At 72.1% G+C, this 108,400-nt stretch carries 98 protein-coding genes, 1 tRNA gene, 4 pseudogenes and 1 riboswitch; of the genes and pseudogenes, 57 read left to right on the plus strand and 46 right to left on the minus strand.

Translation table 11 applies throughout. From position 1 onward, the window contains the following. The 5 genes from ACI2L3_RS34015 to ACI2L3_RS34035 all read left to right on the plus strand — a co-directional run. A partial coding sequence (locus ACI2L3_RS34015) for a helicase associated domain-containing protein (protein ID WP_404756274.1) occupies nucleotides 1-235 on the plus strand: 235 nt, incomplete at its 5' end. Continuing rightward, a complete protein-coding gene (locus tag ACI2L3_RS34020) occupies nucleotides 235-1,155 on the plus strand; it encodes a LysR family transcriptional regulator (protein ID WP_404756275.1) in 921 nt (306 codons plus the stop codon). The genes ACI2L3_RS34015 and ACI2L3_RS34020, both read left to right, overlap by 1 nt. A 1,071-nt stretch (nucleotides 1,156-2,226) precedes the next feature. After that, nucleotides 2,227-3,030: an SPFH domain-containing protein gene (locus tag ACI2L3_RS34025; protein ID WP_404756276.1), complete on the plus strand. Its 804-nt coding sequence runs from the start codon at nucleotides 2,227-2,229 to the stop codon at nucleotides 3,028-3,030. A gap of 11 nt (nucleotides 3,031-3,041) precedes the next feature. Further along, nucleotides 3,042-3,911 carry a C40 family peptidase gene (locus ACI2L3_RS34030; protein WP_404756277.1) on the plus strand — a complete coding sequence of 290 codons (870 nt, stop codon included), beginning with the start codon at nucleotides 3,042-3,044 and terminating at the stop codon, nucleotides 3,909-3,911. Nucleotides 3,912-4,118: 207 nt separating this feature from the next. Next, nucleotides 4,119-4,595, plus strand: coding sequence for an ATP-binding protein (locus tag ACI2L3_RS34035; protein ID WP_404756278.1), 477 nt, complete (start codon nucleotides 4,119-4,121; stop codon nucleotides 4,593-4,595). Between the two features lie 216 nt (nucleotides 4,596-4,811). On the opposite strand, the gene rfbB is transcribed toward ACI2L3_RS34035, so the two are convergent. The 16 genes from rfbB to ACI2L3_RS34115 form a co-directional block, all read right to left on the minus strand. Beyond that, the gene (rfbB, locus tag ACI2L3_RS34040) at nucleotides 4,812-5,813 is read right to left on the minus strand and encodes a dTDP-glucose 4,6-dehydratase (protein ID WP_404756279.1); all 1,002 of its coding nucleotides are present in this window, start codon (nucleotides 5,811-5,813) and stop codon (nucleotides 4,812-4,814) included. Nucleotides 5,814-5,876: 63 nt separating this feature from the next. Beyond that, a complete protein-coding gene (locus ACI2L3_RS34045) occupies nucleotides 5,877-6,944 on the minus strand; it encodes a glucose-1-phosphate thymidylyltransferase (RefSeq protein WP_404756280.1) in 1,068 nt (355 codons plus the stop codon). Continuing rightward, entirely contained in the window at nucleotides 6,941-8,002 is a 1,062-nt protein-coding gene (locus ACI2L3_RS34050; protein ID WP_404756281.1) for a glycosyltransferase family 2 protein, read from the minus strand. Before ACI2L3_RS34050 ends, ACI2L3_RS34045 begins: the two co-directional genes overlap by 4 nt. Before the next feature lie 6 nt (nucleotides 8,003-8,008). Then, nucleotides 8,009-8,668, minus strand: a complete 660-nt coding sequence (locus ACI2L3_RS34055) for a LuxR C-terminal-related transcriptional regulator (RefSeq protein ID WP_404756282.1) — start codon at nucleotides 8,666-8,668, stop codon at nucleotides 8,009-8,011. Nucleotides 8,669-9,029: 361 nt separating this feature from the next. Continuing rightward, entirely contained in the window at nucleotides 9,030-11,558 is a 2,529-nt protein-coding gene (gene lanKC, locus ACI2L3_RS34060; protein WP_404756283.1) for a class III lanthionine synthetase LanKC, read from the minus strand. Between the two features lie 51 nt (nucleotides 11,559-11,609). After that, the gene (gene mpaP, locus ACI2L3_RS34065; protein WP_404756284.1) at nucleotides 11,610-13,301 is read right to left on the minus strand and encodes a daptide biosynthesis intramembrane metalloprotease; all 1,692 of its coding nucleotides are present in this window, start codon (nucleotides 13,299-13,301) and stop codon (nucleotides 11,610-11,612) included. Then, complete coding sequence (locus tag ACI2L3_RS34070; protein WP_404756285.1) at nucleotides 13,298-14,041, minus strand: ABC transporter permease; 744 nt, start codon at nucleotides 14,039-14,041, stop codon at nucleotides 13,298-13,300. Before ACI2L3_RS34070 ends, mpaP begins: the two co-directional genes overlap by 4 nt. Then, nucleotides 14,034-14,771 carry an ABC transporter ATP-binding protein gene (locus ACI2L3_RS34075; RefSeq protein ID WP_404756286.1) on the minus strand — a complete coding sequence of 246 codons (738 nt, stop codon included), beginning with the start codon at nucleotides 14,769-14,771 and terminating at the stop codon, nucleotides 14,034-14,036. Before ACI2L3_RS34075 ends, ACI2L3_RS34070 begins: the two co-directional genes overlap by 8 nt. Then, nucleotides 14,768-14,971 (minus strand): hypothetical protein, encoded by a 204-nt coding sequence (locus ACI2L3_RS34080; RefSeq protein ID WP_404756287.1) that lies wholly within the window; start codon nucleotides 14,969-14,971, stop codon nucleotides 14,768-14,770. The genes ACI2L3_RS34075 and ACI2L3_RS34080 overlap by 4 nt, the downstream gene beginning before the upstream one ends. A gap of 136 nt (nucleotides 14,972-15,107) precedes the next feature. Next, nucleotides 15,108-15,266, minus strand: a complete 159-nt coding sequence (locus ACI2L3_RS34085) for a daptide-type RiPP (RefSeq protein ID WP_404756288.1) — start codon at nucleotides 15,264-15,266, stop codon at nucleotides 15,108-15,110. A 76-nt stretch (nucleotides 15,267-15,342) separates the two neighbouring features. Then, a complete protein-coding gene (locus ACI2L3_RS34090; protein WP_404756289.1) occupies nucleotides 15,343-15,513 on the minus strand; it encodes a hypothetical protein in 171 nt (56 codons plus the stop codon). Between the two features lie 92 nt (nucleotides 15,514-15,605). Further along, complete coding sequence (gene mpaC, locus ACI2L3_RS34095; protein WP_404756290.1) at nucleotides 15,606-16,802, minus strand: daptide-type RiPP biosynthesis dehydogenase; 1,197 nt, start codon at nucleotides 16,800-16,802, stop codon at nucleotides 15,606-15,608. Further along, on the minus strand, nucleotides 16,799-18,118 hold the full coding sequence (gene mpaD, locus ACI2L3_RS34100; protein WP_404756291.1) for a daptide-type RiPP biosynthesis aminotransferase: 1,320 nt from the start codon (nucleotides 18,116-18,118) through the stop codon (nucleotides 16,799-16,801). The genes mpaC and mpaD overlap by 4 nt, the downstream gene beginning before the upstream one ends. Next, the gene (gene mpaM, locus ACI2L3_RS34105; RefSeq protein WP_404756292.1) at nucleotides 18,115-18,969 is read right to left on the minus strand and encodes a daptide-type RiPP biosynthesis methyltransferase; all 855 of its coding nucleotides are present in this window, start codon (nucleotides 18,967-18,969) and stop codon (nucleotides 18,115-18,117) included. The genes mpaD and mpaM overlap by 4 nt, the downstream gene beginning before the upstream one ends. Continuing rightward, nucleotides 18,966-20,108, minus strand: coding sequence for a daptide biosynthesis RiPP recognition protein (gene mpaB / locus ACI2L3_RS34110; protein WP_404756293.1), 1,143 nt, complete (start codon nucleotides 20,106-20,108; stop codon nucleotides 18,966-18,968). The genes mpaM and mpaB overlap by 4 nt, the downstream gene beginning before the upstream one ends. Nucleotides 20,109-20,119: 11 nt before the next feature. Further along, nucleotides 20,120-21,058 (minus strand): LLM class flavin-dependent oxidoreductase, encoded by a 939-nt coding sequence (locus ACI2L3_RS34115; RefSeq protein ID WP_404756294.1) that lies wholly within the window; start codon nucleotides 21,056-21,058, stop codon nucleotides 20,120-20,122. Nucleotides 21,059-21,301: 243 nt separating this feature from the next. Between ACI2L3_RS34115 and ACI2L3_RS34120 the strand changes: the two genes are divergently transcribed. After that, nucleotides 21,302-22,195, plus strand: a complete 894-nt coding sequence (locus tag ACI2L3_RS34120; RefSeq protein WP_404756295.1) for a glycosyltransferase — start codon at nucleotides 21,302-21,304, stop codon at nucleotides 22,193-22,195. Between the two features lie 226 nt (nucleotides 22,196-22,421). On the opposite strand, the pseudogene ACI2L3_RS34125 reads toward ACI2L3_RS34120, so the two are convergent. Both ACI2L3_RS34125 and ACI2L3_RS34130 read right to left on the minus strand, forming a co-directional pair. Next, nucleotides 22,422-22,796 (minus strand): annotated as a pseudogene (locus ACI2L3_RS34125) (Tn3 family transposase); the annotation flags it as partial. A 42-nt stretch (nucleotides 22,797-22,838) separates the two neighbouring features. Beyond that, a complete protein-coding gene (locus ACI2L3_RS34130) occupies nucleotides 22,839-23,336 on the minus strand; it encodes a hypothetical protein (protein WP_404756296.1) in 498 nt (165 codons plus the stop codon). A 339-nt stretch (nucleotides 23,337-23,675) separates the two neighbouring features. On the opposite strand from ACI2L3_RS34130, the gene ACI2L3_RS34135 reads away from it, so the two are divergent. Further along, nucleotides 23,676-24,056, plus strand: coding sequence for a hypothetical protein (locus ACI2L3_RS34135; protein ID WP_404756297.1), 381 nt, complete (start codon nucleotides 23,676-23,678; stop codon nucleotides 24,054-24,056). A gap of 459 nt (nucleotides 24,057-24,515) precedes the next feature. On the opposite strand, the pseudogene ACI2L3_RS34140 reads toward ACI2L3_RS34135, so the two are convergent. Beyond that, nucleotides 24,516-24,907, minus strand: a pseudogene (locus ACI2L3_RS34140) (DUF6415 family natural product biosynthesis protein). A 6-nt stretch (nucleotides 24,908-24,913) separates the two neighbouring features. Here ACI2L3_RS34140 and ACI2L3_RS34145 point away from each other — a divergent pair. After that, complete coding sequence (locus ACI2L3_RS34145; RefSeq protein WP_404756398.1) at nucleotides 24,914-25,108, plus strand: hypothetical protein; 195 nt, start codon at nucleotides 24,914-24,916, stop codon at nucleotides 25,106-25,108. 2 nt (nucleotides 25,109-25,110) lie between these two features. Here ACI2L3_RS34145 and ACI2L3_RS34150 read toward each other — a convergent pair whose 3' ends face one another. After that, nucleotides 25,111-26,415, minus strand: a complete 1,305-nt coding sequence (locus tag ACI2L3_RS34150) for a hypothetical protein (protein WP_404756298.1) — start codon at nucleotides 26,413-26,415, stop codon at nucleotides 25,111-25,113. Nucleotides 26,416-26,900: 485 nt separating this feature from the next. Between ACI2L3_RS34150 and ACI2L3_RS34155 the strand changes: the two genes are divergently transcribed. The 3 genes from ACI2L3_RS34155 to ACI2L3_RS34165 are packed head-to-tail and all read left to right on the plus strand — an operon-like array spanning nucleotide 26,901 to nucleotide 29,808. Beyond that, nucleotides 26,901-27,089, plus strand: coding sequence for a DUF397 domain-containing protein (locus ACI2L3_RS34155; protein WP_404756299.1), 189 nt, complete (start codon nucleotides 26,901-26,903; stop codon nucleotides 27,087-27,089). 7 nt (nucleotides 27,090-27,096) lie between these two features. Further along, nucleotides 27,097-27,777 carry a DUF7019 family protein gene (locus tag ACI2L3_RS34160; RefSeq protein ID WP_404756300.1) on the plus strand — a complete coding sequence of 227 codons (681 nt, stop codon included), beginning with the start codon at nucleotides 27,097-27,099 and terminating at the stop codon, nucleotides 27,775-27,777. A 36-nt stretch (nucleotides 27,778-27,813) separates the two neighbouring features. After that, a complete protein-coding gene (locus ACI2L3_RS34165) occupies nucleotides 27,814-29,808 on the plus strand; it encodes a HEAT repeat domain-containing protein (protein WP_404756301.1) in 1,995 nt (664 codons plus the stop codon). A gap of 95 nt (nucleotides 29,809-29,903) precedes the next feature. On the opposite strand, the gene ACI2L3_RS34170 is transcribed toward ACI2L3_RS34165, so the two are convergent. Further along, nucleotides 29,904-32,315, minus strand: coding sequence for an FtsX-like permease family protein (locus tag ACI2L3_RS34170; protein WP_404756302.1), 2,412 nt, complete (start codon nucleotides 32,313-32,315; stop codon nucleotides 29,904-29,906). Further along, entirely contained in the window at nucleotides 32,312-32,992 is a 681-nt protein-coding gene (locus tag ACI2L3_RS34175) for an ABC transporter ATP-binding protein (RefSeq protein ID WP_404756303.1), read from the minus strand. Before ACI2L3_RS34175 ends, ACI2L3_RS34170 begins: the two co-directional genes overlap by 4 nt. Before the next feature lie 931 nt (nucleotides 32,993-33,923). On the opposite strand from ACI2L3_RS34175, the gene ACI2L3_RS34180 reads away from it, so the two are divergent. Both ACI2L3_RS34180 and ACI2L3_RS34185 read left to right on the plus strand, forming a co-directional pair. Next, on the plus strand, nucleotides 33,924-34,502 hold the full coding sequence (locus ACI2L3_RS34180) for a Mu transposase domain-containing protein (protein ID WP_404756304.1): 579 nt from the start codon (nucleotides 33,924-33,926) through the stop codon (nucleotides 34,500-34,502). Between the two features lie 51 nt (nucleotides 34,503-34,553). Then, nucleotides 34,554-35,085 (plus strand): annotated as a pseudogene (locus ACI2L3_RS34185) (ATP-binding protein); the annotation flags it as partial. A 38-nt stretch (nucleotides 35,086-35,123) separates the two neighbouring features. On the opposite strand, the gene ACI2L3_RS34190 reads toward ACI2L3_RS34185, so the two are convergent. Beyond that, nucleotides 35,124-35,762, minus strand: a complete 639-nt coding sequence (locus ACI2L3_RS34190; protein ID WP_404756305.1) for a LysE family translocator — start codon at nucleotides 35,760-35,762, stop codon at nucleotides 35,124-35,126. 248 nt (nucleotides 35,763-36,010) lie between these two features. Continuing rightward, nucleotides 36,011-36,892 (minus strand): LysR family transcriptional regulator, encoded by an 882-nt coding sequence (locus ACI2L3_RS34195; RefSeq protein ID WP_404756306.1) that lies wholly within the window; start codon nucleotides 36,890-36,892, stop codon nucleotides 36,011-36,013. 60 nt (nucleotides 36,893-36,952) lie between these two features. Here ACI2L3_RS34195 and ACI2L3_RS34200 point away from each other — a divergent pair, with 60 nt between their 5' ends. Then, nucleotides 36,953-37,318, plus strand: coding sequence for a DoxX family protein (locus ACI2L3_RS34200; RefSeq protein WP_404756307.1), 366 nt, complete (start codon nucleotides 36,953-36,955; stop codon nucleotides 37,316-37,318). A 176-nt stretch (nucleotides 37,319-37,494) separates the two neighbouring features. Here the strand turns inward: ACI2L3_RS34200 and ACI2L3_RS34205 are convergent, their stop codons facing one another. From ACI2L3_RS34205 to ACI2L3_RS34225, 5 genes and pseudogenes are all read right to left on the minus strand, one after another. Further along, nucleotides 37,495-37,845, minus strand: a complete 351-nt coding sequence (locus ACI2L3_RS34205) for a hypothetical protein (RefSeq protein WP_404756308.1) — start codon at nucleotides 37,843-37,845, stop codon at nucleotides 37,495-37,497. 420 nt (nucleotides 37,846-38,265) lie between these two features. Next, nucleotides 38,266-38,823, minus strand: coding sequence for a telomere-protecting terminal protein Tpg (gene tpg, locus ACI2L3_RS34210; RefSeq protein WP_404756309.1), 558 nt, complete (start codon nucleotides 38,821-38,823; stop codon nucleotides 38,266-38,268). Between the two features lie 4 nt (nucleotides 38,824-38,827). Further along, nucleotides 38,828-40,957 carry a telomere-associated protein Tap gene (gene tap, locus ACI2L3_RS34215; protein WP_404756310.1) on the minus strand — a complete coding sequence of 710 codons (2,130 nt, stop codon included), beginning with the start codon at nucleotides 40,955-40,957 and terminating at the stop codon, nucleotides 38,828-38,830. A 1,311-nt stretch (nucleotides 40,958-42,268) separates the two neighbouring features. Continuing rightward, complete coding sequence (locus ACI2L3_RS34220) at nucleotides 42,269-42,868, minus strand: HAD domain-containing protein (protein ID WP_404756311.1); 600 nt, start codon at nucleotides 42,866-42,868, stop codon at nucleotides 42,269-42,271. Between the two features lie 124 nt (nucleotides 42,869-42,992). Continuing rightward, nucleotides 42,993-43,187, minus strand: a pseudogene (locus tag ACI2L3_RS34225) (alpha/beta fold hydrolase); the annotation flags it as partial. Between ACI2L3_RS34225 and ACI2L3_RS34230 the strand changes: the two are divergent. From ACI2L3_RS34230 to ACI2L3_RS34240, 3 genes are all read left to right on the plus strand, one after another. Continuing rightward, nucleotides 43,187-43,438, plus strand: a complete 252-nt coding sequence (locus ACI2L3_RS34230; RefSeq protein ID WP_404756312.1) for a DUF6193 family natural product biosynthesis protein — start codon at nucleotides 43,187-43,189, stop codon at nucleotides 43,436-43,438. The pseudogene ACI2L3_RS34225 and the gene ACI2L3_RS34230 sit on opposite strands and share 1 nt — an antisense overlap. Nucleotides 43,439-43,673: 235 nt before the next feature. Then, nucleotides 43,674-44,057 (plus strand): nuclear transport factor 2 family protein, encoded by a 384-nt coding sequence (locus tag ACI2L3_RS34235; RefSeq protein ID WP_404756313.1) that lies wholly within the window; start codon nucleotides 43,674-43,676, stop codon nucleotides 44,055-44,057. 725 nt (nucleotides 44,058-44,782) lie between these two features. Then, entirely contained in the window at nucleotides 44,783-46,339 is a 1,557-nt protein-coding gene (locus tag ACI2L3_RS34240) for a carbohydrate-binding protein (RefSeq protein WP_404756314.1), read from the plus strand. Between the two features lie 59 nt (nucleotides 46,340-46,398). On the opposite strand, the gene ACI2L3_RS34245 is transcribed toward ACI2L3_RS34240, so the two are convergent. The 5 genes from ACI2L3_RS34245 to ACI2L3_RS34265 all read right to left on the minus strand — a co-directional run bounded on the left by ACI2L3_RS34245 (nucleotide 46,399) and on the right by ACI2L3_RS34265 (nucleotide 49,324). Then, nucleotides 46,399-46,560: a hypothetical protein gene (locus tag ACI2L3_RS34245; RefSeq protein WP_404756315.1), complete on the minus strand. Its 162-nt coding sequence runs from the start codon at nucleotides 46,558-46,560 to the stop codon at nucleotides 46,399-46,401. A 33-nt stretch (nucleotides 46,561-46,593) separates the two neighbouring features. Further along, nucleotides 46,594-47,028 (minus strand): VOC family protein, encoded by a 435-nt coding sequence (locus tag ACI2L3_RS34250; protein WP_404756316.1) that lies wholly within the window; start codon nucleotides 47,026-47,028, stop codon nucleotides 46,594-46,596. A 126-nt stretch (nucleotides 47,029-47,154) separates the two neighbouring features. Beyond that, nucleotides 47,155-48,765 carry a hypothetical protein gene (locus ACI2L3_RS34255; protein WP_404756317.1) on the minus strand — a complete coding sequence of 537 codons (1,611 nt, stop codon included), beginning with the start codon at nucleotides 48,763-48,765 and terminating at the stop codon, nucleotides 47,155-47,157. A gap of 145 nt (nucleotides 48,766-48,910) precedes the next feature. Further along, complete coding sequence (locus ACI2L3_RS34260; protein ID WP_404756318.1) at nucleotides 48,911-49,177, minus strand: hypothetical protein; 267 nt, start codon at nucleotides 49,175-49,177, stop codon at nucleotides 48,911-48,913. A 73-nt stretch (nucleotides 49,178-49,250) separates the two neighbouring features. Beyond that, nucleotides 49,251-49,324, minus strand: a tRNA-Met gene (locus tag ACI2L3_RS34265). Between the two features lie 887 nt (nucleotides 49,325-50,211). Further along, nucleotides 50,212-50,376, plus strand: a riboswitch (cyclic di-AMP (ydaO/yuaA leader). 4 nt (nucleotides 50,377-50,380) lie between these two features. Between ACI2L3_RS34265 and ACI2L3_RS34270 the strand changes: the two genes are divergently transcribed. Beyond that, on the plus strand, nucleotides 50,381-51,115 hold the full coding sequence (locus ACI2L3_RS34270; RefSeq protein ID WP_404756319.1) for a transglycosylase SLT domain-containing protein: 735 nt from the start codon (nucleotides 50,381-50,383) through the stop codon (nucleotides 51,113-51,115). A gap of 102 nt (nucleotides 51,116-51,217) precedes the next feature. Here the strand turns inward: ACI2L3_RS34270 and ACI2L3_RS34275 are convergent, their stop codons facing one another. Further along, nucleotides 51,218-51,574, minus strand: a complete 357-nt coding sequence (locus tag ACI2L3_RS34275; protein WP_404756320.1) for a hypothetical protein — start codon at nucleotides 51,572-51,574, stop codon at nucleotides 51,218-51,220. Nucleotides 51,575-51,992: 418 nt separating this feature from the next. Between ACI2L3_RS34275 and ACI2L3_RS34280 the strand changes: the two genes are divergently transcribed. The 3 genes from ACI2L3_RS34280 to ACI2L3_RS34290 all read left to right on the plus strand — a co-directional run bounded on the left by ACI2L3_RS34280 (nucleotide 51,993) and on the right by ACI2L3_RS34290 (nucleotide 56,025). Next, on the plus strand, nucleotides 51,993-52,763 hold the full coding sequence (locus tag ACI2L3_RS34280; protein WP_404756321.1) for a hypothetical protein: 771 nt from the start codon (nucleotides 51,993-51,995) through the stop codon (nucleotides 52,761-52,763). Nucleotides 52,764-53,311: 548 nt separating this feature from the next. Next, nucleotides 53,312-55,591, plus strand: coding sequence for a catalase (locus ACI2L3_RS34285; RefSeq protein WP_404756322.1), 2,280 nt, complete (start codon nucleotides 53,312-53,314; stop codon nucleotides 55,589-55,591). 206 nt (nucleotides 55,592-55,797) lie between these two features. Further along, entirely contained in the window at nucleotides 55,798-56,025 is a 228-nt protein-coding gene (locus tag ACI2L3_RS34290; protein WP_404756323.1) for a DUF5133 domain-containing protein, read from the plus strand. Between the two features lie 270 nt (nucleotides 56,026-56,295). Here the strand turns inward: ACI2L3_RS34290 and ACI2L3_RS34295 are convergent, their stop codons facing one another. Beyond that, nucleotides 56,296-57,252 (minus strand): GlxA family transcriptional regulator, encoded by a 957-nt coding sequence (locus ACI2L3_RS34295; RefSeq protein WP_404756324.1) that lies wholly within the window; start codon nucleotides 57,250-57,252, stop codon nucleotides 56,296-56,298. A gap of 94 nt (nucleotides 57,253-57,346) precedes the next feature. Between ACI2L3_RS34295 and ACI2L3_RS34300 the strand changes: the two genes are divergently transcribed. Continuing rightward, nucleotides 57,347-57,940: an MBL fold metallo-hydrolase gene (locus ACI2L3_RS34300; protein WP_404756325.1), complete on the plus strand. Its 594-nt coding sequence runs from the start codon at nucleotides 57,347-57,349 to the stop codon at nucleotides 57,938-57,940. Between the two features lie 317 nt (nucleotides 57,941-58,257). Here ACI2L3_RS34300 and ACI2L3_RS34305 read toward each other — a convergent pair whose 3' ends face one another. Further along, nucleotides 58,258-59,577 (minus strand): phosphatase PAP2 family protein, encoded by a 1,320-nt coding sequence (locus tag ACI2L3_RS34305; RefSeq protein WP_404756394.1) that lies wholly within the window; start codon nucleotides 59,575-59,577, stop codon nucleotides 58,258-58,260. 285 nt (nucleotides 59,578-59,862) lie between these two features. Here ACI2L3_RS34305 and ACI2L3_RS34310 point away from each other — a divergent pair, with 285 nt between their 5' ends. The 6 genes from ACI2L3_RS34310 to ACI2L3_RS34335 all read left to right on the plus strand — a co-directional run bounded on the left by ACI2L3_RS34310 (nucleotide 59,863) and on the right by ACI2L3_RS34335 (nucleotide 66,717). Next, nucleotides 59,863-61,392, plus strand: coding sequence for a diacylglycerol/lipid kinase family protein (locus tag ACI2L3_RS34310; protein ID WP_404756326.1), 1,530 nt, complete (start codon nucleotides 59,863-59,865; stop codon nucleotides 61,390-61,392). A gap of 279 nt (nucleotides 61,393-61,671) precedes the next feature. After that, nucleotides 61,672-62,559 (plus strand): ANTAR domain-containing protein, encoded by an 888-nt coding sequence (locus ACI2L3_RS34315; protein WP_404756327.1) that lies wholly within the window; start codon nucleotides 61,672-61,674, stop codon nucleotides 62,557-62,559. An 88-nt stretch (nucleotides 62,560-62,647) separates the two neighbouring features. Further along, complete coding sequence (locus tag ACI2L3_RS34320) at nucleotides 62,648-62,896, plus strand: DUF6332 family protein (protein WP_404756328.1); 249 nt, start codon at nucleotides 62,648-62,650, stop codon at nucleotides 62,894-62,896. 98 nt (nucleotides 62,897-62,994) lie between these two features. Continuing rightward, complete coding sequence (locus tag ACI2L3_RS34325) at nucleotides 62,995-63,573, plus strand: (2Fe-2S)-binding protein (protein ID WP_404756329.1); 579 nt, start codon at nucleotides 62,995-62,997, stop codon at nucleotides 63,571-63,573. Continuing rightward, complete coding sequence (locus ACI2L3_RS34330; protein ID WP_404756330.1) at nucleotides 63,570-64,565, plus strand: FAD binding domain-containing protein; 996 nt, start codon at nucleotides 63,570-63,572, stop codon at nucleotides 64,563-64,565. The genes ACI2L3_RS34325 and ACI2L3_RS34330 overlap by 4 nt, the downstream gene beginning before the upstream one ends. Nucleotides 64,566-64,620: 55 nt before the next feature. Next, nucleotides 64,621-66,717, plus strand: coding sequence for a xanthine dehydrogenase family protein molybdopterin-binding subunit (locus ACI2L3_RS34335; protein ID WP_404756331.1), 2,097 nt, complete (start codon nucleotides 64,621-64,623; stop codon nucleotides 66,715-66,717). Between the two features lie 17 nt (nucleotides 66,718-66,734). On the opposite strand, the gene ACI2L3_RS34340 is transcribed toward ACI2L3_RS34335, so the two are convergent. The 4 genes from ACI2L3_RS34340 to ACI2L3_RS34355 all read right to left on the minus strand — a co-directional run bounded on the left by ACI2L3_RS34340 (nucleotide 66,735) and on the right by ACI2L3_RS34355 (nucleotide 70,869). Next, entirely contained in the window at nucleotides 66,735-67,769 is a 1,035-nt protein-coding gene (locus tag ACI2L3_RS34340) for a PHP domain-containing protein (protein ID WP_404756332.1), read from the minus strand. Between the two features lie 69 nt (nucleotides 67,770-67,838). Then, the gene (locus ACI2L3_RS34345; RefSeq protein ID WP_404756333.1) at nucleotides 67,839-68,720 is read right to left on the minus strand and encodes an SDR family oxidoreductase; all 882 of its coding nucleotides are present in this window, start codon (nucleotides 68,718-68,720) and stop codon (nucleotides 67,839-67,841) included. Between the two features lie 36 nt (nucleotides 68,721-68,756). Further along, nucleotides 68,757-70,382, minus strand: a complete 1,626-nt coding sequence (locus tag ACI2L3_RS34350; RefSeq protein WP_404756334.1) for a phytoene desaturase family protein — start codon at nucleotides 70,380-70,382, stop codon at nucleotides 68,757-68,759. Beyond that, the gene (locus tag ACI2L3_RS34355; RefSeq protein ID WP_404756335.1) at nucleotides 70,375-70,869 is read right to left on the minus strand and encodes an SRPBCC family protein; all 495 of its coding nucleotides are present in this window, start codon (nucleotides 70,867-70,869) and stop codon (nucleotides 70,375-70,377) included. Before ACI2L3_RS34355 ends, ACI2L3_RS34350 begins: the two co-directional genes overlap by 8 nt. A gap of 253 nt (nucleotides 70,870-71,122) precedes the next feature. On the opposite strand from ACI2L3_RS34355, the gene ACI2L3_RS34360 reads away from it, so the two are divergent. Further along, nucleotides 71,123-72,610: an SDR family oxidoreductase gene (locus ACI2L3_RS34360; protein ID WP_404756395.1), complete on the plus strand. Its 1,488-nt coding sequence runs from the start codon at nucleotides 71,123-71,125 to the stop codon at nucleotides 72,608-72,610. Between the two features lie 314 nt (nucleotides 72,611-72,924). Here ACI2L3_RS34360 and ACI2L3_RS34365 read toward each other — a convergent pair whose 3' ends face one another. Continuing rightward, on the minus strand, nucleotides 72,925-73,863 hold the full coding sequence (locus ACI2L3_RS34365; protein ID WP_404756336.1) for a response regulator transcription factor: 939 nt from the start codon (nucleotides 73,861-73,863) through the stop codon (nucleotides 72,925-72,927). A 284-nt stretch (nucleotides 73,864-74,147) separates the two neighbouring features. Continuing rightward, nucleotides 74,148-75,608 (minus strand): KR domain-containing protein, encoded by a 1,461-nt coding sequence (locus tag ACI2L3_RS34370; RefSeq protein WP_404756337.1) that lies wholly within the window; start codon nucleotides 75,606-75,608, stop codon nucleotides 74,148-74,150. A 375-nt stretch (nucleotides 75,609-75,983) separates the two neighbouring features. Here ACI2L3_RS34370 and ACI2L3_RS34375 point away from each other — a divergent pair, with 375 nt between their 5' ends. The 13 genes from ACI2L3_RS34375 (at nucleotide 75,984) to ACI2L3_RS34435 (ending at nucleotide 89,194) form a co-directional block, all read left to right on the plus strand. After that, entirely contained in the window at nucleotides 75,984-76,172 is a 189-nt protein-coding gene (locus tag ACI2L3_RS34375; protein ID WP_404756338.1) for a hypothetical protein, read from the plus strand. A gap of 271 nt (nucleotides 76,173-76,443) precedes the next feature. Continuing rightward, complete coding sequence (locus tag ACI2L3_RS34380) at nucleotides 76,444-77,337, plus strand: hypothetical protein (protein ID WP_404756339.1); 894 nt, start codon at nucleotides 76,444-76,446, stop codon at nucleotides 77,335-77,337. A gap of 348 nt (nucleotides 77,338-77,685) precedes the next feature. Next, complete coding sequence (locus ACI2L3_RS34385; RefSeq protein WP_404756340.1) at nucleotides 77,686-78,015, plus strand: TcmI family type II polyketide cyclase; 330 nt, start codon at nucleotides 77,686-77,688, stop codon at nucleotides 78,013-78,015. A 31-nt stretch (nucleotides 78,016-78,046) separates the two neighbouring features. Then, nucleotides 78,047-79,303, plus strand: coding sequence for a beta-ketoacyl-[acyl-carrier-protein] synthase family protein (locus ACI2L3_RS34390; protein ID WP_404756341.1), 1,257 nt, complete (start codon nucleotides 78,047-78,049; stop codon nucleotides 79,301-79,303). Next, nucleotides 79,300-80,517: a ketosynthase chain-length factor gene (locus tag ACI2L3_RS34395; protein WP_404756342.1), complete on the plus strand. Its 1,218-nt coding sequence runs from the start codon at nucleotides 79,300-79,302 to the stop codon at nucleotides 80,515-80,517. The genes ACI2L3_RS34390 and ACI2L3_RS34395 overlap by 4 nt, the downstream gene beginning before the upstream one ends. Before the next feature lie 79 nt (nucleotides 80,518-80,596). Beyond that, complete coding sequence (locus ACI2L3_RS34400; RefSeq protein ID WP_404756343.1) at nucleotides 80,597-82,291, plus strand: NAD(P)/FAD-dependent oxidoreductase; 1,695 nt, start codon at nucleotides 80,597-80,599, stop codon at nucleotides 82,289-82,291. A gap of 24 nt (nucleotides 82,292-82,315) precedes the next feature. Then, on the plus strand, nucleotides 82,316-82,927 hold the full coding sequence (locus ACI2L3_RS34405) for a nitroreductase family deazaflavin-dependent oxidoreductase (RefSeq protein WP_404756344.1): 612 nt from the start codon (nucleotides 82,316-82,318) through the stop codon (nucleotides 82,925-82,927). A 28-nt stretch (nucleotides 82,928-82,955) separates the two neighbouring features. After that, nucleotides 82,956-83,321, plus strand: coding sequence for an antibiotic biosynthesis monooxygenase family protein (locus ACI2L3_RS34410; protein ID WP_404756345.1), 366 nt, complete (start codon nucleotides 82,956-82,958; stop codon nucleotides 83,319-83,321). A 122-nt stretch (nucleotides 83,322-83,443) separates the two neighbouring features. Then, on the plus strand, nucleotides 83,444-85,114 hold the full coding sequence (locus tag ACI2L3_RS34415; protein WP_404756346.1) for an MFS transporter: 1,671 nt from the start codon (nucleotides 83,444-83,446) through the stop codon (nucleotides 85,112-85,114). Nucleotides 85,115-85,191: 77 nt separating this feature from the next. Continuing rightward, on the plus strand, nucleotides 85,192-86,712 hold the full coding sequence (locus tag ACI2L3_RS34420; protein WP_404756347.1) for an FAD-binding oxidoreductase: 1,521 nt from the start codon (nucleotides 85,192-85,194) through the stop codon (nucleotides 86,710-86,712). 52 nt (nucleotides 86,713-86,764) lie between these two features. Next, nucleotides 86,765-87,319: a flavin reductase family protein gene (locus ACI2L3_RS34425; protein WP_404756348.1), complete on the plus strand. Its 555-nt coding sequence runs from the start codon at nucleotides 86,765-86,767 to the stop codon at nucleotides 87,317-87,319. Nucleotides 87,320-87,353: 34 nt separating this feature from the next. After that, on the plus strand, nucleotides 87,354-87,803 hold the full coding sequence (locus ACI2L3_RS34430; RefSeq protein WP_404756349.1) for a nitroreductase/quinone reductase family protein: 450 nt from the start codon (nucleotides 87,354-87,356) through the stop codon (nucleotides 87,801-87,803). A 38-nt stretch (nucleotides 87,804-87,841) separates the two neighbouring features. After that, nucleotides 87,842-89,194 carry a cation:proton antiporter gene (locus ACI2L3_RS34435; protein ID WP_404756350.1) on the plus strand — a complete coding sequence of 451 codons (1,353 nt, stop codon included), beginning with the start codon at nucleotides 87,842-87,844 and terminating at the stop codon, nucleotides 89,192-89,194. Between the two features lie 23 nt (nucleotides 89,195-89,217). On the opposite strand, the gene sigJ is transcribed toward ACI2L3_RS34435, so the two are convergent. Next, nucleotides 89,218-90,162, minus strand: a complete 945-nt coding sequence (gene sigJ / locus ACI2L3_RS34440; RefSeq protein WP_404756396.1) for an RNA polymerase sigma factor SigJ — start codon at nucleotides 90,160-90,162, stop codon at nucleotides 89,218-89,220. 296 nt (nucleotides 90,163-90,458) lie between these two features. On the opposite strand from sigJ, the gene ACI2L3_RS34445 reads away from it, so the two are divergent. From ACI2L3_RS34445 to ACI2L3_RS34515, 15 genes are all read left to right on the plus strand, one after another. Next, entirely contained in the window at nucleotides 90,459-91,085 is a 627-nt protein-coding gene (locus ACI2L3_RS34445) for a hemerythrin domain-containing protein (protein WP_404756351.1), read from the plus strand. A 263-nt stretch (nucleotides 91,086-91,348) separates the two neighbouring features. Then, nucleotides 91,349-91,618, plus strand: a complete 270-nt coding sequence (locus tag ACI2L3_RS34450) for an acyl carrier protein (protein ID WP_404756352.1) — start codon at nucleotides 91,349-91,351, stop codon at nucleotides 91,616-91,618. A gap of 33 nt (nucleotides 91,619-91,651) precedes the next feature. Continuing rightward, nucleotides 91,652-92,434 (plus strand): 3-oxoacyl-ACP reductase FabG, encoded by a 783-nt coding sequence (gene fabG, locus ACI2L3_RS34455; protein ID WP_404756353.1) that lies wholly within the window; start codon nucleotides 91,652-91,654, stop codon nucleotides 92,432-92,434. Between the two features lie 50 nt (nucleotides 92,435-92,484). Next, entirely contained in the window at nucleotides 92,485-93,438 is a 954-nt protein-coding gene (locus ACI2L3_RS34460; RefSeq protein ID WP_404756354.1) for an aromatase/cyclase, read from the plus strand. 2 nt (nucleotides 93,439-93,440) lie between these two features. Continuing rightward, nucleotides 93,441-94,970, plus strand: coding sequence for an FAD-dependent monooxygenase (locus ACI2L3_RS34465; protein ID WP_404756355.1), 1,530 nt, complete (start codon nucleotides 93,441-93,443; stop codon nucleotides 94,968-94,970). Between the two features lie 3 nt (nucleotides 94,971-94,973). After that, nucleotides 94,974-96,581: an NAD(P)/FAD-dependent oxidoreductase gene (locus tag ACI2L3_RS34470; RefSeq protein WP_404756356.1), complete on the plus strand. Its 1,608-nt coding sequence runs from the start codon at nucleotides 94,974-94,976 to the stop codon at nucleotides 96,579-96,581. A 42-nt stretch (nucleotides 96,582-96,623) separates the two neighbouring features. Continuing rightward, nucleotides 96,624-98,195, plus strand: coding sequence for an FAD-dependent monooxygenase (locus ACI2L3_RS34475; protein ID WP_404756357.1), 1,572 nt, complete (start codon nucleotides 96,624-96,626; stop codon nucleotides 98,193-98,195). Further along, nucleotides 98,192-99,097, plus strand: a complete 906-nt coding sequence (locus tag ACI2L3_RS34480; RefSeq protein WP_404756358.1) for an alpha/beta hydrolase — start codon at nucleotides 98,192-98,194, stop codon at nucleotides 99,095-99,097. Before ACI2L3_RS34475 ends, ACI2L3_RS34480 begins: the two co-directional genes overlap by 4 nt. A gap of 316 nt (nucleotides 99,098-99,413) precedes the next feature. Then, nucleotides 99,414-99,830, plus strand: a complete 417-nt coding sequence (locus tag ACI2L3_RS34485) for an acyl carrier protein (RefSeq protein ID WP_404756359.1) — start codon at nucleotides 99,414-99,416, stop codon at nucleotides 99,828-99,830. After that, nucleotides 99,797-101,350 (plus strand): acyl-CoA carboxylase subunit beta, encoded by a 1,554-nt coding sequence (locus ACI2L3_RS34490; RefSeq protein WP_404756360.1) that lies wholly within the window; start codon nucleotides 99,797-99,799, stop codon nucleotides 101,348-101,350. Before ACI2L3_RS34485 ends, ACI2L3_RS34490 begins: the two co-directional genes overlap by 34 nt. Nucleotides 101,351-101,358: 8 nt before the next feature. Further along, on the plus strand, nucleotides 101,359-101,598 hold the full coding sequence (locus ACI2L3_RS34495) for an acyl-CoA carboxylase epsilon subunit (RefSeq protein ID WP_404756361.1): 240 nt from the start codon (nucleotides 101,359-101,361) through the stop codon (nucleotides 101,596-101,598). 86 nt (nucleotides 101,599-101,684) lie between these two features. Beyond that, nucleotides 101,685-102,170, plus strand: a complete 486-nt coding sequence (locus tag ACI2L3_RS34500; protein WP_404756362.1) for a nuclear transport factor 2 family protein — start codon at nucleotides 101,685-101,687, stop codon at nucleotides 102,168-102,170. Nucleotides 102,171-102,272: 102 nt separating this feature from the next. Beyond that, nucleotides 102,273-102,923 (plus strand): TetR/AcrR family transcriptional regulator, encoded by a 651-nt coding sequence (locus ACI2L3_RS34505; RefSeq protein ID WP_404756363.1) that lies wholly within the window; start codon nucleotides 102,273-102,275, stop codon nucleotides 102,921-102,923. After that, entirely contained in the window at nucleotides 102,920-103,447 is a 528-nt protein-coding gene (locus ACI2L3_RS34510) for an anthrone oxygenase family protein (RefSeq protein WP_404756364.1), read from the plus strand. Before ACI2L3_RS34505 ends, ACI2L3_RS34510 begins: the two co-directional genes overlap by 4 nt. 116 nt (nucleotides 103,448-103,563) lie before the next feature. Then, nucleotides 103,564-103,875, plus strand: a complete 312-nt coding sequence (locus tag ACI2L3_RS34515) for a DUF1330 domain-containing protein (protein WP_404756365.1) — start codon at nucleotides 103,564-103,566, stop codon at nucleotides 103,873-103,875. 3 nt (nucleotides 103,876-103,878) lie between these two features. Here ACI2L3_RS34515 and ACI2L3_RS34520 read toward each other — a convergent pair whose 3' ends face one another. Together ACI2L3_RS34520 and ACI2L3_RS34525 are read right to left on the minus strand one after the other, a co-directional pair. Beyond that, on the minus strand, nucleotides 103,879-105,738 hold the full coding sequence (locus ACI2L3_RS34520; RefSeq protein WP_404756366.1) for an AMP-binding protein: 1,860 nt from the start codon (nucleotides 105,736-105,738) through the stop codon (nucleotides 103,879-103,881). Beyond that, nucleotides 105,738-108,077, minus strand: a complete 2,340-nt coding sequence (locus tag ACI2L3_RS34525) for an ATP-binding protein (protein ID WP_404756367.1) — start codon at nucleotides 108,075-108,077, stop codon at nucleotides 105,738-105,740. The genes ACI2L3_RS34520 and ACI2L3_RS34525 overlap by 1 nt, the downstream gene beginning before the upstream one ends. Nucleotides 108,078-108,400 lie beyond the last annotated feature (323 nt).

Here is a 108,400-nt window from a genome sequence, read left to right on the forward strand (position 1 = left end):
GACGCCCGTGAGCGCCTTCGACAGGGGCATTGCGGCCCTGGCGCAGTACAAGGCCCGCACGGGCTCTGTGAGGGTCCCCAGGGGGCACGTAGAGGCGTTGCCGGACGGGACAGAGGTCCGGCTTGGGGTGTGGGTCATGAACCAGAAGACCCGCCGAACCAAGCTCACCACCGACAAACTCACCACACTCGCCAACCTCGGACTCGAATGGGCAGCCGCGGAAGGAGCGGTGTGATGGCCTCGCGGAGCGATGAGCAGCGGGTGCAGGAAGACGCCAGGCTGGGGTCGCTGCGCCGTGCGGCGGAGGAACTGCATTTATCGCAGCCGGCGCTGAGCGAGACACTCCGCAACCTGGAGCGGGAACTGGGAGTGGAGCTTTTGGACCGCAAGCGTTCCGGAGCGAGGATCAGCCACGAAGGGCGTGAACTCCTGCCGCACATCGCCGTGCTGGAAGCGGTCGGCCGGCTGCGCCAGGCGGCCGACGAGCAGCACTACATCAGCCGCACGCTTCGGCTGGGTACGGTCAACGCGGTCACGGTCATGCTCCTGACTCCGGCCATCCGTGAGTTCCGCGCCGCGCATCCGTCGATTCGGGTGGGAGTGGTCGCGGACCGGCAGGACGGAATCCAACAACTCCTCGCCGAGGGCGGGTTCGGCCTCGGACTGGTCAGCTACCTCAGAGACGACGATCTTCCGCCTGGCCTGCACACTACCGAACTGCTGCGCGGGCGCCCCATCGTCTGTGTCCGCCCGGACAGCCCGCTCGCCGCGCTCAAGGCGGTCACCGTCGCCGACCTGCTGGCCCGGCCGTTGATCATCATGCGATCCGGTTATGTCATGTACCGCTACATCCACCGGCTTCTCAACGGTCATACGCCGTCGTTTTCATACTCGGCCGACGGCGCCGAAATGGGCAAGCTGATGGTCGCCGAGGGGCTCGGCGTCGCTGTGTTGCCCGACTACAGCGTGTTCGGCGACCCGTTGGAGCGCAGCGGCATGATCACCTGCCGCCCGCTGGCGGACCACACCACCGAGCTCTGGGTGATGATCCAGCGGCGTCATGCGCACTCGGTCCCCACGGCGGCCCGGGACCTACACGCCATACTCGTACGCCGGGCCGCGGAACGGCGCACGAGTCAGTCTGCTGGTGCGTAGACAGGCCCCGCCGGCGTTGGCCGGCAACGGGTCGGCGTCCTGTGGGCCATGCTCCGCGACGGAGTGTGCCACCAGGTACCACCAGCCGTTACGCCGGCGGCTCGGCCAGTTGCTAAACCGCTCTGTGCCGGGCCGAGTTGGGTCCTGTTGCCATGGGGCGAAGTAGCCGTAGCCCCTGTCCCAGGGCGAGAAGTCATGCGGCTGCGTTGAGCAGCTCACCGGACTCATGCGGCGCCTCGTGCTCGAGCAGCAGGGCCGCCACCGAGCTGATCGCCGGCGCCTACGGCATGCCTCACAGCCCGCGCTGACACAGGACAGGCAGCCTGGTATACGCGGGTGGCCACGATGACGGCGTCGGTCTGGGCTCCCAGGCTCACGGCGCGGGCGAGGAGGCGTCGTGGGGGGGGCCGTGGCGAGCAGCGCTGCCGCGGACAAGCTGTGCGGTGTGAGTACGTGGGTCCGGTGGCCGCGGGTCAGGAGACCCGAGGCGGTGTGCTCGGCCGGGAGGGCGCCTTCGCCGGGAACCCGGGCGTGACATGTGACGCCACCTCAGAGACGAAGGTCCCTGGGATCAGGGACCTTCGGCGGCAGTCGATCACGTTCGATCCGGGAAGCACCGGAGTTAGTCAGTGATCATCTGTCATGGCGTCAGGAGACACTGTGCGTGCCTTGGGCGCCCGCTGGGAGTGTGCTGTGCCGATACCTGAGCCCCAAGCCGTTGAGAAGCAGTCTGGAACCGAGCCGGGAACTCACCCGGCAGGGACGACCGCTGAGGCCGGAAGGACGGCCGGTGCGGGCGGCCAGGTCACGAGAACCGCCGAGCCCGTCGTGCGGAAGTACCACTCGGTCCCGATGGGCTCCCTCTTCCGGGGCGCCGAACCGGTGGAACAGACGCCCGCTCCGGCCCCGGCGCCGACCTGCGCCGTCAGGACGCGTCGGCCCGTACCACCTCCTCGGCCCGAAAAGGATCTCGTCGAGCGGCGCGGGCCGGCTTGTTCCGGATGGTGGGCGGTGCTCTGCGCGCTCCTCGCGGTTGCCGGGGCGGGCGTATTGGTCTGGTCCGGGGGGCTCGTGCCCCTACGGCTGGCGGAGCTGCTGCGGCTGCCCGAGCGGTCCGCGGACGGGCTCTTTCTCTGGCAGTGGGCCGCCGTCGGCGGCTGCGGAGTGGTCGCGCTGCTCGCTCTGGGCGGGCTCACCCGGGGCCGGGCCGGCTCCGCGTGGGCTCTGTCGCTGTTCGGCCGCTACCGGGGCAGCGTCCGGCGCACCGGCCTCGTATGGATCAGCCCGTTCATGCTGCGCCGTCGAGTGGACGTACGGCTGCGGCACTGGCGCAGCGAACCGATGGCCGCGGTCGACGCGCAGGGCGTGGAACTGCGGGTCGTGGTGCTTGTGGTGTGGCGGGTCGTGGACACCGCGCGGGCGCTGCTCGCCGTCGACGATCACGCGGCGTATCTGCGCGAGCAGGTCGAAGCGGTGACCGCGCGGGTCGTCTCGCAGCTGCCCGCCGACTCCTTCGACGCCTCCTCCGAGGACGCCGAGACCCTGCGGGACGCCGAGGCGGTCGGTGACACGCTCAGCCGGATCCTGGCGGCCGAGTGCCGGGCGGTCGGCATCGAGGTGTTCTCGGCGCGGCCGACGCGGATCGAGTACGCGCCCGAAGTCGCGGCCGCCATGCACCGCCGGCAGATCGCCGCGATCGACGCCAGGCACCGTGAAAGCGTGCTGACCTCTGTGCTTGATGCCGTCGACGACACCGTCAGCCGGCTCACCCGGCGGGGGCTCGTCGCACTCGACGACTACGAACGGAAGGCTCTGGTCAAGGACTTGACGGTGGCCTTCTACACGGCGCGCGGCAGCGCTGTGGACACTCGCTGAAAGGAATCTCTGTGCGGACACCCGAATTCACCGAGGAGACACCCGTCGACTGCGCCTGCCCGGCCTGCACGGCACCCTCCTCGGCCACTCGTGCTGACCGGCGCTGCACCATCCGCGGCGCCGTCGTGGCCGCCGTCGGAGCGGCCGTCCTGGCCGGCGCCACCGCCGGCACCGCCTCGGCCGAACCGGCCCCGAGCCACGCCGGCTGGGACGGCTCCAGATACTGGTACAAGGACGCCACGGGCTGGTGGCGCTGGACGTCCCATTATGACAAGTACGCCGCGCACTCCGGCGGCTCCGGGAACTCCCGCGAGGCATCCGGGGGCTCGCCGTCCGGCCGGGCCTCCTCATCGGAGCCGACGTTCCGGGGCGGCGGCGGTTACGACGCCGTCGACGGGGTGTACTGGTACCGGAAGGGCGGTCACTGGTACTGGACCAGCCACAAGTGGAAGTACGAGCGGTACCGAGGCGGTTCGAGCTCTTCGGGCGGTTCTTCCGGTTTCGGTGCTCCTGTGCGGTATGGCACCGAGGCTGCCGTCAGCTTCGCCATGGCCCACCTCGGCGACACCTATGTCTGGGGCGGCAACGGCCCGCGCGGATGGGACTGCTCCGGCCTGGTGATGGCTGCCTACCGCCGCGCCGGGATTTCGCTGCCCCGGGTGGCCGCCGACCAGTACCGCGCCACCGCCCCGGTCTCCCGCGGTGACCTGCGCCGCGGAGACCTGGTGTTCTGGAGCGGCAACGGCGGCTCGTCCGGCATCCACCACGTGGCGATCTATCTGGGCAGCGGCCAGTACCTGGAGGCCCCGCGCCCCGGCAAGCGGGTCCGGATCTCCTCCTTCGACTGGTACGACCCGAACATGTACAGCCGGGTGCGTTAAGGCCGTTCTCCTCCGCGGGGTCCTCCGGGCGTCGCTGTCGGCGCCTGGACGGAGGGCCCGTGCCTGGCGGACAAAGGTCCTCGTTCCCTCCGGCCCTCCGCCTCTACCATTGAACGGTAAACTTTATATGTTCGGGGGAAAGGTAAGGACATCTGCAAACGGAAGAGCGTTATGCCGAACTCCTCAGCTTCGACACCTTCCTGGCGCATGCCGCTACCGCACACCCCTGCCGCAGCCCCCATCGCCCGGACCCTGGTCCGTGCGGCTCTGACGGCCTTTCCCCGTACGGAGCCGGGGCTCGGTCATGACCGGCCCCGGCCCTCCCCCACGGACCGCGATCTCGCCGAGCTCCTCACTGCCGAACTGGTCGCCAACGCAGTCGAGCACACCTCTCCTCACGCCCCTCTCGAACTGGTCCTGGAAGTGCTGCCCACGAGCTTGCGAGTCGAAGTCCATGACCACGACCCGACTCCCCTGCCAGGGCTGACGGGGGCCGGCTCACCTGAACACCGCGATCCGCTGAGCGAGCGAGGCCGCGGCCTGTCGCTCGTCCGCGAGCTCAGCTCATCGGCCGGCTGCCGGACCACCGAACTGGGCAAGGTTGTGTGGTTCAGGCTCTCGCTGGCACCTGGCAGCCGCACTCGCGTGACTCGGACGAGCTCGCGTGAGAAAGAAGCCGGCTGAACCGCGCGCCGCATGCGTACGGTCATGCGAAAGCCTCGACCGATCGAGAACGCCTCGCGGCATCCGGGCGCGGCCGGTCCATGGCTGCGGTGCAGGCATCGAGGTCGGTGAGGCCCCGTTCCCCGGGGGGTCGGCGCGCCGTGGTGCGCCGACCCGCCGGGGTGCCGGACACGTCCTGTCCGGAAAGGCCGCCGGCTCCGGTGACGAGTCAGATGGTCACCGTCCGCCCGGCGTCTGCCGCGCCTCGACGAGCGGCTCCCACCATGCTCGGTGGGTGCGGTACCAGTCCACGGTGGCGGCGAGTCCCTCATCGAAGGCGTGGCGGGGCGCGTAGCCCAGCTCGTCGCGGATCTTCGACCAGTCGACGCTGTAGCGGGCGTCGTGGCCCGGCCGGTCGGCGACGTACTCGACGTCGTCCCAGTCGGCTCGGCAGGCGGCCAGGATGCGCCCGGTGAGCTGGCGGTTGGACAGTTCCTGTCCGCCGCCCACGTTGTAGACCTCCCCGGGCCGCCCGTCTTCGAGGACCAGGCGGATCGCGCGGCAGTGGTCGGCCACGTGCAGCCAGTCGCGGATGTGAGCGCCGTCGCCGTACAGCGGGACGGGCCGGCCGCGCAGCAGGTTGGTGATGAACAGTGGGACGATCTTTTCGGGGAACTGGTAGGGGCCGTAGTTGTTGGAACAGCGGGTGACACGGACGTCGAGGCCGTGCGTGCGGTGGTACGCCAGCGCCAGGAGGTCGGAGCCGGCCTTCGAGGCGGAGTACGGGGACGCGGGTGCGAGCGGGTGGCTCTCCGGGCATGATCCGGCCGGGACGGATCCGTAGACCTCGTCGGTGGATATGTGCAGGAACGTGACCGGGTGCGGGGCGCGGACGGCGGCTTCGAGGAGCGTCTGGGTGCCCAGGGCGTTCGTGGCGGTGAAGGCGCGGCCGCTGCCGATGGAGCGGTCGACGTGTGATTCGGCGGCCAGGTGCACCACGGTGTCGTGGTCGGCCATCAGCGCGGTGACGCACTCGGCGTCGAGGATGTCGCCGTGTACGAACCTCAGGCGCGCGTGGTGCGCGGCGCTGCCCAGATTGGCCCGGTTGCCGGCGTAGGTGAGGGCGTCCAGGACGGTGACGGCATCCGGTCCGGGGCCGTCGCTCGCGTTCGGGGACAGCAGCGACCGGACCAGGTGGGAGCCGATGAATCCGGCGCCTCCGGTGACGAGGACTCTCATAGGGGCGGGCGTCTTTCGTAGCGGGGGTTTCAGGGGGCGCGGGCCGGTGTGGGGGCCGGCCTCTCAGACTGCTACTTCGATTCGGCTGTGGTCTCCCAGCACCAGCCGGTGTGCGTGCGGCCTTCGTACGGTGCCGGCGATGCGGACGGAGCGGCCGATGAGGGAGCCCTCCACGCGGCCCGCGTGCTCGATGCGCGAAGCGCGCAGCACGATGGAGAACATGATCTCGCTGCCGTAGACGGTGCAGTTCGCGTCGATGGATGTGGACGGGCCGATGTAGCTGTCGCGGATGACCGTGTCTGCGCCGATCAGCGCGGGGCCGACGATGCGCGATCTCTCGACTTGGGCGCCCTTCTCGATCCGCACCCGGCCCACCAGTTCGCTCGCCGTGTCGACGCTGCCCGCGATCTCGGGGGAAAGGTCTTCCAGGACACAGCGGTTGACCTCCAGCATGTCCGCGACGTTGCCGGTGTCCTTCCAGTAGCCGGTGATGGTGGTCGCGCTGACGGTTCGGCCGTGGTCGACGAGCCACTGCACGGCGTCGGTGATTTCCAGTTCGCCGCGTGGAGAGGGGGTGCAGGCGGCGACGGCTTCGTGGATGGCGGGCGTGAAGAGGTAGATCCCCACCAGGGCGAGGTCGCTGCGGGGGCGGGCGGGCTTCTCCTCCAGGCGCGCCACCCGCCCTTCCTCGCCGAGTTCGACCACGCCGTAGAGGGAGGGGTTCGGGACCCGGGTCACCAGGATGCCCGCGTCGGGGCGCTTGGTCCCAAAGGCCCGCACCACGTCGCTGATGCCGCCGATGACGAAGTTGTCCCCGAGGTACATCACGAAGTCGTCCTCGCCCAGCCAGTGGCGGGCGAGGCGTACCGCGTGCGCGAGACCGAGCGGGCGTTCCTGCTGGAGGTAGGTGACGTGGGCGCCGAACCGGGAGCCGTCGCCGAGGGCAGCGCGGATCTCGTCTCCGGTCGATCCGATGACCACGCCGATGTCGGTGATGCCTGCCGCGACGATGGCCTGGATGCCGTGGAACAGCACGGGCTGTCCGCCGACGGGCACCAGTTGCTTGGCGGTGGTGTGGGTCAGGGGCCGGAGTCTGCTGCCGGTTCCGCCGGCCAGGAGCAGGGCCTTCACCGGGCACCAGCGGAGACGGCCGCGGCGGTGCTGTCCGCCAACTCGCGCAGCAGCAGGGCCAGGCGGGAATGTACGGTGCGGACCAGGCGTGCGATCCGCTCGGCGTGGGCGGCGTCGGCGCACCGTACGGGCTTGGCGAGGACGAAGGAGCGGCCGCGCCGGGTCAGCACCAGATCCGCTTCGTGGGGCGCGGTGTCCGCCATGGCATCGACCAGGGCCGGCAGCACGTCGCCCCGTGCCCCCAGGGGTTCGACGAAGTCGCCGGATGCGGCGAGGCGTTCCAGCCATGCCTCGCAGTCCTTGCGGTGTGCGGCGCGCAGTGCTGCCGCGTGGCGCCGGTCGGCCACCGCCCGCAGTGCGCTACGGGCGCGGGCCGGGTCGTCGAAGGCCGCGACGGGCACATGGTGAAGGGCCGGGATCCGGTGCCTGCGGGTCGAGGCATCGTCGAGGATCACCGTGGTGGGGTGGGCGACGGTGGTGAAGCGTTCGCCCGCGTCCGTCAGCCGCAGCCACAGGTCCCAGTCCTCCATGCCGGCGCCCGCACGCCAGCCGCCGACGCGTTCCGCAACTCCCCGCCGGTGGGCGACCCGGGACGGTTCGAAGATCGCACCGAGGATCTGGAACTCGGGGTGCCAGCACATCTCGTACGGCTGGGAGACGGCCGTGGTCGTACCGTCGGCGGCACGCAGTTCGAAGCCCGTGGCCACGAGCGTGGCGCCGGAGTCGATGGCGGTGAGCACCGCGGCCAGATGGCCGGGGTGCCACTGGTCGTCGTGGTCGAGGTAGGCGATGACGTTGCCGCGTGCCTGTGCCAGGGCGATGTTGCGGGGTTCGGCGGGGTGGCCGTGGTGTGCGGTACGCGTCAGGCGGATGCGCGGGTCCGCCGCGGCGGCTGCGCGTACGTGGGTGTCGGTGTCGTCGGTGCTGCCGTCCGAGATCACGATCAGTTCCCAGTCCCGTACGGACTGCGCCCGAACGGAGTTCAGGGTCTGTGTGATGGCCGCTGACCGGTTGAAGGCGGGGCAGACCACGGAGACACGTGGGGCGGGGGCTTGCATGTCCGTTCACCTTCCGCGCGCGGGGCGAGCACCGAGGCTAACGACGGCTGGCCGCACCGGCTTCCGCCGTCGGTCGGGGTCCGCCCCCGTCTGCGGGCGGGCAGGCAGGGCGGGGCCCGTGCCGCCCGCGGCGCGCAGGGCGTCCACGACGCCCCTGGAATGCATCAGGGCCGCGAGCTGTGCGCGGTCGCGGCACCGCAGCTTCTGCAGCACATTGGAGACGTGGAACTTCACGGTGGAATGTCCTATGACGAGTCGCTGAGCGATCTCCGAGTTGGACAGGCCCTGTGCCACCAGGAGAGCGATGTCCCGCTCGCGGCCGGTCAGCCGGTCCATGCAGTCGGCCGGCTGCGCCTGCCGCCGTTCCTGTACCGGCATGCCCGCCAGGACGCGCGGCACCAGTTCGGGCGAGAGCCAGCCGCGCCCGCTGAGCACCTGGGCCACCGCGTCGACGAAGCCCTGGTCGGGGTCGTCGCGGTCGATGACGCCCCTCGCCTTGCGTACGTACGGGGACTTCCAGAACGTGTCGTCAGCACCGTCCACCACGACCAGGAAGGGCCGCTCGCACCAGGGTGGTTGCGGATGCCGGGCAAAGGATCCGGATTCGACGAGAATGACATCGGCGGCAGATCTTTCGGCAGCAGGGGACAGCTCCCAGTCAATCACTTGCCACCCCTTTGAAGTGAGCACATCGGTTAATCGGCGCTGGAGCGACGGCGTGGCAGTGACAAAGGCTATACGTTCCACACTTCCCGGTCTTTCTTGTTGCCTGGAGCCCGGGCCGGATGGCACTCACAACTCTCGCATTGCCGATATGAAGCAGCAGGCAGGGGGCGATGTACTGGTTCGGGCCGAACCCTCGGTTCCGCGCGGAGGCGCCGGAATCGGCCCTGGGGTACTCGGAATTCTGCCATGCCCGGAGTCCATTCAGATCTCCGAATCGGGGGCGCAAGGAATTTCCTGTGCGGTGATAAGGATTCCCTTTCACCGCGGCCCCTGCCCCGTGCCTCGCGTCATGGCGGCGCGGTCACAGGAACGGGTGCCCCGAGCTGTCGTCGCCGAGTGCCGTGTCCAGCACGCCCAGGATGCCGGCGGTTCCGGTGGCCAGGTCGGTGGAGACCCGCAGGCACTCGGTGCCGAGGAAGGCGGGGCGGTTCTTGAGGCGTACGGCGTGCAGGCCGAGCCCGTCGAGATGCCGGCGTACCGCTTCCTGGTCGGGCCGGCCGTCGGACAGGCGCAGGAGTGTCATCAGGACCCCGGCGCGGCCGTGGAACAGTCCGCCCTGCGCGGTGAACGACAGCGCCGTGGCCCGCAGGATCGCGTCGTGCGCCTCCAGCAGTTCCGGCCGGGTGCCGTCGAGCCGGGCGAGCAGGTCGTGCAGCACGATGCCGGTGCCCCCGCTGCCGCCCGCGAACAGCGGCAGCCGCCCCGCGGCGTCCTCGGCGAATGTGCCCTTGCGCCAGCCCAGCCCCGCCAGGTCGGCGCGCACGCGTCGCTCGGCCGCTGCCAGCAGGTCGGTTTCACCGCTGTGTTCGTACATGCGCAGCAGGAACAGTGCTCCACCGGCCGGGCCGCGTACCAGCCCGTACGCCGCCGGGTCGGCCGCGGGCCGCTCCAGCATGCGGGCGGCGAGGCCGTGTGCCACGGCGAGCAGGTCTCCCTCGCCCGTACGTAGTGCCAGGTCCAGGTGGGTCAGACCGATTCCGGCGAGTCCGTCGTGGAGGCTGTCGTCGGCCCGGTCGAGGTCGGCGGGCGTGATGCGGCCCAGGAGTTCCTGTGCCTCCTCCTCGCGCCCCAGGTCGGCCAGGGTGTGGGCGATGCCCGAGAGTCCCCGGTGAAAGCCCGGCGGGGGTTCCTCGGCCGACCGTGCGGTGGTGGTCAGCCAGTCGAGGTGCTCCGGCGGTACCCGCGTCCCGGTGTGGTGCAGGGTCCACAGGACACCGGCCGCGCCGTACGCGAAGGCCGCTCCGCCCAGGGAATCCACGAACTGTTGGGCGTCGCCGGGAAACAGCCGGTCGGTGCGCTCCGGGGTGGCGGCGTCGAGGATCCCGTCACGCAACTCGCCTCGCAGGGCGGGCCATTCGTCGGGGCGGGGCGCAGGCCAGAGGGGCTCTTGCCGCGCCGTGGGCACGGTCGGGGCGAGGGCGGTCCCCAGATCGGCGTACACCTTGGCGGCGAAGTCGTCGGGCAGCGGATAGTGCGCGGCCAGCAGGTCCAGGAGCTGTGCGGCCTTGTGGTGCGGGGACCACGTCAGCGCCCCGGCCAGCGGGGCGAACACAGCCAGGCGCAGGCAGCCCAGTGCGTAGCGGTCGACGGCACGTCCGGTGTATCCGACGGGGGCCATGAAGCCGACCGCCCCCATGTGCTGGGCGGACTGGCTGTCCGTGTCGCTGGCGGTCTCGAAGTCGATGAAGGTGACCGTGCCGTCCTTGTCGACGAGGACGTTGCCCGGGTGCAGATCGCCGAAGACGACACCGCGCTCGTGCATGCCCGCGACGCCCGCCTCGATCTGGTCGAGCACCCGCAGGGCCCAATGGGCGTACTCGGCGAACCGGGCGTGATCCCTGCTGCCGCGGACCAGCGGGTTGCGCCGGGTCATCTCCTTCGAGAGCGGTGTTCCCTCCGCGTAGGCGCGGATCAGGTAGTAGTGCTCGTGCCCCTTGCGGTGGTCGATCAGTTCCGGGACGCACGGCGCGCCCCGCAGCCGCTCCAGGGCGCGGTGTTCCCGGCCAAGGCGGGTGACGGCGTCCTGGCCGTCGCCGTCGAGTCCGGCGTACGGGCGGGCCTCCCGGATCAGCACATCGCGGCCGTCGCGCGTGTCGACGCCCCGGTACACGCCGCCGCCGTTGGAGAAGTGCAGGGCGCGGGTGACGCGGAACGGGAAGTCCCGCAGGACGCCGGAGTTACGGTCGGCGACCGCCTCGCGCAGGCAGTCGGGCAGCGTGACCCACTCGGGCGGCCGGAAGCCGGGGCCCCGCCGGTCGGGCACGAGTTCGCCGTCCGGGTTCTCGATGCAGTACACGCTCTCGCCGGAGGAGGTCCGCTTCGCGCGCAGGACGAAGCCGCCGTAGCGCACATACAGCGGGCCGGAGCGCCAGCGCAGATCACTGAGGATGTACGGGCCCGGCTCGCCGTGCAGCAGGTCCCCCAACTCGGCGAGTACGCGGGCCAGGTGCGTCTCGTTGAGCGGGTAGATCGTCACGAACTTGCCGCTGCCGCCGCGATCGCCGTACTTGCCGTTGCGCCGCTTGAGCACCCCCGGGCCGCGCAGGAACTTGAACATCACCCGCTCGGTGGTGCAGTACTTCGCCACGGTATCCAGCACGTGCTCGGCGTTGTCCGGCGTCGCCGAGACGTGGATCTTCCAGCCCTGCGCCGGGAGGCGGGGCTCCGGCGGTGCGAGGACCACCCATTCCGGGCCGATGGTGCGGGTCCAGCCGTCGGGCGGCTCGGCACCGCTCAGGGGGTAGTCGGCCTCGGCGGCTCCGCGAGCGGTGGGCACGTCGAAGTAGGGGGTGCCGGGCGGGCAGAACTCCAGGTACCCAATGATGTCCATGATCTTCTCCGCTCCGGAGGAGCAACGCGGTGAATGCGGTGGAGGCCGGACTCAACGCCAGGCGGGTGCGATGTAGTTGAGGTAGAGCCAGGTGCCCAGGGGGCGGTTTCCGGCGGCCACCCGTGCCGTGCCCACCTCGTCCGGTTCACCGGTGTCCACCCGCAGGGGAACGTGGTAGGCGGGCACGGGCACGGTGTCGCCCTCACGCACGGGCACGAACGCCGACAAAGGTGCTGTGCCGTGCTGCGCGGTGGGCGTGGTGATGTGCGCGGTGGCGAGATCGGTATGGGTGACCGCGCCCCGGCGTTCGAGAGTGACCTTCGCTCCCTCGCGCAGGGCGGCCCGGTCGGCTGTCGCGGGCAGGGTGAGCGTCGTGCGTCCTGCCTTCGTGACGTAGCCGCCGGTGATCGTGTATGACACGGGCACGAAGGCGGCCGCGGCCGCCACGGCACCCGCGACGAGCAGCCAGACGACTGTGATCCGGCCGGTGCGGGCGCCCGCGTCCCGTGCCTGCCGGGTCAGCCGACGGGCCCCGGTCCAGGCGCGGTGCCCAAGAGCGCACACACCCGTGAGGATCAGCGTGGCGCCGATGAGCCCGGTGCCCTGGATGAGGCCGAGCCAGAGCGAAGCGGCGAGGGCGATCAGGTAGAGCGGGAAGACCATGGAGGCCAGGCCGAACGGCACCGACCACCGCAGTCGCGGGAGTTCGCGGGTGTATCCGGTGCCGCCGAAGAGGGCCTTGGCCAGGAAGGAACGGGCGTCCGTCATGGTCCGGTCGCGCAGGTGCGGCAGGTCGAGACGGCTCATCAGGGCGATGTAGCCGTCGAGTTTCACGAACGGCAGCAGATTGAGCAGGCCCGTCGTGTACGTCAGGACGGCGAAGACCAGGACGGTGTCCCAGGCGTCGAGCACCCCTCCCGTACCGCCGGCCGCCCACGCGGTGAGCGCAGCGGTACCGGCGATGACCATCTGGGTGGCGATGCCCGCGGCGGCCACCTGGACGCGCTGTCGGCGGTGTGGCAGCCGCCAGCCGTCGGAGACGTCGCAGAAGAAGGCGGGCATCAGGTAGAACAGCATGACGCCCATGCGGCTGGGCTTGCCGCCGTGGTGCGTCAGGACGACGCCGTGCCCCAGCTCGTGCAGCGCGGTGGTGGCGACCGAGGCGCACGTCAGGGCGATGAGGTGGCTGAGCGGCAGCGGCTCCCCGAGTGCCCGGGACACGTCGGGGGCGTGCAGTGCCAGGGCCAGTGCGCCACCCACGGAGAGCGCCAGGGCGAGGCCCGCGCCGGTCCGGCCTGCCAGCGCGCCGAGCTGCGGCGTCAGACGCCGCAGCAGGCGCTCCGGTCTGACCACGGTGAACTGGAACGTCAGTGGGGGCACGTAGGTGAACCGGGATCCGCCGCGGTGGCGCCTGGCTCCGTCTTCGAGCAGCTTCATCCGGTCGAGGCGCTCCACGGCCCGTGCGACATCGCTCTCGCGCCATGGCGGCCCCAGCGCCTTCACCAGAGCGCGGTGGTCACGGGCGCCGTCCATCGACCGCAGCAGCCGCACGATGTCGGCGCCGACCCTGATGTAGTGCTGGGACCCGCGCTGGACCAGCCAGGGTGTGCCTTCCTTGAGGGGCTCGTGCACCTGGAGGTCGGGAGCCGGACGCGGGCGCGCCAGCAGGGCGGCCCGCTCCTCGGGGGTGGGTGCGGCCGCCCTGCCGCGGAGGCGGGCCGGCAGCGTGCCGCCGGGCTTCACAGCACGTCCCGGCGGTGCAGGAGCCAGTGGGCCGCGCACCCGGCGGCGGTGAGCCAGCCGGCGATCACCAGGAACGCCCAGGGGGCACCGAGCAGTTCGGGCTTGCCGTCGCGGTACACCGAACTCATGGCGATGGTCATGGTGAACTTGCCGACGGCCGGTGCCGCCGCCAGCAGTGCCTCGTCGACGAACAGGCTCAGTCCGAGAACGACGGCCACCGCGGCGGCCTGTTTGCGCAGGATCCAGCCGATCAGGGCGCCCCACGGCGCGGCGAGCACCGTCACCACGAATATGCCGACCAGGGTGAGCGTCGTTTCCCGCGTCCACACCGGGTCGTGCCGGGTGCCCCGCAGGAAGATCCACGGTGAGAGGGCCGCGCACCCGGCGGCCAGCAAGCCGAAGGCGACTCCCATCGCGGTGCCGACGGCGAGCTTCGCCCCGAACAGCCGGGTACGGCCGCCGCTGAGCAGGACCGACCGGCCGATCGTGCCCGCCTGGTACTCGCGACTGACGTAAACGGTGCCGAGCAGCGCGGAGAGCACCAGCATGGCGAGCCAGCACCGCACCAGTTGGTCCGTGACGTCCTGGATGGTGGTGGTGCCGTTGGCGATGCCGGCGTCGGCGCCGGTGGCGTAGCCGCCGGCGGCCAGGACGCCCAGCACGAGGCCGATCAGGGCCATCGACCAGGCGGCCCGCCCCGACCAGATCTTCGCCCATTCGGCGGCCAGCAGATTACGCATGGGCGCTCTCCTCGGTCGTGGCGACGTCGACCAGCTCGAAGAAGCGGTCTTCCAGCCGGATCTCGCCGCCACAGGTGAGGTCGTGCAGGGAGCCGCTGTAGCGCAGGGAGCGCTGGATGACGACGACGTCGTCGACGGTCTGTTCCACCTCGGCCAGCAGGTGGCTGGAGATGAGGACCGTGCGTCCTTCCTCGGCCAGGGAGCGCAGGAAGGTGCGCAGCCAGCGGATCCCGTCGGGGTCGAGGCCGTTGGCGGGCTCGTCGAGGATGAGCAGTTCGGGGTCGGCGAGCAGCGCGGATGCCAGGGCGTGGCGCTGTTTCATGCCGGTGGAGTATCCGTTGGCCTTGTGGTCGGCCCGGTCGCCGAGACCGACCTGTTCCAGGACCTCGTCGGCGCGGTGTGCGGGCAGGCCCAGCATCCGTGCCCAGATCCGCAGGTCACGCCGTCCGCTGAGGCCGGGCAGGGTGCCGATGCCGTCCATGCTGACGCCGATCCGGTGGGCGGCGTGCGGCAGTTCGGCGTAGTGGTGGCCGAAGACGGTGGCCCGGCCCGCTGTGGCAGCGGTCAGTCCCAGCAGCATGCGCAGGGTGGTTGTCTTGCCCGCGCCGTTGCGGCCGAGCAGGCCGACGATCCGGCCGGGGCTGACCGTGAAGGTGACGTCCTGGACGGCCGTGACCTGGCCGAAGTTCTTGGTCAGTCCCGTGCAGGTGACGACCGGGGCGCCGCTCATGTCTTCCTCTCCGCGCGCGCGTTGAACGCCAGACGGATGACGCAGCCGAGCAGAGCGAGCGTGAGGACGCCCCGCCCGATGTCGGCCGCAGTCCCGCTGAGCGCCGTCTGGCAATAGGCTTCCCCGCAGATCAGTAGCGCAATGGCAATGGCGATCCGCTGGTTGGCCCTGGTTCGTGTTCGGCTCTGTTTCTTGGACATGCCTTCCCTCTGGGTTGCTTGGCCCGCGCCTCATGACCGCGGGCCCGGTCGCGGGTGGGTCAGCTGCCCGCGTTCGGGGTGGCCCCTCCGCCCGCGGCCACGGCTCGGGGTGTGACCGCGGGCGGAGGGGTGTTGCTCAGGTGGCAGCGATGGCGACGGCGCCGTAGACGCCGCTCACGGCGACGGACACCGTCACACCTTCCTTGAAGTTGTCCCAGACGCCAGGGGCCTCCATGGCCTCCAGCTCCTGCATGTCCAGCTCCAGCGCGGGCATGTCGGGGGTGTGCTCCTGCATGTTCTTCACCTCCTCTGCGAGGACTCGTGACGGACCGGTGGTTCCGGCGGCCGTGCTGCGACGGCTCGGACCGGGATCAGGTCAGGACGGTGGCCACGACGCTGTATGTGACAGCGCCGCCTACGGCGGCGCCGCCGACGTAGCTGGCGATGTCCCCGATGCCCGGGGCCTCCATGGCCTCCAGCTCCTGCAAGCCGAGTTCCAGCGCGGGTGTGATGCCCTGCGCGGCGTTCTCGGTCGTGTGCATTTCTCTCACCTCCTCGTGGGTGGTTCCTCCAGGGCAGCCCTCGTCGCACACCTGGGCCTGCGACGAGGGGAGCCTGTGGGCGGGCCTTGTTCTTACGACGTCCCGTTGCGGGTGGCCCGGCGCAGCAGGTCTGTGATGTCGGTGCTGGTGAGGCCGTCGAGCATCGGCAGTCCTGCGCCCCAGGCGCGCAGCGCCCGCGCCGAGACGGCCTTCAGCTGGGCGTCGTCGGCCGTGAGGCGACGGTCCACCTCCCAGGCATCGGCCAGCTGGGCCACGCCGGTGGCCGGGTCGGCGGACAGCTCCCGTGGCCCGTTGGTCCGCAGCGCCTGCCACAGGCCGGCGAGGCGGCGTGCGGAACCGAGCCGGGTGTCGCCGTCGGTGACGGCCCGCCACAGAGGCGGCAGGAGCGCGGCGACGGCCGTCATCTTGCGGACGCCGAGAACCGATGACAGCTCGTTGGCGAGGTACCAGCCCTTGCTCGCGTACGGCGGACGTCCCAGCACCACCCAGCCCGCGTGGCTGAGTCCGCTGACCTTGGCCGTCTCGGCGCGCAGCCGGGCGTGTCCGGCCCCGTCCCCGGCCGCCCGTGCCGCGCGCAGCTCCCAACCGAGCTCTACCGCACGCAGGGCCAGAGCCCGGGCCAGCGCGTCCTCGGTGGGGGCATCCGTGTGGTCACCCGCGTACAGCCCAGCCAGACGGAACACGACCTCAAGGACGCCTTCCGCGACGAGTTCGGGCGGCAGGGTCGACGTCGCCAGCGGGTCGATCACCGCCACGTCCGGGGTCAGCGACGCGCCCATGACGAGCCGTTTGGCGCCGGACATGGTCAGACAGGCCACCGAGCTGGACTCGGAGCCGGTTCCGAGTGTCGTCGGTACGGCTACGAGTGCCGCGCGGGCCGACACCGGAACGGTCGGCAGCAGCACCAGACCGCTGCGCTGGGGTGCGGTGAGCCTGGCCCGTGTCGCGGGAGCCGCGTTCAGCAGCACGGCCAGCTTGGCCTGGTCGAGCAGCGAGCCGCCGCCGACCGCGACGACGAGTCGTGTCCCGGACAGGCGGCGCGCCAGTGCCGTCACCTCCGGGAGTTCACCGGAACCGGTGAGTTCGACGGTCGCGACGGCATGGCCGGTCCGGGCGAGCTGTTCCCGGACGAGGGCGGTCACCGGAGCGTCGGCCACCGCTCCGTCGACGACGAGCGCGCTGACGCGTTCCGCACGGCCGCGCAGCCACGGAGCCAGACCGTCGCAGCCGTACATCATCAGGGTCGGGCAGTGCCAGCCGAGGGTCATCTCCCTGCCTGCGCTTTCTGTGCCGTTGTCGCGTAGGCGGTCAGGCCCGTGCGGACGCACTGCATCAGCTCGGCCAGTTCGGCCTCGGTGTAGGTCAGTGCCGGGACAAGCTGGATGCCGTGCGGCCCGGGGTGGACGACGGCGCCCGCGTCACGGATCGCGTCGACGAGTGCCGGCACCTCCGTGCGCGTGTGCAGGGCCGAGCCGTCGGCCCCGCACACGCGCACGGAGCGGAAGCAGCCGGTCCCGGTGGTCGCCGACACGTGGGGGTGCTCGGCGACCAGCCGCCCGAGTTCGGCGTCGAGCCGGTCGGCGAGGCGTCGGCCGCGTGCCACCGCGTCCAGGCGGCGCATCTCGTCCAGCGTCGCCAGGATCGCGGCACAGGTCACCGGTGTACCGGCTTGCGTCTCCCCATGCGTCACAAGGGCGCCCGCCGTCGCGAACACGTCCGCGACCCGCTGCGAGACGACCACGACGGCGGCCGCGCAGGTGCCGTTGGTCAGGCCCTTGGAGGCGACGAGCAGGTCCGGCCGGCCGGGCCAGCGCTGGGAGGCGAAGAAGCTGCCGGTGCGGCCGAACCCGGTGGCCACCTCGTCGGCCACCAGCAGGAACCCGTGGGTATCACGCAGTCGGCACAATTCGGCGACGTAGGCGTCGTCCAGCGGTACCGCTCCGGCGCCGAGCACCGGTTCGACGACGACCGCGGCGATCTGTGCGCCTTGCCGCTCCAGGAGGGTGGCCAGCTCGGCCGGTTCGTTCGGCGTGACGTGGCGCACCAGCCGCTGGTCGACTCCATACAGCCGCTGTCCCAGGTCCTCACCGGTCAGGGAGAACGAGCCGTAGGTCAGGCCGTGGTAGCCGCCGCGGAGTCCGACCACGATTTTGCGCCGGGGCGCGCCGCGCAGTGCGTGGTACTGCCGGGCCAGCTTCATCACCAGGTCGTTGGCCGCACCGCCGGACGTGGAGAACAGCACCTTGCCGTAGTGCTCGGCGCCGCACACCTCTACCAGTGCCGCCGCGGCCCGGCGGGCGTAGAGGTTCTCGTACCGGAACACGCTCAGGTACGAGGCGTCGCGCAGGGCCTGGGCAGCCGCGTCCGCGATCACGGGGTTGCCGTAGCCGAGGTTGGTGTTCCACAACCCGCTGGTCGCGCACAGCAGTTGGCGGCCGTCCGCGAACCGGATGCGTGCTCCTTCGGCGGCGACCGCGCACAGGTCGTCCCTGCCGTACCGGCCGGGTGGCAGCAGGGACGGCCACAGGGCGGTGGTTTGCCTGGCGGCTGCGGGAAGCCGGCGTTGCGTACCGGTGGTGCTCATGCTGTGGCCTCCATTTCGAGCAGGACGTCGCGATGACGCGTGCCGCCCGTGGACAGCGGGTGGCGGGCCACGAGCGACAGTCCGGCGGCGGCCATCTCATTGATGAGCAGGTCGGCGGGGAGGATCGCGATGGAACTCGCGAAAATCCGCACCGGGCCGTGCGGCACGGTGTCGGGGTCGGCCGGGAAGACACTGACCGTGCGGACCGGGGCGCCGCGGGGCCAGTACTCGTGCATGCGGTACGCACGCCCGCTGGCGCCGGAGAGCGCATAGACGCGCTCGTCGGGACCGGTGGCCGTGCCGCCGTCGCCGTCGCCGGTGAGGGCGTCGTCCACGGTGGAGATCAGGAACCGCCCGCCCGGAGCGAGGTGCTCGCGCACGGCCGTGAACAGCCCTGCCCTGCCCGGTGCGTCCAGGAGCGACACGGACGTCGTGCCCAGGACGATGGTGGCGAAGCGCTGCCCCAGTGCGAAGCGGCTCATATCGGCGCGCACCGTGCGGCAGCGTTCGCGCAGCCGCGCGGGGGCCGCGGCGAGCCGGTCGTGCAGGACGTCAAGCATGCCCGGTGCCAGTTCCAGCGCGGTCACAGCGCGTCCCACGGCGAGCAGGGGCAGTGTCAGCCTGCCGGATCCGGCGGCGAGTTCGAGGATCGGGCCGGAGGCTTTCCTGACCAGGCGGACCAGGTCCCGCACCTCGTGCGCGTCATTCGCTGTGATGTCGTGGTAGACCGCTGAGCCGTGCTCGTCGTACAGGTCGTGCAGTTCGGCCCGCTCGCCGAGTTCTGCCAGCAAGGTGCCCGCTCGTCCCGGCAGTGGGCCGGTCCCGGTGGCCAGGTCGGCGCAGGACGTCATGTCGCGGCTCCCGCCAGCGCGTCTTCGGTGCCTTCCGGCGTACCGCGGGAAGGCACCAGCCGCACTCCGGCGGCCGCGAAGCCGCGGAGCGCCTCGTCGAGCAGCGCCCGGTCCGTGAATGCCGATGCCGAGGCGGGTGAGCCGCAGACCAGCAGGGCCTCCACCGCTTCACCTGCCGCACGGTTGATCCGGAACGTCCGGCCCCGCGTCCGGACGAACGCGGCGTCGTCCGTCCACAGCAGCAACGGGGCAGCGGCGTCCTGGCAGTCGGCTCCGGGCGCGCCGCACCGGGCAAGCGCCGCGGTGAGCCGTCCGCCGAAGCCCGATACCCGGACCTCCGACTCGCCTCGTGTCCGCAGGTCACGCACGGCCTCGATCGCCGCCAGCCAGCGTCCGATCCAGGGACGGGCGAGCAGCTCCCGGACGCGCAGGGTGTCGTCGACGGTACCGCCGAGGTCAGTAGCGCCCGGCAGAGCGCTGAGCGCGCTCGTCTCGCGCCACTGTTCGGTCACGGCGCCGAACAGGCGGGGGCCCCGGTCGATGCGTCCCAGTTCCAGGCCGCTCGGTCCGGTGCTGATGGTGCCGTCGGCCCGTACGTACAGCCGGGTATGCGGGCCGTCGTCGGCGTGGCCGCCTCCCAGGGCGGTGACATCGGCGAGTTGGACGGCGGGGTCGGTCACGAACGAGGCGAACGTGCCCTCGCTGAACGCGGTGTCGGCGTCGGCCAGGAACGCCTCGAAGTCGGCGTCCTCCATGACCCGGACGAGCGTCGCCCCGATCACCGACAGGTAGGCGGATGTGCCGTAGTCCTGCGTTTGCAGGAAGAACGAGTCCGCGTCCTCCTCCAGCACGAAGTCGCCGCCGGGTTCTCCCAGCGTGCCCTCGTACCCCATGACGAATACCCCGCGTCCGTCCGCGTCGGCCGGGGCTCCCGGGGCTCCCGGGGCGAAGACGGCCGAGCCGGGACCGACGAGGTCGGAGGCGAGCACAGCGGTCAGGTGGGCGTCGCTCTCCAGGACGACCGTGGCACTGGCCTGCGTGGCGGTGTGGGCCGCACGCGGCAGCGGCTGCCCGGTCCCCCAGGACATCAGGTGCCGTCTGGCCAGAGAAAGCCGGTCCCCGCTCACCTTTTCCACCATTTCCGTCTCCATCATATGAGGGCGCCCAGGATTGTCTTGAGGTCCCTCAAGGCAGCTTTAGGCCCGTATGCGTTGCACACGCCCGTGAGGTTCAGAATGATTTCGCCGACACCGGCCTTACGGTATTCCGAAAGACCGCTCACTACCTCGTCGATATTGCCGTGCACAAATGCACCGCCATCGATGATTCGACGTGCCGCAGCCGACGGGTCAAGGCCGGTGATGTCGATTCCGGCCCTCTTCAGCATGTCGATGTAGTGCGGGGCCTGCATATGGGCCGCATTACTGGCGATCACCATGTCCGCGGGCGCCCGGTCCGGCCGGTCGAGGGCCACCGGCACGATCGCCGAGAGACGAGGCGCGGCCCGGGCACAGGCGGCCGCGCCCTCGCGCAGCGCGGGCAGCACGGCGTTCTCCAGGTATGACGCCGGGGTCAGCCAGGTGATCGCGACGTCCGCGATCTCACCGGCCAGCCGTGCCATGCCCGGACGCAGTACGCCGAGGCCGAGCTCGATCGGGGGTGCGATGGCGGGGCCCATCCGTGCGTGGCAGGTGAAGTACTCGCCCCGCACCTCCACCTGGGCTTCGTCGAGCAGCCCGCGCACGATGGCCAGGTACTCCCGCACCGCGGTCAGAGGGCTGCGGTACGGGGCGCCCATGAGACTGCTCTGGAAGGACCGGCCCCCGGGCCCGAACCCGGCCACCACCGGCTCACCGGTGGCCAGGGCGAGCGAACGCACTTGGTGGGCCGCCTCGTAGGGGTGCCGAAGCGGCATGAGGGTGACCCCGAGTCCGGTCGGCACCCGGAAGCCGGCGCCGGCCGCGGAGGCGAAGCCCTGGAACGGCTCCACCAGCATGGCCTGCCCCTGCCACAGCCGGCGCGCCCCGGTCCACTCCACGAGCGCGGCGTACGGCAGCAGTTGCTCCGGCCTGCGCGGCAGGAACGGCATGAGGACCGAGTACTCGGTCATATCCTCTCGGACCTCCTGATGTTGCGTACCGGTGACTCGGTGCTCCGGCCGCGCGGACACTTCGATGGGCGCCGTGGCCGGTATGTCCCCTGCGCCGGCCGATATGGGGAAATCTAATGTCTGAGGCATACGGAAGCCCCCTCCGTGAGACCGGTTGCCCCCATACCGCAGACGGGGCGAGCGACCTCACGGAGGGGCGTCGGATCATTTGATTCCGCAAGAATGGCCAGGAAACCGGGCGCGAGCATAGCCTCACGCCAAGAAAAGCACTGCCGCCCCCGGCCGCCGCATCCCTCACGTCCACTGAATCCGCTACTAATCCGCAATGGAAAGGTCTGCCCATGCCCCGTTTCTCGGTCGTCTGCCCTGCGTACAACAGGGGTCCTGCGGTCCGCGGACCGTCATGGCCATCCCAGCGGCCCGGGCAACCTGGCCCTGGCACGCGCCCGGGGCGAGTACGTCGCCTACCTGGATCACGACGACAGGTGGCTTCCCGAGCACCTGGCCGTGCCGCTGACCGCCTTCGACCAGGGGGCCGAGGCCGTCGCCACCGGCAACGTCACGGTCGACCGCAACGGCCTCCGCACAGCCGCCTCCACCCCCCTGGACATGTGCTGGCACCCTGAATTCCAACTCATGGTGCCGCTGTTCGAGCCCTCGCGGGTGGCTCACCGGCGTGGGCTCGACGACACGGGAACCCGTCGCCACTGCACGGCCCGCCCGCACCGGCTACCGCTTGTCGTGCTCGACGATCCACGCGCGGCACGCCGCCTGTTGCAGTCGCTCCACGATCCCGCCAGGGACGCGGAGCTACGGGCGGCCTGCGCACGGGATCTGCGGGCGTGGTTCCAACGCACCTGCGCCACTGCGCAGTTCGTTCGCCCCAACGGCTGGCAGGGCGACTTCCTGCCAGGAATTGACCGTATGGTCCACGGCCTGGAACCTCTGTGGCCCGACCTCGTGGTCGTCCCCCACCAGGGCGGTGGATACGCCCTGTCCCAGCGCCTGTGGTGCACGATCCGCGGCCACGCCATGCACATCCGCGCATTGGCATACAAGGTGTATCGGGAGCAGCTCGCGCTGCTCCCGGCGTGGGGAAGCCGCGGTGGTTCCTGATTTTGTGGGCATGATGCCGGAAGGGCCGGCAGAGGGCGTCAGTCGCGGTGGGCCCGGGACCATGAGGTATCGGCAAGGTGGTGGCGAAACAGCTGCAGGTCAGTGAGTGTTCGGTGCGACGCCGGCGCCGCGCCTGGCAGGGCGGCGGGGCTGGCTGTCTGCGTCCCAGGGGTTCGGCGGCCCGGCCCAAGCTGAGCGAGAAGCTGTTGGTGGTACTGGAGTCGGAGAGGCAGCGCAGCAGCCGCACAGTGCGGATGACACGGCCGACCTCGTGGAAGGCCGTGTACGTGGCGTTCTTGCGCGAGCTCGCCCGCAGGCGCCGCAGCAGGGTGGAGGAGATGGCTCCTTCGCGCACCGAGGCGGCCACTCGCATCAGGTGCCGGAACTGGGACTCGAACAGGTCGAAGTCGATGATTTGCGGCCCAGCTCCCCGAACAGGGCGTCGATGTGCATGTGCTGCGTCTGCTTGGCGCGCCGCCAGTGCAGCCAGAGCCCCGAGATGGTCATCGTTGGTCAGCTTGGCATCTACAGCTCCCGAGGCTGGGCCGATCCGCCACGTGCGACGGCGTTTGCCTCGGAACTCCCCGGCTGCGAGAAACACTTCACAGCCTCACAAACTCACAGATCCCCGAGCCAGGCGCGGCTACGTTTCCTGGGTGTCGCCGCCGGTGGGCAGCTCCTGCTCGATCTCCCGTGCCGTCCGCATGAGTTCGAGGGCCTCGCGGCGCAACTGGCTGGCGCGCTCACGCAACTGCTTCACGCGCCGGCGCTGCTGCTGGGGGCTGAACGCATTGACGTACTGTCCGCGCGGGCCGGTCAGCAGTCCTTCGGCGATCAGCTGGCGTACGGCGGCCGCGGCTTCCTTGCCGCCGATGTCGAAGTGCTGGCCGATGTCGTAGCGGGTCATGAACCGCTCACCGGGCTCGTAGCTGCGGTGGATCGCAGTGCGCAGCAGCCGGTAGGCGCGCTCGCTCTCGGCTTCGTCGTGCCGACGCTGTACGGCCGTCGGCAGGCGGAGGTCCGCCGCGATCTCGGCCAGCGCGGGCAGATGGGTGCCCGGCTCGGTGCATGAGAGCCGCACCCAGCGGCGCACCGCCTGAACGTTGCCGTCACCCGCCACCACGTTGTCCGTCGTCTCCATGTCCGTGCCCCCTGTTCTCCGGTGGTCCTATGCGGGACCAGCCTGGTGGGTGGCGCGGCGCCACGAACTTGCCGGGGTTTGCCAGGGGGTGTTGTTGGTGAGCGGGGCCACGAGGGTCGCGTCCGGGGCGGGCAGGACGTCCGGTTGTGAGGGCAGCTTGTACTGCCAGCGGACCGGGTGACCTTGCTGGGTTCGCATAGGGATGCTGGACGTCAACTCGCCGCAGTACGCATGAGTTTGATGGCGCCCAGGATCTGGCTTGATCTTGTCTCGACCCCGGTGAAAGAGTGTTCGCGTATCTCTTGCGCCCGCATGTTTTCGCAGACAGGGACATTTGTCATGAGCACTCTCGGTATCGCCGGAAAGTCATCCGTCGCCGTGGCACTGGCCTGCGCAGCCACGCTGTTGATGCCGGCCACTCCGGCCGCCGCCTCGGACTGGGACCGGAACTGCTACAGCATCTCGGCCCCCTACAAGGGCATCAGCGAGATCATCGGCAAGGCCGGCAAGACCCGCAGCGGCTGCACGGATGCCACCATCTCCCTGCAGCGTCACCGCTGGTACGGCTGGGAGGAAGTGGACTGGACCCCACTTGAGAGCGGCACCAAGATGGCGTGGTGGACCTGCACGGGTTCCGGCACCTACACCTACAAGACCGTCGTAAGCGTCGACTACAACCTCGGCACCTACGAAAGCGCCGAACGTCGGCTGACCTGCTAAGACGCCATTCCATTCGGCCATTCGGCGGCGGCATACAAGGGTTGCTGCGATGGCGGTGATGTGCCTGGTTCACCCTCCGCCACCGCCGCTACCTGCACCGACTAGAACAGAGCACCGCGGCCGCCGCCATCGTCACCGGCAACGGATCACCACACTCCCGGCAATACCGCCGGACCGCCCCGCCAACCCCCGCATCCCAGATCATTCAGCCTCCTCTGCCCTACGGCCAGAGTCAAAGACACCTACTGAGTGCACCGGGAACCGCCCTCGAACCGGAGTTGGGACGGCGTGACAAACAGGGCTCCCGGGCGCAGGGCGGCCCGGGTTCCTTCGCCGTCCGGGTCCAGCGGCACCGCGCCCAGGCCCTACACGCACTGAGGTGCGATGCCCGGGGGTTCTGAGCCGCAAGCATCGCGCTGGTGTGCGTGGAGGCCCCTGGGATCTGAGGCTGCTCCCCCTCTAGCTGCGACCTGGTGCGGAAGACGCTGTCGTCGCCGGATTCCGCCAGGATCCGACCGCCACACCGTTCTGACTACGCGCCATCCCTGCCGGCACGTTCTGGACGCAGCGCACGGTGCCCTCGATCGGCACGGACAGCCGGCCTTCTGCCTCGCGCAGGACGACGTCAGCGAGCGCCTTGGGCCCGCTGCCCTTGGGCAGCGGGTCGGCGCGGCGGCGGACGCCGGAGGCGACCGCGCGGGCGTGGCCGGTGAGCTGGAGGGCGATCTGCTCCAGGTCCCGGGCCGTACGAGTACCTTGTCGGTCCATGCGAGGACGGCCTTGACGAGGCACTCGTAGGGTTCGCGATCGAGCGGGAGCCCGGCTTCGATCAGGCCGTCGGGGTCGTGCAGGACTGTGTGAGTGCTGGAGCGGCCGGCGTCACGAGCACGGCGCCGGGCGTGGCGCTCGTGGACACGGGCGCGGACGCGGTGGAGCAGGTGGCCCAGCTCCTGGGCGAACACCGCGTGTGGGCCGCTTCCCGGCCGCGCTCTGACCGGCGCCCCACGCTGGACGCCCGGGCCCGCCTGGCCTGGGCGTCCAGCAGTCAGTGAGGTCAGGGCGTGTTGACGGAGAAGACGACCCGCCTGCCCGCCGTGGAGTTGATGCGTTCGTTGATGCCCCACAACCGGTCCGTTGACCAGGAGTAGCCGAGGTTCTGGGTGTATACGGGGGCGGCGGTCATGACGTGCGGCGCGGTGTTGGCCTGTGCCTTGTGGATACAGGAGTACGGATCGTCCGTCGTACCGCCACCCGCGCCCGTCGGGCAGGTCCCGGACATGTACCAGTTCGTGCCGTCGGTGGCAGCGCCCTGCATGGACCAGACCGGGGAGGAATACGCGGCGGAGGCATGGCCCTTGGGGAACTTGGTCGTGGCGTCGAGCGGCCAGCGCACGACGCGGCCGCCCGCCGCGTCCTTCTTGTACTCGGCCGAGACGAGGGCGTCCTGGCCGCCGGTGCGGTCCAGGCTCAGGGAGTTGAGGCAGGGCGTGGTGCCCGCGGTGACCGTGCAGGCGGCGCTGCCGGTCGTGGTCCGGTACATCGCGACCATGGGGACGGCGTAGTTGTGCCACAGGCCCGAAGAGGTGGTGCCGGTGATGCCCACCTCCTTGCCCTGCTTGTTCAGCTTCCATATGTGCCGCAGGTCGTAGACCTGGAGGTAGCGGCCGTTGGCGACGAAGGCGCGGTCGCCGTACCAGACGACACCGTCGACGTGATTGCCCGGGACCACACGGAAGGTGCCGGTGCCGTCCGCGTTCACGGCAGGCTGGACGAGGAGCAGATTGTGGTAGTTGGGCGTCCCGCTCTTGGTGCTCACCAGCGAGAGCCGGGCGTACTCGTCACCGCGCCGCTTGGACGGGTCGGGGTTGCCCATGTCCGTGCCGTGGTGCCAGGTGGCGGCATAGGCGGGGACGCCCTTCCCCTGGCCGTCGGCGGCGGGTCCGCTGTCGCTGTACGGCAGGGAGAGGCCTTGGGGCGTCCAGCCGCCGTCCGTCGCGTTCCAGTTGCTGGACCGGTCGTCCTCCGGCTTCCAGCAGTAACCGCTCGGCTTGAGGCTCGCGGACAGGCCGGTGTCGTGACAGAGGCCTGCGATACCCGTGTTGCCGCCCGTGTTGAGGACCGTACTGACGTCGACGTTCTTGACGGCTCCGGTCTTCTCCACGGCTGCGACCGCGGCGTCGGTGCCCTCCGCGCCGCCAGGGGCGAGGACTTGGTTGAGCTTGAATTGCGAGACGGTGGCGGGGTCCACCGACCCGAACGGCATTGCCGCGGCTGCTGGTTCCGCACTCGTGAGCGTCGCGGCCACAGCGGCCGCCACGGCGCCGGCCGCGGTCAGTCTTCTTCTCCATGTATGAGTCACGCAATGACGATAAGGCCACCGGACTCACCGACTCCGCGCGCGTGGCTGGCCAGTTGGAGCACGGGCTGCTTGTAGTCGCGCGGGATGAGGTTCGCACGCAAGGACAGCAGTGCCGAGCGTTTCGTACGGCGCGCGGTCCAGCGGGAGTTCGGCGGCGACCAGGCCGTGAGGGTCGTGAAGCACGGTGTGGGTGTCGCTGCTCATAGCTGCCTCGCCGCATCGTCCTAGTAGTGCTTCGTCAGGTTCTGGGTCTGCTGGTGGCAAGGGGTCGGCCGCAACACCCACGCAGGCCTCTCCAGCGCGTTCATCCTGATCGAGACTCCGGAGCACCAACGAGTCGCCTGCACCGGAGCGCAACGTGGCAGCCAGCTGATTGCCGCCCCTGACGATGTGTCCATTCCGGAGCGCAAGTATGTGATGCTGCAGACCCAGGCCCTCAACGCCGATGTAGCCGGGGCCCTGTTGGACCGTTTGATAGGAGAGCAATGAGCACGGCATTGCAGTGGTTCAAGTCCAGTTGCAGCACCGGACAGGGCGGTGCCTGTCCGGAGATAGCCGCAGCCCCATCGGCTCTTTGCATCAGGAAATCCAAGGACTCGCGCGGAGCGCACCTCACCGTCACTCCCGCCACCTGGGCCGCCTTCCTGGCGCTCCCCCAGAAGCCCGGCGCCTGACCGGCACATGAGGTACTACCTCTACCTCTCCACCGCCAAGGTGGACATGCTGTACGGGCAGATCCCGCCCAGGCTGCTGAAGCGCCTCGCCGTCGAGGCGAAGGTCGACCTCAAGGTCCTCAGCCTGGCCGTACAGTCGCCGCGTACCGAAGCGAGCGCGTACGACCGGCTGGACATCGTCGAGTCGTACCTGGAGCGGGAGTTCGACGTCGGCTGGATGACGGAGCCCACCGCCTGGTTCCGGGGCGATCTTGCGCTGCGCATCGCCGGATACGGCGAGGTGAACAAGCCGACGCTGATGACGGGCCGCGACGGCGACACCGTGGTCGCGCTCATCGGCTCCGCCCACCACCTGGTGGGCTACGAGGCGCCGCCGGAGATGGGCCGGATCGGCTTCTCGGGGCTGCCGTCGCTCTTCCGGCTGCTCCAGGACACCCCTCCGGAGTGGGAGAGCCAGTTCAACGTGCAATCGCGCGGCGGCCGGATGCCGAGCCGGGAAGGGGTGGCCCACGACGTGCTGCACGCGGCCGAGGGGCTGACGGTGCCGCCGGTGTACTGCGACTTCCTGGCGCGGCAGTTGATACGTTCCACCGTGACGCGACAGGACGGCGAGGAGCTGACGATCGTCGTCGGGACACCGCTGTACGTGGCGATGTCGGACCAGGTGCACGAGGGCGAGGGGGCCTGAGTGGAGCGGGCGGCGTCCATCTCCGAGGTGATGCGCATGCGCATGGAGGGCGACGTGGCGGGGCTGTGCCGGGCCACGTGGTCCGAGAACCATGACGCCGCCGTGTACGCCACCGCGATGCTGGGCAGCGCGGTACGCACACCGGAAGTCGTCAGGACACTGCACCTGTGCCTCACGCGTGGGGACGAGCCGCTCCCCGGACTTCACTGGCACGCCCTCGCATCCCTGGGCAGGCTGCGCGTGGAGCGGGCCGTGCCCCTGCTGCTGCGTACCCTGGCCGAGGCGGACCACAACCGCCGGCAACTGGACGAGGTGGCGTGCGAAGCCCTGCTGGCCATCGGTGGACCGGAGGTCGTCCGCGGTCTCGTGGACCTGTGCGAGCAGTTGCCGTCCGGCCGGGGGTACTGGACGGTACGGGTGCTCGACGCCCTTGCCGCGCTGCGGGCCTCGGAGGCCGTGACGCCCCTCCTGGCCACGCTGTGGGGGTACCTGCCCGATCTCGCGGTACGCGTCGTGCGCACGCTCGGCGCGATCGGGGATCCACGGGCCGCCTCCGCCCTGCTCGTCCTCGCGCACTCCCCCGCCTCGGACACGCACCTGCGCCGCGCCGCGGTCGAGGCGCTGCACGCGCTGCCCGCCGCCGGGTGGCCGCCCCCGCACCGTCACCCGTCTGTCGAGCGACTCCTCCACGCCCCCCAGCGCGACCCGGACCCCGACACGGCGCGCCTGGCGACGGCCCTGCTCGCCAGGACCGAGGACGGCCGGGCCCACCTGTGGGACGTGCTCCGCGGCGCGGCGGAGCAGGGCGGCCCCGACTGCCCGCCCCACGCCGTGGCGGCGGTCTGCGCGCACATCGCGGCGGAGCCCGGCCTTTTCGCCGTATCGGACCCCGGCGAACACCACGCCCTGCTCGCGCACCTTCTGCGCGCGGCGGCGCCGGCTGTGCGCCGGGCCGCCGCCGGGGCGCTCGCCGCGTCCGCGGGGGCCGGGGCGGCCGGTGCGCTGGTGGCGGTGCTGGGCGACGCGCACATCGACGACACGGTGGCGGACCTCGTGGCCGCGCTGCCGGAGCCGGTGCTGTCCGAGCTGGTGCTGTCCGAGCTGGTGGACCTGTTCACGCGCCCCGGCGGATCCGTCGCCCGACGGCAGGGTGTGGCGCGCGTGCTGGGCCTCGCCGGACGCACGGACGCGGCCCCGGTGCTCCTGTCGGCCTTGGCGGACGACACGACTCCGGTCGGGGTACGCGCGTCCGCCGCCGACGCGCTCGGCGCCCTGCGGCACGCGGCCGCCGCCCCGCTCCTCGCGGCCCTGGCCACGGACGAGGAGCAGCCCGGCACCCTGCGGGCGCACGCCGTGCGGGCCCTCGGTTCGATCGGTGTGCCGGACACGCTGCCGGTGGTGCTCGCCTGCGTGCGGTCGCCGCACGAGGCGGTGCGGGGACGGGCGGTCGTGGCCCTGGGCGCGTTCCCGGTGCCGGAAGCCGCCCGGGTGCTCGGGGAGTTCGTGACGCCCGGCGCCGGGCCGGGCCTCGCGCGTGCCGCCGTGCGGGCGCTGCGGGAGATCGGCGGCCCGGCGCTGCCGGTCCTCGTCCGGCTCGCCGCCGGCGCGGACGGCCTGCCCGAGGACGTGGGTCACCGGCTCGTCGGGGCGCTCGCCGCCCACCCCGGGGCGGAGGTGACCGGGGTGCTGCTCGGGCTCGCCACGGCGCCGCCGGACCGGAGGGACGGGGCGACGTACGCGACCTGCGGTGAGCGCCGGTTGTCCAGATCGGCCCCGGTCCGGGAGGTGGCGTCCCTCGCGCTCGTCGAACGCGGCTCGGCGCGTAACCTCACTCCCCTGACGGCCCTCCTGGGCCCCGACACCTGGTTCGGCGCCCACGAGCCCGCTGTACAGGCCCTGTTGCGGATCGGCACCGAAGAGGCGTACGAACACGTGCTGGCGTTCTGCTCCAGGACGAAGCACTTCTACACCTGGCACGTCGGCGCCCTGGACGCCGTCGCCGCAGCACGCGGGGTCCGGCTTGGCCCCTAGGACCAGGTCGTGGCCGCCGTTGGCTCGGGGCGAAACCGCGGGCGGCGCGGGCCAGCAGCGCCGGGGAGGGCCGGCTGAAGTTCGTCTCACTCGTTTTATTCGTCGCGCAGGCCGTCGGGACGCATCATGCGCCACATCGCCGGCAGGCTCAGCAGCGTGACCAGGAGGACGACTGCGCCACCGATCCCGGCCATCCCCGCGATGCCGGCCCAGGCCACCGCGAGCGGCAGGCCCGCCATCTTCAGCAGCATCGAGCCGAGACCCAGGCCGCCGACGACGGCCAGAGCCAGGCCGAGCAGCACCGGCAGCGCGGTCTGCCACAGCACCGACAGAGCGAGCGTCGAGCGCCGGGTGCCGAAGGCGACGAGCACCGCGAGCAGCTTCCTGCGCTCGCGGAGCTGGTCCAGCATGGTCACGAGCATGCTCGCGCCGATCAGCAGCAGCGTGACGGTCGCACCGATGAACAGGCCGCGCTTGATGTTCGTGAACTCCGGTGCCTGTTCGCTCTCCACGTTCTCTTCGACCTGGAGCAAGGGGTCGATCCGCGCGGCGGTGTTGCGGACCCGCTCGGCCGCGTCGCGGTCGGAGGGGTCCAGCTTCACCAGCAGTTCCGTGCCGGCGTCCGCCAGGTCGTGGGTCCTGATCGCCTCGGGCGTGGCGAAGACGCCGGTCGTGAAGGACCCCGCCGGGTCCGGCACCACCTGTGTGGCACGGGCGGTGGCAGGGACGGTCCACAGCTGGGGCGCGGCCTTCGGGGAACCCTCCTCCGAGGCGGCCAGGTCGACCTGTTCGCCCGGGTCGGGGGTGTACACGCCGCCCTTCAGGGGGTCCTCGCCCGACTCGTCGGCGACGGTGTAGACGCTGCCGGGCCGGCAGCCTTTGGCCTCGACGATCTGCCGCAGGCTCGCGCAGTCACCGACGATCACGAAGGCTCCGGGCGCGTCGCTGCCGGGCTCGGCGGCATGGCCGAGCGTGTAGGCCAGGGCGGATGTCACGCCGGGCGTGGCCCGCAGGGCGGCCATGTCCTCGCGCTGCCGGTTCTCGCCCTCGTACGCCCCGGTGATCCGCAGCTCGCCGCGGACCGGGCTGCGGCCGGTGGTGTGCGTGTACCGGCTCTCCAGGCCCGAGAACAGCATGTGCACGGCGATCGCCCCGGCCACCGCGAGGGTGATGCCGCTGACCATGCGCGCGGCCGTGCCGCTGTCCGACTGCAGGCGCCGGCCGGCGAGTTGCAGCGACAGCGGACCGCCCCGCAGCCGTGCGACGACGGCCTCCATCGCCCAGGGCAGCAGCGCCGTCACCCCCGCGAGGAGCAGGACCGCGCCCACCGCGATCTTCGGTTCGTTGACCCGGGTCTGCGGATCAAGGCCGTCGATCATCGGGAAGAGCAGCGTCACCCCGGCGGCCGGCAGCAGCAGCCGCCACCACAGCCGCCGCTTGACCGTACCGGCGTGCCGTACGACGCCGAGCGGTTCGACGGCGACGGTGCGCAGCGCGAACAACGTGACGGCGACGGCGAGGACCGGCACGCCGGCCACGATCAGCGCGGCGAGCACCGGGTCCGGGGCCACGTCGGAGGCGAAGACGCTGATCCGCCACAGCTCGACCGTGCCGACGAGCCGCCGCCCGCCCACGAAGAGCCCCAGGCCCACGGCGAGTCCCGTCAGCGCGCCCACCAGGGCCTCACCGGCCGCGATGCGCCGGATCGTCGCGGTGTCCGAGCCGACGAGGCGCAGCGCGGCCAGCCGCCGGTCGCGGCGCTCGCCCCCGAAGCGGACGGCCCCGGCGATGAGCACCGCCACCGGCATCAGCAGCACCACGATGGCGATGACGACCAGCAGCATGAGGAACGAGTCGAGGCCCTCGGAGGGGCTCGGGCCGCCGAAGTGGTCGGTCCGCGTGGGGTTGTCGCCCCTCGGGGTCAGGTCGTCCGCCCCCGCGTAGTAGGCCAGTTCGCGTGGGCCGAGCAGTCCCGCCTCGCCGATGGTGCCGGTGACGCGATGGTCCAGACGCTTCTTGAGCAGGGCGCCCTCGGCGGAGTCGAGCAGTTTCTTCAGTTCGGGGGAGACGACCATCTCGCCGGGGGCGGGCAGTTCGTCCAGGCCCGGCGGGAGGACCGGCCTGTCGCCGTCCGGCCGGACGAGCCGCCCGTAGATGTCTTGGCCCCGGTAGGCGGTATTCGCCCCGCCGGTGACGACCGTCTCGTCGCTCGGTCGCATCGGCGCGCCGTACACGAAGTCGTCGCGGGCCGCGCCGCGGTCGTCCCGGGCGCTCAGCACGGCCGGAACGGCGCAGGCGAGGAGCAGCAGGGCCACGCCCAGGCCGACGCCGACGGCGGTCAGCAGCGTGCGGGTCCAGGCCGGGCGTCCGCCGCTCACCGCGAACCAGGCGCCGAATACGAGGTCGCGCGCCCAGGCCGCCGGGCTGGTACGGGCCTCGCCCCGGGCCGCGCGCCGGGCTGCGCGCCGGTGCTTGAGGCGGTCGCGGGTGCTGTGGGCGCGCCTCACGCGGTGGGCTCCATGTCCCGGGACCTGCCGTCGCGTACGACGATCTCGCGGTCGGAGTGGGCGGCGACCCGTGCCTCGTGGGTGACCAGGACGACGGCCGCGCCCGTGTCGTGGGCGGCTTCGGTGAGCAGCCCGAGGACGAGTTCGCCGGTGAGGGAGTCCAGGGCGCCGGTCGGCTCGTCGGCGAACAGGACGCGGGGCTGTGCGACGAGGGCGCGGGCGAGGGCGACCCGCTGACCCTGACCGCCGGATATCTCCCCGGGACGCCTGCGGGAAAGGTGGTCGATCTCCAGGCGCTCCAGCCATGCGAGGGCTCGGCGCATGGCGTCCTTGCGGAGGGTTCCGTTCAGCCACAGCGGCAGCGCCACATTCTGCAGACACGTCAGTTCGGGCACCAGCTGCCCGAATTGGAAGAGGAACCCGAACTCGCTCCGGCGCAGCCTGCTGCGTCCGGCGTCCGACAGCGTCGACATGGCCCGGCCCTTGTACCTGACCCGGCCGGCGTCAGGCAGGACGATGCCGGCGAGGCAGTGCAGGAGGGTCGACTTTCCGGAGCCCGACGGGCCCATGACGGCGACGATCTCGCCCGGCCGGATGCTGAAGTCGGCGCCATCCAGGGCGTTGGTCGAGCCGTAGGCCTTGCGCAGGCGGGTGGCGGCCAGGATGGGGGCGCTCATGGACGGATCTCCGTGGCGAGGGGGCCGAGACGGGCGGCGGTGAACTGTCCCGCCCCCAGAAGTGCGGTGCGGGCGCGACTGCTTGACATGCGGCGCACTCTACATGGCATGTATACCCGGCATGTATAGCTGCCTGGGCTCTCGGTCGGGCGGGGGGGGCTTCGGCCGTCTTGGGGGCGGGGCTTGAGGCTTGGGGCGGGGCTTGAGGCTTGGGGCAGGGCTTGAGACTTGGGGCAGGGCTTGAGGCTTGGGGCGGGGCTTGAGGTGGAGGTCCAGGCCGTACGGAAACGGTAGTGCCCACCACTGACAGAACGCCAAGGGACCTTGGCCGGGTCCGCCGCGACCGCCTCGCCGCAGCGGGCGGCATCGGCACGACACAGCGACACCGAGGGCCCTGGCAGGCTTGACGACGACGCGCGTGAACGGACGAGTTGGTGCGCGCGGGATCGAAGCCACGGCGCGACGAGGCAGAAGGCAGAGACAACACCAGGGCCTGGACGCGGCACGGCGGCGGCAGGAGCTTGCAGCGGGTGATGAGACTCGGAGTACTGATCGGGAACGGTCCGTACCCCGCCCTGGAGGCGCTGCCATGCCCGCCCAGTTCGTCCCCCCCTCGGAACCGCTTCGCTCGTCCCGGGGTCTTCAAGCGGCGCACCCTTGTGCTGCCTGAAGTCCGTTGCACCGGTGACGGCCCGACCACGGACAAACAGCGGACGGGCCGCTGCAGGGGGGCACGGGCAGAGGCCGGGAGCGGTGAGAGCCGGCACAACACTGCGCGACCGGTGCCGAATTCGACGGGGACGGACGGGGAGTGTGAGCTATCTGCTGACGCGCACAGGGGCGCCCTGGCATCCTGATGGCGGCCGGTTTCTCCGGCCCTCTGCCCCGCGTAGCGCGGGGATGGCTGCCGGTAGTACTCCAGCAGATCACCGTGCGCACCAACCGGTACTCGGTGCCGGTCCGGCTGATCGGCAAGACTCTCCGAGTGCTGCTGCACGCCTCCGAACTGGTCGTCTTCGACGACGGCCGGGAAGTCGCCCGGCACGAGCGGCTCAGCACCCAGGGCGGCTCCCGCCTGGTCCTGGACCACTGCCTGGAGTCCCTGGTCCGCAAGCCGGGCGTGTTTCCCGGCTCGACAGCGCTGGAGCAGGCCCGCGCGGCGGGCCGGTTCACGCCCGTCCATGACACCTGGCTGGCGGCGGCCCGCGGCGACCGCGAAGGCACCAAGGCCCTGATCGAAGTCCTGCTGCTGGCACGGCACATGAAGCACGAGCACCTGGTCGCCGGGCTCGCGACCGCCGCTGCGGGCCGGCGCGGTGACCGCGGACGCGGTCGCGCTGGAGGCCCGGGAGATCGCCGACAGCGATGCGCGGGACCAGCCGGTGCCGACTGCCTCGCCGGATCCGGGGCCGGACGGGCCGGCTGGGGCGACGGTCACCTTCCTTACCGACTGGCGGCTGGCGCATCTGCCGCCCGATACTCGGCCGCTGCCCTCGGTGGCGGCCTATGACCAGCTGCTGCGATGTCGTGGCGGGAGTGCTCCGAGCGAGGGAGAAGCGACATGAACGCCAAGCGCAACCGCAGACTCACCGAGGAAGCCGCGACCACCGCCATCGACCAGGCGTGCCGGATGCTGCGGCTGCGGCTGCGGCTGCGGCTGCGGCTGCGGCTGCCCACGATCCGGGGCCAGTTCCCCGACCTCGCCGGATCCGCGTCCCGCGAGCAGATGTCCTACCGGGGCTTTTTGGCCGAACTGCTGCTGGCCGAGTGCGACGACCGCGCCCGGCGCCGTTCCGAGCGGCGCATCGAGGCGGCTGGGTTCCCGCGTGAGAAGTCGCTGCGGGCCTTCGACTACGACGCGCACCCCAGCATCGACGCGGCGACCATCAACACACTCACCACCTGCGAAAACGAGCTGGTCGAGGCGATCGGCCGATACGGGCGCGTCGATCTCTTGTGCATCGATGAGATGGACGAAGACCTTCACCGATCCGCGGCTCTGCTCCGCGATCGTCGACCGCCTCACCTTCGGCGGCAGCATCATCGAAACCGGAACCGACTCCTACCGCCTCGCTCAGAGCCGGGCACCACAGCAAGTCTCCGGTTGGAGCCTGCATATGAGGGGGTGGAATCAGTCCTTTCGCCCAGTCGCGGCGACCGTGACGCCGAGGCCAATCATGGTGAGCCCACCGACCCCGCCGACCAGGGAGAGCCGCTGGGGTGAGCGGGCGAACCAGTCCCGGGCGGTGGACGCGACCAGCCCCCACACCATGTCGGAAGCAATGGCGATGATGTTGAAGACCAGACCGAGCACCAGCATCTGGACCGCGGCATGTCCCTGGCCTCGATCGATGAACTGCGGCAGTAGGGCGGCGAAGAACACGATGGTCTTGGGGTTGGTCACGCCGACCGCGAACCCCTCCCAAAACGTCCGCAGACCACTCTGCGCAGCCCCCACGCCTGTGACCGCGGCATGCAGCGAACCACGTTCCCGCCAAGCCTTGACGCCGAGATACACCAAATATGCGGCACCGGCCAGCTTGAGCAACGTGAAGACAAGAACCGAGCGTTCCACCAGCGACCCGATCCCGAATGCCACGGCGACGATCAGCACATAAGCGCCGAGCGTGTTTCCCACGACCGTGGTCAGTGCGGCACGGCGTCCCTGCGCCAGCGCCCGCCCGATCACGAACAGCACGCTGGGACCGGGAACCACGATCAGCAGGAACGACATGGCTGCGAAGGCGAGTAGACGGTCGACAGCCACCATGAAGCTATGCAAGCACGGGGAGTGCTCACCCTTCCAGCCGGTTTTGACCTGTCGCAGCGAAGGTTGAGTGTTCTCACCGAACATTGAGTGCCATCGGGTCGGCGCGGTCGGCGGCCACGGCCCATGCGCACTCGGCCGAGGCCATCGCCGCGGGTGTCCTCGTGCTGGACGAGCCGTTCAACGCGGCCGCCTGCGGGAGTAGCGCCGATCCGGCCGGGCAGCGTGCCGGCGGTCCGTCGGCCCCGTCGTCAACTCCGGCTCAGTCGCCGCGCCATGGCCTCCAGCAGCTCATCCAGCGCCGCCTCGTGCGTCCGCCCCCGAGGCCGGGCCAGCCCTACCCGGCTCGGTGAGACCCCGCGGACCGGACGGAACACCACGTCCGGGTGGGAGTAGAAACGGGCCGCCGACGCCGGGGCCAGTGCCACGCAGCCGCCCGCCACCGCTCCGAGCCACTCGTCGGGACGGCTGGTGACGGCGCCGACCCGGACGGGGTGCCCGTCCCGCTCCTCCGCCGCCAGCCAGTGCTCCCTCCAGGCTCCGGTCTCGGCTCCGGCCGCGACGAACGGCTCGTCCCACAGCTCCCAGAACTCCACCGTCTCGCTGTTCGCCAGCGGATGCCGAGCTGGCAGCAGCACCCCGCACTCCTCGACGAACAACTCCCGCACCGCCCACCTCTCCTGACCCGGGAACGGCAAACGCACCACTGCCGCATCCGCCTCACCCCGGGCCAGGCCGGCGCTCGGGTCCGACCAGTCGAACTGCCGCAGTTCCACTCGCCACTCCGGCCGCGCTCGGCGGAACTCGGCGATGACCTCGGGGACGGCACCCACCGCGCCCGCGTCCAGGAAGCCCAGGCGCAGCACCCGCGCCGCCCGGCCGGTTGCCTGAACCGCCTCGTCCCAGCCGCCCAGCAGTGCGGGCACCCGCGACGCGAACTCACGGCCGGCCTCGGTCAGCGCCATCCCCGACCGCGAACGCGCGAAGAGCCGTACCCCGAGACACTCCTCCAGACGCCGGATCTGCTTGGTCAACGCAGGCTGCGAGACGAACAGCCTCTGCGCTGCCCCGGTCAGGCTGCCCTCCTCCGCCACTGCGGCGAAGTACCGAAGCAGGCGCGTGTCCACGTCCATGCCACCAGGTTATAGAAGCAGGTATTGGACGGTGCCAAGGTGCCCGCGGACCCTGCAGACATGACCGGTACCCAGCTCGCGCTCCTCGTCGTCACCCTCCTCACCGCCGCCGTGAACGTCGGTAGCGCCGCCGCCGACCTCGCCGGGGCGCGCTTCGTACTGACCAACTCGGCGGAGGTGGGTGTCCCTCGATCCTGGCTGCCCCGGCTGGCCGCCCTCAAGCTGGCCGGTGCGGCGGGCCTTCTCCTCGGCCTCCACGACGCCGCACTGCGCCCTCTCGGCGCCGCCGCGGCCTGCGGCCTCGTCCTGCTCTACCTGGGCGCGCTCGCCTTCCATCTGCGCGCCCGCGTGCTCTACAACCTCGCGTTCCCCGGTTTCTACTTCGCCACCGCCGTCGCCTCGCTGGCCTTGACCGTGTCCTCCTGATGGCGGCACCACTCAACGTTCGATGAGAACACTCAACCTTCGCTGCGACAGGTCAGGTTTCCTCATCCGGGTCGCTGTTCCCTGCCCGGCACAGGCTCTCAGGCCGCCATCCGCCATCCGCCATCCGCCATCCGAAGTCAGCAACAAACGCCTCCCGCTGACACCTGCATAGCCGGCTACTGGACGTTCTCCTGTCCGATCGCGCGGAGGACATCGGCGAGCCAGACCAGGTGGTGGCCCACGGCTCGGTCCGGGTCGGCGAGCAGGTCCTCAAGGTGCTGCCAGGACTCGGACAGCTGCCCGATCGTGATCGTTCTCGGTTCGTTGGGGACGTCGTAGAGTTCGTCGCCCGCAACAGACCAGAAGTAGTCGCGTTCGAGCGCCACAGTGCTGCCGGCTGACGCTTCGATGTGTCGCAGTGCCAGCTCGAAGGCGTCGCCCGCTCCGCCCGGGGCCGGATCAACTCCGGCCGCACGCCGATTCGTGCGGACACGGTCGCCGACCGCCTCCCCGACACTGCCTGGCACCGGCAGAGCGCCGGCAACGGCGCAAAGGGGCCGCGCTATTACGACTGGGCCTGGATCCATATCGGCACCGGCGAGCATCGCCATCTGCTAATCCGCCGCGACCCCGCTGCGAGGAGATTCGCGTTCTGCCTGTGCTGGTCACCCACTGCAGTGCCCCTGGCCGCCGTCGCCGCTGATACGGCCCCCGGCCGGTTGCCCGAACCGGATCATGACTCCTGGGTGAGCAACCCGCTCTCGCTGACCGTTCCGGAGATCCGCCACCTATTCAGCGCCGTCCTCAACCCGCCAGTCGTGTCCCCGGCGAGACTGCTGCACTGGTCGAACTGGCGCAGACGCCACCGGCAACAGCCAGGCGCAGCCACTCCCGACGACGCCCATCCCACGAAGCGAGCGGATAGATCACGAAACCGCACTGGAGTATTAGTAGTCGAGATCCAGATAATCGATGTCGTTGATTTCGACGTCCGAGAGTCCCATAGCGCGGCTTCCGCCGTCCTGGAAATAGACTTCCTTGAACCCTTCGGCGATGATCCCGCGCATCTGCTGGTCGCCGGCCCCGGCGTCGCGGGCGTCGAACAGGCGCTGCGCGTACGGCGCGGGGAGGTGCACGGTCAGTCGCCGGAAGCGTCCGTCATCGGTCGTACCGACGGGTGCGGTGTACCCGAAACGGGCGCGGGTCTCCACGGTGATGCCGCCGGTGGCGGCGGCCTGGCGCCGGCGGCGTTTGCGGACCTGCGGCTGCCAGCGTTGGCGTACCGCGTTGTCGATTTTTGCGGCAATGTCGGCGCGGGCGTGTTTGCGGGCGCCGCGCCGGTAGCGGTTGACGGAGTCGGCGGTGACACCGATCTCCTGTGCGACGGCCTTGGCGCTGCCCAACTGCCGCAGCAGGTAGCCGATCTGGGCCTTCAGTGTCTTGGGCGGCTGGCGGGTGAACGCCTCCCGGTCCGCCCGCTCGATGGCGTCCTCGATCTCCCCCACCGCGCTACTCCCCTTCGTCCAGGACGGCGTCGCCGCCCTTGATGTGGCGGGCCGGGTTGAGGCCCTTCTCCATCAGGTCGACCGCCCACGCCATGCCCTGGACGCCCTCCAGCTTCGCCCGGCCCGGCGTGGTGCCGAGCCGGAAGGCGCCCGGTTGCGGCTTGCCGGAGGCGGCGTAGGGCAGGAAGTCCAGCGGTGAGGGGCCGGGGCTGGGGTAGACGACGCAGTCGGAGAGCACGGCGAGCGGGTACAGGCCGGTCAGCTTCACCATGTTGGTGAGCTTGCGGTGCATGTTCACGCGGGCCTTGCTGATGACGGCGGCGCGGATGTCGGGCCGCCAGGTGGGGCGCTCCAGGGCCGGCCACCGCTCGCCCGCGCGGTACTGCTTGCCCTGCGGGCGCTCCCGGAGCTTGCCGACTCCGCCCTTGACCGTGGCTTTGATGGCGGCCAGGACGGCGGCCAGGGCCGGGTCGGTCTGCTGGTGCTGCTCCATCGCGGCCAGGAACTGGTGGTCGTCCAGGTCCTTGGTGACGCCCAGATCGGCGAGGGTGTCGGCGTAGGCCGCCTTGAGGCGTTCGTGCCACGGGTCCAGGTAGCCGCCGGTCTCCCGGCGCAGGTAGGCCTCGATGGGTGCGACGTTGTAGCCGAGCTCCTGGGCGTAGGCGACGGTGTGCGTCTGGTACCAGGCCGGGCCGCTGGGGCGGGTGCCGTCCGGTGTGAACGGGCTGGGCAGGCGCGGGTCCAGTTCGATGTGGGACAGATCGACCAGCCAGGAGCCGGGGATCTTGGGGTTGAACGTCGGGGTGTGGAAGTGGTCGGGGGCGTTGAGGCCGACGACCAGGCGGGCCGCGGCCGCCAGGAAGGCGGTGTTCAGGTCCAGGCCGACCACGAACGGCAGTGCGCACTCGTGACCGCTGAGCGAGTCCACCGACCGCACCCATTGAAAGGCCTCTTCGTCGAGAAACCCGCCGTTCCAGCCGGAGTTGATGACGACGGGGTGTTCCGGGGTCGCTTCCGGCGGGGCCGGGTCGACCGGCTCCTCTCCGAGGCTGCCGGGGTTGTGGCCGGACACCCAGGTGCCGGTGGCGCGGTCCTGCACGGCGCGGGTCGGCGGCCGCATGGCGGTCATGAGTTCCAGCCCGCAGACCGCGGTCGATCCGCAGGGGGTGATGACGCGCTGGGCGTAGAGGCCGAGGACGCGCGCGATGTCGGCCGGTTCCATTTCTGTGACGCCCGGCCAGGACCTGGCGTCCAGGGCGTCCCACGACAGGACGGCGAACTGCACGCACTGGCGCTTTTCGCCCTTGGTCTTGGGCGGCAGGAAGACACGTGCCCACGGTCCGAACCCGCGCTGGGTGAGTTTCCATCCCGCCTTGGTGACCTGCTTGACCACAAGGTGGTCCTCCGGCAGGCGCAAGGAGCGGCGCTGCTCGTGGCCCTCCAGGCGCTCGGGCAGGCCGAGTTTCACGGCGGCCGCCGCGGTCAGCACGATCAGTGGGTCACGGTCCTTGCCATGGCGGTTCAGCTTGGAGGCGCCGAGACCGGAGTCGCGCAGCGTCCAGTGCACCAGGTCCATGACGGTGGTCGCCGGGCAGTCCAGCACTGTCCCGTGGGCCGCGTACGCGCAGCCGTCACCGTCCAGCACGGCGAGCGGGCCGTGCGGAAAGCGGGGGTCGGCGGCAGGCTTGGCGGTCCTCTTCGCCGCCGGGCGGCGCGACGTCGCCGGGTGCGCGGGACGCGCGGGTGCTGCCGGAGTCTCCGGCGTGGATGTGGCCGTCTGCGCGTCGGCGGTCGCGGGGGCGGCGGGGCCGGTGGGTGTTCTCGGCTCTGCCGGCGGTGGCACGGGTGCTGCGGCCGGGGCGGGCGGGGTGGCGGGGGCTGTGTAGAGGGGGTGCTTCGCCGCCCATGCCTTCAGCAGTCGCTGGTAGGCCTCCAGGCGCGGCGGCTTGGGTTCGGAACGGCCGTTCTCCCAGTTCTTGACCGTCTGCGTCGTGGTCTTCAGCGCGCCGGCGAGGCGGGCCTGCGTGATGCCGGCGGCCTGGCGCAGTCTGGCGCGCTCTGCCGGGGGCGGGAGCTGTGGCTCCTCCTCCAGAAGGGCGTCGATGTTGGCGAACAGCTCTTCCTCGGTTGCCATGTGAGCCTCCTTCCGCGCCCGAACCGTAGCACCACTTACCTCTCTCTTTAACCTGCGCCTTTAACCCGTTCGGCTTCTCTTTGCGGAGCGGTGGACGCCGTGGGCGGGCTGCGGGCCGCTGATACGGTCGTGTGCGCGGTCATCACAGGCCAAATGGGGGCGCCGGGTGCGGTGTTGGGCAGGGCCGAGGCGGCGCCGGGGCGTGGGCTTCGGTGCCGTTACGCTGGCGTTGCTGGCGTTGCTGGCGGTCGTGGGGGCGGGCTGGTTCTTCCTCGGTGATGGCTACGACCGATGGCGCGATGAGGAGTCCGTGGCTGATGTGTGTGCTGGCTCGATGGGACGCCGGGCGGGCCGGACGGGCCGGGCGAGTACAGAGCGCGGGCGACGGTCCGGATGGAGTGGCGTTCCAAGGCGTGGGGCCCGCACGTTCTCTCCGGGCGCAGGGCCAACTCCTACGCCGCTGTGCTCCCGGTGCCGATCGGCCGGGGCTGGTCGGGCATCGTGAACCCCAACGGGGAGGACGGTGCGACGGCCACCGTTGTCCTTGCATGCCGGAACAAGACTGGCCGCGCGCCGGGGACAGCCTGTCTCTGTTCGTGACGAGCCGGGGCTCGCGTCCGTACAAGGAAGCTGCGCAGCGTGTGCGGCTGGCCCGGTTCGCGACGCAGACCGCGCAGGCCGCCGCCCGTGAGTACGGCTGTGATGCCCGTCCCGGCGGCCGCATCGAGCGTGTCGCGCCCCTCGACCGCGGGCGCCGGATTTACCAGGACGCGCCGGCTCTGGCCCGGGCCGGGGGGTACGTGTGCGGGCATCCGGCCGGGCTGGGTGATCACGCGTGCCCATGGCACCCCGGTAGGCCACGCACCCGTCTAGGCCACGCACCCGTCGAGGACTGCCTGTTGGTCGACGCCCAAGGCCGGCCCCTGTTCCGCCTGTCCGCCTATTACGGCACCTTCGCCGATGACCAACGACTCAGGACACAGACAACGACCCCGCACCTCAGCGCCGGTACGCGCGAACAGCCCTGCGGGACTTCGCCGAGCGGTCCGCGGCCCGGCACGGCTGCACGAACGTGAGGCTCCTGTGAGAGCTCCTGGCAGATCGGAGGCCTCCGATCCCGCGGCCTGAAAGCGAACAGCCCGCAGGCTGTACCGGCGTCATACGGCCCGGCTTGACCGGTTGACGGTGTGAGGTGTCTGTCTACCGCCTTGTCCCCACCCGAGTCTCAGTCCGAGCCCGAGCCGAGGAAGCGGCCAAGGCCGGCCAGCCGGCTGGCTGGCTGGCTGGCTGGCTGGCTGGCTGGCTGGCTGGCTAGTCCAGGTTCTCGCTGAACGGCTCACCGTCGTCGGGGTGTTGGCCGGCCACCATGTGCTGCTGGCGGTCCTCCGCCCCGAATGGTTGTCGCAGCCACGCGGCGAGAGTTGCATAGTCGCCATCGGTGAGGCCAAGGCGGGCATCGACTCGGTGGACCAGGGCGCGGTCCCCATGACGGGCGGCGATCCAGGCCCGGTCCGTGCCCGTTACCTCGTCATCGACCCATACGAACGGCCGTCCTGCCGCCCAGTCGACAAGGGCACGGGTCTTCCAGTGCAGCCCATCGCGTGCGTCCTGGTCATCGGCGTCCGACGGCTCCGGCCAGGCGACCACGGCGAGCTGCTGAAGACCGAGCAGCGGAGCGATGCACTCGTTTGCTTCATCCATCCACGTCGTGGCCCAGACCACCTCACAGGGAAGCGCGGCCAGCTTGGCCCCGTGCTGAGGATTGATCCTGGTCAGGAGCGGGCTCGCATTGACCCCACGCAAGTGGGGGCCGAGCTCATACGTCGGATACTGCTGCGGCTCCGCTCCGAACGGGATAAGCGGTCCGTCGACGTCGAGGAACAGCAGCGGAAGCTGCACAGGGCCAGTCACAGCAGCACAGGGTAGCGAGGCGCCCGCCGCCGGTCGCTCAACAGGAGGGCTGCCCAGCACAGACCCGCTGTCGCTGTCCGAACCGACAGACACACGCTGTTGCTTGAAAGGGTGCTGCGGAGCGCTACTCAAGTGAGCCCTGCTGAAGGAAGTCAGTAAGTGCAGAGGCCAGCACTTCGGGCGCCTCTTCGGCGACATGATGCCCGGACTCGATGCCGTGACCGCGGACGTCCTGGGCCCACCGGCGCCAGATCGCGCGGGGATCACCGTACAGCTCTTCCAGGCCGTCCTGGAGCGACCAGAGGACCAGCGTCGGGCATGCACTTCAGCCGGTGCACCGAACAACGGTGGACGTGGGACATCCCCTACATCCAACCCGCAGCCGACGGCGGCTACTGGGTATCGGGACCTTTGCGCTCGCAGACCGTGGGGCCCGCCGCGACGGCCGCGCAAGCCGTTGCCATGGTCGTGGAACGCCTGCCGGCCGGTTGCGGCCCCGCTTTTCTCGGCACGCCGGATGAACTCGTCGCCCACGAGAAGGCAACACAAGGCCGCCGCCTCAGCGGCTGAACGGCGGGGCTTGGTTCCCTTCTCGCAGCCGTCCACCCCTGCCCGCAGCGCCGTGTCTGCGCACTGGGCAGGCGCGGGCCGCGAGCGTCGTGGAGGGCCGTCGTCGGCTGCGCCACCACCCGCCTTCTGCCGGTGCCTCATTACCCCGGACGTAATCGACCACCGTGCGGCCGGGCGGCAGTCTTGCGTCATCGCCCCGCAGGACGAGAACCACCTCACAGGAGGCCGAACCGCCATGACCGCACACGACACCGCCGCGTACGAGACCGCCGTCGCCCGCTACTTCGAGGCCTGGAACGTGGAGGGCACCGAGAACATCACCAAGGCCGTGGCCGCCGCCTGGACCGAGGACGGCAGCTACACGGACCCGCTGGCCGACGTCTCCGGGCACGAGGGCGTCGCCGCCGTGATCAACGGGGCCCACGAGCAGTTCCCCGGCTTCGAGTTCCGCCGGACCGGCACGGTCGACGGGCACCACGACATCGCGCGCTTCACCTGGGAGCTCGTGTCGCTCGCGGACGGGTCCGCGCCCGTCGCCGGGTTCGACGTCATCACGCTGGCCGACGACGGCCGCATCCGTACCGTGCACGGGTTCCTGGACCGCGTGCCCACGGCCTGAACGAACGAAGTCCGCCCTGCGAACCGTGTCGGTTCGCAGGGCGGATTGGTGTTGGTGCGAGCTGGGCCGAGTTCCGGCTGGGTGGACCAGTACAGGTCGCGCGGTCGTGCAGGGGAAGCCTGGAGACGGTGAAGACGCACGTCGGGAATGTGCTGACCAAGCTCGGTGGGGACACCTCTCCCCCAGGCCACCTCCGAGGTGAGTTGTCGGTACGGCTCCGGCAGTCGCGGGCCGGGTGAGCGAATGAGGAGATACTCCAGCCTCGAGAGGCGGGAGACGTGCCGGAGCGTCGTGTTGCCGGATACGAACGTTGACCGGCCACGGTCGCCTGTGGCCCTGTGACCCTGCGGTACCCGCCACAACAGCGACGCGGTGCGGTAACCGTCCGCACCAGCCGGCGGCGCCAACGGGTCGTGCCCATAGCCCGTGCAGCCCGCGTAGTCCCAAATCGCTCTGCACCTGGGCGAGTTCATGTAGCCGGACGAGAATCAGATACCCGTCTATTGACGCGCTCATGGTCAGCCTCTAGCTTCCAGGGAAAGCGCTTTCCCTGTATGGATGCGATACCCGGATCCCTGGCACGTTCATGTAGTCGAACCGTCCGCGCGCCCGGTTGTCCGCGCCGTCACGTCACCCGCTCCGACGGCACCGTTCCCTGGACTGCTGCACGGCTTTCCGGCGGGGGCGAACCCGCCAACCCGAACCCACCAACCTGGAGGAACAGGATGCAGCTGAGACCCGTTGCAGCGTCCGTCGGCCTGCTGGCCGGCACGCTTGTCGCGTTGGGCGGCACCACGGCGCACGCCGCGTCCAGCCGTTACGAGGCCGAGGTGTCGCCGACGGTCTGCACCGGCACCATCGACTCCGACTGGTCCGGGTACTCGGGCAGCGGATTCTGCAACGGCACCAACGCGGCGGGTGCCTATGCGCAGTTCACCGTGAACGCCTCCGCCGCGGGCACGGCGACCTTGAAAGTCCGCTTCGCCAACGGGGGCACCGCCGCACGCCCCGCGGACGTCGTGGTGAACGGCTCGGTGGCCGCCTCGGCCTCGTTCGAGGGCACCAGTACGTGGGGGACGTGGGTGACCAAGACCGTGACGGTGCCCCTGAAGGCGGGCGGCAACACCGTCCGCCTCAGCCCGACCGGCGCGGGCGGGCTGCCCAACCTCGACTACGTCGACGTCGAGACCGGCGACACGCCGCCTCCCTCGGGCACCGCCCTGTACGTGGCGCCGAACGGCAAGGACGGCGCGGCCGGCACCCAGGCGGACCCGACGACGCTCACTTCGGCGATCGCCCGCGTCCCCGCCGACGGGACGATCTATCTGCGCGGCGGGACCTACGGGTTCTCCAAGACGGTGACCATTCCGCCGGGGAACGACGGGACTGCCGGCGCCCGCAAGAAGCTGCTGGCCTACCCCGGGGAGAGCCCGGTACTGGACTTCTCGGCGATGAGTGAGGACCCGGCGAACCGTGGGCTCGCCGTCAACGCCTCGTACTGGCACATCAAGGGCATCGTCGTCGAGCGGGCCGGTGACAACGGGATCTTCGTCGGCGGCAGCAACAACGTCATCGAGCGCACGGTGACGCGCTTCAACCGGGACACGGGGCTGCAGCTCTCGCGGATGGCCTCCACCACGCCCAAGGACCAGTGGCCCTCCAACAACCTCGTGCTGAGCGCGGAGTCGCACGACAACGCCGACTCCGACGGCGAGGACGCCGACGGGTTCGCCGCGAAGCTCACCGTCGGCTCCGGGAACGTCTTCCGCTACGCCGTGGCCCACAACAACATCGACGACGGCTGGGACCTCTACACCAAGACCGACACGGGCCCCATCGGACCGGTGACCGTCGAGGACTCCCTCGCTCACCACAACGGCACGCTCAGCGACGGATCGCAGGCCGGCAACGGCGACCGCAACGGCTACAAGCTCGGCGGCGAGGACATCAAGGTCAACCACGTCATCCGGCGCAGCATCGCCTACGACAACGGCAAGCACGGCTTCACCTTCAACCGCAATCCCGGCACGATGACGGTGTCCGACAACGTCAGCATCGACAACGCCGAGCGCAACTTCTCCTGGGACGCGGGGACATCGGTGTTCCGTGGCAACACCTCGTGCCGCAGCGGCAGCGGGTCCAACGACAAGACCGTCGGTGACGCCGACGGCTCGAACCAGTTCTGGTCCGGCACGAACGGATCCCGGTGCTCGGCCTATGCCGGGGCCCTGAGGTGGTCCTACGCGGCGGACGGCCGGCTCGTCGTGACCTTCGGCGGCTGATCTTCGACGGCCGGCCCTCGGCGGCGGCACTGCGGTGACTCCGTGGCCGAGGGCCGGACCTACTTCTTGCGTGACTCCACTCGGTCCGTCACCAGGTTCGCCACGATCCCGAGCAGGGTGACCGCCGCCGCGGGCAGCCACGGGTTGGTGGCGTGCAGGCCAGGGGTGAGTTCCAGTACGAACAGGGCGGCCCGGAGCAGGGTGCCCGGCCGGCTCGTCACTGGACGGGGGGTGGGGCTCGGTGTGGCGGGGGCTCAGTCGATGCAGAACTCGTTGCCTTCGATGTCCTGCATCGCGATGCAGGACTCGTTCTCCTCGTCCGCCTCCAGCAGTTGTACGCGTACCGCGCCGAGTGCGACCAGGCGTGCGCATTCGGCCTCCAGGACGGCGAGGCGCTCTTCGCCCGCCAGGCCGGTGCCTGTCCGCACGTCGAGGTGCACGCGGTTCTTGGCGGCCTTGCCTTCGGGCACGCGCTGGAAGTACAGGCGGGGGCCTACGCCTGAGGGGTCGATGCAGGCGGCCCATGAGCCCTGGGTCTCGGGAGGCTGGGTGCGGTTGTACGCCTCCCAGGTGGCGAAGCCTTCCGGTGGCGGCGGCAGGACGTATCCCAGCACCTCGCACCAGAAGCGGGCGACGCGCTCGGGGTCGGCGCAGTCGAAGGTGACCTGGAACTGTCTGATCGATGGCATCGGCGCACGATAGCAGGGGGGTTGTGCCGTCCTTTGACGAAGGCGGCCCCCTCGGACGGTGTCCGGCGGGGCCGCCTCGTGGGTGGGTGTCAGTGCCCCGGATCGGGGCGCGGACCTCGGGGTGGGCTAGCGGACGTCGACGTAGTCCTCACGGCCGTAGTCCGCGTAGTGGGTAGTGACCGTGTCGGTGTAGCGCATCTGCCAGGTGCCGTCCTGCTGGGCGGTGAACTTCTTGCTGAACGTGCCGTCGCTCAGCGTCTTGGTGCTGCCCAGTTCCTTCCACGCGGAGCCGGTGGCCGCGGCCTTGAACCAGACGCGAATCGTCTGCCCGCCGTACGGACGCCAGGTGGATCCCGGCTTCCGCATCAGGCCGCCCTTGGCGGTGACCTTCGTGCCCTTGCGCACGCCCTCGGGCGTGACACCGTCGTTCCAGACCTTTGTGTAGGTGCGGCCCAGCTTGAGACTCGGGCTGTTCACGCCCGCGTTGACCAGGCGCAGCCGCCACTGGGAGCCGGAGTCGGCCTTCTTCGGCGAGGAGGCGGTGAAGGAGGCGCCGTAGGTGGCGTCGAAGGTGCCGGTGCTGGTCCAGGATCCTCCCTCGGGGCGGTGGTCGATGGAGACCTGCGCCGTGGTTCCCGCCGGGAACGAGCCCTGGGTGACGCCGAGTTCGCCGGTGAAGGTGACCTTGCGGTACTTGCTCACCTTGGCCTTCACATCCGACAGCTTGCTCGTGCGCGGGGGTGTGGCCAGCGTGAAGGAGTGCGGGGACGGCGCCGTGAACCAGCTCGACGTGGTCGGCCGGACGGCGACCGGTCCGCTCTGTTTGACGGTGTATCCCGTGGAGAAGACGCCGTCCTCGCCGCTCACCACGGTCTTTGTCGTGCCTCCCACGCCCCCGGTGACGATCTCCACCCCGTCGGCGAGCGGCTTCTGCGTGCCGTCGTCGGCGATGCGGCTGAGCCTGCCGCGGACGGGGATGTCACTGCCGTAGGGGGCGGTGACCGTGCCGACGGGCGCGTCGACCGTGAACTTCAGTTCCTGCTTGCGGAAGGGCAGGGTGAGCGACTCGTACTGCTGGTCGAACATGTACTCGTAGGTGGTGTCGGTGCTGGACTGGCCGAAGTACCCGGAGGTCGTGAAGCGTCCCTCCTCGTTCGTCCACACCCATCCCTCGCTGCGGGCCTCCCGGGCGCGGTAGTACATGCCCACTCCCGCGAAGGGCTTCACCTCGTGGGTGTTGGGGTCCTCGGCCACCAGGGACCCGGTGACCTTGACGGAAGGTTTGTCGTAGGAGATCCACGGGTGTTTGCTGGTGAGGGTCAGCTTGGGACTGAGGCCGTAGTTGAGGTAGCCGGTGGAGCGCTGGACGACCTCGTTGGGCCGGCCTTCCCGCGCCACGACGTCGATCACGTAGGCACCCATGGCGGGCAGGGTGACCGGCTCGGACCGGAAGGTGGCCTCGTAGCACTCGCCCGAGTCGGGGCAGGTCTCGGTGCCGTCCAGGCGGAGGCGGGCCAGGACCTCGGGGTCGTTCTTCGCGTGAATCTGGAGCGTGACGTCCTTGGGGTGGAAACGCGCGGACATGTGCTCGTAGAGGGCGTATATCTTGCCGCCCTCCTGCAGGGTCTCCGTGCGGCTGCGCGAATCGCCGTCGCCTGCGTGCGCCGCGGGTGCGGCGACCAGTGTGGCAGTGCAGACCACGAGGCCCGTGGACAGCGCTGCCGTGAACTTCTTCAAGACTCCCCCATCGGATCTTGCTGTGCGTGACGCGCGTTTGACCGGCGGGGTGGGCCAATGGTTGTGCGACGGCCCGCGGCACATGTCGCATGTCGCCTGTCGCCTGTCGCCTGTCGCAGGACACCTATCGCCTGTCGCATGTGTGTCAGGGGGCTCGGTCCGCGGTCCGTGTGCAGCAGTCGTGTCCGTCGGGCGGCAGGCCCATGACGTTCAGCACGGGTTCTCCGCCCTCGAGGACCTCGAAGGTGAAGTTCGCCCGGGAGGGGAGCGCCACGAGCGAGCACTGGGTGCCGAAGGTCGGCGGAGGGTAGGGCGCCCAGGGGCAGTTGGCCCTGTCCAGGGCGGACACCACTTCCGCGTACGTGATCCCTGCCGGGAAGGTGCCCGTCCCCCCGGCGGCAGGGGCAGGCACTCAACTCCAGGTCGGGGTCGTACATACGCAGCAGGGTCCGGATCCACGTGGGATCCGGACCCTGCTGTTGCAGTAGCGGGGACAGGATTTGAACCTGCGACCTCTGGGTTATGAGCCCAGCGAGCTACCGAGCTGCTCCACCCCGCGTCGGTAGACCCAACAGTACGCCACTTCGGACGGCCCGCACACCACGGTGGTCGCCGAGCGGCTTTGGGCGTAGCTGACTCGTCGTCGGAAGGAAGCCCTCTGAGGAGGTTCCTTGAGGAAGTCCCTTCGTCAGAAAGGGGTGGGGCGGAGGTGGTGGGGAGGTTTTCCTTTTCCGGCCATGGAGTTCACGGTTCCGTGAAAGGAGGCGACAACCTGGCCGTTCCGTACTGTCCGTACTGGCTGCTGAAATCGCGCAATTAAAGCGTCCACTCCCGCGTCGGCGGCCGCCATTCCTTTCGGGGACCGGCTGAAACGGGATGTCAGCCGCCCAAAGGGCCGTGCCGGAAGCATTGTTGACGAGGTGTCCGCCGTAGACCTGAAGGTGAGGGTTGGGGCTGACTCGATGGGAGCAGTGCAGGTGGCGTGCGGCGGTCTGCCGGCGGTAAGGCCGCCGGGATGATTCGCGTGCGTGCCGGGTGAGCCGATGTCCTCCCTGTCTCCAGACTTCCGGAACCTCGGGGGCAAGATGACCGTTCTGGTGCGGAATGCCACCTTTGCGGGTGTCCGTATTCGAGCAAATTTTACTTATTGAGCAGTTAAGAGCATATGCGGGGTTTGCCTGCTCTGTGGGGTAGTTGAGCGGAATACCGCGCTGCCGCTGCCCAGTGAAATGTGTCACGCTCGCGGGTCCGTGGCTCCGCGAGCCGCTGAGCGGTTTTTCGTTCAGCGCAAAGTGAGTTGGGTTTTCGATCAAAGAGGGGGCGGGGTTCCGGTCGCCGGGATTTGCCCTCGCGCATTCCCTTCGCCGGAATTCCGGTCTTGTTCGGCACGGGGTTTCTCGCCTAACGTCACCGTCAATCCGGATGGAACGCCGAATCCTGCCGCTGTCCGGAAACTCGCCCACCCACTCACTTACGCACGGCAGGAGCGGGGGACCCAGGTAAGCCGCCGATCCCGGTTCCGGGACGGCTCGGGGTGAAGTCGCATGCCCAGCGACCGGACATCTCCCGTCCGAACCCGACAGCTCACCCCGCAGGCGACGGAGAGGAATTCGTCATGCCCGCAAAGGGTAAGCACCGCCGTCCCAAGTCCAGCTCGCTCACCCGGGGCATCGCCGCCGCCGGCACGGGCGGCGCCGTGCTCGTTCTGCCGGTGCTCGGCGCGACCACGGCCGCCGCGGCGCCTGCCGGCGCGGCCGCCAAGCCCGCCGCGGCGCCGAAGACCTATGTCGTCGTCGCGGGTGACTCCCTCGCCGAGATCGCCCGGGAGCACTCCGTGAGCGGCGGCTGGAAGAAGCTGTACGAGGACAACCGCGGCGTCCTCGGTGGCGACCCGGCGCTGATCCACCCCGGTCTGAAGCTCACCCTGGGCAAGGAGTCCGCCGAGGCGTCCGCTGAGCGGGCGGACCGGTCGAAGCGCGACGACGCGGCCGCCGCCGAGCCCGCCGCCGCCCCGGCGAAGAAGTCCTACGCCAACAACCTGGACGGCTGGATCCGGGAATCGCTCGACATCATGGCCCAGCACGGCATCCCCGGCTCCTACGAGGGCATCCACCGCAACATCATGCGCGAGTCCTCCGGCAACCCGATGGCCATCAACAACTGGGACTCCAACGCTGTCGCCGGAACCCCCTCCAAGGGCCTCCTGCAGGTCATCGGCCCCACGTTCTCCGCGTACCACGTGCCCGGCACCTCGGTGGACAGCTTCGACCCGGTCGCCAACATCACCGCCGCCTGCAACTACGCGGCCGACCGGTACGGCTCGATCGACAACGTGAACGGCCCCTACTAGGCCCCACGACCACATCTGTTTTTCTGTCCCGGACAGCACTGAGCCCCGGCACGCGATGCGTGCCGGGGCTCAGTGCTGAAGGAGATGAAGGACCCGGTCGAGTCAGACCGCTGTGCCGCTCGTGCTGCTCGTGCCGCTCCTCGCCCACTCGATCACCAGGCGGCGGAAGGGGATGACGAGGACGGAGCAGATGACCACGAGGCCGCCCGTGAAGAGCCAGATGCCCTGTTCCTGGTCGATGGACAAGGCGATCGCGCTGCCGACCACCGCGCCTGCGGGCAGGCCCAGCAAAGAGCGCCAGTCCGCGCCGCGCAGGGCGAGGAGAACTCCTGGGAACACGGCCGCGAAGCCGCCGACCATGAGGAGTATGTCCCTGCCGTTGTGCTCTTCCCTGCCGGGCTCCGTCGAACAGTAGCGCTTGCCTGCCGTGCAGTCGGCCACGTCGATCGAGTGCGCCACCCCCCAGGCCAGCGCGACGACCCGTGAGGCCCGTAGGTGTGTGCGGTCACTGCCAATGCGGCTGCTTTTTCACGGGAGTTGAGCGGCATCGCCTGCGGGGTGGCAGTCGGCATTGATGTCACGGCCCTGGACCAGGTGCCCGGGGGCGACGCATGCTGTCTCACCAGTCGGCAGAGCTCTTCGAGCAGTTGGCAGCCCTGCCTGCGTTGCCGGATCTTTGCAAGCCGGGGGCAGTTCACCGCACGCTCAAGGAGAATGGGCCGCTCCGGTTGTCCGTACTATCGCTGTGTCAGGGCATCTGTGCACTGGATCCCGTTGCCGCGCCGCCAGGCCCCGGCCCGGCCCCGGTCTCGGGAGGCACACATGTGCAGCAGGCTCTTCAACTCCGGCCTCAGGCCCGGGAAAGGTTGTGCGCCCCATGTCCGAGAACGTTTCCGCCACCGAACTGACATCGCAGTACTCCGCTCAAGTCCACGCCGACCTCGAACGCAACACCAAGGAACAGCACCGCATCGGGGCGGAAATCGCCGCCTTGCAAGAGCAGTTGGCGGCCCATCAGCGCGACCACGCGGTGCTGGTCAGCATCCAGCAGGCCCTCGACGCGGCCCCGGCGCCGGTGGAGCCCGCGGTCCTGCCGGAGCGGGCCGCTGTCCCCGCCCCCCGCGACGCCGGGAAGAAGACCTCCGGGTCCGGCGCGGGCAAGCGGACGCAGGGGAAGAAGGCCGCTTCCCAGCCCCGGCGCGACACCGCCGGGAAGACGAACGCAGGGAAGACGAGCGCGGGGAAGCCGAGCGCCGGGAAGGCGAGCGCGGGTAAGACGGCCGGCGAGAAGGCGGCCAGCGGGAAGGGGGCCGGGAAGGCCGAGTCCGGGAAGACGGCGCAGCCGACGCTGGTCGAGCTGATCCGTGGTCACCTCGCCGAGCAGAGCGAGCCGCGTTCGGCGGCCGAGATCGCCACCGCCCTGGGGCAGGCTCACCCTGAGCGCAGCGTCAAGACGACCGTGGTGCGCACCACCCTCGAAGGGCTGGTCGCCAAAAGCCAGGCCCAGCGCAGCAAGCAGGGCTCGTCCGTCTTCTACACCGCCGGCGCGGCGGTGTCGGAGCAGGCGGCACCGGCGCAGGCCGAGCAGCAGGAGCGGGAGCGGGAGCAGGGCCAGGGCCAGGAGCAGCCCGCGTCGGCCGGCGCATGACACCACCGCCGCGGCACGCCCGGGCCGGTCGGGCCGGGCGCTGTGGCGTGGGCGGGAATGCCGGGCGGGGCTGTCTTGCGCTGATGCCGGCAGCGACTGCACCGGCACCAGCATCGGCGTCGGTACCGGTGGGCAGGTGACGGCAGGCCGGCCCGGCAGGTTGTGTCCTGCCCGGCCGGTCCGCCGGCGGCCCCGGCCGTCCGAGCCGAACCCTTCTCGGGCCGGGGTGCGCGTGGCGCGAGGCCGACTCCGCATCCCCTGTACGGCTGACGGATCTGGTGGATGCCGCCGTGCCGAGCCGGGCCAGTCCTTCTCGGCCCGGGATGCGCTGTAGCGCGAGGCTGACTCCGCAGCCCCTGTACGGCTGACGGATCTGATGGGTGCCGCCGTGGGGCGGCCGGTCGGCGGAGTGGGTGAGGGCGCCCCGGACGGCGCAGTACATGTGTCCCACAAGAAGTCGTGGGGTACCGGTCGTCACGCGATATCGCCCCTGCCGCGTGTCACGTACGCCGGTGCGTGGCACGGTCCCGTCGAACGATCGGAAACCAGTGAGCGAGAAGAAGAACCCGGTGGCGGCCGCCGCGGAGAAGGCTGTGGAGAAGGTCCAGGACGCCATGCGGTCCGGTAATGAGATTCCCGGTGCGCCGGGCCCTGAGGCGGCGCCGGTGGAGGAGCCCACCCGGCCGCGTGAGCCGTTGCCGCCCAAGGCCGACCAGCGTGGTCCGGATACGTACAGCCCCACGGGGCAGCCCACCGGGGTGCCGCAGGACAAGGTCGCCCAGGAGGGGGCCTACCTGACCACCGCGCAGGGGGCGCGCCTGTACGAGACGGATCATTCGCTGAAGGCGGGGCCGCGCGGGCCGGTGCTGCTGCAGGACCACCACCTGCGGGAGAAGATCACCCACTTCGACCACGAGCGGATTCCCGAGCGGGTGGTGCATGCCCGCGGGGCGGCGGCGCACGGGGTGTTCCGGGCGTACGGCAGTGCCGCGGGGATCACCAAGGCGGGGTTTCTCGCCGAGGGGGTCGAGACGCCGGTGTACGTGCGTTTTTCCACCGTGCTCGGCTCGCGCGGCTCGGCCGACACGGTGCGCGACACCCGTGGCTTCGCGACGAAGTTCTACACCGACGAGGGCGTCTTCGACCTGGTCGGCAACAACATTCCGGTGTTCTTCATCCAGGACGCGATCAAGTTTCCCGACATCATCCATGCCGGGAAGCCGCATCCGGACCGGGAGATCCCGCAGGCGCAGAGTGCCCACGACACGTTCTGGGACTTCGTCACCCTGCACACCGAGGCCACCCACCACACGCTGTGGAACATGTCGGACCGGGGCATCCCGCGCTCCTACCGGATGATGGAGGGCTTCGGCGTCCACACCTTCCGGCTGGTCAACGCCGAAGGCGCCACCACGCTGGTGAAGTTCCACTGGAAGCCGCGCCTGGGCGTGCATTCGCAGGTGTGGGAGGAGGCGCAGATCACCGGCGGGGTGGATCCCGACTTCCACCGCCGTGACCTCGCCGACGCGATCGAGGCCGGTGCCTTCCCGGAGTGGGAGCTGGGTGTCCAGACCTTCCCCGACACCGAGGACCAGATGTTCGAGGGCATCGATCTGCTGGATCCGACGAAGATCGTGCCCGAGGAGCTGGCGCCGGTCCGCCCGATCGGTCTGATGACGCTGAACGCCAATCCCTCGAACTACTTCGCCGAGACCGAGCAGGTCGCCTTCCACCCGGGCCATCTCGTGCCGGGCATCGACGTCACCGACGACCCGCTGCTGCAGGGGCGGCTCTTCTCCTACCTGGACACCCAGATCAGCCGGCTGGGCGGCCCCAACTTCGGCCAGCTGCCGATCAACCGCACCCACGCGCCCGTCAACGACATGCTGCGCGACGGCATGCACCAGACAGCCGTGCACCGGGGCGCCGCGCCCTACCGGCCCAACTCGGTGGACGGGGGCTGTCCCTTCCTGGCGGGTGCGGACACCGGGGCCTACATCGAGGTGCCGGCCGAGGTGCCGGCCTCACGCAAGGTGCGTGACGCGGCGGCCACCTTCGACGACCACTTCAGCCAGCCGCGGCAGTTCTGGCTCAGCATGACGCCCCCCGAGCGCGAGCACATCGCCGCCGCCTACACCTTCGAGCTCGGCAAGTGCTGGAACGAGGGGATCAAGAAGCGGGGCCTGAACGTGCTCGCCAACATCGACCCGGAGCTGTGCGCGCAGGTCGCCGCGGGCCTGGGCCTGCCGGTGCCGGAGCCGTCCGCGCCGCTCGCCGCGGTCGAGCCGAGCCCCGCGCTGTCCCAGCTGGGCCAGGAGTGGCCGGTCGACGGGCGGATCGTCGGCATCGTCACCGACGGCGTCAGCGACCTGGACGGGGTGCGCACGGTGCGCCGGGCGGTCCTGGACGCCGGGATGGTTCCCCTGGTCATCGCCCCGGCCGGCGGCACCCTGGACCCGGACGGCGACCCGGTGACCGTGCAGCGCACCTTCACCACCGCCCGGTCCATCGAGTTCGACGCCATCCTGCTGGCCGGGACCCCCGCCCCGGCGCCCGACGCGTACGGGGCGCGGGATGCCAAGGTCGACGACGGCGCGGCCCGGGCGACCGGCATCGAGCCGCGGCTGCTGCTGATGCTCACCGAGGCGTTCCGGCACGGCAAGGCGCTGGGGGCCTGGGGGCGGGGAGCTGCCGCCCTGGAGGCGGCGGGGCTGCCCGCGGACGCGGCGGGCGTGGTCAGCGGTGACTCCCCCGAGGCCGTGCTGCGCACGGTCACCGGCCTGCTTGCCGGGCACCGGGCCTGGGAGCGGTTCAGCCCCGCCCTGTGAGGTGCGGGGCCCGGCCCGGTCGGCCGGGGGCGGTGGCGGAGCACGGGCCGTCGCCGCCCCCGGCCGTTTGGTGGGGTGCGGGGCTCGACTGGAGGGTCCTGGCGGTGGGGGTGACAATGCTGAATTGTGGGGGAATGCCGATCTGAATCGGGGGCACAAGGGGCGGTGCATCCCCCCTGCGAGTAGTGGCTATGAGGAGGCCTCTGATGCTGATGGCACATCCCGTGGTGCTGAAGAACCTGGTCGAGCAGTACGAGACGCTGCGCGCCCTGCATGCCGAGAAGGGCACCAAGGAGGCCCTCCAGCGGGTGGAGGACGTCGCCTACACGCTGTGCGTGTCGACCGGGACCCGCGACATCGGTGCCGCCCTCACGGCCGCCCGCAGCCAGCTGGCCGTCTCCCCCGCCGGGGGTGACACCGCTCTGGTGTCGTAGGAGGCCTCCTGCGCGTTCAGCCGGCCCTGTTCCTGGCCGCCGCTCCACCGGGAGCGGCGGCCTTTTCGTTTGGTGGCGGCCCGTGCCGCGTCTCAGAGCCTGTCTTTGAACCCCCGTCGTCCGCGCGGAGCGCGGGCGCAGCGGCGTTCGGTGCGTGCGATCGGCGTGCGGCGCCCCCGGTCATGTGGCGGAGCCACCTGTCCGGGGGCGCCGTGCGGCGAGCGTGCGTGCCGGGCGTCGGGGCGCAGGCGGGGGTTCAAAGACAGGCTCTCAGGGTGTGGTGGTGAAGGAGCGGCGGTAGGAGCGGGGCGGTACTCCCCTGCGGCGTACGAACTGTTCGCGCAGGACGGCCGCGCTGCCGTAGCCGACGCGGCGGGCGATCTCCTCGACGGGCAGGTCGGTGGTTTCCAGGAGTTCTTCGGCGCTGCTCAGGCGCAGGGTGCGCAGCCAGGCGTGGGGGGTGGTGCCGGTGGCGGCGGTGAAGCGGCGGGCGAAGGAGCGTTTGCTCATGACGGCGCGGCGGGCCAGTTCGGTGACGGGCAGCGGCCGGTGAAGGTTTTCGCGGGCCCAGGCCAGCACGTCGGTGAGGTGTTCGTCGTGGCAGTCCTGGGGGGTGGGGGCGGCCAGGTACTGGGCCTGGCCGCCGTCGCGGTGGGAGGGCAGTACCACGTCCCGGGCGACGGCGTTGGCCATCGCGGCGCCGTGTTCCCTGCGGATCAGGTGCAGGCAGAGGTCGAAGCCGGCGGCGGCTCCGGCGCCGGTGACGATGCGGCCTTCGTCGATGTAGAGGGCGTCGGGTTCGACGGTGACGGCGGGGTGGCGGCGGGCGAGCAGGTCGGCGAACCGCCAGTGGGTGGTGGCCCGCCGGCCGTCCAGGAGTCCGGCGGCGGCCAGTGTGAAGGTGCCCACGCAGTGGGCGGCGATCAGGGCGCCGCGCCGGTGGGCGGTGTTCAGGGCGTCGAGTACGGCGGGGTTGGGTGGTGTGCGGAAGGCCGCCCCGGGCAGGGCGATCACGAGGTCGGCGCGGGCGAGGCGGTCCAGGCCGTGGGTGAGGGTGAGCGGGATGCCGACGTCGGTGGCGAGGGGGCCCGGGCGGTCGGTGCACAGGGCGAAGTCGAAGCCGGGCAGTGCCGTGCCGTGCGGGCCGAAGGTCTCGGCGACGATGCCGGCGGCGAGCAGGCCGGCTCCGGGCGGGGCGTAGGCGGCGACGGTGGTGAAGGGGGGCACGCGCACAGTGTGGCAGCCGGTGTGGCAGTAATCCTGCGATCAGCGGCAGATGTGCCACTCGTGAGCGGTCGGGGCGGCCGCAAGGATGAGGGACATGACAGACGCACCGCTCGGCCGCAGCGCCGTATACACGATTTTGACCACCGGTTACGTCGGCTCCACCGGCCCCGGGGTCGCCGCCACCGTCTCCTACGTGTCCGATGCCGGACGGCATGTGATCTTCGATCCGGGCATGGTGGCGAGCCGCGAGGACATCCTGGGCCCGCTGCGGGAGCTGGGCCTTGGCCCCGAGGACATCACCGATGTCGTGCTCAGCCATCACCACCCGGACAACACCATGAACGTGGGCCTGTTCGGGCGGGCCCGGGTGCACGACCACAAGGTGGAGTACCAAGGTGATCAGTGGCACAACCGGGACGCCGAGGGCTACGAGCTCACTCCGTCGCTGCGGCTGATCCGCACGCCGGGCCACAGCCCGGAGGACATCACGCTGCTGGCGGGCACGGACTCGGGGGTGGTCGCTTTCGCCGGTGACCTGTGGTGGCACGCCAAGGGCCCGGCGCAGGACCCGGTGGCGCCCGACCTGGGGGTGCTGCGCGCCTCCCGGCTGCGGGTGCTGGCCGCGGCGGATCTGATCGTGCCCGGCCACGGCGGCCCGTTCCGGGCGGATGAGAGCACGCCGCGCTAGGGCCTGTCCGGCGGATCAGGTCGCGGCGGGGTGGCGGCCACCCGTCGGTGCAGGTGAGCGGGGTCTGGTGCGTCGAGATGCAAGGCGGAGGAGGGCGGCAACGCGATGGGGGTGCCCCCTGCTCGAGCGGAGCCGAGAGCTCGGGGGAGTTGACAACCGACGACAACGCCGCAGGGTTGGGGTCTCCCCTGCTCGAGCGAAGCCGAGAGCTTGGGGAAGTGCCAGACCCCGCGGCCCGCGGCATGATCCGCCGGACAGGCCCTAGCCGCTGCGCTCACCCGCTCCCGTATTCCTGTCGTGTTCCGGTGTTTGCGTGCTCACGCCATTTCGGGCTGGGGTTCTGGTTGCTGGGCCGGTGCGGTCTTGGGTTCCCACAGCCGGGTGGTCCGTACGTAACCGTGGATCACCGAGATCATCGCCAGGACGAGGAGCGGTCCGAATATCCACGGGTGGTCGGCCATCTGCACCGGCAGATAGCGGTAGGAGACCAGCATCAGCGTGAAGACGACCGTGCCGTGGACGACCAGCAGGATTCCCGAGCGGTCCCAGCCGCGGTCCAGGGCGCGCAGGGCCGCGTCGATGGTGAAGGCGAAGACCACGCCGGCGACGATGTCGGCGCCGTAGTGATAGCCGAATCCCAGGGTCGCGCCGAGGGTGGCGATCAGCCAGAACGTGCCGGCGTAGCGCAGCAGGCGCGGGCCCTTGCGGGAGTGGATGAAGATCGCGGTGGCCCATGCCGTGTGCAGGCTGGGCATGCAGTTGCGGGGGGTGATCTCGTCGAACGGTATGGCGTGCGGGGTGCCCAGCGGTGGCGGGGTGTGGGGCCACAGGTCGGCCAGCGCCCACTGCTGGCCGCCGGTGCCGAAGGCGCCGGTGCCGTAGGTGAAGATCGGGCCGACCACCGGGAAGATCATGTAGATGGCCGGTCCCAGGAGGCCGATGACCAGGAAGGTGCGCACCAGGTAGTGGCCGGGGAAGCGGCGCTCGGTGGCCACGTTGCGCAGCTGGTAGAGGGAGACGGCGACCGCGGCGACCGCGAGCTGGATGTAGACCCAGTCAAGGACGTGCGCGCCGACGGGGCCGGTGGCCTCGACGATGCGGCCGGCCAGCCAGGACGGGTTGCCCAGGGCGTGGTCGGCGGTGGCCACGTACTGGTCCAGGACGGTGGGGCGGGTCTTGGAGGTGATCAGCAGCCAGGTGTCGCCGGTCTTGCGGCCGGCCACCAGGAGCAGGCCCAGGCCGACGCCCTTGAGCAGCAGGACGCGTTCCTGGCCGGTGCGGCGGGTCAGGGCGATGGCCCCGTATCCCAGGATCACCCACAGCGCGCCGTTGCCGAACATCATGTCGGCGCCGACGATCCAGCGCACCAGGAAGAAGACGAGGTCGATCCCGACGGCGGCGGCGGCCGCGACGGCGCGCTGGCGCCAGGTGAGGACCACCATCATCAGCGCCATGCTGGCGTACAGCAGCGGGCCCGACTTGGGGGCGAAGAGCACTTCGCGCGCCTGGTTGGCGATCGGTCCGGGCAGGCCGTAGTGGCGTGCGGCGATCTCCAGTGCGATCAGGAACGCGAGGGCCACCGCACCGGCCGCGGTCCACAGCAGTACCCGTGGGCGGCGCAGTGCGGAGAGCAGAATTCTGCGATTTTCTTGCGACTTTATTCGCGTTGCTATCGATATCAAGGGCTTGGCCGATTTGTTAGATTTTAGTTAAATGGCTCACTTTTTTGTGCTAGATAGCGTGTATTTCTGGGGCCGGTCGGGCTATCAGGGCGATCGTCGTGAGTTCGATCATGCTAGCGGAGCGGTGCGGGTGAACCATCTTCCCGAACGAAAGAGCGGGCGCGGCTAGGGTGAGGCAGCGCCGCGGGCCGGGCCGGTCCGCGCGCGGCGGATTTCTAGGTGCAGGGGTGGAGCGAGGGTATGAAGCGACCTGGTCGGCTGGGGAAGATACCGGGTCCGGGAATCCGGGTGGCCGCGGCCTTCGCCGGGCCGCAGCCCGGGCGGGCGCGGTCCGCGCTCGCGCTGCTGCGCCGGGCCGCGGGCAGCGAGGCCGTGTGGCTGGGCGCGGCGGCCGCGCTCGGCGCCTCGGGCGGGCGCAGCGCCCGCCGGGCCGCGCTGCGCGGCCTGGGCTCGGTGGCGATCGTCACGGCGGTCAGCCGGACGCTGGTCAACCCGGCCGCCCGCCGTCCCCGTCCTCTTCTTCGGCCCCGTCCCGCGGCGGAGCGTCCCCTGGCGGCTTCGCTGCCCGCCAGTCCGCTGGCGTCGGCCGCCGCCTTCGCCTGCGGGGTCGCTTTGGAGTCGCCCCGGCACGGCCTGGCCGTGCTGCCGTTCGCCGCGGGCCTTGCCCATCTGCGCGGCCGCGGAAGCCTGGGCCACCGGGGCCGGGTGGCCGCCGGGGTGGTCGTGGGGGTGGGCGCCGCGCTGCTGACCTGCCGCTGGTGGCCGGTGAAGCCGGAGGCCGCGGCGGCCGCCGCTCCCCCGCGCCGGCCCGCCCCCGCGCTGCCGGACGGCAAGGGCCTGCACCTGGTGGTCAACCCGTCCTCCGGCGTCGCCTGGTCCAAGGACACCGCCGAGGCGCTGCGCACGCTGCTGCCCGAGGCGTCGATCACCGTGTTCGAGCCCGGTGACGACCTCGTGGCGCTGCTGGACGAGGCGGCCGGGCGGGCGCTTGCGGACGGCGGGGCGCTGGGGGTGTGCGGCGGGGACGGCACCGTCAACGCGGGCAGCGCGACGGCCGCCCGCCACCACGTGCCGCTCGCGGTCTTCCCCGGCGGCACCTTCAACCACTTCGCCGCCGACCTCGGCAACCAGAGCCTGGAGGACGTCGCCCGCGCGATCCGGGCGGGCGAGGCGGTCACCGCCGACGTGGGCCGGGCCTCCTCCCCCGCCGCGACCGCCGCACCCGGGGCGCCGGGGCCCGGGGGCGCGGAGCAGCAGCTCTTCCTCAATACGTTCAGCATCGGGGTGTACTCCGAACTCGTGCACGCCCGCGAGCGGCTGGAGAAGCGGATCGGCAAGTGGCCCGCGCTCACCGTGGGGCTGGCCAAGGTGCTGGCCACCGGCAGCCCGCTCTCGGTGGTCATCAACGGCCGGCGCCGCAGCATCTGGCTGCTCTTCGCGGGCAACGGCATCTACCATCCGGCCGGTTTCGCCCCCACCTACCGCACCCAGCTCGACGACGGGCTGCTGGACGTGCGCGCCGTGGACGCGGGCACCCCGCTGGCCCGCACCCGGCTGCTGCTGGCCGTGCTGAGCGGGACCCTGCACAGCTCCCGGGTGCTGACCACCGCCCAGGTGCGCCGGCTGGAGCTGGAAGTCCTGGAGGGCGAGCCGCACTTCGCCTACGACGGCGAGGTGACCGACGCCACCTACCGGCGCCTGGTGCTGGACAAGCTGCCCAAGGCCATCACCCTGTACCGTCCCGCCGACCAGGAGCAGTGGCTGCGCTGAGAGCCTGTCTTTGAACCCCCGTGGGCCCGCCCGTCGTCCCGTTGCGGTGGAACGCCCGGCCCACGGCGCCCTGTTCGCGGCCGGAAAGCGCCCCCCGTCGGCGGCTGGAATTCGGGGCCGGTCATGACATGACGGGCAGGGCCCGATACGGTCGCTGCAGCGTGTGTGAGGAGCAGTCCCGGCTGCGGAACGAGCTGGTCGGGACCGGTGCCGGCGTCGACGGCCGTGCTGCTCACCGACCGGCGAGACGGCCGTAAGGGTGCGGCCTGGGGAGAGAGCTTGACGACCGTTTCGACTGTGCCCCCGTCGCCCGACGAACAGCCCGACGCCCGGCTCCCTGCCCCGCCCGGGGACGAACTGGAACAGCTGCGCGCCACCGCCGAACAGCTGCGCGGACAGGTGGCCGAGCTGGAGGTCCAGGCGCGGACGCGGCCCAGGATCGCGCTGGCCGAGGGCATCCTGGTCGAGCGCTACCGCCTGGCCGAACCGCAGGCGGCGTTCGCACTGATGCGCCAGGCGTCCCAGCGGGCCAACATCAAACTGCACCAGCTGGCCGCCGCGGTCGCCCGCACCCCGGGACCGGCGCCCGGAGCCGAGGTGTGGCTGCCCCGGCGGACCCGGCACCCGGCGCCCGACCTGACCGCGCTGAGGGCCGGCACGCTCGACGCCGCCAACCAGGGCGAGGTCCTGGGCGCCGCGCTGCGCCGCGTCATGAGCGTCACCGAGACCGACATGGGCAACGTGCAGCTCATGGAGGACGACGTCCTGCGGCTGGCGAAACACGCCGGGCACCCCCGGCACTTCACCGACTACTTCGCGTTCGTCGAGGGCAACACCGCCTGTTCACGGGCGGCCGCCGCCAGCCGTCAGGTCACCGTCAAGGAAGTCGAGTCCTCGCCCGGTTTCGACGACGAGACGCGCCGGGTGATCCTGACCTCCGGCAGCCGCGGCGTCCACAGCATCCCCCTCCTCGACGGCCAGGACACCGTGCGCGGCGTCATCTCCTCCCACCACGCCCGCCCGCTGGCCGGCTTCACCCAGGCGCAGCTGCGGGAGCTGGGCACCACCGGCCGCACCATGGGCTCCTGGATCACCTGGCACCAGGGCACCGTCCTGCTGGACGCGCTGGAGGACCTCCACCGGCTCGCCCTCACCCCTGGCCGGTGAGGGCGGCTCCGGTGGCGTAGCGGGCCATCGACGGCCGCAGCCGACCGCCGCCTGCCGCACCCGCCAGGGGCCTCAGTACGCTCTGCGCATGGGGACACGCCGCCGCAGCCAGGCCGAACGGGACGCGATCACCGTCGAGATCGGATACGCGCTGCTCAGCGCCTGCTTCCTGGGGGCGGTGGTGTTCGGGGCGGTCGCCGGTCCGGTCTTCCTGTGGCAGCTGCCGGCCGCCCTGGACAAGAGCCTGCCGCTGGTGGGCGCCGCGCTCGCCGTGCCCCTCGCGGTGCTGCGGGTCGTGCACGTGCTGTGGCGCTGCGCGGGAGACCGGCAGCACTGACACCGCGCGCGCTCCCGGCATGCCGGAACGTGTGTCCTGACTCAGGCTGGATACGCGATGACGTCACGCAGACGGCCGGGACGAGGGAGCAGAGCGCCATGGGAACCGATGTGTTCCATTCACCAGTGCCCATGAAAGTGAACGGCAGGCCGTGCGAGCCCGTCGTCGATCACCGCTCCACCCTGCTGGACGTCCTGCGGGAGCAGCTGGATCTGACGGGCGCCAAGAAGGGCTGTGACCACGGGCAGTGCGGTGCCTGCACCGTCCTGGTCGACGGGCGGCGCGCCAACAGCTGTCTGCTGCTGGCCGTCGCCCTGGAAGGGTGCGACATCACCACCGTCGAGGGGCTGCGGGCCGCCGGCGGTAAGGGCCCGCACCCGCTGCAGCGGGCCTTCGTGGAGCGCGACGCGTTCCAGTGCGGGTACTGCACCCCGGGGCAGATCTGTTCGGCCGCCGGTGTCCTGGCGGAGGCCGCGGCGGGCCATCCCTCGCACGTGACGGACCCGGGCGCGGCCGCCGGCGCGCCGGTGGCGCTGAGCAGGCCGGAGATCCGTGAGCGGCTCAGCGGCAACCTGTGCCGCTGCGGCGCCTATCCGCACATCGTCGAGGCCGTCGAGGACGCCGCGACCGCCGAGAGCCCCGGGGCCGCCGGGAGCGCCGAGGGGGCGGTCCGGTGAAGTCGTTCATGTACGTACGGGCCCACAGCGTCGACGAGGCGACCGCCGCGCACGCCGGCCGGCCCACCTCGCGCTACCTGGGTGGCGGAACCAACCTCGTCGACCTGATGAAGCTGGGCGTGGAGCGGCCCCGCACGCTCATCGACGTCAGCCGGCTGCCGCTGGACAGGGTCGAGGAGCTCGCCGACGGCTCGGTGCGGGCCGGTGCGACGGTGCGCAACAGTGACCTGGCCGCCCATCCGCTGGTGCGCAGCCGCTATCCGGTGCTCTCCCAGGCGCTGCTGGCGGGCGCCTCCGGCCAGCTGCGCAACATGGCCACCACCGGCGGCAATCTGCTCCAGCGCACCCGCTGCCCCTACTTCCAGGACCTGGGCAAGCCGTGCAACAAGCGCGAGCCGGGCACCGGGTGCGGGGCGCGCGAGGGCGTCCACCGCGACCACGCCGTGCTGGGCCATTCGGCGCAGTGCATCGCCACCCACCCCTCCGACATGGCGGTCGCGCTCGCCGCGCTCGACGCCCGGGTCGAGCTGCAGGGCCCGCGGGGCGCGCGGACGCTGCCGGCCGCCGAGTTCCACCGGCTGCCGGGCGGGCGCCCGGAGCTGGACACCGAGATCGCGCCCGGCGAGCTCATCACCGGGGTGCTGCTGCCGCCCGCGGCGCCGGGAGCGGTCTCGGCCTACCGCAAGGCGCGCGACCGTGCCTCCTACGCCTTCGCGCTCGCCTCGGTCGCCGTGGTGCTGGGCGTGCGGGAGGGGGTGGTGGACCAGGTGCGGATCGCGTTCGGCGGGCTGGCCCACCGGCCCTGGCGCGCCCGCCGTGCCGAACAGGCGCTGCTGGGCCAGGCGGTGGGCGAGGAGGTGTTCGCGCGGGCCGTGGAGGCGGAGCTCGCGGACGCCGAGCCGCTGCGGGACAACGCGTTCAAGGTGCGCCTGGCCCGCAATCTCGCCTGCGACGTCCTGCGGCGGCTGAGCGCCGCGCCCCCCGCGCCCTGACCTGCGCCCGCCCTTTGTGCCCCTCGCCGTGCCCCTCGCTCCAGGGAGAAACCTCATGCCGGACACCGTCAACGCGCTCGGCGCGGACCTCGAGCGCAGGGAGGGCCGCGACAAGGTGCACGGGATCGCCCGTTACGCCGCCGAGCACACGCCCCCCGGGTGCGCCTATGCCTGGCCCGTCGCGGCCACGGTGGCGCGCGGCGAGATCACGGCCCTCGACGACCGGGCGGCGCTGGCGCTGCCCGGCGTCATCACGGTCCTCAGCCATCTGAACGCGCCGCGCCTTGCCGAGCCGGACGACGCGACGCTGGCGGTGCTGCAGAACGCCCGTGTCCCGCACCGGGGCTGGTATGTGGCGCTGGTCGTCGCCGACAGCCTGGAGGCGGCGCGCGAGGGCGCCGCAGCCGTGCGGGTGAGCTGCGCCGAGGAGCCCCACGACGTCACCCTGCGCGCCGGGCATCCCGACGCCTACGTACCCGAGGACTCGGACGGCACCTCGGGAGAACATGTGCGCGGCGACGCGGAGGGGGCGTTCGCGGCCGCGCCGGTGCGCGTGGATGCCCGCTACCGGGTGCCGCCGCTGCACAACCACCCCATGGAGCCGCACGCGGCCACCGCCCACTGGCAGGACGGGCGGCTGAGCGTGTACGACTCCAGCCAGGGCGCGAGCACCGTCCGCGATGTGCTGGCGGGCCTGTTCGGGCTGTCCAAGGAGCAGGTCACGGTCGTCTCCGAACACGTCGGCGGCGGTTTCGGCTGCAAGGGCACGCCGCGTCCGCATGTGGTGCTCGCCGCCATGGCCGCCCGCGAGATTGGCCGGCCGGTCAAACTCGCCCTGCCCCGGCGGCAGCTGGCGGCCGTGGTGGGGCACCGCGCGCCGACGCTGCACCGGGTGCGGCTGGCCGCCGAGCGCGACGGCAGGCTGACCTCGGTGATCCATGAGGTGACCGCGCACACCTCCCGCGTCAAGGAGTTCATGGAGACGGCCGCCGCCGCCACCCGCGTCATGTACGCCTCGCCGCACGGCCGCACCACCCACCATGCGGTGCCGCTCGATGTGCCCACCCCGTCGTGGATGCGGGCCCCGGGCGAGACGCCGGGCATGTACGCGCTGGAGTCGGCGATGGACGAACTCGCCCTCGCCCTCGACATCGACCCCGTCGAGCTGCGGCTGCGCAACGACACCGGCACCGAGCCCGACAGCGGGCGGCCGTTCAGCAGCCGGCACCTGGCCGAGTGTCTGCGCGAGGGGGCCCGCCGATTCGGCTGGTCCGGGCGCGATCCGCGGCCCCGCACGCGAGCCGAGGGGCCGGTGCTGGTGGGCAGCGGGGTCGCCGCGGCCACCTACCCGGTGATCGTCGCACCGTGCCGGGCCAGTGCCCACGCCCACCCGGACGGGCGGTTCGTGGTCCGGGTCAACGCCACCGACATCGGCACCGGGGCCCGTACGGTGCTCGCGCAGGTCGCCGCCGACGCGCTGGGAGTGCCGGTGGAGCGGGTGCGCACCGAGATCGGCAGCAGTGACCTGCCCACGGCGCCGCTGGCCGGCGGCTCCTCGGGCACGGCGTCGTGGGGGTGGGCGGTGCACGAGGCCTGTACGCGGCTGGCCGGGCGCCTGTCGGAACAGCGGGGGCAGCAGCTGCCGCCGGAGGGGGTGGGCGCCACGGCCGACACGGCGGGCAGCGCCGACGCCGGCAGTGACTATGCCCGGCACGCTTTCGGCGCCCACTTCGCCGAGGTCGGCGTGGACACGGTGAGCGGGGAGGTGCGGGTGCGCCGGCTGCTCGGCGTCTACGCCGCCGGGCGCATCCTCAACCCCCGTACCGCCCGCTCGCAGTTCATCGGCGCCATGACGATGGGGCTGGGGATGGCGCTGACGGAGAGCAGCACGATGGACGGCGCCTTCGGTGACTTCGCGGAGTGCGATCTGGCGTCGTACCACGTGCCCGCGCACGCCGATGTGCCCGACATCGAGGCGCACTGGATCGAGGAGGACGATCCGCACCTCAATCCGATGGGCAGCAAGGGCATCGGGGAGATCGGCATCGTCGGGACGGCGGCGGCGATCGGCAACGCGGTGCACCATGCGACCGGGGTGCGGCTGCGGGAGCTGCCGCTCACCCCCGACCGGGTGCTGAACAGCGCCCTCTGAGTTCAAGGAGAAGGCTCTCAGGGGGTGGTGCGGGCGCGGCCGGCCCGGGTCCAGGACAGGACTTCCTCGGCCGTCCAGGTGGTCACCACCCGCTCGGCCGGTACGCCGCACTCCTCGGCCCGCGCGCATCCGGTGATCTGCCAGTCCAGCTGGCCGGGCGCGTGGGCGTCGGTGTCCACGCAGAACAGCGTCCCGGCGTCGACGGCCCGGCGCAGCAGGTGGCGGGGCGGGTCGAGGCGTTCGGGGCGGCTGTTGATCTCCACGGCCGTTCCGGCGGCGGCGCAGGCGGCGAACACCTCGTCCGCGTCGAACTGGGAGGGCGGCCTGCCGCGGCCGGTGACCAGGCGGCCGGTGCAGTGGCCCAGCACGTCGGCCCGCGGGTTGCTGACGGCGGCGACCATGCGCCGGGTCATCGCGGCGGCGTCCATGCGCAGTTTGGAGTGCACCGAGACGACCACGACATCGAGCCGGTCCAGCAGCTCCGGCTCCTGGTCCAGGGAGCCGTCCTCCAGGATGTCGCACTCGATGCCGGTCAGCAGGCGGAAGGGGGCCCACTGCCGGTTGAGTTCGGCGATGACCGCCAGCTGTTCGCGCAGCCGGTCGGGGGACAGTCCGCGGGCGATGGTCAGCCGCGGCGAGTGGTCGGTGAGCACGGCCCACTCGTGGCCGATCTCGCGGGCGGCGCGGCCCATCGCCTCGATGGGGCTGCCGCCGTCGGACCAGTCGGAGTGCAGATGGCAGTCGCCGCGCAGCAGCGCCCGCAGCCGGGCGCCGGCCTCGTCCTGGGCCAGCGGGGCGCGGGCCTCCTCCTCCAGGCGCTCCAGATAGTGCGGCACGGTGCCGGCCAGCGCCTCGCGGATGACGGCGGCGGTCTTGGGCCCGATGCCCTTGAGGGCTTCCAGGGAGCCGTCGGCGGCGCGGCGCGCGGTCTCGCCCTCGGCCAGCCGGCCGATCACGTCGGCCGCGGTGCGAAAGGCCCGGACCCGGTAGGTGGGGGCGCGGCCGCGTTCGAGCAGGAAGGCGATGCGTTCCAGGGCCTTGACGGGCTCCATCGGCGCCTCCGTACCTCTCGTCTGCCAAAGGAGGGCGGGTGTGTGCCGCTTCCAGCCTCGCCCCTCTCGTCAGCGGGCGCCGCCCCGGGCGGCCTGATCGGCCCGGCCCCCCTCGCCCAGCGGGCCGCTCTGGGCCAGGGGCAGGCCGGGGGGCCGGTGCTGGAAGCGGGCCCGGGACAGGCGGGTGACCAGGGGCGGCAGCAGGGCCCGGCCCGCCTGTGCCAGCCGGGTCCAGGCGGGCAGGTAGAGGGCGGTGCGGCGCTCTTCGACGGTGCGGGCGAGGCGGGCGGCGACCTGGGCCGTGGGCAGGAGGCGGCGGGCCGGGGGCGGCAGGAGACGGCGTGGCTCCCTGAGGCCCGGGTGGGTGTGGACCTCGCGGAGCATGTCGGTGTCGACCCAGTTGAGGTAGGCGATGCCCACCGCCATGCCGCGGTGGGCCGTCTCGGCGCGCAGGGCGTGGGCGAAGGCTTCGGCGCCCGCCTTGGAGGCGCAGTAGGCGCTCAGCAGGGGGACGGCGCCCAGCGCGGCCGTGGAGGCGATCTGCAGGTAGTAGCCGCGGGTGTGCAGCAGGTCCGGCAGGAAGGCCTGGGCGGTGAATGCGCTGCCGGTGAGGTTCACCTCGATGACCCGGCGCCACGCGCGGGGGTCGGCGCTCTCGATCGGCCCGGCCTGTGCGATGCCCGCGTTGGCGATGACGGCGGACGGCCGGCCCAGGCGCTCCCGCACGCGGTGGGCGGCGCTGCGCAGGGCGGCCGGGTCGGTGACGTCGACCTCGAGGGCCAGTGCCGGGGCGGGCAGCGCGGCCGCCAGCTCCTCCAGGGCGGCCCGCTCGTGCCCCAGCAGGGCGACCCTGGCGTGCCGGCGGGCCAGTTCCCGGGCGAGCGCGGCGCCCACGCCCCGGGCCGCCCCGGTCACCACGACGGTGCGCCCGCTCAGCGGGCTGTCGCGCATGCCGGGCTCCTTCCTCGACGGGCGGCGGCGCGCCGGTTAGGGGCGGGGGTGCCTGGTGCCGGTGCGGTCGCGGGCGGTGAGCCTGCGCTGGGCCTTGGACAGCAGGGGCAGCCGGCGGCGCAGGGCGGCGCGGGCCGCGTTGGCGCCGGGGGCTCCGTGGACGCCGCCGCCGGGGTGGGCGCCGGCCGAGGCCAGAAAGAGGCCGGGGATGGGGGTCTCGGGGCGGCCGGTGCCCGGCGAAGGGCGGAAGAACAGCTGCTGGTGCAGGGAGGTGGTGCCACCGTTGAGCGCCCCGCCGTGCAGGTTGCGGTCCATGGACTGCAGGGTGGTGGGGGCCAGGATGCGGCGGGCGCGGATGAGGGCGCGAAAGCCCGGGGCGAAGCGCTCGACCTGCTCCTCGACGCGGTCGGCCATCCGCTCCTGCTCCGCCGGGCTCCAGGCGCCGGTGATGTGCTGCCCGCCGGCGTCGGCGCGGATGTCCTGCGGCACGTGGGTGTAGGCCCAGGCGGACTCGGTGCCGGCGGGTGAGCGGGTGGCGTCCGCGGTCGTCATCTGGCCGAAGAGCAGGAAGGGCCGGTCGGGTACCTGGTGCATGGCCAGCTGCGCGGCGAACCGGGTGAGTTCGTCCACCCCGTCGGCCAGGTGGACGGTGCCCGCGCCGGCGGCCTCCTTGGCCTGCCAGGGCACCGGCCCCTCGAGCGCCCAGTCGACCTTGAAGGTGGCGAAGTCCCACTGGAAGCGGCGCAGGTCGGCCAGGAGCTGGCCGGGCAGGTGCTCGGCGGCGACCAGTTCGCCGTACAGGGCGGGCACGGACACGTCGGCCAGGACGGCGCGGGCGGCGGGCACAGTGTCGCCGTCCGCGGTGCGCACCGCGACGGCCCGCCCGCCGCTGACGATGATCTCCTGGACCCGGCGGCCGCACTGCACGGTGGCGCCGCGCGCGTGCAGGCGGGCGACGAGTGCCTGGATCAGTTCGCCGGCGCCGCCGACCGGGACGGGAAAGCCGTAGCTCTGGCCCAGCAGGGCCATGAGCCAGCCGAAGCCGCCGCTGCCCGCCGCCTCGGGCGCCAGGTCGGCGTGCAGGGCGTTGCCCGCCAGCAGCAGGCGGCCGCCCTCGCCCCGGAACTCCTCCTCGCCCAGGCGGCGCACCGGCAGCACCAGGGTGCGGGCCAGGTGCAGGGCGCCGGCCGTCTTGAGCCGCCAGGCCAGGCGTGCGGCGGCCCGCACCGGCGGGAAGGGGGTGAACAGGGCGTCCAGGATGTCGGGGTGGATGTCGTGCCACAGGTCGTGCAGGCGCTGCCAGGCCGCGCCGTCGCCGGCGGCGAAGGCCTCCAGGGAGTCGGCGGTGACCTCGACCCGGCGGTCCAGGACGGCGCAGCTGCCGTCGCTGAGGGGGTGGGCCAGGACGTGCGGGGCGTGGCTCCAGTGCAGGCCGTACTCGTGCAGGCGCAGCCGCCGCAGGATGGGCGAGGCGGCGGCCAGCGGATAGAAGGAGCTGAAGAGGTCGTTGACGAAGTCGGGGTGCACGCCACGGTCGTGGCGCACCGCGCCGCCGGGCTCGCTCTGCTCCTCCAGGACCGTCACGCTCCACCCGGCATCGGCCAGGAGGTTGGCGGCGACCAGTCCGTTGGGGCCGGCCCCGATCACCACCGCGTCAGGCATGCGCTTCGCCGCCCTGCGGGCCGGTCACCGTGCCCAGGGCGCGGCGCGGGCGCTGCGCCTCGGCTTCGCAGACCTGGGCGAGGCGGGCGAGCATCGCGCGGTGGCGCAGCTGGATCAGTGCCTCCACGCCGGCGTTGTGCAGGGCGCCGCCCATGCCGCGCAGCGGGTGTTCGTCCACGATGACCAGGCAGTGTTCGCCCCAGGGCCGCAGTTCGATGGCGATCCGGGCGGTGCCAAGGACGCCTGCCTTGGCCTCCAGTTCCAGGGTGGAGCCTTCCTCGCAGCGCCGCACGACCGTCTCGTTGGTGGCCCGGACGGGGCCCAGCCGTACCTGGTATTCCAGGGCCGCGCCGACGGCGGGCCAGTGGCCGCGCACCGGCTTTGAGGAGGCGGTTCCCACCACCCACTGGGCATAGCGGCTGCCGTCGGCGAGGACGGACCACACCGTGGCCGGACTCACCCTGATCAGTCGATGACGCAGTGCCATCCTTTGCCTCCCTGACTCGCCGTCATCGCCGAGTGCCCCGAACCACCCTTTTCAATATCGTGCGGGAGGAGGGCCGCGGCCGCGCCTTGAGGGCGTGTGTCGCGGTGCGGGGCGCGGCGGGTGAGACTGCGGGGGTGAAGCGGCCCCGCTCCCCCGGCACCGAAACGAGGCGGCAGCGCACGTGAGCGAACACGAGGAGGCACCCGCCCAGGAGCCGTCCGCCCAGGAGGCGTCCGGGCAGGCGCGTGGGCAGGTGCCCGCGGGCGGGCGGCACGTCCTGGTGACGGGCGCCACCGGCTACATCGGCGGGCGGCTGGTCCCCGAACTGCTGGCGGCCGGCCACCGGGTGCGGTGCCTGGCCCGCTCCCCGCACAAGCTGCGCGATCACCCGTGGGCCGGTCGGGTGGAGGTGGTGCGCGGCGATGTGACCGACGCGCGGTCGCTGGCCGATGCCCTGCGGGGCATCGAGGTGGCGTACTACCTGGTGCACGCGCTGGACACGGGCGCCGGATTCGAGGACACCGACCGGCGGGCGGCGCGTACGTTCGCCGAGCAGGCGCGGGCGGCGGGGGTGGCCCGCATCGTGTATCTGGGCGGGCTGACCCCGGCCGGGGTGAGCCCGGCCAGGCTCTCGCCGCACCTGCGCTCGCGGGCCGAGGTGGGCCGCATCTTCCTCGACTCGGCGGTGCCCAGTGCGGTGCTGCGCGCGGCGGTCATCATCGGCTCGGGTTCGGCGTCCTTCGAGATGCTGCGCCATCTCACCGAGCGGCTGCCGGTGATGGTGACGCCCAGCTGGGTGCGCACCCGCATCCAGCCGATCGCGGTGCGCGACGTGCTGCGCTACCTCGTCGCCTGCGCCGGCCTGCCCGCGGACCTGAACCGCGCCTTCGACATCGGCGGCCCGGACGTGCTGACCTACCGGGGCATGATGCGGGCGTACGCCGAGGCCGCCGGGCTGCCGCACCGGCTGATCGTGCCCGTCCCCCTGCTGACGCCCCGGCTGTCGGGGTACTGGGTGGGGCTGATCACCCCGGTGCCGCACGCCATCGCCCGGCCGCTGGCGCAGTCGCTGCGCCATGAGGTGGTGTGCCAGGAGCACGACATCGCCCGCTACGTTCCCGACGGCCCGGGCCGGCCGCTGCCCTTCGACCGGGCGCTGCGCCTGGCGCTGCGGCGGGTGCGCGACGCACAGGTCACCACCCGGTGGTCCTCGGCCTCGGTGGCCGGGGTGCCCAGCGACCCGCTGCCCACCGACCCGCACTGGGCCGGCGGCAGCCTCTACACCGACCGCCGCACCAGGGTGGTGGAGGCCTCCCCGCAGGCGCTGTGGCGGGTCGTCGAGGGCATCGGCGGCGAGCACGGCTGGTACTCCTTCCCGCTGGCCTGGGCGGTGCGCGGGCTGCTGGACCGGCTGGTGGGCGGGGTCGGTCTGCGCCGGGGCCGGCGGGACGCGCACCGCCTGCGGGTGGGTGACTCCCTGGATTTTTGGCGGGTGGAGGAGATCCTGCCGGGCCGGCTGCTGCGGCTGCGGGCCGAGATGCGCCTGCCCGGCCTTGCCTGGCTGGAGATGTGGGTGGAACAGGACGGCGCGGGCCGCACCCGCTACCGCCAGCGCGCGGTGTTCCACCCGCGCGGCCTGCTGGGGCATCTGTACTGGTGGTCGGTGGCGCCGTTCCACGCGGTGGTCTTCGGCGGCATGGCCCGCAACATCGCCAAGGCGGCGCGCCGGGAGGCTGATTGACCCTGCCCGGGCGGCCGTCGTACTCGCCGGGGTGGACGGTGACGACGACGCCGTGGGCGGGGCCGACGGCGTCGCGGCCGAAGGGCGGCAAACCGGTGCGGGCCGTCCCGCCGGGCAGCGCCCGGCAAGGCGAACCGTTGGCCCGTGCGACCTTGTGCCCGACCGGACCGTCGCGAGCGCCGCCGAGGCCGGCTTCGGCAGCTTCGGCAGAACCTTCATCCACCACACCGGCCTGCGCCCCGACGCGTACGGACGAGGACGAGGACGGGGCCAGGGTGGCCTGTTCGGTCCGCCGGGCGGGGCGCCCGTGTGCGTCAGCCGTGGGCGGCCGGGCACAAGGCGGCGGTGGCGGCCGGGACGGTGAGGCGGTAGCCGACGCCACGGACCGTTTCGATCCACTGCGGGGAGCCGAGTTTGCCGCGCAGGGAGCCGACGTGGACGTCCAGGGTGCGGGTGGAGCCGAACCAGTTCTCGTCCCACACCTGGGCCATGATCTCCTCGCGGCGCAGTACCGTGCCCGGCTCCTCCAAAAGCATCGCGAGCAGGTCGAACTCCTTGCGCGTGACGCGCACTTCACCGTCGTGCAGGTGGACCTTGCGGGTACGCGCGTCCAGACGCAGCGGGCCGGCCCGCAGGTGGCGCTGTTCTGCCTCCAGATGGCGCTGTTGGGTCTCCAGGTGGCGCTGTTGGGTCTCGGGGCGGCGCTGTTGGGTCTCGGGGTCCGGTCCCTTCGCCGGTGCGGGGGCGGCCGCGGCGCGGGGCGGCGGGGCGGCGGCGGGCTCGGGGCGGACGGTGAGTTGGGGGCGGGGGGCGCTCTGGGGGGTGAGCGGGCGCCTTTGGGCGGGGACGACGGGCGGGGGGACGGCATCGGCGGCCGGGCCCCCGCCGTGCCGCAGGCAGCCCGCGCCGCGGCGCAGCACCGCGCCGATGCGGGCGAGCAGTTCGTAGCGTCCGAAGGGCTTGGGGACGAAATCGTCGGCGCCGGAGTTCAGGGCCAGGACCTGGTCCAGTTCGTGGTGGCTGCCGCTGAGCACGATGATCGGTACGCAGGACTGTTCCCGGATGCGCCGGCACACCTCGTGGCCGGCCAGGTCGGGCAGGACGAGGTCGAGCAGTACCAGGTCGGCGGCGGGCAGTTGGTCCAGGGCGGCGGATCCGGTGCGGGTGTGCTGGGTGGCGTAGCCGTGCATGCCCAGCATCTGCTGGAGCGCCTCGGCCATTCCGTCGTCGTCCTCGACGATCAGTACGTTCATCAATCTCGCACGCCTTCCCGAGGAGTCCGTGGGTGGGACGGAGCTTCCCGAGCCTTGCCAGGGGGTGCACGCAGCGTCAACGCGTTTATGGCGCCGGGTGGCAAGAGGGGGGCGGGAAGGCGGGATTCCTGCCCGCGTCCTGTCATGGCGGGTGCGGGCGGCGGGGGGATCTGTCATGGGGTGGCCGGGGCGGGCGGGCGACCTTGTCATACGACTGGGATGCCGCGCCGGACACCGGCACGCTCCGTGACCGGCCGCCGCCCGCCCCGCCCCCCTTCCTTCTTTCAGCGTGCGGGTGCGGCGTTCACCGTCAGTTCGCTGCGGCCGCAGGCCAGCGCCTGGGCCAGGGCGGTGAGCCGGTCGGTGCCGGCGGGCCAGGACGCCGCGACCGTAACGCCGCGGCGCAGGCCCTCACCGGCCAGGCGGGCACGGTCGGCGGCCAGCGCGCCCAGGGCGCGGCCCACCGCGGCCGGGATCGCCGCGCCGATGCCCGCCCGGTAGGCGGCGGCCGAGGTGACCGACGCGAAGAAGTCCAGGGGCAGTTCGGCCGTGGCGCGGTCCAGGTGGCCGGCGCCGGTGACGGTGTCGGCCAGCGCCTGGCGGGCGCCCGCGGCGGACAGCCGGGACAGCGGGCGGGCCGCGCCGGGGTCGGCGCAGTGCAGCACGCCGTCCAGGCCGCCGAAGTGGTGCAGCGCCGTGCGGACGGCGGCGCGTACGTCGTCGTGGCGGGCGAGCCGGCCCCTGGCCTGGACGAGGCGGGCATCGGCCGGCAGCGGGCGGTGGGACGGGGCGAGCAGCACGATGTGGGCGCGGTGGCGGCGGGCCAGTGAGAGGGCCAGACGGGTGCCGGTGCCCTCCCCCGCGTCGGTGACCAGGTAGCGGCCGCCGGTCCGCAGCGCGGCGGCGGGCGCGCCGGGGCGCGGGCCGGGCGCGGCGCGCAGCACGCGGACCTCGCGGCCGGTGTCGGCGTAGCGGACCTCGCCCAACCCGGGGCGGGGCAGGGCGAGTTCGGCCAGCGCCAGCCGGAAGGGGTCGCCGGCCCAGGACGGCAGCGTCTGCACCCCCAGGGACACGGCGTCCAGACGGCCGTCCTCGACACCGGCGACCTGGGCCACCGCCCCGAACGCGGCGGCCAGTTCGGGACGGGCACGGCCGGTGACGAGGAAGGCCAGCCGCAGCGGATCACGCCGGACGGAGCCGCCGCACAGCGCGCGCAGGACCGGCAGGACCAGCTCTGCGGCCCGTTCCGGGGTCGTGGTGGCGGCCGGCAGATCGAACACCAGGACACGCGGCTCGTGCCCGGCCTCGCACAGGCCTTTCAGGTACGCCGTCCAGGAGGGAGCACTGCCGGAGATGTCCCGGCCGACACGGACGGTACGCACGCCGAGCGGAGCCCAGGCCCGGCCGGTGTCCCGACTGTCCACGATCAGCAGACTGCGGGCCGCTGCGCGGGCGGACGGCTGCTGGGGGCGGGTGGCGGCGGGCACCCAGACGGGGGTGTGGTGAAGGAGGAGGCCGCGCGGAGCACGGGGCTCCGACTCCGGCTTCCGCCCCGGCTCCCGTTCCCACGTCCGAGGCGGTGCGTCGGCCGCTGCGGCGCTGGCCGGGCGGCCGTACCGGGTGCCGAACTCCGGCTGCGGCTCCTGCGTCGGCTCCCGAGGCGGTGCGTCGGTCGCTGCGGTGCGGACGAGGCGGCCGCGCCGGATGTCGGCCTCCGGGTCCGGCTTCCGCTTCTCTGACAGCATGTCAACCGCTGCGGCCCTGGCCTTCATCGCTTCCACCCCGTCGTCGTCTTCCGGCTGCCCCTGGCCCGGTCCGTGGTGGCCCGGACCGGCCCCCCGTGGGCCGCGTCGCTTGGGTGGTGCCGGATGTGGATTTGCCGCCCAGCATGGGCGAGGGTGCGCCAGCGCAGGGGCAGGGTGAGGTCAGCGGGGGTGCACCGGCGGGCCAACACTGCGCAGGTCGCGGCCGGTCGGGTGCGGTGGCCGCCCCGGGGGCGCGGTGCGGGGCGGGGGGACTTCGGTGACTCTCTTGGCCTGGTTCTGACATGGCGCTGGCACGGGATTCCTTACGGTGGCCGAAATCCCGCCCCCAGCACGCGGTCGCTTTGGAGGCAGTTCATGAGCCAGGCGTCAGCCGACCCGATGAATTCCCGTGTACGGCCCGTGCGCGGGGCCCGGGCGCCGGGCGGCATCCGTGCGGCGCGTACTGCCGCGGTGCCGCTGGATCCGGTGCGGCGGGCGGGGGCGTACGGCTGGATCGTGCCGGTGGGCAATCCCGGGGCGGGGAGGTCCGGGCGGGCGGGCTGAGGTCCGGGGAGCGGTTCGGCAGCCGGTATGGGGCAGCCGGTATTCGTAAGCCGGCGTCTGGCGTTTGGCGTCTGGCGTTTGGCCTGTTCGGTGTTGGGCGTTCGGAGGGGGTGCGTGCGGGGTCCCCTCGCCGCTCCTCCTGCCCCTGGTCCGCGGGCCATGTGGTGCGTACGAGTTCTTTCGCATGTCGTTGGTGTACGGCTTTTGCGCGTGTCCCGTCCCTGGCGCGGCAGCCAGGGGTGACCTCGCGCGAGACTACGGGGGATAACAGATGAATCAGCGTGAGCTGCAAGTGAACGTCGCCACCCGCGCCCGCACCCGTACCCGGTGCGAGGGGGTGGACTGTGTGCGGGGCCGGGACGGGGCGGTGGCCGTCGAGGGGCTGCGGTTGTGCCCGGGGTGTCTGCGGCTGCTGGCCCGGCGCCTGCAGGAACTTCCGTGCCTGTACGAGGAGTTGGCGCAGCGCCTGGGAGGCGGCGGCGGTACCGGCGTGCGGGAGCGGGTCAGCGGCGGGCCCGGGCTGCCGGGGATGCCGTTCAACGGGGCGGCCGCCGATGTGCGCGCCTCGATCATGGCGACGCTGGGCTCGTGGGCCGGCCTGGTCAGTGCCCAGCGCCGGGTGCCCGCGCCCGAGCGCAGCGTCGAGCGGCTGGCCTCCTTCCTGCTGCTGCACGGTGCGTGGCTGGCCGCGCATCCGGCGGCCACCGAGGTGACCGGGGAGATCTCCCGGCTGGCGGCGGCCGCGCGCCGGGTGGGGCGGGAGCGGGCGCCGCGCCGGGTGCGGGTCGGCCCGTGTGTGTCAGAGGGCTGCGGCGGCACGCTGGTGGCCGACTTCCGCGGGGCGGGCGGGGATTCGTGCACGGCGATCCGCTGTGACGCCGACGCGGAGCACGCCTGGTCCGGTGAGCTGTGGACGGAGCTGCGCCGGGCCCTGAGGGGGCAGGGCGAGCGGTGGCTGACGGCCGGGGACGTGGCGCGGCTGTGGTCGGTCAGTACCGGCACGGTCTACCGGCTGGCCAGTGAGCAGCACTGGCGGCGGCGCAGCCGGGCCGGGCGTACCTCCTACGCGGAGTCCGACGTGCACGCGTGTTTCGCGCGCCGCCGCGACGGGCGGGCCGGCAGTGGTGGGGCGGTGCCGTTTCCGGGGCCTGGGCAGGGCGTCTGAGTTTTCTCTGACGTTCTCTGACGTTTTCTGGAGAGTTCCTGACGCGGTTCTGTACTTTCCGGCATTGAATTCGGGCCGCCGGGCGAAGAAGGTATGGAGCAGAGTCCGGTGAACTGTTCCCGGGCCCCGTCGCACCGGGTGGGACTGGCCACGCCGTCCCCTCGTCCCGCCGGCCCTCGCCCCATCGGCCCGCCGCGACGCATCTCGACTCTTCTCCGCTCTTCTTCATCTTCTTCATCTTCTTCGCTCTTCTTCGCTCTTCTTCGCTCTTCTTCGCTCTTTCTCTGCGCGGCCCGGCCCCGAAGGCCCCGGCTCGCCCAGCCCCCTTCCATCAACGGGAGACAGCCGATGCACAGCACTTTGATCGTGGCGCGCATGGATGCCGGCGCCGGCGGTGACGTGGCGCGGATCTTCGGGGAGTTCGACCGCACCGGGATGCCCGACCTGATGGGGACCCGGCGGCGGCAGCTCTTCTCCTACCGCGGTCTCTACTTCCATCTGCAGGACTTCGACGCCGACCACGGCGGCGCGGCGATCGAGGAGGCCCGCTCGCATCCGCTGTTCATGAAGGTCAGTGACGACCTCAAGCCCTACATCGGGGCCTATGACCCGGCGACCTGGCGCTCGCCCGCGGATGCGATGGCCGAGCGCTTCTACCACTGGACCCGTTCTTCGTGACGCTTTTCCCCCGGAAGGGAGCGCCGTCCGCATGGGACGCGACGTAGTGATAACCGGCATCGGGGTGGTGGCGCCCGGCGGTGTCGGTGCCAAGGAGTTCTGGAACCTGCTGAGCAACGGCAGGACCGCCACCCGGCGCATCACCCTGTTCGATCCGGCGGATTTCCGTTCGCGGGTCGCCGCCGAGGTCGACTTCGACGCCGCGCAGCACGGGCTGAGCCCGCAGGAGATCCGGCGCATGGACCGGGCCGCGCAGTTCGCGGTGGTCACCACCGCGGAGGCGATGGCCGACAGCGGTCTGACGCCCCAGGAGATCGACGCGCACCGCACCGGTGTCACCATCGGCAGCGGGGTCGGCGCGACGATGGCGCTGGATCGCGAGTACAACATCGTCAGCGACGGGGGCCGGCTCGAGCTGGTCGACCACCGCTATGCGGTGCCGCATCTGTACGACTACTTCGTGCCCAGTTCGTTCGCGGCCGAGGTGGCCTGGCGGGTGGGGGCGGAGGGTCCTGCCGCGGTGGTCTCCACCGGCTGCACCTCGGGTCTGGACTCGGTGGGGTATGCGACCGAGCTGATCCGGGAGGGCAGCGCGGATGTGATGCTCGCCGGTGCGGCGGCGGCGCCCATCTCGCCGATCACGGTGGCCTGTTTCGACGCGATCAAGGCGACCACGCCGCGCGACGAGGAGCCCGAGCGGGCCTCGCGGCCCTTCGACCGGACCCGCAACGGGTTCGTGCTGGGCGAGGGGGCGGCCATGTTCGTGCTGGAGGAGCGGGAGCGGGCCGAGCGGCGCGGGGCGTACGTCTACGCCGAGATCTCGGGCTTCGCGACGCGCTGCAACGCCTTCCACATGACCGGTCTGCGCCCCGACGGGCGGGAGATGGCCGAGGCGATCCGGCTGGCGCTCGACGAGGCGCGCATCAACCCCGAGCAGGTCGACTACATCAACGCCCACGGTTCGGGCACCAAGCAGAACGACCGGCACGAGACGGCCGCGTTCAAGCACAGCCTGGGCGCGCACGCCTACCGCACCCCGGTCAGCTCCATCAAGTCGATGGTGGGGCACTCGCTGGGCGCGATCGGCTCCCTGGAGATCGCCGCGTCGGTGCTGGCCATCGAGCACAACGTGGTGCCGCCGACGGCGAACCTGCACGAGGCGGACCCGGAGTGCGACCTGGACTACGTGCCGCTGGTGGCCCGCGAGCAGCAGACCGACACGGTGCTGAGCGTGGGCAGCGGCTTCGGCGGCTTCCAGAGCGCGATGGTGCTGCGGAGGGCGGCATGAGCGGGCCGAGCGTCGTCACCGGGATCGGGGTCACCGCGCCCAACGGGCTGGGCGTGGAGGCGTACTGGGATGCCACGCTGGCCGGCAAGAGCGGCATCGGGGACATCAGGCGTTTCGACGCGGCCGGCTATCCGGCGGGGCTGGCCGGCGAGGTGCACGACTTCGTGCCCCGCGACCATCTGCCGGGCCGGCTCATTCCGCAGACCGACCACATGACGCGGCTGGCGCTGGTGGCCGCCGACTGGGCGCTGGCCGACGCGGGTGTGGATCCCGCGACCTGGGACCCGTTCGACATGGGGGTGGTCACCGCCGCCTCGGCGGGCGGCTTCGAGTTCGGCCAGCGCGAGCTGCAGAACCTGTGGTCCAAGGGCGGCAGCCATGTCTCCGCGTACCAGTCCTTCGCCTGGTTCTACGCCGTGAACACCGGGCAGATCTCCATCCGCAACGGGATGCGCGGCCCCAGCGGGGTCGTCGTCGCCGACCAGGCCGGCGGCCTGGACGCGCTGGCGCAGGCCCGCCGGCAGATCCGCAAGGGCAGCCGGCTGATCGTCTCGGGCGGGGTGGACGGCTCGATCTGCCCGTGGGGCCATGTCGCCCAGTGGGCCGGCGGCCGGCTCAGCACCAGCCGGGACGCCGAGCGGGCGTATCTGCCCTTCGACGCCGCGGCCGCCGGGCATGTGCCCGGCGAGGGCGGGGCGCTGCTGGTGGTGGAGGAGGCCGGTGCGGCCGCCGCGCGCGGCGCCGAGGTGTACGGGGCGATCCGCGGGTATGCCGCCACGTTCGATCCGCGGCCGGGCAGCGGCCGCGAGCCGGGGCTGCGCCGCGCGATCGAACTGGCGCTGGCCGATGCGGGGGTGAGCGCCCGGGAGGTGGACGTGGTCTTCGCGGACGCCGCCGCCGTCCCCGAGCTGGACCGGATCGAGGCGCGGGCGCTGCAGGCGGTGTTCGGGGAGCGGGGGGTGGCGGTGACCGCGCCCAAGACGATGGTGGGCCGGCTGCTGTCCGGTGCGGCCTCGCTGGATGTGGCCACCGCGCTGCTGGCGCTGCGCGACGGTGTCGTGCCGCCCACCGTGCACGTCACGCCGGATCCCGCCCACCGGCTCGACCTGGTCACCGGGCAGGCGCGTGCGGCCCGGCTGGAGACCGCGCTGGTGCTCGCCCGCGGTTACGGCGGGTTCAACTCCGCGCTGGTCGTCTCCCGCTCCGCCACGTGAACACCGCCCGTACCCGGCAAGGCATGGCAGGACCCGGCAAGGCACAGCAAGCAATCCGTCCCGAGAGAGGGTGGCGCGTATGCCCAGCAAGGTCATGGCCGGCGGCCAGGCCAGAAAATCCGACAAGGTCCAGCACTGCGACGTGTTCATCCTGGGCTCCGGGCTCGCGGGCTCGGTGGCCGGGGCGATCCTGGCCCGCCAGGGCGCCGACGTGGTGCTCGTGGACGCCGGCCAGCACCCGCGGTTCGCGGTGGGCGAGTCGATGACGCCGCAGCTGATCGAGTGGCTGCACATCCTCAAGTCGCGTTTCGACGTGCCCGAGCTCGGCCATCTGCTGAACGTCAAGGCGGTCGCCGACCATCTGGGCCCGCACCACGGCCGCAAGCAGAACTTCGGGTTCATCAAGCACGAGGCGGGCCGCGAGCCCGATCCCGAAGAGGCGACGATGTTCGTCATCCCCAAGGCGCTGACCGATGCCAGCCACCTCTTCCGCCAGGACAGCGACCAGTACTACTTCAACGTCGCGGCGAAGTACGGCTGCCGCACCCGGCAGAACTGGTTCGCCACCGACCTGGACTTCGACGAGGACGGGGTCACCGTCAGCGGCAAAAACGGCGAGGTGTTCCGGGCCAAGTACCTCATCGACGCGAGCGGGTTCCGCTCGCCGCTGGCGGAGAAGTTCGCGCTGCGCGAGCAGCCGGCCCGCTTCAAGCACCACGCCCGGTCGCTGTTCACGCACTACATCGGCATCAAGCCGTTCGACGACGTCTCGCACCACCCGGTCAGCAAGCGCCCGCCGGCCCAGTGGCACAACGGCACCCTGCACCACCTCATCGAGCGCGGCTGGTTCTGGATCATCCCGTTCGACAACGTCAAGGGCTCCAGGAACCCGATGGTCAGCGTCGGCCTGACCATGGACGAGCGCACCTACCCCAAGCCCAAGGACCTCACCCCCGAGGAGGAGTTCCGCTCCTTCCTGGACAAGTACCCGGCCGTCAAGCGGCAGTTCGTGGGCGCCAAACGGGTCCGCGAGTGGATCTCCACCGACCGCCTGCAGTACTCCTCGGCCAAGTCGGTCGGCCACCGCTGGTGTCTGATGTCGCACGCGGCCGGCTTCCTGGACCCGCTGTACTCGCGCGGGCTGTCCAACACCTTCGAGGTGGTGTACGCGCTGTGCACCCGCATCCTGGACTCGATCGAGGACGACGACTGGTCGGTGGAGCGCTTCGAGTACGTCGAGCAGGTCGAGCGCGGGCTGCTGCGCTACAACGACGACCTGGTCAACAGCTCCTACATCGCCTTCTCCCACTTCCGGCTGTGGAACGCGGTGTTCCGGGTGTGGGGCGGGTTCTTGACGCCCGGCGTGATCCGGCTGCACCGGGCCCGGGTCCAGTACGAGCTGGACGGCAACGAGCAGCACCTCAAAGACCTGGAGAACAGCGCCTATCCGGGCCTGTGGTGGCCGCAGGACGACTTCAGGCACATCCTCGAACTGACCGCGGAGACCTGCGAGAAGTACGAGGTCGGCGAGGTGGACGGGGACACCGCCGCGGACATCATCTTCGCGGCGCTGCGCGACTGCGCGAGCCTCAACCCGGTCTTCGGGTGGAAGGACGAGGAGTCCACCCGGTTCGTGTACCCGAGCACGGCGATGGTCGCCAAGTTCATGCACTGGTCGCTGCGCAAGGCGCCGGCCGGCGAGATGCGCGACATGGCCCGCTCGCTGCTGTCCAGCTCCGTGCGCTCGGCCCTCAAGGGCAAGAAGCCGCTCTAGATCAGGAAAGGGGGGCCCGGCCCCATGGCGCAGACCCTGCCGGACACCGAGGACGCCCAGAGCACGGCGCTGTCCTCGTGGTCCTCCACCCGGCCGCAGATGGAGAACACCAATCCGCTGGTGGAGGCCTTCACGCGGTTCAACGTCTATCTGTACTCCAAGCCGCCGAACAAATACGTCAAGAAGGTCAACAAGTCCTTCCTGCATCTGCACCTGTTCCTGTACCGGGCGTCCAAGGGCCGCATCATGGGCCACTTCGGGCGGCTGGACGCGATGCTGCTGACCACCACCGGCCGCAAGACGCGGCTGCCGCGCACCCTGCCGGTGGGCTACGTCTACGACAACGGGCGCTACATCGTGTGCGCGGCGCCCGGCCACTTCGACGTGCCCGGCGGCCCCAAGGCCACCCATCCGGCCTGGTTCCACAACGTGCGCGCGACGCCGCAGGTGCGCGTGGACATCGGCCCCGAGCAGTTCGCGGCCACCGCGCGGATCCTGGCCGGCGACGAACGCGAGCGCAGGTGGCGCGAGTTCACCGAGGTGTTCCCCTTCATCGCCGAGTTCCAGGAGCGGGCCAGCCGCCCCATCCCGGTCATCGAGATCACCCCGGACGATCTCGACCCCCACGAGCTCTGAGAACTGTGAGAATCCGAAAGGGACGCACATGAAGATCGAGGCACTGGACCCCGGCACGCCGCTGATGAAGCAGTTCCAGGCGAGCACCGGGCCGATCACCCTGGTCAACGTCTTCGACGTGCCGCCGGAGCTGTACGAGGAGTTCCTGGCCGTCTGGCGCCAGGACGCCGCGTACATGAAGAACAGCCCCGGCTGCATCCAGACCCAGCTGCACAAGGGGACGGCCGGCAGCCGCCTGCTGGTCAACGTCGCGGTGTGGGAGTCCACCCAGGCGCTGCTGGCCGCGTTCAGCACGCCGGAGTTCCAGCAGGCGGCCGGCAAGTACCCGGAGGGAATCACCGCCTATCCGCACGCGTACGAGAAGGTCGCCGTCGAGGGGATCTGCGTCGCCTGACGCACAGCGGGTGTGGCGTGCGTCTCACTGGCGGCCGGGCATGTCACACCGCGCGCGTCCGGGCCCTCTTGGGTGCACCACCACACGCTGTGAGCGGCCTGGACGCCCACTAGGAGAGGAACATGACTCAAGTACGGCAGACAAATCCGTGGGCGGTTCTGAGCGTCTTGTGCCTGGGGTTCGTGATGACCCTGGTGGACCTGACGATCGTGAACATCGCCATCCCGGACATGACCGACGACCTGGGCTCCTCGCTGGACCAGGTGCTGTGGGTCGTCAACTCCTACACCCTCGTACTGGCCACCCTGATCATCACCGCCGGTCGGCTGGGTGACATCCACGGCAAGGGCAATCTCTTCCTGTCCGGCGTGGCCCTGTTCACCCTGGCCAGCCTGGCCTGCGGACTGGCGCAGGATCCCGCCCAGCTCATCGCGTTCCGCGCGGTGCAGGGCGTGGGCGCCGCGATGCTGATCCCGCAGACCCTGTCGATCATCACCGATGTGTTCCCGCCGGAGAAACGCGGCGCGGCCTACGGGGTGTGGGGCGCGGTCGCCGGTGTCTCCGGGGCGATCGGCCCGACCCTGGGCGGCCTGCTGGTCACCCATCTCGACTGGCGCTGGGTGTTCTTCATCAACATCCCCATCGGCATCCTGGTACTGGTGCTGGGCCTGCGGGTGATGCCCCAGCACGTGCGGGTCATCAAGCACCGCTACGACCTGCCGGGCGTGCTGCTGGCCTCGGCGGCGCTGTTCTGCCTGGCCTTCGCGCTGACCGAGGGCGAGCGCTATGAGTGGAACACCTGGATCTGGACGCTGGTGGCCGCCTCCGTCGCGCTGATCGGGGTGTTCCTTGTCTACGAGCGCGGCCAGCAGGACAACGAACCGCTGCTGCCGTTCTCGCTGTTCAAGGACCGCAACTTCTCCCTGATCAACCTCGTCGGCATCGCGGTCTCCTTCGGTGTCCTGGGCATTTTGCTGCCGACGACGATCTATCTGCAGTCGGTGCTCGGCTTCAGCCCCATGAAGACGGGTCTGGTGCTGGTGCCGCTGGCGGTGGGCTCGCTGTTCACGGCCGGCCCCGCGGGCATCCTCTCGGAGAAGTTCGGCGGCAAGTACATCCTGACCGCCGGCCTGTCGATGTTCGGCATCGGCATCACCTGGATCCTGCTGGTCGCCGAGACCGACAGCAGCTGGACGGCGTTCGTCGGCCCGCTGTTCGTCGCCGGCCTCGGCGCCGGGTGCACCTTCGCGCCGATGGGCTCGGAGGTCATGCGCAACGTGCCGCCGCACCTGACCGGCGCCGCCTCCGGCGTCAACAACGCGCTGCGCCAGGTGGGTTCGGTGATGGCCGGTGCCGTCATCGGCGCGGTCCTGCAGGCCCAGCTGGTCTCCGCGCTGCGCGAGGAGGCCGCCGCCAGTGCCGGGCAGCTGCCCGAGCCCTACCGGGAGGACTTCACCTCCTCCTTCGCCGAGGGCGCCGAGGCGGTCGGGGTCGGCACCGAGCAGGGCGGCGGTTCACTGCCGGCCGACGTGCCGGGCGAGGTGGCCGACACCTTCCAGGAACTGGCCGGCAAGGTGTTCTCCAACGGCTTCGTCGAAGCGCTGCAGCCCACCATGCTGGTGCCCGCTGTGACCATGTTCGCCGGCGCCGCGCTGTGCCTGGCCCTCAAGGGCGGTGCCACCCCCTCCGGCATGGGGCACGGCGCGCCCGCCGACCCCAAGGCCACGACAGACACGACAGACACGACGGATACGCCGGGCGCGACGGAGGAGGACAGCCCCGTCACCCGCTGAGCACCCCGCACCTTCCCGAACCGAATCCGCCCCCGGCCCCGTAACAGGGCCGGGGGCGCTCGTGGTTGGACACCCACATGATCAGTCGAAGAACACTCCTGGGCGCCTCCGGCGCCTCCCTGGGCCTGATCGCGCTGCGGCCCGCGGCCGGGCACGCCCTCGAGAGCGTGCCCTGGTCCCGGCTCCGCGGCCACCTGGGCGGAGAGCTGGTCCTGCCCGGCGACGCCGGCTACGCGCAGGCCAAGCAGCTGGACTCCCGCCAGTACGACGCCATCAGCCCGCGGGCCGTGGCCTACTGCGAGAGCCCCGCCGATGTGGCACTGTGCCTGGCCTTCGCCCAGGACCACGCGCTGGCGCTGTCGGTGCGCAGCGGCGGCCACAGCCTGGGCGGCTACTCCACCACCACCGGCCTGGTCGTCGACGTCTCACGGCTGAACTCGGTGATCCTCTCGGGCACCGGCGCGGGCGCCCGCGCCGTGCTGGGCGCCGGCGCGCAGAACGTGGACGTGCTCAACACGCTGGCCCCGGCGGGCCTGGCGGTGACCGGGGGCGCCTGCGCCACGGTCGCGGCCGGCGGGTTCATCCAGGGCGGCGGCGTCGGCTTTTTGACCCGGGCGCTGGGGGTGGCCTGCGACGCGCTGACCTCGGCCCGGGTGGTACTGGCCGACGGCCGCTGGGTGACTGCTTCCGCCAAGAGCCACCCCGACCTGTTCTGGGCGCTGCGCGGCGGTGGCGGCGGCAACTTCGGCGTCGTCACCTCCTACACGCTCAAGCCCTCCGCCGTCACCGACGTGGCCACCGCCACCCTCCTCTTCGCCTGGGACAAGGCGCTGGACATGGTCGAGGGTTACGCCCGCTGGCTGGTGGACGCGCCGCGCCCCATCGGCGGCGCCTGCGTGATCACGCTGCCCGACGCGGCCCCCGGCGCCACCCCCGTCCCGGCGATCCGCCTGGTCTCCACCGGCACCCAGGCCCAGCTGGACGACGAGACGGCCCGCCTCCTCTCGCTCACCGGGACACCGGTCAGCCGCAGCGCCGCCACCGTGGCCCACCGCGATCTGATGATGGGCATCTACGGCTGCGCCACCAAGACCGTCGCCCAGTGCCACCGCGCCGGGGCCACCGCCGAAGGACAGCTGCCCCGGCCCGCGTACAGCCTGGAACGCAGCCGCATGTTCACCTCCCCGATGTCGCGCACCGGCTGGGCCGGCGCGCTGGCCGTCTTCGACGCCGAGCGGCGGGCCGGCCAGATGCACCAGCTGCAGGTGCTGCCGGTGGGGGGCGCGGCGGCGGACCTGAGCCGCACGGCGACCGCCTATGTGCACCGCGACAGCATCTGCACCGTCAACTACCTGGCGGCCATCCCGGGTTCGGCCACCCCCACCGACGCCGACAAGGCGGCCGGGCAGGCCTGGGTGGACCGGGGATTTGCCGCCATCGACGCGCACTCCTCGGGCGAGACGTACCAGAACTTCATCGACCCCGCCCTGCGCGACTTCCAGCGCTCCTACTACGCCGAGAACCACCCGCGGCTGCTCGCCGTGAAGCGGGCCTACGACCCGCACCGGCTGTTCACCTTCGCGCAGAGCATCCGCTGACCCGCCCCCCCCTTTTCGCTTCCCCACCTCTTCCCCTTTTCAGGAGGCGTGCATGACCGCGACGCCGACCAACACCCAGCGGCCGCGGCCGCCGGTGCCCATCGACGGCAAGACGCTGCGCAGTGTGTGCGGTCTGTTCGTGACCGGCGTGACCGTGATCACCAGCGGCGGCGGGGAGCGGGCGGCCGGCACCACCGTCAACTCCTTCACCTCCGTCTCCCTGGACCCGCCCCTGGTGCTGTTCTGTCTGCACCAGGCCTCCCGGCTTCGCGCCCTGGTGGAGGAGTCCGGCGCCTACACCGTGAACTTCCTGGCCGGCCGGCAGGAGCCGCTGGCCTGGGCGTTCGCGGGCCGGCACACCGCCACCCTGCAGGACGTGGAGCACCGCTACTCCGCCGTGGGGGTGCCGGTGCTCAGCCAGGCCATGGCGTTCTTGTCGTGCCGGCTGGTCAACGCCTTCGAGGGCGGCGACCACACCATCTTCGTCGGCGAGGTGGCCGAGCTGGGCGTGCCGCGCGCCGACACCGAACCGCTGATCTTCTTCCGCGGGTCGATGGGCTCCCTGGAGGACGAACCGCGCGGCCCGCACCCCATGTTCGACAGCTAGCAGTCCCCTACCCGACCAGCAAAGGGAGTCGTGGATGTCCGGCACCACCCGAGCCTCCGGTCCGTCCGGTCCGTCCGTCCAAAGGCGGCTGGCCCGTTTCAACCGCAGGTTCGCCAACCGTTTCGTGGGCCCGGTGCTCACCCGCATGCCGGGCTTCGGCGCCGTGCTGCACCGCGGCCGCAGGTCGGGGCGCGTCTACCGCACCCCGGTCAAGGTGTTCCGCCAGGGCCCCTACTACGTGATGTCGCTGCCCTACGGTCCGCAGTCGGACTGGGTGCGCAACACCCTGGCCCATGACGGCTGCGAGCTGCGCACCCGGGGCCGGCACATCCAGCTGACCCAGCCGCGGGTGTTCGTGGACGAGCGGCAGACCGTCGTCCCGGCGCCGCTGCGGCCGCTGCTGCGCCGCTTCAAGGCCTTCGACTTCATCGAACTGCGCCCGGTGGACGGCGGTGGGGCGGCCGGGCCCGTCCAGCGCCCCTGACCCGTTGTGCCGTGCTGTGTGTGGAGGCTGGAGGCGAGATGGCATCGGGCGAGGCCCTGCCGCTGGAAGCGATAGTCCTGATCGACGTTGCGATCGTCCTGCTCGCGGGGGCGGCGATGGCCCGCTGCGTGCGCAGACTGCACCAACCACCCGTGATCGCGGAGATCGCGGTGGGCATCCTGCTCGGGCCCAGCCTGCTGGGGCTGCTGCCGGGCGACCTGCCCGCGCTGATCTTCCCCGACGATGCCCGGCCGCTGCTCGGCGCCATCTCCCAGGTGGGGCTCGTGCTGTTCATGTTCCTGGCCGGCTGGGAGCTGGACCTGACCCGGCTGCGCGGGCGGGGGCGGGCGGTGGGCGCGGTGGCCGCCCTGGCCATGGCGGTGCCGTTCGCCATCGGCGCGGGGGCCGCGGCGATGCTGTACTCCTCGCAGAGCAGCCAGGACGTCGGCGCCGGCACGTTCATCTTCTATGTCGGCACCGCGTTCTCCATCACCGCCTTCCCGGTGCTGGCGCGCATCATCCGCGACAGCGGCCTGTCCACCTCCCGGGTCGGCACGCTGGCCATGGCCTGCGCGGCGATCGGTGACGTGGCCGCCTGGTGCGTGCTGGTGCTGGTGGTCGCCGTGGCCGGGGCGGGCGGCACCGGCGAGTTCTTCTCCGTGCTCGGTCTGACGGTGGCCTACGGTCTCGCGATGGCCTTCGTGGTACGGCCGTTGCTGGCCCGGGCGCTGCTGCGCGGGCCGGGCCGGACGGAGCGGGGCACCCTGCTCGTGCTGATCGTCTCGGGGGTGTTCGTCTCCTCGTTCGTCACCTCCTGGATCGGCATCCACGCCATTTTCGGCGCGTTCGCCTTCGGGCTCGTCATGCCGCGGCGGCGCGCTCCCGAACTGCACCATCAGGTCGAGGCGCCCATCGAGAAGGTCGCCGGGCTGCTGCTGCCGGTCTTCTTCGTGGTCACCGGGCTGTCCGTGGACATCGGCGCGCTCGGCTCCTCGGGGCTGCCGGCCCTGGCGCTGATCGTGCTGAGCGCGGTGGTGGGCAAGTTCGCCGGTGCGGTGCTGCCCGCCCGGGCGGTGGGCCTGGGCTGGCGGGAGGCCACCGCGTTCGGGGCGCTGATGAACACCCGCGGGCTGACCGAGCTCGTCATCTTGGGCATCGGCCGTGAACTGGGCCTGATCTCGGCGCAGATGTTCACCATGATGGTGCTGATGGCGCTGGTCACCACCGCGATGGCGGGTCCGCTGCTGCGGCTGCTGGGCATGGGCCCGGGCCGCCAGGACAGCGGCCCGCAGCCGCCGCCCGGCGCACCGGACGCCGCCGGGGCCTCGGTGACGGTGGCCGCGGGCGGGCGGGGCGAGGGCGCCGGGGCCGCCGGCCCGCACCCGGCCTGAGCGCCCCTCCCGGCAGGGCCGGTTCACTCCTGGGCGTCCGGCCCGGAGCGCACCCGCGCCAGCTTGTCGGGGTTGGTGACGGCATAGATGCCGCGCACCTGGTCGCCGCCGGGGGTGAGGTCCATGACGATGACGGCGTAGGGCGACTCCTCGGAGAAGACCACCGCCGAGGCATCGCCGTTGACGTGCCGGTAGTGGATGTCGATGTCCTTGGGCGCCTGCTCCGCGTATCCGGCCAGCATCCGGCAGACCTTGTCGCGGCCGATGACCGGCCGCAGCCCCGCGGTGCGCACCTTGCCGCCGCCGTCGGTCCACATGGTCACCTCGGGCGCCAGCATCTCCATCAGCGCGTCCAGGTCGCCGCCCAGGGCGGCGGCGACGAAGCGTTCGGCGACCTCCTGCTGGACCTGCGGGGTGGACTCGTAGCGGGGGCGGCGCGCCTGGACGTGGGCGCGGGCCCGGTGGGCGAGCTGGCGCACCGCCGAGGGGCTGCGGTCCAGGATGGCGGCGATCTCGGTGTGCGCGTAGCCGAACACCTCGTGCAGCACGAACACCGCCCGCTCCAGCGGGGTCAGCGTCTCCAGGACCACCATCATGGCCATCGACACCGACTCGGTGCGCAGCGCATGCTCGGCGACGTCGGGGGCGGGTTCCTCGGCGGCGCCGGTGATCAGCGGTTCGGGCAGCCAGGGCCCCACGTACGTCTCGCGCCTGCGGGTGATGGCGTCCTTGCGGGCCAGCGCGTGGTTGACCGCGATGCGCACCAGGTAGGCCCGCGGGTTCTCGATCAGCTGGCGCGGCGAGCGGCGCTTCTTGCCCGACCAGGACAGCCAGGTCTCCTGCAGGACGTCCTCGGTGTCGGCGACGGAGCCGAGCAGGTTGTAGACGATGGAGAAGAGCAGTTCCCGGTGGCCGACGAAGACCTCGGTGGAGGCTTCCAGGGCGTCGCCGGCCGCGCCCTCGCCGATGAGGTCCTCGTCGGTGCAGCCTTCGCCGCCCCGGTCTGCGAAGTCTTCCGCGGTGAAGTCTTCTTCCGCACTGTCGGACATGGTGCCCCTCCCGTGTGACGCGCTCGCTCCTGAGAGGACCTTGACGCGGTGGAGTGTGACATCGGCACGGCGAATGTGTTTCACCTCACAGCGGGGGCCGTCGATGTCACAGACGGCCCTGCCGTTCCCCTCTCGTTCGCGAGGGCATCCGGCCGCGAGGTACCTCCCATTGTTGACCGGCGGGGGCCGGTCGTCGACGAAAGGAACGGCACACCATGGCAGTTGCACAGCAGGCCCCGATCAACTTCGCCGTCATGTACGCGACGCACGACGCGTTCCGGCGTGACCTGGAGAGGTTCGCGGCGGCCGTGGCGGCCGGCCGGGCCGGCTCACCCCGGGTCCGGGCCGGCTGGGAGAACTTCAAACGCCAGCTGCACGTGCACCACACCGTGGAGGACGCCGTGCTGTGGCCGCGGGTGGCCGCGCAGGTCACCGACCGGCCCGAGGACCAGAAACTGCTGGCGGAGATGGAGTCCGAGCACGCGGGGCTGGACGCGGTGCTCGCGGCCGTGGACGCGGGCATGTCGCAGGGCGCCGCGGACCTGGGCGAGCGGGTGGACCGGCTCGCGCAGGCGCTGGGCTCGCACATGCGGCACGAGGAGGACGCGGCGCTGCCGCTCATCCAGGACGTGCTGACCAACAAGGACTGGGACGCCTTTCGCGGTGCCATGGCCAAGAAGCAGGGGCCCAAGGGCGCGGCCGTCTACATTCCCTGGGTCATGGACGGCCGTGATGTCGCCGAGCGCAAGCGGTTCCTGGACTGCATGCCCGCACCGGTGAAGGTCCTCAACAAGCTGTTCTGGGAGTCCAGTTACCAAAAGCGCGGGCTGTTCTCCGCCTGAGTCCCCTCCCCGGCCGGCTCCTCTTGGCCGGCCCGCGAGCGGCCCGTGACGGGCCCCGCCCCTCAAGCGCGCCCCTGCCGGTGTGAATCCCCCGCCGCCGGCAGGGGCGTTCGTCTTGCCGGGGCGGGGCCCGCCCCTCTTTCTTCTCTGTGGCTTTCTTCTCTGTGGCCGTACGCAGCTGTGTGCTCCGTGCGGCCTTTGTGCTGCCCGCACCGAACGATCCGCCCCTCTCGCACGATCCGCCCATCCGAAGGGATCCCACCATGAGCACGCCCACGTTCGCCCTCGCCGATCTCACCCGCATCCTGCTGGAGGGGGCCGGCGCCGATGACGGCGTCGACCTGGACGGCGACATCCTCGACCGCGACTTCGAGGACCTCGGCTACGAGTCGCTGGCGCTGCTGGAGACCGCCGGGCGCATCGAGCGCGAGTACGGCATCGCCCTGGACGACGACGTCTTCGCCGAGAACCGCACCCCGCGCGCCCTGATCGCGGCCGTCAACGGCCGGCTGTCCGCCTCCGCCGCGGCCTGAACCCGCCGCGCCCACCCGCAGGGAGAACTGATCATGCAGCAGGACCAGCGTGTCGCTCTTGTCACCGGTGCCACCAGCGGGATCGGCCTGGCCGTGGCCCGGCTGCTGGCCGGCCAGGGCCACCGGGTGTTCCTCGGCGCCCGCACCGCGGAGAACGTCGCCTCCACCGTCAAGCAGCTGCGCGAGGAGGGCCTGGACGTGGACGGCGCGGCCCTGGACGTGCGCTCCCCTGCCGCGGTGGCCGCGTTCGTGGCCGCCGCCGTCGCCCGCTTCGGGCCCGTCGACGTCCTGGTCAACAACGCCGGGCGCTCCGGCGGCGGGGTCACCGCCGACCTGGACGACGCACTGTGGGACGACGTCATCGACACCAACCTCAACAGCGTCTTCCGCATGACCCGCGAGGTCCTCAACGCCGGCGGGATGCGGCACAAGGACCGCGGCCGGATCATCAACATCGCCTCCACCGCGGGCAAGCAGGGCGTGGTGCTCGGCGCCCCCTACTCCGCCTCCAAGCACGGCGTCGTCGGCTTCACCAAGGCGCTCGGCAACGAACTGGCGCCCAGCGGCATCACCGTGAACGCGGTCTGCCCCGGCTATGTGGAGACACCGATGGCCCAGCGGGTGCGCCAGGGCTATGCCGCCGCCTACGAGACCAGTGAGGAGGCGATCCTCACCAAGTTCCGGGCGAAGATCCCGCTGGGCCGCTACTCCACGCCCGAGGAGGTCGCGGGCCTGGTCGGCTATCTGGCCTCCGACACCGCCGCCTCCATCACCGCGCAGGCCCTGAACGTCTGCGGCGGCCTCGGCAACTTCTGACCCCCGGCCCCGGCCTCCCCCAGCAGCCCACCAACCAAGGAGAGGTGACCATGACGACACGTCAGGTCGAGCACGAGATCACGGTGGCGGCCCCGGCCGCCACCGTCTACCGGCTGATCGCCGAGGTGGAGAACTGGCCTCGGATCTTCCCGCCCACCCTCCACGTCGACCATGTCGAAAAGGGCGAGCACAGCGAGCGCATCCGCATCTGGGCGACGGCCAACGGCGAGGCCAAGCAGTGGACCTCGCGCCGCACCCTGGACCCGCAGGGCCTGCGGATCGGCTTTCGCCAGGAGGTCTCCACGCCGCCGGTGGCGGCGATGGGCGGCACCTGGCTGATCGAGCCGCTCGCCGGGAACAGCGCGCGGATCCGGCTGCTGCACGACTACCGCGCCGTCGACGACGACCCGGCGGGCCTGAAGTGGATCGAGGAGGCCGTGGAGCGCAACTCCCGCGCCGAGCTGGCCGCGCTGAAGCAGAACGTGGAACTGGCCGTGGCCGATGAGGAGTTGACGTTCTCCTTCGAGGACAGCGTGCAGGTGCACGGCAGCGCCAAGGACCTGTACGACTTCGTCAACGAGGCCGGCGCGTGGGCCGAGCGGCTGCCGCACGTGGCCAGCGTGCGCCTGCAGGAGGACACCCCGGGCCTGCAGAGCCTGGAGATGGACACCCGGGCCAAGGACGGCTCGGTGCACACCACCAAGTCCTACCGGGTCTGCTTCCCGCACCACAAGATCGCCTACAAGCAGGTGACGCTGCCCGCGCTGATGAGCCTGCACACCGGGCACTGGACGTTCACCGAGACCACCGGGGGCGCAGAGGGCACAGAGGGCACCACCACCGCCACCTCGCAGCACACCGTGGTGCTCAACACCGCCAACATCGCCCGGGTCCTGGGCGCGGACGCCACCGTCGCCGACGCCCGCACTTACGTGCACGGGGCGCTGTCCGCCAACAGCCGGGCCACCCTGGGCCACGCCAAGGACTACGCGGAGAAGCACTGACCATGGCCGTGGACCGTCTCGAGAGCGAGGTCGTCGTCGTGGGCGCGGGGCCGGTGGGGCTGATGCTCGCCGGTGAACTGCGCCTGGGCGGCGCCGACGTCGTCGTACTGGATGAGCGCGCGGGCCCCACCACGCAGTCGAGGGCCTCGACGCTGCACGCCCGCACCATGGAGCTCCTCGACGCGCGCGGCCTGCTCGGCGCGCTGGGCGCTCCGCCGTGCGAGATGCGCGGGCACTTCGGCGGGCTGCCGCTGGATCTGAGCCTGCCCAGCAGCCACCCGGGGCAGTGGAAGGTGCCCCAGACGCGCACCGAACAGCTGCTGGGCGACTGGGCGGCCGGCCTGGGCGCCCGGCTGCGGCGCCGGCACACGGTGCGCGCGGTGCGCGCCGGCCCGGCCGGGGTGGAGGTGGTGGCCGCGGGCCCGGGCGGCCCGGTGCGGGTGCGCGCCCGCTATCTGGCCGCCTGCGACGGCGAGCACTCCACCGTGCGCCGCCTCATGGGCGCCGCCTTTGTTGGCCAACAGGCGGGGCGCGAACTGCTGCGCGCCGACGTGGCCGGTCTGGACATCGCCGAGCGGCGCTTCGAGCGGCTGCCCGCCGGGCTGGCCATCGCGGCCCGGCGCGCCGACGGGGTGACGCGGGTGATGGTGCACGAGTTCGGCGTGCCGGCGCGAGCGCGCAGCCGGGAGCCGGAGTTCGACGAGGTGTGCGACGTGTGGAAGCGGGTCACCGGCGAGGACATCAGCGCCGGCCATCCGCGCTGGGTGAACTCCTTCGGTGACGCCTGCCGCCTGCTGGAGAGCTACCGGCACGGCCGGGTGCTGTTCGCGGGCGACGCCGCCCACCAGCAGATGCCCATCGGCGGCCAGGCCCTGAACCTGGGCCTGGCCGATGCGGCCAACCTGGGCTGGAAACTGGCCGCCGTCGCCCGCGGCCGGGCCCCGCAGAGTCTGCTGGACAGCTACCACAGCGAGCGGCACCCGGTCGGGCGCCGCGTGCTGGACAACATCCGCACCCAGGCGCAGCTGCTGCTGGGCGGCGCCGAGTCGGACTGCCTGCGCGCCCTGCTGGGCGAACTGCTGGCCAAGGACGACGTCCGCCGCCACCTGGCCGCGATGGTCGCCGGGCTGGACGTGCGCCACGCCGTGGGGCCCGGCACCCATCCGCTGCTGGGCGCCCGCCTGCCCCACCTGCGGCTGACGGTCGATCAGCAGCAGGTGGACAGCGCGGAGTTGCTGCGCGGGGGCCGGGGCGTGCTGCTGGCCCTGCACCCGCGGGCCGCCGAGCTGCGGGCGGTGGCCGCGCCCTGGCAGGACCGGGTGACCTGGGTGGCGGCGCGGTGCACCGGCCCGGCAGCCGGCGCCCGGCCCGAGAGCGACGCGCTGCTGGTGCGCCCCGACGGGCACATCGCCTGGGCCCGGCCGGGCCAGGAGACCTCGCTGCGCGAGGCGCTCACGAACTGGTTCGGCGCGCCCCTGCCCGCGCCCGGCACACACCCCCTTCCCGCGACGTCCCCTGCTTTTGGAGAGTGAGCCATGAACACCACCGACCCGACGCACGAGCGCTACGACGTGGCCATCCTGGGCGCGGGCATGGCGGGCGGCATGCTGGGCGCGGTGCTGGCCCGCAACGGCGTCAAGGTGCTGCTCATCGACGCCGGCCTGCACCCGCGCTTCGCGGTGGGCGAGTCGACGATCCCCTACACCTCGGCCATGACCCGCATCGTCGCCGAGCGCTACCGGGTGCCCGAGATCGAGGCGATGGCCTCCTTCCGCGGCGTGCAGGACAAGGTCTCCCCCATGTCGGGGCGCAAGCAGAACTTCGGCTTCGTCTACCACCGCCAGGGCCGGGAGCAGCAGCCCGAGGAGATCAACCAGCTGGTGGTGCCCGAGTGGCAGCGCACCGAGAACCACCTCTTCCGCCAGGACACCGACGCCTACCTCTTCCACCTGGCGGTCTCCTACGGGGCCACACCGCTGCTGGGCACCCGCATCAGCGACATCGAGACCGGGCCCGAAGGGGTGCTGCTGCGCTGCGCCAAGGGCGGCGAGCACCGGGCCCAGTACCTGGTGGACTGCGGGGGCTACCGCTCCCCGGTGGCGGAGAAGTTCCAGCTGCGCGAGGAGCCGACCCGGGCCCGCCACCACTCCCGCTCCCTGTTCACCCACATGGTGGGCGTCACCCCCTACGACCGGGCGCCCTCGGCCGCGGGCCACAAACAGCCCAGCCCCTGGCACCACGGCACCCTGCACCACGTCTTCGACGGCGGCTGGCTGTGGGTGATCCCCTTCGACAACCACGAGGGCGCACTCAGCCCGCTGTGCAGCGTCGGCCTCACCCTGGACGAACGCACCCACCCGGTGGGCGAGTCGACGCCGCAGCAGGAGTTCGATGCGTTCTTGGACCGCTTCCCGCAGATCGCCGAGCAGTTCACCGGCGCGCGGGCGGTGCGCCCCTGGGTGAGCACCGGGCGCCTGCAGTACTCCTCCACCCGCACCGTGGGCGAGCGCTACTGCCTGACCGCGCACGCCGCCGGATTCACCGACGCCCTGTACTCGCGCGGCCTGACCAACACCCTCGAAGTCGTCAACTCCCTTGCCTGGCGGCTGATCGAGGCCGCCGGCGACGGCGACTGGTCCACCGAACGCTTCGCCTACATCGACCGCCTCCAGCAGGGCCTGTACGACGTCCACGACGACCTGGTCTACAGCTCGTTCGTGGGCTTTGGCCACTACGACCTGTGGAACGCGGTGCTGCGCGTGTGGGAGGCGACCAGCATCATGCCGACGATGACCGTCGAGCGGGCCTACCGCGCGTTCATGGAAGAGCACGACGAGCAGATCCTGCGGGATCTGGAACAGACCAGCACACCCGGCCTGCCCTCCCCCGTCGGGGAGGACATCAGCGCGCTGCTCGCCTTCACCCGCACCACCTGCATGGCCGTCGAGGCCGGCGAACTGGCCGCGGCCGATGCGGCGCAGCGCATCTTCACCCGGGTACGGGAGTCGGCGTTCCTGCCCGCCCCGTTCGAGCTCGGCGACCCGGACAACCGCTGCTTCGAGGCCACCCCCCAGCTGCTGGGGCAGGCCCTGGAGTGGGGCCGGACCCAGGCGCCGCCACACATCGCGCGGCTCTTCGGCTGACCCATGCCGAGCCTCGCACCGGACATCGAAGGAAGGTCCAGCATGGACGCGGACGTGATCGTGGTCGGGGCGGGCCCGACCGGGCTGATGCTCGCCGGAGAACTGCGCCTGGGCGGGGCGCACGTCATCGTGGTGGAACGCCTGGCGGAGCCCACCGGGCAATCGCGCGGGCTGGGGTTCACCGCCCGCGCGATGGAAGTCTTCGACCAGCGCGGGCTGCTGGCGCACTTCGAGGAGCTCGAGGTGGCCGCGCGCGGCCACTTCGGCGGCGTGCAGTTCGACTACACCGTCCTCGAGGACGCCCACTTCGGTGCGCGCGGCATCCCGCAGTCGCGCACCGAGGACGTCCTGGAGCGGTGGGTGATCTCGCTCGGCGCCGACCTGCGGCGCGGCTGGGAGTTCCTCGAACTGGCGGAGAGCGCCGGCCACGTGGAGATCACGGTGGCCACCCCGCGCGGCGTGCAGCGGCTGAGCGCCCCCTACCTGGTGGGCTGCGGCGGCGGCAGCAGCGCGGTGCGCCGCGCCGCCGGCTTCTCCTTCCCCGGCACCGGCGCCACCCGCACCATGTACCTGGCCGACGTGGCCGGGTGCGAGCTGCGGCCCCGGTTCCTGGGCGAGCGCCTGGAGCACGGCATGGTGATGGCCGCGCCGCTGGGAGCGGGCGTGGACCGCATCATCGTGGTGCCGGACCGGGCCCCGGCCCACGAACACGAGCGCGCGGTGTCCTTCAGCGAGGTCGCCGACGCCTGGCAGCGGATCACCGGGGAGGACATCAGCGGCGGCCGGGCCCACTGGGTCAGCTCGTTCACCGACGCGACCCGGCAGGTCACCCAGTACCGGCGCGGGCGCGTGCTGCTGGCCGGGGACGCCGCGCACATCCACCTGCCCGCCGGCGGCCAGGGCCTGAGCACCGGCGTGCAGGACGCGGCCAACCTGGGCTGGAAACTCGCCGCCCAGGTGCGCGGCGACGCCCCGCCGGAGCTGCTGGACACCTACCACACCGAGCGGCACGCGGCCGGCGCCCGGCTTTTGATGAACACCCAGGCCCAGGGCATGCTGTTCGTCGGCGGACCCGAAATGGACCCGTTGCGCGCCCTGTTCGGCGAACTCATCCAGTACGACGACGTCAAACGGCACCTGGCCGGGCTGGTCAGCGGCGTCGACATCCACTACGCCACGATGCCCGGCCCGCACCCCCTGCAGGGCCGCCGCCTCCCCCCTCGCACCCTGCACGGCCCAGACGGCCCCACCAGCACGATGGCACTGCTGCACCCGGCCCGCGGAGTACTCCTGGACCTGACCGACAGCCCGGCACTGCGCGCGGCGGCAGCACCCTGGCACGACCAGGTGCACACGGTGACGGCCCGCCCGGACGAACAGGACACCACACTGGCGGGCACGGCCGCGCTGCTGGTGCGGCCGGATGGTTATGTGGCGTGGGCGGTGCAGGAGGGCTCGGTCGATGACCCGGGCCGGGCCGGGGCCAGCGGTTCGGGCGGGGCCGAGGAGCTGGATGTGGCCGGGCTGCGGGCGGCGTTGGAGCGGTGGTTCGGGCCGCCGCGTGCGGACGGGGGCGGCGCGCGGGCCGGCGCGGCGCAGGTGCGGGTGCCGTGAGCGCGCTTCCGGCGCGCTCCCGCGGCGTGCGGGGCATCACCCTGGACGCCGCGGGCCTGCCGCTGTCCGGGCTGCTCGGCACGCCGCCGGGCGCCGCGCCCCGGGCCACCGTGCTCGCCCTGCACGGCGGCGGCATGAGCGCCGCCTACTTCGACGGGCAGGCACACCCGGACCAGTCCCTGTTCACCCTGGGCATGCGCCTGGGCTACCAGGTGCTGGCCCTGGACCGGCCCGGCTACGGCGCCTCGGCCGGCCCGCTGCCCCAGGGCCAGACGCTGGCCGCCCAGGCCCGCACCGTGCGCGCCGCGCTGACCCGCTTCGCCGCCGACCACCCGGTGGGCGCGGGCGTGTTCGTGCTGGCCCACTCCTACGGCGGCAAGCTGGCGTTGACCTGCGCGGCCGGGCCCGCGCTGCCGGGCCCGCTGCTGGGCCTGGACATCTCCGGCTGCGGCCACCGCTTCGCCGTACCCGCCGCCCAGCTGCCCTCGGCCGCCGGACACGGGCACTGGCGGCACAACTGGGGTGCGCTGCGGCTGTATCCGCCGGACACCTTCCGCGGCTGCGCGGACATGGTCACCGCCATGCCGGTGCGCGAGCGGGTGGAGGCCGGACGCTGGCCCGACGCCTTCGTACGCCTCGCGGCGCGGGTGCGGGTGCCCACCCGGCTGACCTTCGCCGAGCACGAGGCGTGGTGGCGCCACGACGAGGCGGCCCTCGCCGAGCTGCGCGCCCACCTGTGCGGCGCCGAGCCGCTGGTGGTGGAGCGGCAGGCCGACGCGGGCCACAACATCAGTCTGGGCTGGTCGGCGCGTACCTACCACCTGCGGGCGCTGGCTTTCTTGGAGCAGTGCCTGGCGCGCCGCGCGGCGGCGGCGCCCGCCCCCCGGCAGGCGGCCGCCTGAACCCCGGGCAGCCTCCCCTCCCCGCCCCGCCGGCCGGCCCTGCGTCCCACCGTCCGCCCACACCCGCCGACCCCGCGCCGGCACCGCGAACCCCAACCGGCCGACCCGCACCGGCACCGGCACCGGCACCGGCACCGCGGACCCCAACCAGCCAACCCGCACCGGCACCGCGGACCCCAACCAGCCAACCCGCACCGCCACTGCGCCCCCACCCCCACCCCCACCCACACCCTCAGCACCAACCGCCCCCGCCCCACCCCCACCCCCACCCGCAAAGTCCTGCGCCCGCGCCCCACTCGACGGAAGCGACACGACCATGGCTGCCTCCCATCCCGATCCTTCTGTGCTGTTCGCCTGGCCCCGCGACGTGTCCGTGCTGGGCGCCATGGACCTGGAGCTGCGCACCCGCACCGTGCAGCGGTGGCTGTGCCGGGCGCTGGGGGACGCGCTGGGTGTGCCGCCGGCGCACCGTGTGCGGGCCGATCGGCCGCTGCGTGTGCTGGGCGTGGACGCGCTGCTCGCGCTGCACCTCAAGCGGCAGTTGGAGCAAATCCTGCACGTCCGGCTCAAGGCGCACGACCTGCTGCGCGAGGACACGCCCGCGCAGCTGGCGGCGCAGCTGGCCGAGCTGGCGGCGCGGCCCGCGGCGGCGGCCGTGTCCGTGTCCGACGAATCTGCCCGTCTGGGAGGAGTGAAGCGATGGACAGCCCGCGCAACGCGGTCGAGCAGCTGAGGGACATCAAGGAGCGGGTGCGGGAGGGCCCGGACGCGGCGGCCACCGAACGCCAGCACGCCAAGGGCAAGCTGACGGCCCGTGAGCGTATCGGGCACCTGGTGGACAAGGGCAGCTTCCGGGAGGTGGAGGCGCTGCGCCGGCACCGGGCCACCGGTTTCGGCCTGGAGGCCAAGCGGCCCTACACCGACGGGGTGGTGACCGGCTGGGGCACGGTGGAGGGCCGTACCGTCTTCGTCTACGCGCACGACTTCCGGATCTTCGGCGGCGCGCTGGGCGAGGCGCACGCCACGAAGATCCACAAGATCATGGACATGGCCATCGCGGCCGGCGCCCCGCTGGTCTCCCTCAACGACGGGGCCGGCGCCCGCATCCAGGAGGGCGTCAGCGCGCTGGCCGGCTACGGCGGCATCTTCCAGCGCAACACCAAGGCCTCCGGCGTCATCCCGCAGATCAGCGTGATGCTCGGCCCGTGCGCCGGCGGCGCGGCCTACAGCCCCGCCCTCACCGACTTCGTGTTCATGGTGCGCGAGACCTCGCAGATGTTCATCACCGGACCCGACGTGGTCAAGGCGGTCACCGGTGAGGAGATCAGCCAGAACGGGCTCGGCGGCGCGGACGCGCACGCCCGGACCTCGGGGGTGTGCCACTTCGCCTACGACGACGAAGAGACCTGCATCGCCGAGGTCCGCTACCTCATCTCGATGCTGCCCTCCAACAACCGTGAACTGCCGCCGCGCGCCCGCGGCGAGGACCCCGTGGACCGCCAGTGCCCGGCCCTGCTGGACGTGGTGCCGGCCGACGGCAACCGCTCGTACAACATCCGCGAGGTGATCGAGGAGATCGTCGACGACGGCGAGTACCTGGAGGTGCACGCCGCCTGGGCGCCCAACCTGGTGTGCGCGCTGGCCCGCCTCGACGGCGCCACGGTGGGCATCGTGGCCAACCAGCCCGCCGCCATGGCCGGCGTCCTGGACATTAGGGCCAGCGAGAAGGGCGCCCGGTTCGTGCAGTTCTGCGACGCCTTCAACATCCCCCTGCTCACCCTGGTCGACGTGCCCGGCTTTCTGCCCGGCGTCGACCAGGAGCACGAGGGCATCATCCGGCGCGGCGCGAAACTCCTGTACGCGTACTGCAACGCGACCGTGCCCCGGGTCTCGGTGGTGCTGCGCAAGGCGTACGGCGGCGCGTACATCGTCATGGACTCGCGTTCCATCGGCGCCGACATCGCGCTGGCCTGGCCCACCAACGAGATCGCGGTGATGGGCGCGGAGGGCGCCGCCAACGTCGTCTTCCGCCGCGAGATCAACGCCGCCGACGACCCGGAGGCGATGCGCGCGCAGAAGATCGAGGAGTACCGGCGCGAACTCGTCCACCCCTACTACGCCGCCGAACGCGGTCTGGTCGACGACGTCATCGACCCCACCGACACCCGCGCGGCCCTGATCAGTGCCCTGTCCATGCTCGAGGCCAAGGACGCGGGCCTGCCGCGCCGCAAGCACGGCAACCCGCCGCAGTGAGGACGATCATGAGCGACGACACATCACCCCCGCCGCAGCCGCAGTCGCAGCTGCTGGTGCGGATCGAGCGGGGCGATCCCACGCCCGAGGAACTGGCCGCGCTGCTGGCGGTGTTGCGGCTGCGGCTGAGCCCGGGCGACGGGGCGCGGGCGCCCGAGCTGCGGGCCCCGGCGCGCTGGTACCGGGCGCAGCCCACCCCCTTCGAGCCGCGGGCCTGGCGCAGCAGCGCCTTCCGCCGCGCCGCCTGAATCCCCGCCCCTCCCCCCCTGATCACCCCGGGCGCCCCCCTGTCCTTCGGGTCAGGGGCTGCCCCACCCCTGCGAAAGGACCGACCATGTCCCTGCTGGAGGACGACGCCACCGTGGCGGCGCTGCGCGATCAGCTGCGGCTGCTCAACGACCGTCTGGAGGTGGTCCAGTTGTGTGACCGCTACGTCATGCACCTGGACAAGGACCGCTCCCACGACGCCTGGCTGGAGACGGTGTTCACCGACGACGTGCAACTGAGCTTCCCCTTCGGCCAGTTCCAGGGCATCAAGGGGCTGGCCGGTTTCCAGGAGATGGCGCGCACGACGTTCGCGCGCACCCATCACCTGTGCGCCAACCACGTCGTGGACCTTCAGGGGGACAGCGCCCGGGTACGGGCCCACCTGATGGCCGTGCACGTGCGGGAGTCCGACGAGCCGGCCGGGCACTTCGACATCGGCGGGCACCTGGAGGCCGAGACGGTGCGCACCGAGCGCGGCTGGCGCATCCGCCGGTTCACCTTCGACCTGGTGTGGCAGTCCGGCCGGGCGCCGGCGGCGAAGGCTGGCGGCTGAGGGTGCGCGGTGCGCGGTGCACGAGGAGCGGCGGTGCGGCCGGGTGCCGCACCGCCCGGCGGCGGCCGGCGGGCCGGCGCCCGTTCGCGGAAGGGTGAGTGAATGTCCACTTCGGCACGTGCCTACCCGGCCCGGGCCCGGCTCCTGGACGCCGCCGAGCAGCTGCTGCGCGAGCGGGGTCTGGCCGCGGCCACCACCAAGGCGATCGCCGCCGACGCGGCGTGCTCGGAGGCAGCGCTCTACAAGCACTTCACCGGCAAGGGCGACCTGCTGGGCACGCTGCTGCGCGAGCGGCTGCCGGCGGCGGGCCCGCTGCTGGCGGGTGCCGGGCGCGAGGAGGACGCCGAGGCGTGCTGTGTGCGCCTGGCGCGCCAACTGGTGTGGTTCTACGAGCGGTCCATGCCGCTGATCGGCGCGCTGTTCGCCGATCACGCCCTGCTGTCCGGGCTGCGGCCCCCGCTGCCCCGTGGCACCGCCGCGGCCCCCGACGAGCTGCTGGAGGCGGTGGCGGGCCAGCTGCGCGCGCTGGGCGAGCGCGGCGGCATCCGCGCGGACGCCGATGTGCGGGCGGCCGGTGCGCTGCTGCTGGGCGTCTGCTTCCAGCGCGCCGCGCTCAGCCAGGTGGCCCCGCACGGCCGGCCGTGGTCCACCGAGGAGTTCACCACCGCCGTGGGGCGCGCCGTGGCGGCCTCGCTGACGTACGAGCAACACAACCTCGCCGAACACCCCGCCTGTTGCAAGGAGTTGGAATGAAACACAGCCCCCTGGCCACCGTCTCGCGCTTCGCGGGCCTGATCTTCGCGGGGATCTTCGCCGGTTTCCTCGTGGCCGTCCTGGTCCTGGAGACCTCGCTGCGCGACTACGACGCCAAGGTGTACGCGCAGGTGCGCCAGGTCGAGCTGGACGCCCTGGACACCCTGGCCTCGGCGACCCTGATCCCGGCGATCCTCGCCACCGTGCTGCTGGTCGTCGCCTCCCGGCGGGCGGGCGGCCGCACCCTGTGGCTGCCGGTGGCGGCGCTCGCGCTGCTGCTCGTGGTCCTGGTGGTGTCCTTGACCATCAACCTGCCCATCAACGGCGACCAGAAGGACTGGGACGTGGCGGCGCCGCCGTCCGACTGGGCGGACGTGCGCGATGAGTGGCAGAGCGCGCACGTGGTGCGCGTGATCGCGGCCGTCGGTGCCTTCGCCGTACTGATCGTGTCCGCCCTGCTGCGCCCGGCGGCCCCCGCGGCCGCTTCCGGCGCGTCCAGGCCCGTGTCCGCCGGCCGCCGGTAGCACCCGCGGCCCTCTCAACGGTCCCTTCGTGCCCCCTTTTTCGGGGCGCGGGGGGACCTTTTCCATGCCCGGAACACATCCCACACATCCCACACATCCCTGGAAGGACATCCGAGATGACCGCATACGTCATAGCCGAGGCCCAGCTGACCGGTGACGCCGAGGAGGTGGCGGCCTACAGCGCGCAGCTGGTCTCCACGCTGGCCCCGCACGGCGGCCGCTACCTGGTGCGCGGGGCGCCCGCGCAGGTGCTGGAGGGCGACGGGCAGGCCTTCACCGGGGTGATCGAGTTCCCGGACACCGAGGCCGCCAGGCGCTGGTACGACTCGCCCGCCTACCGGGCGATCGCGCCGCTGCGCATCCGCAACACCCGGGGCCGGATCCTGGTCTTCGAGGGGGTGACGGCCGGCCCGGCGCAGGTTTCCTGAGTCTCACAGGGTGCCGGTGGGGCGGCGGGCGAGGGTGGCCTGCAGGCGGCGGCGGTCCAGCTCGCCGCTGCCGGTGCGCGGCAGGCCGCCCAGAAGTTCCAGGCGGGCGGGCAGGTGGGCGGGGGCGATGCCCTGGTCCAGCAGGTGCTCGCGCAGTGCGCGCAGGGTGGGCGGGGCGCCGTCGGGGACCACGGCGGCGCAGGCCAGTTCGCCGTGCTGGGCATCGGTGCAGGCCACCACGGCGGCCTCGGCGACGCGCGGGTGGCTCAGCAGGCGCTCCTCGATCTCGGTGACCGGGAGGAGGAAGACGCCGCCGACCTCCTCCTCGTACCGCCGCGGCCGGCCGCTCTCGTCCAGGTCCGCCCAGGCGCCGCGGCCGGTGCCGGCGTCCGGCCCCCAGGCCGGGCTCGGGCCGCCGCTGTGCGGGCGCCACACCGCCAGCGGCGCGTAGGGCCGGTGCGGCGGCCGGCCCGGCTCGCCGCCATGGCCTGTGCCGGAGGTCCCGTCGTCCGCCCGGAGGGCGGGCTCGGCGGCGTCCGGTGCGTGCGGTCGCAAGGCGGAGGGTCGCCCCGGCAGCGGGTGTACCGGGGTGATCCCGACAGCGCCGCCGGGCTCCCCGTGCCCTTCAGGCGCAGGGGACTGCGTGCCGGGCGTCACCAGGCAGACGGGACTTGCGGCACCAGCCCTGGGCGCGGGCTGCGGCACGGCGCGCAGCGGCACCCGCAGGCACTGGCGCACCCGCCGGGCCAGGGCGGCGGGCGGCGGGCCCGGCGGGCCGCCGGTGAAGGCGGTGCGCAGCGCCATGAGCGGGCGGGGCCTGCGCTCCTGGGCGGCCGCGAGCTCCGCCCACTGGGCGGGGGTGGCGTGGGCCTGGCACACGCCGGCCCGGTCCATCAGGTCCAGGGCGGCCTCGGGGTCCCACAGCTCTTGCAGGACGACGGTGCCGCCCCGGGTGAGCGGGCCGATCACCGTGTGCAGGAGGGCGGGCAGCGCGGCCAGCGGCAGCGCGGTGAAGCAGGCGCCCTGCCCCGCCCCGGCCGGGGCGGGAAGGCTCGCGTGCAGGGTGTTGGGGGTGTGCAGGGCCATGCGGTGGGCGGCGTGCAGGCCCAGTGAGGTGACGGCCAGACAGATCCGGTCGGCCGGGCCGGGGGGCAGGGGCAGGCCGGCGTCCGCCCGGTGGCGTTCGTGCGCGGTGCGCACGAAGTGCTGGGCGAAGTCGAGGACGCCGCTGCCGGCGCCCGCCGGCTCGCCGAGCACGGCCCGGTGGCGCAGCCAGGGCAGGCCGGGTGCGAGGTCGGCCAGCAGGCGGGCGGGGGCGATGCCCACCCACTGCTCGGACACGACGCACAGCCGGGGCTGGGCCGCGCCCAGGACGGCGGCCAGGTCGCGGGCGCCGTAGCCGGGCAGGACGGGCACGGCCACGGCGCCGGTGCGCAGGCAGGCCAGCAGCAGCGCGCAGGTCTCCCAGCGGTTGGGCAGCTGGAAGGCGACCGGGTCGGCGGGGCGTATCCCCAGCGCGTCCAGGGCGTGGGCGAAGCGGTCGGTGCAGGCGGCGAGCTGGGCGTAGGAGATGCGGGTCACCCGGCCGGGGGCGGGGCGGTGCGCGTGGTGGGAGACGATCGCGGTGCGGTGCGGGTGGCGGGCCGCGCCGCGGTACACGTCGTGCAGCACGGTCTCGGCGCGCCACCAGCCCCGTTCCGTGAAGGGCCGGACCAGCTCCGCGGGCGGGCGCAGCGCGGCCAGGTGCGGGGCGAGCGGGCCCTCCTCGTACGGCGCCCGGGGCGTGCGGGCCGCGGTGCGGGCGGGGTCGCGGCGGGATTTGCGCGGGGAATTGCGGGGCGGGTTGCGGGGCGGTGTGGCCATCACTGTCTCCTGCCGACGGCCCAGGCGACCTGGACCCGTGAGTTGCAGTCCAGCTTGCGCATCACGTGGCGGACGTGGTTGACCACCGTCCACTCGGCGATGTCCAGCTGGTGGGCGATCTGGCGGTTGGTCATGCCGTCGGCCACCAGCAGGGCGACCTGCAGCTGGCGGGGGGTCAGGGCGCCGGTGTGGCCGGGGTCCTCGGCGCGGCCGGGTTCGGCCACGGCCAGCGCCTCGGCCGCCATCGCCGCCGGGCGCAGCCGCAGGCCCTCGGCCCAGGCGGCGGCGAAGACCGGGCCGCCCAGCCGGCGGCGCAGTTCGGCCAGGGCGGCGGGCAGCCGGTCGCGGGCCGGGCCGTCGGCGCCGGCGCCGGTGCGGGCGCGCAGCGCGTGGGCGGCGGCCAGCAGCCGGGTGGCGCGCTGGGGCCGGCCCGCGCTCTGGTGCAAAAGCAGCGCGAACTGCTCCAGGACGGCAGGCAGTTCGGTGCGCTCGTCGATCGACTCGTACAGGCCGATGCTCTCGCGCAGCGCGGCGCGGGCCCCTGCCTCGTCGCCCTCGTGCAGGGCGAGCTGGGCGCCGACGCGGACGGTGCGGGCCAGGTCGCGGATGGCGCCGTGCTGGCGCTGGATGCGCTCGGCCCGCTCCAGCAGGGCGCGCGCCTGGTCGGCCTCGCCGCCGGCGAGCAGGACCTCGGCCAGCGCGGTGGCGGCCTCGGCGGAACCGGCGGTGTCTCCTTGCACGTTGAGGGTGGTGCGGGCGGCGGCCAGCAGCGACTGCCCCATGGCCCGGTCGCCGCAGCGGAACAGGGCGTGGCCGCGGCGGGCGGAAGCCAGCGCGCCGGCCCCCGGGTCGCGCAGCCGCTTGTACAGGTCGACGGCGCGGCGGTGGCGGTGCGCGGCGCCGTCGTGGTCGCCCAGGGCGGCGGCCAGCACGCCGGCCCCGGTGTAGAGGCGGGCGCGGGCCCGCAGCCGCTCCTCGCCGTCGGCCATCTGCAGGGCCCGCCCGGTGGCGTCGAACCAGCGCAGGCCTTCGGTGAGTTCGCCGCGGATGAGCCAGGGGTAGAGGCAGGCGCCGACCAGAGCGGCCCGTTCGAGCAGCGCGCTCTGCTCGGCCGGCTCGTGCCGCTCACGCTGCTCATGCCGCTCGCGCTGCTCGCGTTGCTCGGGCTGGTCGTCGTGCTGGTCTTTCAGGTGGTGCAGGGCGGCCAGGACGTTGTCGTGCTCGGCGGCCGCGGCCCGCAGCCAGCGCTGCTGTTCCGAGCCCTGGAAGCGGCCCTCGATGGTGTGCAGCAGCTTCTGGTAGAAGCGGGCGTGGGCCTGGCGGGCCGCGGTGGCCTGCTGGGGCCCTGCCTCCTCCAAGAGGGCCAGGCCGTAGGCGCGCAGGGTGCGCGACATGGTCAGCCGGCTGTCGGTGCGCGGGTTCTCCCGCAGGGCCAGCAGGTTGCGGTCCAGCAGCGCCTCCAGGGCGACGGCGGTCTCCCCCGCGCCCAGCGGGGAGATCTTCTCGGCGGTGGCCAGGGTCAGCCCGCCCTGGAAGAGGGCGAGGCGGGCGAGCAGGGCGCGCTGGCCCTGGCTCAGGCCGCGGCAGCTCCAGTCGGCGATGGCCAGGGTGGAGCGCTGGCGCGGCGGTACGTCGACGGGGCCGGGCAGGTGGCTGTCGCCGCCGCGGCGCAGCCAGGCCCGCAGCTCCTGCGCCGGGTACAGGCGCAGCCTGCGGGCGGCCAGTTCCAGGACGAGCGGGACGCCTTCGAGGAGGTTGCAGATGTCGACGACGGCCCCGACGTTCTCCGCGGTGAGCGCGAAGGCGGGGTTGGCCTCGTGGGCGCAGCAGGTGAACAGCCGGACGGCCGGATTGTCCTGGACGTCGGCGACGTCGGGCTCCAGCAGCGGCCCGGGGACGGGCAGCGCGGCCACGGGCACGATCCGCTCCCCGTACAGGCGCAGCACCTCCTGCCCGGTGGCCAGCACGGTGAGCTGGGGTGTCTCGGCGAGGTGGCCGGCCAGGACGGGGGCGAGCCCGCCCGCGACGTGCTCGACGCCGTCGGCCACCAGCAGGGTGCGCCCGCTGCTCGCCTCCCGGGCGATCCGGTCGATGTGCTTGAGGGCCTGTTCCAGGTCGGCGCAGGCGGGCAGGTCCAGGGTGTGGATGCCGCCCGGGAACAGCGCGGCACCGGCCCGGGCGGCCTCGGCGGCCAGCCGGCTCTTGCCCACTCCGCCGGTCCCGGTCAGGGTGATCAGGCGGACGGCCGGGTCCTGGAGTCTGCCCTGGACACCGATCAGGTCGAGTTCCCGGCCCACCAGTTCGGCTGCCGGATGAAGCGCCCGCGGATCCGTCGACATGTTCCCCCTCATGACTGACTGACCGGCACCGCGCCGGAATCCGTGCGTGTCCGGGACCCCCGCCGCGGCGGTTGTGCACCGGTGCCGGGTCCCGCCGCGGTGTACGTCTGTGCCCGGGTCCCGGCGCGGTGTGCGTCTGTGCCTGGGTCCCGGCGCGGTGTACGCCGGTGCCCGGGGCTCGCCGCGATGTGCGGCTGTGCCCGGGTCCCGGCGCGGTGTACGCCGAGGCCCGGGGCTCGCCGCGATGTGCGGCTGTGCCCGGGTCCCGGCGCGGTGTACGCCGAGGCCCGGGGCTCGCCGCGATGTGCGGCTGTGCCCGGGTC

Origin of the sequence: Streptomyces sp. NPDC029674, assembly GCF_044903205.1 — a bacterium.
Classification (GTDB): domain Bacteria; phylum Actinomycetota; class Actinomycetes; order Streptomycetales; family Streptomycetaceae; genus Streptomyces.

Bases quoted from the DNA above. Each gene is read 5' to 3' on its own strand.
- ACI2L3_RS34520 (WP_404756366.1), bottom strand. From the start codon at position 105,738: ATGGCCACACCGCCCCGCAACCCGCCCCGCAATTCCCCGCGCAAATCC.
- ACI2L3_RS34135 (WP_404756297.1), top strand. From the start codon at position 23,676: ATGAGCACTCTCGGTATCGCCGGAAAGTCATCCGTCGCCGTGGCACTG.
- ACI2L3_RS34400 (WP_404756343.1), top strand. From the start codon at position 80,597: ATGCCCAGCAAGGTCATGGCCGGCGGCCAGGCCAGAAAATCCGACAAG.
- ACI2L3_RS34375 (WP_404756338.1), top strand. From the start codon at position 75,984: ATGAGCCAGGCGTCAGCCGACCCGATGAATTCCCGTGTACGGCCCGTG.
- ACI2L3_RS34475 (WP_404756357.1), top strand. From the start codon at position 96,624: ATGGACGCGGACGTGATCGTGGTCGGGGCGGGCCCGACCGGGCTGATG.
- ACI2L3_RS34365 (WP_404756336.1), bottom strand. From the start codon at position 73,863: ATGAACGTACTGATCGTCGAGGACGACGACGGAATGGCCGAGGCGCTC.
- ACI2L3_RS34080 (WP_404756287.1), bottom strand. From the start codon at position 14,971: ATGTCCAAGAAACAGAGCCGAACACGAACCAGGGCCAACCAGCGGATC.
- ACI2L3_RS34345 (WP_404756333.1), bottom strand. From the start codon at position 68,720: ATGCGCGACAGCCCGCTGAGCGGGCGCACCGTCGTGGTGACCGGGGCG.
- ACI2L3_RS34380 (WP_404756339.1), top strand. From the start codon at position 76,444: ATGAATCAGCGTGAGCTGCAAGTGAACGTCGCCACCCGCGCCCGCACC.
- ACI2L3_RS34510 (WP_404756364.1), top strand. From the start codon at position 102,920: ATGAAACACAGCCCCCTGGCCACCGTCTCGCGCTTCGCGGGCCTGATC.
- ACI2L3_RS34445 (WP_404756351.1), top strand. From the start codon at position 90,459: ATGGCAGTTGCACAGCAGGCCCCGATCAACTTCGCCGTCATGTACGCG.
- ACI2L3_RS34120 (WP_404756295.1), top strand. From the start codon at position 21,302: ATGGCCAGGAAACCGGGCGCGAGCATAGCCTCACGCCAAGAAAAGCAC.
- ACI2L3_RS34200 (WP_404756307.1), top strand. From the start codon at position 36,953: ATGACCGGTACCCAGCTCGCGCTCCTCGTCGTCACCCTCCTCACCGCC.
- ACI2L3_RS34415 (WP_404756346.1), top strand. From the start codon at position 83,444: ATGACTCAAGTACGGCAGACAAATCCGTGGGCGGTTCTGAGCGTCTTG.
- ACI2L3_RS34070 (WP_404756285.1), bottom strand. From the start codon at position 14,041: ATGCGTAATCTGCTGGCCGCCGAATGGGCGAAGATCTGGTCGGGGCGG.
- ACI2L3_RS34370 (WP_404756337.1), bottom strand. From the start codon at position 75,608: ATGCTGTCAGAGAAGCGGAAGCCGGACCCGGAGGCCGACATCCGGCGC.
- ACI2L3_RS34495 (WP_404756361.1), top strand. From the start codon at position 101,359: ATGAGCGACGACACATCACCCCCGCCGCAGCCGCAGTCGCAGCTGCTG.
- ACI2L3_RS34325 (WP_404756329.1), top strand. From the start codon at position 62,995: ATGGGAACCGATGTGTTCCATTCACCAGTGCCCATGAAAGTGAACGGC.
- ACI2L3_RS34500 (WP_404756362.1), top strand. From the start codon at position 101,685: ATGTCCCTGCTGGAGGACGACGCCACCGTGGCGGCGCTGCGCGATCAG.
- ACI2L3_RS34525 (WP_404756367.1), bottom strand. From the start codon at position 108,077: ATGTCGACGGATCCGCGGGCGCTTCATCCGGCAGCCGAACTGGTGGGC.
- ACI2L3_RS34090 (WP_404756289.1), bottom strand. From the start codon at position 15,513: ATGCACACGACCGAGAACGCCGCGCAGGGCATCACACCCGCGCTGGAA.
- ACI2L3_RS34320 (WP_404756328.1), top strand. From the start codon at position 62,648: ATGGGGACACGCCGCCGCAGCCAGGCCGAACGGGACGCGATCACCGTC.
- ACI2L3_RS34420 (WP_404756347.1), top strand. From the start codon at position 85,192: ATGATCAGTCGAAGAACACTCCTGGGCGCCTCCGGCGCCTCCCTGGGC.
- ACI2L3_RS34020 (WP_404756275.1), top strand. From the start codon at position 235: ATGGCCTCGCGGAGCGATGAGCAGCGGGTGCAGGAAGACGCCAGGCTG.
- ACI2L3_RS34410 (WP_404756345.1), top strand. From the start codon at position 82,956: ATGAAGATCGAGGCACTGGACCCCGGCACGCCGCTGATGAAGCAGTTC.
- mpaM (WP_404756292.1), bottom strand. From the start codon at position 18,969: ATGACGTCCTGCGCCGACCTGGCCACCGGGACCGGCCCACTGCCGGGA.
- ACI2L3_RS34155 (WP_404756299.1), top strand. From the start codon at position 26,901: ATGAGCACGGCATTGCAGTGGTTCAAGTCCAGTTGCAGCACCGGACAG.
- ACI2L3_RS34435 (WP_404756350.1), top strand. From the start codon at position 87,842: ATGGCATCGGGCGAGGCCCTGCCGCTGGAAGCGATAGTCCTGATCGAC.
- ACI2L3_RS34390 (WP_404756341.1), top strand. From the start codon at position 78,047: ATGGGACGCGACGTAGTGATAACCGGCATCGGGGTGGTGGCGCCCGGC.
- rfbB (WP_404756279.1), bottom strand. From the start codon at position 5,813: ATGAGAGTCCTCGTCACCGGAGGCGCCGGATTCATCGGCTCCCACCTG.
- ACI2L3_RS34050 (WP_404756281.1), bottom strand. From the start codon at position 8,002: ATGCAAGCCCCCGCCCCACGTGTCTCCGTGGTCTGCCCCGCCTTCAAC.
- ACI2L3_RS34505 (WP_404756363.1), top strand. From the start codon at position 102,273: ATGTCCACTTCGGCACGTGCCTACCCGGCCCGGGCCCGGCTCCTGGAC.
- ACI2L3_RS34160 (WP_404756300.1), top strand. From the start codon at position 27,097: ATGAGGTACTACCTCTACCTCTCCACCGCCAAGGTGGACATGCTGTAC.
- ACI2L3_RS34280 (WP_404756321.1), top strand. From the start codon at position 51,993: ATGTCCGAGAACGTTTCCGCCACCGAACTGACATCGCAGTACTCCGCT.
- ACI2L3_RS34465 (WP_404756355.1), top strand. From the start codon at position 93,441: ATGGCCGTGGACCGTCTCGAGAGCGAGGTCGTCGTCGTGGGCGCGGGG.
- ACI2L3_RS34515 (WP_404756365.1), top strand. From the start codon at position 103,564: ATGACCGCATACGTCATAGCCGAGGCCCAGCTGACCGGTGACGCCGAG.
- ACI2L3_RS34085 (WP_404756288.1), bottom strand. From the start codon at position 15,266: ATGCAGGAGCACACCCCCGACATGCCCGCGCTGGAGCTGGACATGCAG.
- ACI2L3_RS34035 (WP_404756278.1), top strand. From the start codon at position 4,119: ATGCCGCTACCGCACACCCCTGCCGCAGCCCCCATCGCCCGGACCCTG.
- mpaD (WP_404756291.1), bottom strand. From the start codon at position 18,118: ATGAGCACCACCGGTACGCAACGCCGGCTTCCCGCAGCCGCCAGGCAA.
- ACI2L3_RS34350 (WP_404756334.1), bottom strand. From the start codon at position 70,382: ATGCCTGACGCGGTGGTGATCGGGGCCGGCCCCAACGGACTGGTCGCC.
- ACI2L3_RS34395 (WP_404756342.1), top strand. From the start codon at position 79,300: ATGAGCGGGCCGAGCGTCGTCACCGGGATCGGGGTCACCGCGCCCAAC.
- mpaC (WP_404756290.1), bottom strand. From the start codon at position 16,802: ATGACCCTCGGCTGGCACTGCCCGACCCTGATGATGTACGGCTGCGAC.
- ACI2L3_RS34460 (WP_404756354.1), top strand. From the start codon at position 92,485: ATGACGACACGTCAGGTCGAGCACGAGATCACGGTGGCGGCCCCGGCC.
- ACI2L3_RS34230 (WP_404756312.1), top strand. From the start codon at position 43,187: ATGCACTTCAGCCGGTGCACCGAACAACGGTGGACGTGGGACATCCCC.
- ACI2L3_RS34425 (WP_404756348.1), top strand. From the start codon at position 86,765: ATGACCGCGACGCCGACCAACACCCAGCGGCCGCGGCCGCCGGTGCCC.
- ACI2L3_RS34485 (WP_404756359.1), top strand. From the start codon at position 99,414: ATGGCTGCCTCCCATCCCGATCCTTCTGTGCTGTTCGCCTGGCCCCGC.
- tap (WP_404756310.1), bottom strand. From the start codon at position 40,957: ATGGCAACCGAGGAAGAGCTGTTCGCCAACATCGACGCCCTTCTGGAG.
- ACI2L3_RS34340 (WP_404756332.1), bottom strand. From the start codon at position 67,769: ATGGAGCCCGTCAAGGCCCTGGAACGCATCGCCTTCCTGCTCGAACGC.
- ACI2L3_RS34290 (WP_404756323.1), top strand. From the start codon at position 55,798: ATGCTGATGGCACATCCCGTGGTGCTGAAGAACCTGGTCGAGCAGTAC.
- ACI2L3_RS34310 (WP_404756326.1), top strand. From the start codon at position 59,863: ATGAAGCGACCTGGTCGGCTGGGGAAGATACCGGGTCCGGGAATCCGG.
- ACI2L3_RS34450 (WP_404756352.1), top strand. From the start codon at position 91,349: ATGAGCACGCCCACGTTCGCCCTCGCCGATCTCACCCGCATCCTGCTG.
- fabG (WP_404756353.1), top strand. From the start codon at position 91,652: ATGCAGCAGGACCAGCGTGTCGCTCTTGTCACCGGTGCCACCAGCGGG.
- ACI2L3_RS34250 (WP_404756316.1), bottom strand. From the start codon at position 47,028: ATGCCATCGATCAGACAGTTCCAGGTCACCTTCGACTGCGCCGACCCC.
- ACI2L3_RS34430 (WP_404756349.1), top strand. From the start codon at position 87,354: ATGTCCGGCACCACCCGAGCCTCCGGTCCGTCCGGTCCGTCCGTCCAA.
- ACI2L3_RS34130 (WP_404756296.1), bottom strand. From the start codon at position 23,336: ATGGAGACGACGGACAACGTGGTGGCGGGTGACGGCAACGTTCAGGCG.
- ACI2L3_RS34355 (WP_404756335.1), bottom strand. From the start codon at position 70,869: ATGGCACTGCGTCATCGACTGATCAGGGTGAGTCCGGCCACGGTGTGG.
- ACI2L3_RS34405 (WP_404756344.1), top strand. From the start codon at position 82,316: ATGGCGCAGACCCTGCCGGACACCGAGGACGCCCAGAGCACGGCGCTG.
- ACI2L3_RS34335 (WP_404756331.1), top strand. From the start codon at position 64,621: ATGCCGGACACCGTCAACGCGCTCGGCGCGGACCTCGAGCGCAGGGAG.
- ACI2L3_RS34240 (WP_404756314.1), top strand. From the start codon at position 44,783: ATGCAGCTGAGACCCGTTGCAGCGTCCGTCGGCCTGCTGGCCGGCACG.
- ACI2L3_RS34385 (WP_404756340.1), top strand. From the start codon at position 77,686: ATGCACAGCACTTTGATCGTGGCGCGCATGGATGCCGGCGCCGGCGGT.
- lanKC (WP_404756283.1), bottom strand. From the start codon at position 11,558: ATGGACATCATTGGGTACCTGGAGTTCTGCCCGCCCGGCACCCCCTAC.
- ACI2L3_RS34490 (WP_404756360.1), top strand. From the start codon at position 99,797: ATGGACAGCCCGCGCAACGCGGTCGAGCAGCTGAGGGACATCAAGGAG.
- ACI2L3_RS34300 (WP_404756325.1), top strand. From the start codon at position 57,347: ATGACAGACGCACCGCTCGGCCGCAGCGCCGTATACACGATTTTGACC.
- ACI2L3_RS34165 (WP_404756301.1), top strand. From the start codon at position 27,814: ATGCGCATGGAGGGCGACGTGGCGGGGCTGTGCCGGGCCACGTGGTCC.
- mpaB (WP_404756293.1), bottom strand. From the start codon at position 20,108: ATGGTGGAAAAGGTGAGCGGGGACCGGCTTTCTCTGGCCAGACGGCAC.
- ACI2L3_RS34075 (WP_404756286.1), bottom strand. From the start codon at position 14,771: ATGAGCGGCGCCCCGGTCGTCACCTGCACGGGACTGACCAAGAACTTC.
- ACI2L3_RS34190 (WP_404756305.1), bottom strand. From the start codon at position 35,762: ATGGTGGCTGTCGACCGTCTACTCGCCTTCGCAGCCATGTCGTTCCTG.
- ACI2L3_RS34175 (WP_404756303.1), bottom strand. From the start codon at position 32,992: ATGAGCGCCCCCATCCTGGCCGCCACCCGCCTGCGCAAGGCCTACGGC.
- ACI2L3_RS34470 (WP_404756356.1), top strand. From the start codon at position 94,974: ATGAACACCACCGACCCGACGCACGAGCGCTACGACGTGGCCATCCTG.
- ACI2L3_RS34235 (WP_404756313.1), top strand. From the start codon at position 43,674: ATGACCGCACACGACACCGCCGCGTACGAGACCGCCGTCGCCCGCTAC.
- ACI2L3_RS34270 (WP_404756319.1), top strand. From the start codon at position 50,381: ATGCCCGCAAAGGGTAAGCACCGCCGTCCCAAGTCCAGCTCGCTCACC.
- ACI2L3_RS34195 (WP_404756306.1), bottom strand. From the start codon at position 36,892: ATGGACGTGGACACGCGCCTGCTTCGGTACTTCGCCGCAGTGGCGGAG.
- ACI2L3_RS34115 (WP_404756294.1), bottom strand. From the start codon at position 21,058: ATGCCGTTCCTGCCGCGCAGGCCGGAGCAACTGCTGCCGTACGCCGCG.